Origin of the sequence: Leptolyngbya sp. KIOST-1, from assembly GCF_000763385.1 — a bacterium.
Classification (GTDB): domain Bacteria; phylum Cyanobacteriota; class Cyanobacteriia; order Phormidesmidales; family Phormidesmidaceae; genus Nodosilinea.
In genome coordinates, this window is sequence record NZ_JQFA01000004.1 from 110,075 (window position 1) to 225,417 (window position 115,343).

Annotated in this window: 96 protein-coding genes, 1 other RNA gene and 1 pseudogene (2 of these 98 running past the window's edge); 37 read left to right on the plus strand and 61 right to left on the minus strand. The window is 57.1% G+C overall.

Translation table 11 applies throughout. The features are described 5' to 3' along the window. The 3 genes from pheT to gloA form a co-directional block, all read left to right on the plus strand. A protein-coding gene (pheT, locus tag NF78_RS17595; RefSeq protein ID WP_035990400.1) for a phenylalanine--tRNA ligase subunit beta crosses the window boundary here: on the plus strand, positions 1–935 show its 3' portion. Its footprint begins 691 nt before the window's first position; 935 of the gene's 1,626 nt are visible here — the last part of the coding sequence; its start codon lies beyond the left edge, outside the window; it ends in the stop codon at positions 933–935. 70 nt (positions 936–1,005) lie between these two features. Beyond that, positions 1,006–1,173 (plus strand): hypothetical protein, encoded by a 168-nt coding sequence (locus NF78_RS31900; RefSeq protein ID WP_197065005.1) that lies wholly within the window; start codon positions 1,006–1,008, stop codon positions 1,171–1,173. A 60-nt stretch (positions 1,174–1,233) separates the two neighbouring features. Further along, positions 1,234–1,665 carry a lactoylglutathione lyase gene (gene gloA, locus NF78_RS17600; protein ID WP_035990402.1) on the plus strand — a complete coding sequence of 144 codons (432 nt, stop codon included), beginning with the start codon at positions 1,234–1,236 and terminating at the stop codon, positions 1,663–1,665. Positions 1,666–1,734: 69 nt separating this feature from the next. On the opposite strand, the gene NF78_RS17605 is transcribed toward gloA, so the two are convergent. Continuing rightward, a complete protein-coding gene (locus NF78_RS17605; RefSeq protein ID WP_156119862.1) occupies positions 1,735–2,190 on the minus strand; it encodes a hypothetical protein in 456 nt (151 codons plus the stop codon). Between the two features lie 379 nt (positions 2,191–2,569). Between NF78_RS17605 and NF78_RS17610 the strand changes: the two genes are divergently transcribed. The 5 genes from NF78_RS17610 to NF78_RS17630 all read left to right on the plus strand — a co-directional run bounded on the left by NF78_RS17610 (position 2,570) and on the right by NF78_RS17630 (position 10,763). Further along, a complete protein-coding gene (locus NF78_RS17610; protein ID WP_035990406.1) occupies positions 2,570–5,212 on the plus strand; it encodes a DEAD/DEAH box helicase in 2,643 nt (880 codons plus the stop codon). Between the two features lie 362 nt (positions 5,213–5,574). Continuing rightward, the gene (locus NF78_RS17615) at positions 5,575–6,624 is read left to right on the plus strand and encodes a glycosyltransferase (protein ID WP_225885362.1); all 1,050 of its coding nucleotides are present in this window, start codon (positions 5,575–5,577) and stop codon (positions 6,622–6,624) included. Positions 6,625–6,630: 6 nt separating this feature from the next. Next, the gene (locus NF78_RS17620; RefSeq protein ID WP_035990408.1) at positions 6,631–8,439 is read left to right on the plus strand and encodes an ABC transporter ATP-binding protein; all 1,809 of its coding nucleotides are present in this window, start codon (positions 6,631–6,633) and stop codon (positions 8,437–8,439) included. Continuing rightward, complete coding sequence (locus tag NF78_RS17625) at positions 8,436–9,635, plus strand: glycosyltransferase (RefSeq protein WP_035990410.1); 1,200 nt, start codon at positions 8,436–8,438, stop codon at positions 9,633–9,635. The genes NF78_RS17620 and NF78_RS17625 overlap by 4 nt, the downstream gene beginning before the upstream one ends. Before the next feature lie 141 nt (positions 9,636–9,776). Next, a complete protein-coding gene (locus NF78_RS17630) occupies positions 9,777–10,763 on the plus strand; it encodes a glycosyltransferase family 10 domain-containing protein (protein WP_035990412.1) in 987 nt (328 codons plus the stop codon). Here the strand turns inward: NF78_RS17630 and NF78_RS17635 are convergent. Next, a complete protein-coding gene (locus NF78_RS17635; protein WP_035990414.1) occupies positions 10,760–11,095 on the minus strand; it encodes a XisI protein in 336 nt (111 codons plus the stop codon). The genes NF78_RS17630 and NF78_RS17635 overlap by 4 nt on opposite strands. Then, positions 11,083–11,499 carry a XisH family protein gene (locus tag NF78_RS17640; protein WP_035990417.1) on the minus strand — a complete coding sequence of 139 codons (417 nt, stop codon included), beginning with the start codon at positions 11,497–11,499 and terminating at the stop codon, positions 11,083–11,085. The genes NF78_RS17635 and NF78_RS17640 overlap by 13 nt, the downstream gene beginning before the upstream one ends. Positions 11,500–11,636: 137 nt before the next feature. Between NF78_RS17640 and NF78_RS17645 the strand changes: the two genes are divergently transcribed. From NF78_RS17645 to NF78_RS17660, 4 genes are all read left to right on the plus strand, one after another. Further along, positions 11,637–12,626 (plus strand): Npun_R2821/Npun_R2822 family protein, encoded by a 990-nt coding sequence (locus NF78_RS17645; protein ID WP_035990420.1) that lies wholly within the window; start codon positions 11,637–11,639, stop codon positions 12,624–12,626. A 9-nt stretch (positions 12,627–12,635) separates the two neighbouring features. Continuing rightward, complete coding sequence (locus NF78_RS17650; RefSeq protein WP_035990423.1) at positions 12,636–13,565, plus strand: Npun_R2821/Npun_R2822 family protein; 930 nt, start codon at positions 12,636–12,638, stop codon at positions 13,563–13,565. 78 nt (positions 13,566–13,643) lie between these two features. Further along, positions 13,644–13,901, plus strand: coding sequence for a type II toxin-antitoxin system VapB family antitoxin (locus NF78_RS17655; RefSeq protein WP_052050700.1), 258 nt, complete (start codon positions 13,644–13,646; stop codon positions 13,899–13,901). A 12-nt stretch (positions 13,902–13,913) separates the two neighbouring features. Further along, positions 13,914–14,339: a type II toxin-antitoxin system VapC family toxin gene (locus tag NF78_RS17660; RefSeq protein ID WP_263970644.1), complete on the plus strand. Its 426-nt coding sequence runs from the start codon at positions 13,914–13,916 to the stop codon at positions 14,337–14,339. Here the strand turns inward: NF78_RS17660 and nfi are convergent. Further along, a complete protein-coding gene (gene nfi / locus NF78_RS17665) occupies positions 14,336–15,046 on the minus strand; it encodes a deoxyribonuclease V (RefSeq protein WP_035990427.1) in 711 nt (236 codons plus the stop codon). The genes NF78_RS17660 and nfi overlap by 4 nt on opposite strands. Positions 15,047–15,162: 116 nt before the next feature. On the opposite strand from nfi, the gene NF78_RS29695 reads away from it, so the two are divergent. From NF78_RS29695 to NF78_RS17680, 4 genes are all read left to right on the plus strand, one after another. Further along, the gene (locus tag NF78_RS29695) at positions 15,163–15,384 is read left to right on the plus strand and encodes a type II toxin-antitoxin system HicA family toxin (protein ID WP_072016171.1); all 222 of its coding nucleotides are present in this window, start codon (positions 15,163–15,165) and stop codon (positions 15,382–15,384) included. Positions 15,385–15,398: 14 nt separating this feature from the next. Continuing rightward, the gene (locus NF78_RS17670) at positions 15,399–15,602 is read left to right on the plus strand and encodes a type II toxin-antitoxin system HicB family antitoxin (protein ID WP_263970645.1); all 204 of its coding nucleotides are present in this window, start codon (positions 15,399–15,401) and stop codon (positions 15,600–15,602) included. Positions 15,603–15,741: 139 nt separating this feature from the next. Next, the gene (locus tag NF78_RS17675; protein WP_035990429.1) at positions 15,742–17,814 is read left to right on the plus strand and encodes a thioredoxin domain-containing protein; all 2,073 of its coding nucleotides are present in this window, start codon (positions 15,742–15,744) and stop codon (positions 17,812–17,814) included. 98 nt (positions 17,815–17,912) lie between these two features. Beyond that, positions 17,913–19,097, plus strand: a complete 1,185-nt coding sequence (locus NF78_RS17680) for a class I SAM-dependent methyltransferase (RefSeq protein ID WP_035993165.1) — start codon at positions 17,913–17,915, stop codon at positions 19,095–19,097. Positions 19,098–19,210: 113 nt separating this feature from the next. Here NF78_RS17680 and NF78_RS17685 read toward each other — a convergent pair whose 3' ends face one another. Both NF78_RS17685 and NF78_RS17690 read right to left on the minus strand, forming a co-directional pair. After that, a complete protein-coding gene (locus NF78_RS17685) occupies positions 19,211–19,954 on the minus strand; it encodes a phycobilisome rod-core linker polypeptide (protein ID WP_035990431.1) in 744 nt (247 codons plus the stop codon). 549 nt (positions 19,955–20,503) lie between these two features. After that, complete coding sequence (locus tag NF78_RS17690) at positions 20,504–21,100, minus strand: phycobiliprotein lyase (RefSeq protein WP_035990433.1); 597 nt, start codon at positions 21,098–21,100, stop codon at positions 20,504–20,506. 711 nt (positions 21,101–21,811) lie between these two features. Between NF78_RS17690 and NF78_RS17695 the strand changes: the two genes are divergently transcribed. The 9 genes from NF78_RS17695 to NF78_RS17735 all read left to right on the plus strand — a co-directional run bounded on the left by NF78_RS17695 (position 21,812) and on the right by NF78_RS17735 (position 28,542). Continuing rightward, the gene (locus NF78_RS17695) at positions 21,812–22,330 is read left to right on the plus strand and encodes a phycocyanin subunit beta (protein WP_035990435.1); all 519 of its coding nucleotides are present in this window, start codon (positions 21,812–21,814) and stop codon (positions 22,328–22,330) included. 123 nt (positions 22,331–22,453) lie between these two features. Beyond that, a complete protein-coding gene (gene cpcA, locus NF78_RS17700) occupies positions 22,454–22,942 on the plus strand; it encodes a phycocyanin subunit alpha (protein WP_035990438.1) in 489 nt (162 codons plus the stop codon). 100 nt (positions 22,943–23,042) lie between these two features. Next, positions 23,043–23,855 (plus strand): phycobilisome linker polypeptide, encoded by an 813-nt coding sequence (locus NF78_RS17705; RefSeq protein WP_035990440.1) that lies wholly within the window; start codon positions 23,043–23,045, stop codon positions 23,853–23,855. A 226-nt stretch (positions 23,856–24,081) separates the two neighbouring features. Further along, positions 24,082–24,957, plus strand: coding sequence for a phycobilisome linker polypeptide (locus NF78_RS17710; protein WP_035990442.1), 876 nt, complete (start codon positions 24,082–24,084; stop codon positions 24,955–24,957). A gap of 89 nt (positions 24,958–25,046) precedes the next feature. Next, positions 25,047–25,283, plus strand: a complete 237-nt coding sequence (locus NF78_RS17715; protein WP_035990444.1) for a phycobilisome linker polypeptide — start codon at positions 25,047–25,049, stop codon at positions 25,281–25,283. 32 nt (positions 25,284–25,315) lie between these two features. After that, the gene (locus NF78_RS17720) at positions 25,316–26,149 is read left to right on the plus strand and encodes a HEAT repeat domain-containing protein (RefSeq protein ID WP_035990446.1); all 834 of its coding nucleotides are present in this window, start codon (positions 25,316–25,318) and stop codon (positions 26,147–26,149) included. A gap of 105 nt (positions 26,150–26,254) precedes the next feature. Next, positions 26,255–26,800 carry an opioid growth factor receptor-related protein gene (locus NF78_RS17725; protein ID WP_035993168.1) on the plus strand — a complete coding sequence of 182 codons (546 nt, stop codon included), beginning with the start codon at positions 26,255–26,257 and terminating at the stop codon, positions 26,798–26,800. Positions 26,801–26,825: 25 nt separating this feature from the next. Further along, complete coding sequence (locus tag NF78_RS17730) at positions 26,826–27,458, plus strand: HEAT repeat domain-containing protein (protein ID WP_035990448.1); 633 nt, start codon at positions 26,826–26,828, stop codon at positions 27,456–27,458. A gap of 343 nt (positions 27,459–27,801) precedes the next feature. Beyond that, positions 27,802–28,542 carry a WecB/TagA/CpsF family glycosyltransferase gene (locus tag NF78_RS17735; protein ID WP_035990451.1) on the plus strand — a complete coding sequence of 247 codons (741 nt, stop codon included), beginning with the start codon at positions 27,802–27,804 and terminating at the stop codon, positions 28,540–28,542. Between the two features lie 222 nt (positions 28,543–28,764). Here the strand turns inward: NF78_RS17735 and NF78_RS17740 are convergent, their stop codons facing one another. Genes NF78_RS17740 through recJ form a run of 3 tightly spaced genes read right to left on the minus strand, consistent with a single transcriptional unit; the run spans position 28,765 to position 32,703 of the window. Beyond that, positions 28,765–29,601 (minus strand): alpha/beta hydrolase, encoded by an 837-nt coding sequence (locus tag NF78_RS17740; RefSeq protein ID WP_035990453.1) that lies wholly within the window; start codon positions 29,599–29,601, stop codon positions 28,765–28,767. 22 nt (positions 29,602–29,623) lie between these two features. After that, positions 29,624–30,355 (minus strand): DNA/RNA nuclease SfsA, encoded by a 732-nt coding sequence (sfsA, locus tag NF78_RS17745; RefSeq protein ID WP_035990456.1) that lies wholly within the window; start codon positions 30,353–30,355, stop codon positions 29,624–29,626. Between the two features lie 32 nt (positions 30,356–30,387). Continuing rightward, complete coding sequence (gene recJ / locus NF78_RS17750) at positions 30,388–32,703, minus strand: single-stranded-DNA-specific exonuclease RecJ (protein ID WP_052050702.1); 2,316 nt, start codon at positions 32,701–32,703, stop codon at positions 30,388–30,390. 356 nt (positions 32,704–33,059) lie between these two features. On the opposite strand from recJ, the gene NF78_RS17755 reads away from it, so the two are divergent. From NF78_RS17755 to NF78_RS17775, 5 genes are all read left to right on the plus strand, one after another. Next, positions 33,060–34,148 (plus strand): hypothetical protein, encoded by a 1,089-nt coding sequence (locus NF78_RS17755; protein WP_035990458.1) that lies wholly within the window; start codon positions 33,060–33,062, stop codon positions 34,146–34,148. A 205-nt stretch (positions 34,149–34,353) separates the two neighbouring features. Then, a complete protein-coding gene (locus NF78_RS17760; protein WP_035990460.1) occupies positions 34,354–35,841 on the plus strand; it encodes an adenylate/guanylate cyclase domain-containing protein in 1,488 nt (495 codons plus the stop codon). A gap of 377 nt (positions 35,842–36,218) precedes the next feature. Further along, a complete protein-coding gene (locus NF78_RS28400) occupies positions 36,219–38,231 on the plus strand; it encodes a diguanylate cyclase domain-containing protein (protein ID WP_081972745.1) in 2,013 nt (670 codons plus the stop codon). Beyond that, a complete protein-coding gene (gene dusB / locus NF78_RS17770; RefSeq protein ID WP_035990462.1) occupies positions 38,224–39,267 on the plus strand; it encodes a tRNA dihydrouridine synthase DusB in 1,044 nt (347 codons plus the stop codon). The genes NF78_RS28400 and dusB overlap by 8 nt, the downstream gene beginning before the upstream one ends. Before the next feature lie 209 nt (positions 39,268–39,476). Continuing rightward, positions 39,477–40,094, plus strand: coding sequence for a DUF3318 domain-containing protein (locus NF78_RS17775; protein ID WP_318655512.1), 618 nt, complete (start codon positions 39,477–39,479; stop codon positions 40,092–40,094). Between the two features lie 177 nt (positions 40,095–40,271). Here the strand turns inward: NF78_RS17775 and NF78_RS28405 are convergent, their stop codons facing one another. Further along, a complete protein-coding gene (locus tag NF78_RS28405; RefSeq protein ID WP_052050704.1) occupies positions 40,272–41,249 on the minus strand; it encodes a CIA30 family protein in 978 nt (325 codons plus the stop codon). A gap of 265 nt (positions 41,250–41,514) precedes the next feature. Beyond that, positions 41,515–41,637, minus strand: a complete 123-nt coding sequence (locus NF78_RS33030; protein ID WP_263970646.1) for a hypothetical protein — start codon at positions 41,635–41,637, stop codon at positions 41,515–41,517. Between the two features lie 214 nt (positions 41,638–41,851). On the opposite strand from NF78_RS33030, the gene NF78_RS17785 reads away from it, so the two are divergent. Then, entirely contained in the window at positions 41,852–43,135 is a 1,284-nt protein-coding gene (locus tag NF78_RS17785; RefSeq protein WP_035990467.1) for a glycosyltransferase family 4 protein, read from the plus strand. A 214-nt stretch (positions 43,136–43,349) separates the two neighbouring features. Here NF78_RS17785 and NF78_RS17790 read toward each other — a convergent pair whose 3' ends face one another. From NF78_RS17790 to NF78_RS17800, 3 genes are all read right to left on the minus strand, one after another. After that, entirely contained in the window at positions 43,350–43,760 is a 411-nt protein-coding gene (locus NF78_RS17790; RefSeq protein ID WP_035990469.1) for an ExbD/TolR family protein, read from the minus strand. A 4-nt stretch (positions 43,761–43,764) separates the two neighbouring features. Continuing rightward, the gene (locus tag NF78_RS17795) at positions 43,765–44,460 is read right to left on the minus strand and encodes a MotA/TolQ/ExbB proton channel family protein (protein ID WP_052050705.1); all 696 of its coding nucleotides are present in this window, start codon (positions 44,458–44,460) and stop codon (positions 43,765–43,767) included. Between the two features lie 242 nt (positions 44,461–44,702). Beyond that, positions 44,703–45,443, minus strand: a complete 741-nt coding sequence (locus NF78_RS17800) for a DUF4333 domain-containing protein (protein WP_035990475.1) — start codon at positions 45,441–45,443, stop codon at positions 44,703–44,705. A gap of 173 nt (positions 45,444–45,616) precedes the next feature. Between NF78_RS17800 and NF78_RS17805 the strand changes: the two genes are divergently transcribed. Then, positions 45,617–47,128, plus strand: coding sequence for a UbiD family decarboxylase (locus NF78_RS17805; protein ID WP_035990477.1), 1,512 nt, complete (start codon positions 45,617–45,619; stop codon positions 47,126–47,128). Here the strand turns inward: NF78_RS17805 and NF78_RS17810 are convergent. The 29 genes from NF78_RS17810 to NF78_RS17905 form a co-directional block, all read right to left on the minus strand. Next, complete coding sequence (locus NF78_RS17810; protein ID WP_035990478.1) at positions 47,121–47,540, minus strand: DUF29 family protein; 420 nt, start codon at positions 47,538–47,540, stop codon at positions 47,121–47,123. The genes NF78_RS17805 and NF78_RS17810 overlap by 8 nt on opposite strands. 71 nt (positions 47,541–47,611) lie before the next feature. After that, positions 47,612–48,163 carry a YdcF family protein gene (locus NF78_RS17815; protein WP_035990480.1) on the minus strand — a complete coding sequence of 184 codons (552 nt, stop codon included), beginning with the start codon at positions 48,161–48,163 and terminating at the stop codon, positions 47,612–47,614. A 73-nt stretch (positions 48,164–48,236) separates the two neighbouring features. Further along, positions 48,237–49,016, minus strand: coding sequence for a glycosyltransferase family 2 protein (locus NF78_RS17820; RefSeq protein ID WP_035990482.1), 780 nt, complete (start codon positions 49,014–49,016; stop codon positions 48,237–48,239). Between the two features lie 9 nt (positions 49,017–49,025). After that, positions 49,026–49,685 carry a class I SAM-dependent methyltransferase gene (locus tag NF78_RS17825; protein WP_035990484.1) on the minus strand — a complete coding sequence of 220 codons (660 nt, stop codon included), beginning with the start codon at positions 49,683–49,685 and terminating at the stop codon, positions 49,026–49,028. 415 nt (positions 49,686–50,100) lie between these two features. Beyond that, the gene (locus NF78_RS29700) at positions 50,101–51,036 is read right to left on the minus strand and encodes an NAD-dependent epimerase/dehydratase family protein (protein WP_156119863.1); all 936 of its coding nucleotides are present in this window, start codon (positions 51,034–51,036) and stop codon (positions 50,101–50,103) included. Positions 51,037–51,076: 40 nt separating this feature from the next. Continuing rightward, the gene (locus tag NF78_RS29705) at positions 51,077–51,802 is read right to left on the minus strand and encodes a sugar phosphate nucleotidyltransferase (RefSeq protein ID WP_072016174.1); all 726 of its coding nucleotides are present in this window, start codon (positions 51,800–51,802) and stop codon (positions 51,077–51,079) included. Positions 51,803–51,817: 15 nt separating this feature from the next. Continuing rightward, positions 51,818–52,807, minus strand: coding sequence for an SDR family NAD(P)-dependent oxidoreductase (locus NF78_RS29710; protein ID WP_072016175.1), 990 nt, complete (start codon positions 52,805–52,807; stop codon positions 51,818–51,820). 43 nt (positions 52,808–52,850) lie between these two features. Continuing rightward, complete coding sequence (locus NF78_RS29715) at positions 52,851–53,957, minus strand: glycosyltransferase (protein WP_225885363.1); 1,107 nt, start codon at positions 53,955–53,957, stop codon at positions 52,851–52,853. 108 nt (positions 53,958–54,065) lie between these two features. Next, a complete protein-coding gene (locus NF78_RS31325; protein WP_156119864.1) occupies positions 54,066–55,529 on the minus strand; it encodes a hypothetical protein in 1,464 nt (487 codons plus the stop codon). A 405-nt stretch (positions 55,530–55,934) separates the two neighbouring features. After that, complete coding sequence (locus tag NF78_RS29720) at positions 55,935–56,987, minus strand: glycosyltransferase family 2 protein (protein WP_156119865.1); 1,053 nt, start codon at positions 56,985–56,987, stop codon at positions 55,935–55,937. Positions 56,988–57,051: 64 nt separating this feature from the next. After that, on the minus strand, positions 57,052–57,924 hold the full coding sequence (locus tag NF78_RS29725) for an ATP-grasp fold amidoligase family protein (RefSeq protein ID WP_072016178.1): 873 nt from the start codon (positions 57,922–57,924) through the stop codon (positions 57,052–57,054). A gap of 2 nt (positions 57,925–57,926) precedes the next feature. Further along, positions 57,927–58,832 (minus strand): alpha-1,2-fucosyltransferase, encoded by a 906-nt coding sequence (locus tag NF78_RS29730; protein WP_197064918.1) that lies wholly within the window; start codon positions 58,830–58,832, stop codon positions 57,927–57,929. Positions 58,833–58,874: 42 nt separating this feature from the next. Next, on the minus strand, positions 58,875–59,705 hold the full coding sequence (locus NF78_RS29735) for an FkbM family methyltransferase (RefSeq protein ID WP_081972746.1): 831 nt from the start codon (positions 59,703–59,705) through the stop codon (positions 58,875–58,877). 201 nt (positions 59,706–59,906) lie between these two features. Then, the gene (locus tag NF78_RS29740; RefSeq protein WP_197064919.1) at positions 59,907–60,587 is read right to left on the minus strand and encodes a class I SAM-dependent methyltransferase; all 681 of its coding nucleotides are present in this window, start codon (positions 60,585–60,587) and stop codon (positions 59,907–59,909) included. 39 nt (positions 60,588–60,626) lie between these two features. Then, positions 60,627–61,427, minus strand: coding sequence for a DUF268 domain-containing protein (locus NF78_RS17845; protein ID WP_035990496.1), 801 nt, complete (start codon positions 61,425–61,427; stop codon positions 60,627–60,629). A 45-nt stretch (positions 61,428–61,472) separates the two neighbouring features. Then, the gene (locus NF78_RS31330) at positions 61,473–62,870 is read right to left on the minus strand and encodes a lipopolysaccharide biosynthesis protein (protein WP_156119866.1); all 1,398 of its coding nucleotides are present in this window, start codon (positions 62,868–62,870) and stop codon (positions 61,473–61,475) included. A gap of 161 nt (positions 62,871–63,031) precedes the next feature. Then, on the minus strand, positions 63,032–64,078 hold the full coding sequence (locus tag NF78_RS29745; RefSeq protein ID WP_081972747.1) for a glycosyltransferase family 2 protein: 1,047 nt from the start codon (positions 64,076–64,078) through the stop codon (positions 63,032–63,034). Between the two features lie 67 nt (positions 64,079–64,145). Beyond that, complete coding sequence (locus tag NF78_RS17850; RefSeq protein ID WP_263970649.1) at positions 64,146–65,357, minus strand: UDP-N-acetylglucosamine 1-carboxyvinyltransferase; 1,212 nt, start codon at positions 65,355–65,357, stop codon at positions 64,146–64,148. 46 nt (positions 65,358–65,403) lie between these two features. Then, a complete protein-coding gene (murB, locus tag NF78_RS29750) occupies positions 65,404–66,282 on the minus strand; it encodes a UDP-N-acetylmuramate dehydrogenase (protein ID WP_072016182.1) in 879 nt (292 codons plus the stop codon). A gap of 373 nt (positions 66,283–66,655) precedes the next feature. Next, the gene (locus NF78_RS17855; protein WP_072016183.1) at positions 66,656–68,491 is read right to left on the minus strand and encodes an ABC transporter ATP-binding protein; all 1,836 of its coding nucleotides are present in this window, start codon (positions 68,489–68,491) and stop codon (positions 66,656–66,658) included. 84 nt (positions 68,492–68,575) lie between these two features. After that, the gene (locus NF78_RS17860) at positions 68,576–69,301 is read right to left on the minus strand and encodes a class I SAM-dependent methyltransferase (RefSeq protein ID WP_035990501.1); all 726 of its coding nucleotides are present in this window, start codon (positions 69,299–69,301) and stop codon (positions 68,576–68,578) included. Positions 69,302–69,332: 31 nt separating this feature from the next. Further along, a complete protein-coding gene (locus NF78_RS17865) occupies positions 69,333–69,758 on the minus strand; it encodes a hypothetical protein (RefSeq protein ID WP_035990504.1) in 426 nt (141 codons plus the stop codon). Between the two features lie 241 nt (positions 69,759–69,999). After that, the gene (locus NF78_RS17870) at positions 70,000–71,208 is read right to left on the minus strand and encodes a glycosyltransferase family 4 protein (protein WP_263970650.1); all 1,209 of its coding nucleotides are present in this window, start codon (positions 71,206–71,208) and stop codon (positions 70,000–70,002) included. Positions 71,209–72,315: 1,107 nt separating this feature from the next. Next, positions 72,316–73,326: a hypothetical protein gene (locus tag NF78_RS17875; protein ID WP_156119867.1), complete on the minus strand. Its 1,011-nt coding sequence runs from the start codon at positions 73,324–73,326 to the stop codon at positions 72,316–72,318. 113 nt (positions 73,327–73,439) lie between these two features. Next, positions 73,440–75,389: a hypothetical protein gene (locus tag NF78_RS28410; protein WP_052050707.1), complete on the minus strand. Its 1,950-nt coding sequence runs from the start codon at positions 75,387–75,389 to the stop codon at positions 73,440–73,442. Positions 75,390–75,446: 57 nt separating this feature from the next. Beyond that, a complete protein-coding gene (locus tag NF78_RS17885; RefSeq protein ID WP_035990510.1) occupies positions 75,447–77,756 on the minus strand; it encodes a GumC family protein in 2,310 nt (769 codons plus the stop codon). A gap of 112 nt (positions 77,757–77,868) precedes the next feature. After that, a complete protein-coding gene (locus NF78_RS17890) occupies positions 77,869–78,993 on the minus strand; it encodes an SLBB domain-containing protein (RefSeq protein ID WP_052050708.1) in 1,125 nt (374 codons plus the stop codon). 380 nt (positions 78,994–79,373) lie between these two features. Continuing rightward, positions 79,374–80,576 (minus strand): argininosuccinate synthase, encoded by a 1,203-nt coding sequence (locus tag NF78_RS17895; RefSeq protein ID WP_035990511.1) that lies wholly within the window; start codon positions 80,574–80,576, stop codon positions 79,374–79,376. Positions 80,577–81,268: 692 nt separating this feature from the next. After that, positions 81,269–81,538 carry a UPF0175 family protein gene (locus NF78_RS17905; RefSeq protein ID WP_035990515.1) on the minus strand — a complete coding sequence of 90 codons (270 nt, stop codon included), beginning with the start codon at positions 81,536–81,538 and terminating at the stop codon, positions 81,269–81,271. Positions 81,539–81,759: 221 nt separating this feature from the next. Here NF78_RS17905 and mazG point away from each other — a divergent pair, with 221 nt between their 5' ends. Then, a complete protein-coding gene (mazG, locus tag NF78_RS17910; protein WP_052050709.1) occupies positions 81,760–82,593 on the plus strand; it encodes a nucleoside triphosphate pyrophosphohydrolase in 834 nt (277 codons plus the stop codon). A gap of 117 nt (positions 82,594–82,710) precedes the next feature. On the opposite strand, the gene NF78_RS17915 is transcribed toward mazG, so the two are convergent. From NF78_RS17915 to NF78_RS17925, 3 genes are all read right to left on the minus strand, one after another. Beyond that, a complete protein-coding gene (locus tag NF78_RS17915; protein WP_035990518.1) occupies positions 82,711–82,929 on the minus strand; it encodes a hypothetical protein in 219 nt (72 codons plus the stop codon). A gap of 9 nt (positions 82,930–82,938) precedes the next feature. Beyond that, positions 82,939–83,943, minus strand: coding sequence for a 7,8-didemethyl-8-hydroxy-5-deazariboflavin synthase subunit CofG (gene cofG / locus NF78_RS17920; protein ID WP_263970651.1), 1,005 nt, complete (start codon positions 83,941–83,943; stop codon positions 82,939–82,941). A 72-nt stretch (positions 83,944–84,015) separates the two neighbouring features. Then, on the minus strand, positions 84,016–84,393 hold the full coding sequence (locus NF78_RS17925) for a rhodanese-like domain-containing protein (RefSeq protein ID WP_035990522.1): 378 nt from the start codon (positions 84,391–84,393) through the stop codon (positions 84,016–84,018). A gap of 181 nt (positions 84,394–84,574) precedes the next feature. Between NF78_RS17925 and mutL the strand changes: the two genes are divergently transcribed. Then, positions 84,575–86,296 (plus strand): DNA mismatch repair endonuclease MutL, encoded by a 1,722-nt coding sequence (gene mutL, locus NF78_RS17930; protein ID WP_225885365.1) that lies wholly within the window; start codon positions 84,575–84,577, stop codon positions 86,294–86,296. A gap of 107 nt (positions 86,297–86,403) precedes the next feature. Here the strand turns inward: mutL and NF78_RS17935 are convergent, their stop codons facing one another. From NF78_RS17935 to rpsT, 12 genes and pseudogenes are all read right to left on the minus strand, one after another. Beyond that, positions 86,404–87,618 carry a glutathione S-transferase family protein gene (locus tag NF78_RS17935; protein ID WP_035990524.1) on the minus strand — a complete coding sequence of 405 codons (1,215 nt, stop codon included), beginning with the start codon at positions 87,616–87,618 and terminating at the stop codon, positions 86,404–86,406. 117 nt (positions 87,619–87,735) lie between these two features. Then, positions 87,736–88,380, minus strand: coding sequence for a response regulator transcription factor (locus tag NF78_RS17940; protein ID WP_035990525.1), 645 nt, complete (start codon positions 88,378–88,380; stop codon positions 87,736–87,738). 479 nt (positions 88,381–88,859) lie between these two features. Next, complete coding sequence (locus NF78_RS17945) at positions 88,860–89,477, minus strand: fasciclin domain-containing protein (protein WP_225885366.1); 618 nt, start codon at positions 89,475–89,477, stop codon at positions 88,860–88,862. Between the two features lie 338 nt (positions 89,478–89,815). Beyond that, on the minus strand, positions 89,816–90,460 hold the full coding sequence (locus NF78_RS17950) for a hypothetical protein (protein WP_035990531.1): 645 nt from the start codon (positions 90,458–90,460) through the stop codon (positions 89,816–89,818). Between the two features lie 494 nt (positions 90,461–90,954). After that, the gene (locus NF78_RS17955; protein ID WP_156119868.1) at positions 90,955–91,233 is read right to left on the minus strand and encodes a hypothetical protein; all 279 of its coding nucleotides are present in this window, start codon (positions 91,231–91,233) and stop codon (positions 90,955–90,957) included. A gap of 376 nt (positions 91,234–91,609) precedes the next feature. Continuing rightward, positions 91,610–92,656 carry a Gfo/Idh/MocA family protein gene (locus NF78_RS17960; RefSeq protein WP_035990535.1) on the minus strand — a complete coding sequence of 349 codons (1,047 nt, stop codon included), beginning with the start codon at positions 92,654–92,656 and terminating at the stop codon, positions 91,610–91,612. After that, positions 92,631–93,338, minus strand: coding sequence for a ribonuclease III (rnc, locus tag NF78_RS17965; protein WP_225885367.1), 708 nt, complete (start codon positions 93,336–93,338; stop codon positions 92,631–92,633). Before rnc ends, NF78_RS17960 begins: the two co-directional genes overlap by 26 nt. 39 nt (positions 93,339–93,377) lie before the next feature. Continuing rightward, positions 93,378–93,754, minus strand: an RNA gene (gene rnpB, locus NF78_RS28660) — RNase P RNA component class A. Between the two features lie 473 nt (positions 93,755–94,227). Then, positions 94,228–100,074 (minus strand): annotated as a pseudogene (locus tag NF78_RS17970) (DNA-directed RNA polymerase subunit beta'). Positions 100,075–100,175: 101 nt separating this feature from the next. Then, a complete protein-coding gene (rpoB, locus tag NF78_RS17980; RefSeq protein ID WP_035990540.1) occupies positions 100,176–103,484 on the minus strand; it encodes a DNA-directed RNA polymerase subunit beta in 3,309 nt (1,102 codons plus the stop codon). Positions 103,485–103,654: 170 nt separating this feature from the next. Next, positions 103,655–104,500 (minus strand): TatD family hydrolase, encoded by an 846-nt coding sequence (locus NF78_RS17985; RefSeq protein WP_035990543.1) that lies wholly within the window; start codon positions 104,498–104,500, stop codon positions 103,655–103,657. Positions 104,501–104,562: 62 nt separating this feature from the next. After that, entirely contained in the window at positions 104,563–104,868 is a 306-nt protein-coding gene (gene rpsT, locus NF78_RS17990; protein WP_035990545.1) for a 30S ribosomal protein S20, read from the minus strand. A gap of 225 nt (positions 104,869–105,093) precedes the next feature. Between rpsT and hisD the strand changes: the two genes are divergently transcribed. Together hisD and NF78_RS18000 are read left to right on the plus strand one after the other, a co-directional pair. After that, positions 105,094–106,422: a histidinol dehydrogenase gene (gene hisD, locus NF78_RS17995; RefSeq protein ID WP_035990546.1), complete on the plus strand. Its 1,329-nt coding sequence runs from the start codon at positions 105,094–105,096 to the stop codon at positions 106,420–106,422. 127 nt (positions 106,423–106,549) lie between these two features. Beyond that, positions 106,550–108,202, plus strand: a complete 1,653-nt coding sequence (locus NF78_RS18000) for a CTP synthase (RefSeq protein WP_035990548.1) — start codon at positions 106,550–106,552, stop codon at positions 108,200–108,202. On the opposite strand, the gene NF78_RS18005 is transcribed toward NF78_RS18000, so the two are convergent. The 3 genes from NF78_RS18005 to argS all read right to left on the minus strand — a co-directional run bounded on the left by NF78_RS18005 (position 108,199) and on the right by argS (position 114,911). After that, entirely contained in the window at positions 108,199–109,401 is a 1,203-nt protein-coding gene (locus tag NF78_RS18005) for an adenylate/guanylate cyclase domain-containing protein (RefSeq protein WP_052050712.1), read from the minus strand. The genes NF78_RS18000 and NF78_RS18005 overlap by 4 nt on opposite strands. A 12-nt stretch (positions 109,402–109,413) precedes the next feature. Beyond that, entirely contained in the window at positions 109,414–112,761 is a 3,348-nt protein-coding gene (locus tag NF78_RS18010) for an MHYT domain-containing protein (RefSeq protein WP_081972748.1), read from the minus strand. Between the two features lie 392 nt (positions 112,762–113,153). Beyond that, positions 113,154–114,911 (minus strand): arginine--tRNA ligase, encoded by a 1,758-nt coding sequence (gene argS, locus NF78_RS18015; protein ID WP_035990551.1) that lies wholly within the window; start codon positions 114,909–114,911, stop codon positions 113,154–113,156. 98 nt (positions 114,912–115,009) lie between these two features. On the opposite strand from argS, the gene NF78_RS18020 reads away from it, so the two are divergent. Beyond that, positions 115,010–115,343 carry the 5' portion of a cupin domain-containing protein gene (locus tag NF78_RS18020; protein ID WP_035990554.1) on the plus strand. 122 nt of this gene lie beyond the right edge of the window, so the window shows 334 of its 456 coding nt (coding positions 1–334); the start codon lies at positions 115,010–115,012; its stop codon lies beyond the right edge, outside the window.

Sequence of the window (115,343 nt, forward strand, 5' to 3'; positions counted from 1 at the left end):
TGCCACAAACGGTGGTGGAAACCGCCAACATTCTGGCCCACAACTTTTTAGATACCGGGGCCGAGGTACAAACCGTCGAAATCGTAACTCCCCAGGGAACCTCCACAACTCCCAGTCTCGTCCGCCGCGCGGTGCCCTTCTCCGCCAAGTACCTGAACGAAATTATGGGAACGGCCATTCCCAAAAGCAGCTTAGGGAAGGTGCTGTCTCGCATGGACTTAGACGTCAGCGGGACCGATGTGGTGCACGTGCCCACCTACCGCACCGACATCTTTAGCCAGGTGGATATCGCGGGCGACCTGCTGGTGGCCCTGGGTATCGCCTCCCTCCAGGCCGAACCGCTGGCGGTCAAGTTTCACCTGGGCGAGGCCGACCCGCTGCGCCAGGTCATGTTTAAGGTGGGCGATCTGGCCCAGCGCATGCAGCTGACCGAAGTCAAAAGCTACGTGCTCACCGACCCCGACATTCTCGATCTGTTTGCGGCCCCCTACGTGCAAACGGGCAATGCCAAAAGCCGCACCTATAGCGCCACCCGCCCCACACTGCAGGGGGGGCTGCTCGATATTTTGGCCCGCAACATCAGCGCCCCCAAACCCATCAACATCTACGAAACCGGAGAAATCCTGCGGTTCAACGCCGCCGGTGCCGTTCGCGAAAGCCAGTGCTGGGGCTTCGCCAGCCTCGATGCCCGCGCCTCGTTTACTACGGCCAAGGCCTACATGCAGACAATGCTCAAGGCGCTGGGCGTCCGCTATGCCCTGGCGGTGCGCGATGCACCCTACTACATTGCCGGTCGCGCTGCTACGGTGCTGGTTGAAGGGCAGCCAGTGGGAGAATTTGGCGAAATTCATCCCCAGGTGCTGGAGCATTTTTCGTTCCCAGAGCCCGTCTGTACCGGCGAGCTAGATTGCAGCGCCAGCCTAATGATCGGTTAAGAATTGGGGCGGTGCAGTGGCGTATAGCCATCGCTTCAGGGGTATCTGTCATGTCCTAAAGGTTCTGGCGATGGCTATAAAACCCTTACCGCTTGGGCATGTTTCATTTTGCGAGCTGCGCACCCTGCAAAGCCTCGACGGGCTGGGGGCGAGTCCATCGAACACGGTAATTTTGTTTCCGCTGGAGCTGTCCCGGGCTCTGGGGAATTTACGCGCCAGCCAACCCGTTGAGGACTAGCCCTCACCTCCTGCGGCAGGTGGTCATAATAATAAAGGCAACTACGAGAGCAAACTCACCATGCGACTACTCCACACCATGCTGCGGGTCGGCGACCTCGATCGCTCCCTCAAGTTTTACTGCGATGTGCTGGGGATGCGGCTGCTGCGCAAAAAAGACTACCCCGGCGGCGAGTTTACCCTGGCCTTTGTGGGCTATGGCGATGAGGCCGACCACACGGTGCTAGAGCTGACCTACAACTGGGGCACCGAGTCCTACGATTTGGGCAACGCCTACGGCCACATTGCGCTGGGGGTAGACGATATCTACGCCACCTGCGATCGCATCAAAGCCCAGGGCGGGCAGGTGGTGCGCGAGCCCGGCCCTATGAAGCACGGCTCAACGGTGATTGCTTTCGTGCAGGATCCCGATGGCTACAAGGTTGAGCTGATTCAGCTGGGCACCTCCGAAGGACATCGACAGGCGGCAGAACCCCAGATGGCAGCCAGCTAAGCGGGGTGCCGGGTATCAGGTGCAAGGTTCAAGGCTGCACCTGATACCTGATACCCGACCCCCTGTACCTCAAAAGGCGTAGTTGATAGTGGCTGTAAACTCAGCATCGGTGTTGCCGGGCTTGAACAGCACGCTGCCATTGAGGTCAAGCACCACATTGCGGGCAAGGCCCCAGTCCAGTCCGGCGGTAATCATGGGGTCTATGGCGGAGCGCCCGTCGGCGTTGTAGACTACGCCGGCCCCGGCGTAGGGGTAGAGGCCGCGATCGAGGGCGTAGTCCACGGAAATGGGCAGCCGCAGTTCGGTACTGTCGTCAAAGACGAGCGCCGGGCGCACCGACAGGGTGGTTCTGGGTGCCAGCTCAAGCAGTTGAGCTTTTGAGTCGATCACAAACGAGGTGTTGTCGTTAAACCCGGCGCGAATGCCGGCCCCCACGTAGTAGGGGGGCACTTGCTGGGCGTGGGCTGCGGGAGCTACCACTGCACCCATAGCCACCATCGATATCAACGCGGCTTTGAAATTCATCATCACTCCTCTCGGGTAAGGGACCAGCCCATGGGTGGCCCCGCTAGTACAAGCACATCCCAATTTTCAGGGGTAGTGCGGCAAAATCCTGCTAAAAATTGGGGAAATGCAGCGATGCTGAGTAAAGGTTCTGTGAGATTTTCCCTCCAGGCCGAGACTGGGACTAGGGCCGGGGAGGAACGGGCTGAGGGGCGATCGCGATCGGCAGGCCGCCGATGGCATTGCAAAATTCCCTCCGCCCAAATCAAGCATCGCTAAAATGCGCTTTCAAAAGAGGGCATTAGGGCCTGGAATAGACCTGAATTTGCGTCGGATTCAGTCCGTTTCGTCAATCTCTTGGCACACTAGAATAGTGACGCCCCTACTCTGTGCCAGCCTTGTGCTAGACCTCGCCAAACTTTTTCCCTTTCCCCTCGACGATTTTCAGTACGAGGCAGCGGCAGCCTTGGATGCCGAGAAGTCTGTGGTGGTCTGCGCCCCTACCGGCTCGGGCAAAACGCTGATTGGCGAGTATGCGATTCACCGGGCTCTGGCCCACGGCAAGCGGGTCTTTTACACCACGCCGCTGAAAGCACTTTCTAACCAAAAGCTGCGCGATTTTCGCGATCAATTCGGCTACGAAAACGTGGGTTTACTGACCGGAGATCTGTCGATAAACCGCGATGCCCCGGTGGTGGTGATGACCACCGAAATCTTTCGCAACATGCTCTACGGCACCCGAATTGGCGAAACCGGCACCACCTTGCAACAGGTCGAAGCCGTGGTGCTCGACGAGTGCCACTACATGAACGATCGCCAGCGCGGCACCGTGTGGGAAGAATCAATAATTTACTGCCCGCCCGAAATTCAGCTTTTGGCCCTCTCCGCCACGGTGGAAAACTCGGGCCAACTCACCGACTGGCTGCAAAAGGTCCACGGCCCCACGGAGCTGATCTACTCCGACTTTCGCCCGGTGCCCTTACAGTTTCACTACTGCACCGGCAAGCGCCTGGTGCCCCTGCTGGATGCCGCCCAGAAGGCGATCAACCCCCAGCTCAAAAAGCAGCGGGCTCCCCAGCGCCAGCCCGGTCGCCGGGGCAGCGGCCGGGTCAGCCTACCTTTTGTGGTGGGTCAGCTGCAAGAGCGCGACATGCTGCCCGCCATCTACTTTATTTTTAGCCGCCGGGGCTGTGACAAAGCGGTGGATGAGGTGGCCCACCTGTCGCTGGTCACCGACGAGGAAGCTCAGGAACTCAAGCTGCGCATCGACACCTTTTTGGCCCACAACCCCGACGCCGGGCGGGCGGGCCAGGTGGGGCCCCTGTACCGGGGCATTGCCGCCCACCACGCTGGCATTTTGCCCCTGTGGAAGGGGCTGGTGGAGGAACTCTTCCAGGCGGGGCTGATCAAGGTGGTGTTTGCCACCGAAACCCTGGCGGCCGGCATCAACATGCCCGCCCGCACCACGGTGATCGCCAGTCTCTCGAAGCGCACCGACATGGGCCACCGCCTGCTCACCTCCTCAGAGTTCTTGCAGATGGCGGGGAGAGCCGGGCGGCGCGGTATGGATCTCCAGGGCCACGTGGTCACCGTCGAAAGTCCCTTTGAGGGGTCGCGGGAGGCGGTGCACCTGGCCACCTCGGGGGCCGACCCGCTGGTCAGCCAGTTCACCCCTGGCTACGGCATGGTGCTCAACCTGCTGCAAACCCATTCGCTGGAGGAGGCCAAGGACCTGGTTGAGCGCAGCTTTGGCCAGTACCTGGCCACCCTGCACCTGGTGCCCCAGCAGCAGGAGATCGATCGCCTGGAAGGGGCGATCGCCCACCAGCAAGCCCAGCTCGCCGCCTTCGACGAAGGCCTGCTGGCCGAGTACGCCAAGCTCAAAGAGCGGCTCAAAGAAGAGCGCCGCCTGCTGAAGATTTTGCAGCAGCAGGCCGCCCAGGTGCTGGCCGACGATGTGGCCAAGATGGTGCCCTTTGCGATCGCGGGCACCTTGCTCTCCCTCAAGGGCAAGCACATTCCCGTCGGCGAGCCGGTGCCCGCCGTGCTGGTTACCAAGGTGCAGGGGTCGGGGCAGTTCCCTTACCTGGTCTGTCTGACCCAGACCAACCAGTGGTACGTGGTCACTACCGCCGATGTGGTCGGGCTCCACGCCGACATTCCCCGGCTGCAAGCGGTCGATACCCTGGCCCCGCCGAGCGATCTGGCCCCCAGCCCCGGCCAGCATCGCCGCGGCGACGACTACACCGCCAGCCTGGTCACCACCATGGCCATCCCCCCCAGCCTGGAGATGCTGGCCCCCGAGGTGCAGGAGCAGCTCGATCGCATGCGCGAGGTGGAGCACACCCTGGCCAAACACCCCGCCAGCCAGTGGGAGAACACCAAATCGCTGCTCAAGCGCCAGAAGCGGCTGCGCGACCTGGAGGCGGAATGGCGCGATCGCAAGACTAAACTCTCCCAGTACACGGGCCGCTACTGGCAGGAGTTTCTGAACATCATGGATGTGCTCAAGCACTTCGGCGGCCTCGACGACAACCGCCCCACCGAGCTGGGGGAAATGGCCGCCGCCATTCGCGGTGACAACGAGCTGTGGCTGGCCCTGGCCCTGGAGTCGGGGGAGTTTGACCACCTCACTGCGGCGCAGCTGGCCGCCGCCTTCGCGGCTCTCGTCACCGAAAACTCGCGCCCCGACAGCTGGTGCCGCTACCGCCTCTCCGGCACGGTAGAAGAAGCCCTGGGTGGCTTGCACAGCCTCAGGCGACAGCTCTACCAGCAGCAGCACCGCCGCCACATTGCCGCCCCCATCTGGCTGGAGTACGACCTGGTGGGCATGGTTGAGCAGTGGGCCAACGGGGTTGACTGGGTAACGCTGTGCGACAACACCAGCCTCGACGAGGGGGACATTGTTCGCATTTTGCGCCGCACCCTGGATGTGTTGTCCCAGATTCCCCACGTGCCCTACATCAGCGACGACCTGCGTAGCACCGCCCGCGAGGCCAAAGACCTGCTCAACCGCTTCCCCGTCAATGAGGAAATTGACTAAAGCAACCCCCCGGCGGCACGGGTTGCGACCCTAACTTCAATGCCGACCCGGAAGTTGGGCAAGCTAGGGGGTGTGTTCCTGTCTACGTCCCTTCGCCCCCTAAATTCGTAGCATCCATGCTGGATCAACGCCCTACCGCTAGCCCCAGGCCCAGGGCCGGCTGTCCTGCCAGCGATGGTAGGACCGAGCGTCCCAAAATTTCTGTTTTAGTCAGCGATCTGTCAAGTCGAGGCGCTGGGCGCTGGGGCGGTGCCGTACGCCCATTTTTGCTGGGGCAGGCGCTCCAGAGCAGGGGTTACCCAGTCGAGATCGTAGGCTTTTCGGCGGAGGCATATGCCGAAACGGATCCTCATTCCCAAGGGATGCCTGACCCTGCCGCGACCCGAGGGCTGCCCCAAACCGACATTCCCATCCGCACCATTTCCCTCCCCACTTCCGCCCCTGGGCCGCGGGCTGTGGGTAAACTCTTTCGCCACCTCAGCGGCGACGTTATCTACGCCTACAAGCTCAAGCCCAGCAGCTTTGGGCTGGCTCTGCTGCACCGCCAGGTGTCTCAGCACCGCCGCCCGGTCGTCCTCGACATTGACGACTGGGAGCTGAGCTGGCACGGGGGCGACGACTACCGCTATCGCCCCCATCTCCGACAATTGGCGCGGGATTTACTGAAACCGGCAGGGGCGCTGCGCCACCCCGACCATCCGCTCTATTTGCAGTGGATAGAACGGCTGGTGGCCAAAGCGGATCGGGTCACCACCCACAACGACTTTTTGCAGCGGCGCTTCGGCGGGGTCAAAATCCCCAACGGCAAAGACACCGAGCTGTTTAACCCCGATCGCTACGATCCGGAGGCCAGCCGCGCCGCCTACGGCCTCAGCAACTACCGGGTGCTGATGTTTCCCGGCGCACCCCGCCCCTACAAAGGTGTGGAAGATGTTTTGGTCGCCATGGATCGGCTCAACCAGCCCGACCTGAAGCTGGTGATCGTCGGCGGCAGCCCCTACGACGACTACGATCGCACCCTGCGCGATCGCTGGCCCCAGCACATCATTCACCTGGGCAAACGGCCCGCCGGGGAGATGCCCCGAGTGATCGCCGCCGCCCACGTGGTCGTGGTGCCCCAGCGACAGACCCCCGCCGCCCAGGCCCAGTTCCCGCTCAAGCTCACCGACGGTATGGCGATGGCGAAACCCATTCTGGCGACGCGGGTGGGCGACATTCCCCAGATCCTGGCCGATTCGGGCTACCTGGCCGAGCCCAACTCACCGGCTGACCTCGCCGCTCAGATTCAGGCTATTTTTGCTGACTGGCCCCAGGCCCAAACCCTGGGGCAGCGGGCCAGGGCGCGCTGCTGCGAGCACTACAGCCTGACCACCATGGCCATTCAATTAGACAATCTGCTGGTTACTTTATAGATCCCTATGAGCGCTAATCGCCTGGTCCTTGACGTTGCGAAGAAATCGCCCCTGTGGTTTGTGCTGTCGATTTTGTTTGGCCTCTCGGGAGCCATCTTTAACGGCATTGGCATCACGCTGATCATTCCGCTGATGCTGGATCTGCTGGGCCAGGACATGCTGGGGAATACCAATTTTCCACCGCTACTCAGCTCGCTATTCTCCGTTTTTGATGGTATAGACGCGGACTACCAATCGCTGGCGCTGATGGCGGTTTTGCTGGTGGCGCTGCTGCTGAAGAACCTGGCCAACTACTGCGGCACGGCCATTTCTAGCCTGCTCAGCCGCAACTATGTCTGCCACCTGCGCCGGGACGGGCTGCGGCTGTTGCTGGATGTCGATTTGGACTACTACGCCAACGTCAGACTCGGCGACCTGATGAACTACCTCAACACCGAGGTGAATCGGGTGGCCACAGCGGTCAGGACCCTGGCCAGAATCGCCACGCTATTGGTCACGATTCTGGTATTTTTGGTGATTTTGATGGCGATTTCCTGGCAGCTGACGCTGGTTTCGGCCCTGCTGATGGCTACGGTGGCCCTGGCCAACCAGGTGTCGATCAACCAGGCCAAGGGGTTTGGGCAGGAGCTATCGAGTGCCAGCGCTGCCCTCTCCAACCGCTTGATCGAGGTGCTCTCCGGCATTCGCCTGGTCAAAACCACCGCCAACGAAGACCGGGAGTACGCCATCATCAACCGCCTGGTGGATCAGCGGGAGGAGGCCGAGTTTAAGTCGCAGCTGGTGTATGCCAGCATCGGCCCGGTCAACGAAATGCTGAGCATCATGGCGTTTATCGCGCTGATCATTGTGGGGCGATCGCTGTTTGCCAACCAGCTGGAGACCTTCTCCTCCATCATTTTGATTTACCTGGTGGTGCTGTTTCGACTGCTGCCCTTTATCGGCCAGCTCAACAGCAGCCGCAGCCAGTTCGCCAGCAACGTGGCCAGCACCGAGCGCCTTGACGCCTTCCTCAACCGCAGCGACAAACCCTTTATGGCCAGCGGCCACCGGCCCTTCAGCCAGCTCAGCCAGGGTATTCGCTTCAACCACCTCTCGTTTCGCTACCCCCAGGCCGATCGCTGGGCGTTGCAGGACATCAATCTGGTGCTGCCCAGGGGGCAAACCCTGGCCCTGGTGGGGGCGTCGGGAGCCGGAAAATCGACCCTGGCCGACCTGCTACCCCGCTTCTACGACCCCAGTGCGGGGGCAATCGAGATCGACGGCGTAGACCTGAGGGAGTTCGACATCCGCGCCTTTCGTCGCCGGGTGGGGGTGGTGAGTCAGGACACGTTCCTGTTCAATGCGTCGGTGAAAGACAACATCTGCTACGGCTACCCCGAGGCCACCGAAGCGGAGGTGATGGAAGCGGCCCGCCGTGCCAACGCCGAGGAGTTTATTCTCAGGCTGCCCGACGGGTACGACACGCTGATTGGCGATCGCGGCATCATGCTCTCGGGTGGCCAGCGGCAGCGGCTCGCGATCGCCCGCGCCCTGGTGCAAAACCCCGACATTCTCATTCTCGACGAGGCCACCAGCGCCCTCGATACGGTGTCTGAACGGCTGGTGCAGCAGGCGATCGACGAACTCAGCCAGAACCGCACCACCCTGGTGATTGCCCACCGCCTCTCAACGGTGCACCGGGCCGACCAGATTGCGGTGCTCGACCACGGGCGCGTGGTGGAGGTGGGCAACCACCACACCCTGCTAGCCCGGGGACAGCACTACGCCAACCTCCACGCGATGCAGTTTGCCGACCAACCCGCGGTGACCCCATGACCCCAGCCAATCGCAAAACCATTGCCGTCTGGCAGCCCTATTTCCTCGGCGGCGGCGCCGAAGCCGTGGCCCTGTGGGTGCTAACCGCCCTGGTGGCCGACTACGACGTCACCCTATGGACCCTGACCGGCGTGGATCTGAACCACCTCAACGCCATGTATGGGACCAGCCTGAACCGCGATCGCCTCCGGGTGAAGCCTCTGCTCAGCCCCGGCCTTACCCCCCTGGTCCACAGTCTGATCGCTAACCTGCCCTGGCTCAGGCTGGCGTTTATCCACTGGTCAATTCGCCGCTTCAAGGCGATCAGCGCCCAGTACGACCTGGCCATCTCCACCTACAACGCCGTCGATCTGGGCCAGCGGGGTCTGCAATACATCCACTGGGTAAACGTGGTGGAGCAGCCCTGGGCCAAGGCCGGCCTGATCATGAAGCTAATGCTGGGGCTGTCGCAGTTTTCTGAGGCCAACCTCAAAGCCAATATCTCCCTTACCAACTCCTTCTGCACCGCTGAGGTGGTGAAGCAAACCTACGGCATTGAGGCCCAGGTGGTCTATCCGCCCGTAACCACGGCGATCGCCCCCGTGCCCTGGGCTGAAAAAGAAATCGCCTTTCTGTGCAGTGGCCGCGTGGTGGTGGCCAAGCAAACCCACCGCGTGATCGAAATTTTGGCGCAGGTGCGCCAGCGGGGCTTTGACGTCAAGCTGCACATCACCGGCGGCGGTGGCGGTACCTACGGCTGGGGCTACGAGCGCCGGGTGCGGAAGCTGGCGGCGGCCAACGCCGACTGGGTCACCTTCCACCAGAATCTGCCCTACGCCGACTACCTCAAAGTTCTGGCCCGCTGCCGCTACGGCATTCACCACAAGCCCGAGCCCTTCGGCATTTCGGTGGCCGAAATGGTGAATGCGGGCATGATTCCCTTTGTCTATAACCGGGGTGGCCAGATCGAAATCGTCAACGCCGCCAACACCGACCTGATTTTCCACAACGCCCAGGACTCGGTAGAGAAAATTGTCGCGGTCCTGGAAAACCCCCACCGCCAGGCCGAGCTACTGGCCGCCCTCCTCCAGCAAAAGTCCCTCTTTTCCACCGATCGCTTCACCCAGGAAATCGCCACCGCCGTCGCCGCCCATCTCCCACCCACCCCTACCTTCCCCACGTTTCCACGCCCTCCCGCCACCCCCTCGCCGACCTAGCCCACCCCATCTCTCCCCACCACAATCCAAAATCGCCAATCCAAAACCCAGGACAAACCCACAAGTCTGCCCCTACCCATCCACCCATCCACCCCCTACCCATCCACCCCCTACCCATCCACCCCCTACCCATCCACCCCTATGCCTCTCCCCGTTGTCGGTATGATCTCCAGCTACAGTGGCCTCGCCCAGTGCGACTGGCTGTGGAAGCAAAGCCCGCAGCCCTTTGGCCTGTGGGGCAACATGCAGCTACATGGGCCAGACCCCAGCCCTGACTACCTGCTGCTGTACCAGTTCAACTTTCACGAGCAGCTGGCGCCACCGCCCCGCTCCAAAGCCCAGCAGCTGCGCGATGTGCTGTCTTTCCCTAGGCCTCAAGCAGTGAATGCCCTGGACCAGCTACCGCTTCAGTTCGTCCAGGTACCCAAGGAGCGCATTGCCTTTTTGCTGCGCGAGCCGCCCCTGCCCGAGGTACGTGCCCAAAACCTGCTCAACTACGCCTACGCCCAAGACCACTGCGGCTACGTCTCCGGCCCCGACGACTCGGCCCCGGTGCCCGCCTACATGCCTGCCATCTGGTACGTGAATGTCTCGTTTCGAGAGCTTAACGAAGCTCCACCCCCCGATAAGCACAGCCCCTGCAGCTGGATCACCTCCGGCATCAACCGCACCGAGAGCCACCGCCAGCGGTTGGCGTTTTTGCAGCAGCTCCAGGAGAGCGGCGTGCCCGTCGAAGTCTATGGCCGCAATCTACCCCCCGGTACCCGCACCGCCGGCGAACTCAGCAACAAGTGGTCGGGCATGGCCCCCTACACCTACAACCTGGCGATCGAGAACTATGCCTACAACGACTGGTACGCCAGCGAAAAGCTGTGGGATGCGCTGCTGGCCTGGTGTCTGCCCATCTACTACGGCGGCGGCGCAGCGGATCAGCTCTTGCCCCCCGGCAGCTTTTTGCGCCTGCCCAGTCTGGACGATAAGGGGATTGAGTACATCCGTGAGGTGACGGCTAGCCCCGATGCGTGGCTGGAGGCAAAGGATGCGATCGCCGAAGCCCGCCAGGTAATCCTCCACAAGCTCAACCTGATGAACTGGCTTTCGGAGTGGGTGGGGCAAGCGCAGCCCTAGCCCACGGCAAACTCGGTGAACTGACGCTTAAAGGGCGAGTGAAACCCCAGCACAATGTCCTGCTTCGGCACGCCGCGATCGACCAACTCGTTGGCGATGCCGCCCTCGGTGCCGTCGTGCTGGATCCAGATTTTGCCGTCGATGATGTCGAGGTGCAGCACGCAGCCGTAGACCCGCCGCTTGTTTGACCAGCCCACGTGGACAACCTGATAGCGATCGCGCTGAAGATCGAATATCGCCTCAGCGTCAACTGCTTCATTGTTGGCTCTGATATTGCTGTATTCCTGCAACAGCTCTTGAACAAGCTGGCGGTAGTGGTTTACATCTGCCATTGGGTAATCACCTCCTCTTCTGGATCGTAGACAATTAGATGCACGCGGTAGCGCTCAACCAGCAATCGGGGCAGCTCCAGCGTGAAGAAATCGCGGTAGGTATCCATTGGAACCGCCAGATAAAGCCGTCGGTCGGCTTCGACTGCCTCTAGGGCAAGCTGATATTTGAGAAATTGGCCCAGGGCGGTGCTGAACTCGGTAGCAGTGGAGGGAGCCACAAAGCTTTTGACCTCAACGGCAATTTTTTCGTTGTTGCGTTCGGCAGCAAAAATGCGCTCGGCCCCCAAGTCGATGTACATCTCCAGCCCACCAAAGCGGAGAAACAGTGGATCGTCGGTAATTGTCCAACCGTCTTTTTCAAGGGCGCGTTTGACGGCATCGTGAAACAGGTCTTTGGCAGCCATGGGCAAACCGTATCCAGAGAATCGCAGCTCCAGCCCTATTTTAGAATCTGTCAGCCCTACAGACATTTCGGCCTGGGGAATGGGCAACTTCTCTGTAGGACTTGGTAGCAACCAGCGATAGGCAGTCAGACAGCGCTATGGACGGCATTTGTACTCTCGGCAACGATCGCGTCTACGACCAAATCGTTGCTCTGATCAACAGCATCGAGGTCTTCGCCCCAGGGATGCCGGTGTGCATTTACCCCTACGACGAGCGGGTGGAGCAGTTGCGTGAACTGGTGCAAGATCGGCCCCAGGTGACGCTCTACGACGACAGCGCCTCAATCCAGCGGTGGGATGCCTGGGTCGAGCAAATTTGGGCCACCCACCCCACCGCTCGGCAGCAGTGGGATGCGATCGGCAGTGAGGGCATTCACCGCATGGGCACCCACCGCCGCTTCTGCGCCTTCGACGGCCCCTTCGATCGCTTTATGTATATGGATGCCGATACGCTGCTGCTGGGCGATCCATCCCCGGTGTTCAACGCGCTGAATGAGTATGACTGGGTCACCTACGACTTTCAGCACAAAGACCTCAGCCATGTGTACGACGTAAACTCTGGCTGGATGGAAAAGCTGTTTCCGGCGGAACAGCTGCAGCGGCAGGCATTTTGCTCAGGGTTCTACGCCAGCCACCGAGGTTTGTTTGATCCTGACCAGGGCCAAGAGGTTTTCACCTGGCTGATATCTGGGGAAGCGGCGGTACTGTATCCTATGGCCCCCGACCAGACCATTCTCAACTACCTGGTGATGCGGTGCGGGGTGAACTCCTGCAACCTGGCGCTAACTTTGCCAGCCGACCAACGCACCGGCAACTCCGTCACCTCCAGCCACTTCACCGTTGAAAATCACCGGGTCTACGACAAGGGCGTGCCGCTGCTGTACCTGCACTACATTGGCCTGTCGTCCAAACTCTTCGCCCGCCTTTGCAACGGCGAGAACGTTGACTTGCCCTACCGCGACGTGTTTTTGCACTACCGCTATCTACAGGCCCCTGAGACTCGCCCCGCCCTGCTGGGCAAACTAGTGACAGCCAAGCCCCAGGGCTGGCGACGGTACCTCAAACCCCTGGCCCAACTGCTCCCCTAGAGGATTGCTATGACCTCGCGCGGCATATACATCACAGCCAATGACAAGGTGCTCGACCACGCGATCGCCTGCCTGAACAGCATTCGCGCCTACGACCCCAGCATCCCCGTCATGCTGATTCCCTACAACGACGACTACCAGCAGGTGGCTGAAGTGCTGGGCCGCGACTACGGCGTGGAGGTCTACCCCGATCTGGAATTTATTCAGCGCTTGTCAGAAAATTTGCACGCCATCTTTGGCGAGGGGTTCTTTGCCCGGCCCAACCAGTTTCGCAAGCAGGCCTGCTGGTTTGGCCCCTTCGATCGCTTTCTCTACATCGATACCGATGTGGTGGTATTTAGCGCGATCGCCAAAGTACTAGATTATTTGGACAGCTACGACTTCATCAGCTACGACTACCAGCACCGGGGCGGCATTCGCAACGTGTTCGCCCCCGCTGTCCTCGAGCAGGGCGTTTTCACCGCCACCGAGCTAGAGGATATGTTCAACTGCGGCTTTTGGGGGTCCAAAAAAGGGTTGGTCAGCGAGCAAGACCTCTACGACACCTTTGCCGAATGCGCCGCCCATCCCGACTACTTCGACTTTTCAGAAAAAACCTCCGACCAGCCGATCATCAACTATTTGATTCTCAAGCGGGTGGCGCGGCGCTTTAACCTGGTGCGCCAGCCCGGGGGCGGCCCCGGCAACTGGGCGGGCAGCCCCCACTTTGTGCAAGCGGGCATGACGCTGGTAGACCCCAACGTGAACAAACCCCTCGACTACCTGCACTGGGCGGGCTACCGCATTCAGCCCGGCTGCCCCTACTGGGATATTTGGGCTCACTACCGCTATCTGCGCGACCCCGACAGCCGCCCAGTGGAAGTCCCAACCGTGGCTCCATCTCCAATCAAAATCCTCAGCCGCAAGGCAGGAACGCTACTCAGCCGTTTGGGGCGGTAGCTATCTGAACCCTATGGATAGATGCCCTATTTAGAAGAGTAAAATGGCGCTATCGATTCTTGGGGGCTTTCAGTGACCATGAACATTCAAGATCCCCAAGCTGACCGTATGGCCCAGGAGTTGGCAGAACTGACCGGCCAAAGTCTAAACGATGCCGTCAAAATGGCGCTTCAGCAGGCTTTGGCTAAACTTAAAACCAGCAAAACCGCTCCGCAGCCGCGCCCTTTAGCCGACCGCCTGAATGAAATTGCCCTGCGCTGTGCGGCCCTACCGGATTATGACAACCGCAGCGCAGGCGAGATTTTGGGTTACGACAAGCACGGGCTACCCAGCTAATGGTGCCAGCTAATGGTGATTGATACTTCAGCGATCTTGGCCATTCTCTTTGCCGAATCTGAGCGAGAAACCTTTAACGAAAAGATTGCTGCTGCCACAACTCGTCTCATTTCAGCCGCCAATTTGGTGGAATGCAGCCTTGTGATTGAATCTCGCAAGCAGGCTTTGGGCCGTGCTGAGCTAGAACTGTTCGTCTATGAAGCAGAACTAACCGTAGTGGCCTTCGATCGCCTGCAAGCTGATTTGGCTGCAACAGCCTGGCGGAGCTACGGAAAGGGCGGCATCCAGCGGGCCTCAACTATGGTGATTGCTTTGCCTATGCCTTGGCTAAATCTAGAAATGAACCTCTGCTGTTTAAGGGTGACGATTTCTCTCAAACTGATCTTGCTCAGGCCTAACCCTCGCCATCTACGTGTTGCGTTGTCCCATTCAACCTAAAACAGTCGACCCTGCCGCGTTTCTCCCAAGGCCGATCGCGCTGTACCAGAAGACGCCAGGCGATCGGCGTAGCGGGTAGTCTCAGGCAGACGATATTTGGTCGTGCATTGCAATACCAGATCGATCGCGGTTTCAAGCGTGGTGTAGTGGCCTGGAGAAATGTATAGCGGTTTGGTGTTAGCCCGGTTGCGAAGGACGGCTCCAATCTGCTCCCCGCGATCCATCAGTGGCACCCAGGCGCCTTTGTCGGTCGGCACCTCGGCGTGAGTACCCACCAGGCGCGACTTGGCCACGCCCACCGTGGGGCGATCGCACAACAGCCCCAAATGCGACGCAATCCCCAATCGCCGAGGATGCGCGATCCCCTGACCATCGCAGAGCAGCACATCCGGCTCGGTTTTGAGTTGTGCCAATGCGTCCAGCACCGCAGGCACCTCCCGAAACGACAACAGCCCCGGCACGTAGGGAAATGTGGTAGGCTGCCGCACCAGTACCTCATCCACCGGAGTCAGATCGGGGAACGATAGCACCACTACGGCGGCGCGGGTAGTTTCGCCCTCATCCTCAAACCCGGCGTCGACCCCGGCAACAAAGCGAATCGGGTCGGGCAGGCGATCCTCATGGATAACCTGGGGAGCGAGGGTTTGCTGTAGGGCGATCGCCTCAGCGGGCGTGGTCGGCCAATGTTTTGGAAACTGAATCTGCATAGTGACTATGGTAGCGAGGCAGACTAGAGTAGTTGACGGGGTAAAAGAGTTAGCCATTTCCGTGGGCTTAGAGCTAGGCAATCCTGTGCAAGAGAGCTACGCTAAGAACCATAATCATGCCTAGAAAAATCCGTGAACTGAAAGCTCAGATTAGCCAAGCAGGGTTCATTTACTTACCTAAGCGAGGTAAGGGCAGTCACGAACGTTGGAAACATCCTCTGCTGCCCAAAACTCTTACTATCTCAGGCAAAGACGGTGACGATGTTCCGCGCTATTTAGAGAAGCAAGTATCACAGCTATTAGCTGAATTAAAATCAGTGCAAGAGGGCAACGAATGATGAGTCGATACACTATGGTTATTCAATGGTCGGAGGTCGATCAGCTTTTTTTAGTGACTGTTCCTGAATTTGCCGAGCGAGTGGTAATGCCCTGTACCCACGGAAAATCTCGGGAGGAAGCCATTCTAAACGGTGAAGAGGTCATTAATATGTACTTAGAGGCTTGGGGCGAAGAAGGAGAATCTATTCCTGAGCCAGATACATTACAGGTTGCCTAACTAAATAGAAACAAGCTATTGACTAACCACGCTTCACTTGCCCCTTCAGTGGTTTTCTCATTCAAATATCAGACTCTGGATTGTAACCTTCAAACTTCTGCCATGGTAGGGTGATCATGCCCTTTACTGCCTAACTTTTATGACTAATCGTCTGGCAGATTCGCCCAGTTTGTACCTGCGCAAACATGCCGAAAACCCGATCGACTGGTGGCCCTGGTGCGACGAGGCGCTGGAGCGGGCCAAGGCTGATGACAAGCCAATTTTTCTCTCGATTGGGTATTCGAGCTGTCACTGGTGCACGGTGATGGAGGGGGAGGCGTTTTCGGATGGGGCGATCGCTGCCTACATGAACGCCAACTTTATCCCGATTAAGGTCGATCGCGAAGAGCGGCCCGACCTCGACAGCATCTACATGCAGGCGCTGCAAATGCTGACCGGCCAGGGAGGGTGGCCGCTGAACGTGGTGCTACATCCTGAAACGCGGGTGCCTTTTTACGGCGGCACCTACTTTCCCATGGAGCCAAAGTATGGGCGACCGGGCTTTTTGCAGGTGCTCACCGCCCTGCGTCAGTTCTATGACACCGAGAAATCTCGGCTGGCCGAGATTACCGAGGCGGTGGTGAGTAACCTGCATCAGGGGGCGCAACTGCCTGAAACTGAAACCATTCCATCTATAGATTTGCTCTATGCCGGGCTGGGCACGAACGCCAAGATCCTCATCCCGAGCGGGCAGGGCACCTGTTTCCCCATGATTCCCTACGCTGCAGCGGTGCTGGGCGGGCTACGGCTCGACCTGGAGCTAGATATCGCCCACATCTGCGGCAAACGGGGCCGGGATATGGCCCTGGGCGGCATTTTTGACCACGTAGGCGGCGGCTTTCACCGCTATACCGTTGATCCCACCTGGACGGTGCCCCACTTTGAAAAAATGCTCTACGACAACGGCATGATTGTGGAGTACCTGGCCAATCTGTGGGCTAGCGGGCAGCGGGAACCTGCCTTTGAGCGCGCGATCGCACGCACCCACACCTGGCTAAAGCGCGAGATGACCGCTCCTGATGGCTACTTCTATGCCGCCCAGGATGCCGATAGCTTTGTCACTCGCCACGACGCCGAGCCTGAGGAAGGCGCATTTTACGCCTGGCCCTACCCGGTTTTAGAGTCGACCCTGACGGAAGAGCAGCTGCAAGCCCTGGCAGAGGCTTTTGCTCTAGCGCCGGAGGGCAACTTTGAAGGAAAGATTGTGCTCCAGCGTTCGCACTCGGACAGCCTCTCCCTCGCCGTAGAGTCGGCGTTGGATAAGCTGTTCACCCTGCGCTACGGCAGTCCAGCCGCAGCCCTGGAGACGTTCCCTCCGGCTTCTACCAACCAGGCGGCCAAAACTGAGCCCTGGCCTGGTCGCATTCCTCCCGTCACTGATACCAAGCTGATTGTGGCCTGGAATAGCCTGATGATTTCTGGTCTGGCTCGGGCGGCGGTGGTGTTGCAAAAGCCTGAGTATTTGACGACCGCCGCGATCGCCGCCGACTACATTCGCCAGCATCAATGGGTGGGCAGCCACCTGCACCGTCTGGGGTACGATGGCGTGCCCCAGGTGGCGGCCCAGGCCGAAGACTATGCCCTGCTGATCAAGGCATTTTTAGACCTGCACCAGGCTGAGCTGGCGATCGCCCACGACCCGACAGCCCAAGCCCCAGACGCGATCGCCAGTTTACCCAAAGTCGACTGGCTATCGCTCGCCATCTCAAACCAGCAAGAATTCGACCATCGCCTGTGGAGCGACGATCAGGGCGGCTACCTCAGCACCACCGCTGATGCGGATTTACTAATCCAGGAGCGCCCCCATCAGGACAGCGCCACACCAGCAGCCAATGGGGTAGCTGTCGCCAACCTGGTTCGCCTGTCTCTGCTGACCGACGACCTGGCCTACCTCGACCGCGCCGAGCATACTCTACAGGCCTTTGGCTCAGTGATACAGCAAATTCCCCGCGCCTGCCCCAGCCTGTTCGACGGCCTCAACTGGTTCCTCAACGGCACGGTGGTCAAGGCCACGGCGGCTACCATCCACGAACTAGCCGCTGAGTACTGGCCGACCACGGTTTTTTCTGTCGCCCACGACCTGCCGCCCAGAGCAGTGGGAATGGTGTGTCGAGGCACTAAATGTCTGTCCGTGGCCGAGTCTGTCGATAAACTAAGGGAGCAGCTGAGCTAATTTTGGATTTTAGATTGGCGATTTTAGATTGAATGGCAGTCAACCCCTCCAAAACCCAAAATCTAAAATCCAAAATATTCCCCTTTCCCCCTCCCCCCATGCCCCACAATCCAGTGCTGTACGAGGTTCTGCGCGATCGCATCCACCAGTCGCCCCAGGGCCGCATTCCCTTTGCCGAGTTTATGGAGCTGGCGCTGTACCACCCCCAGGGCGGCTACTACACCACCAAAGACGCCATCCTGGGGTTTGAAGGAGATTTTGTCACCTCCGCCCACCTGGGCCACGACTTTGGTGAGCTGATAGCTACTCAATTTGCCGAAATGTGGGCGCATTTGGAACGTCCCAATCCCTTCGCTCTAGTAGAAATGGGCGCTGGTCAGGGGTTGATCGCCGCCGATGTGCTGAGTACTTTGCAAAACCACTTTCCCGGCTGCTTTGCCGCCCTAGATTTTCAAATTGTCGAAAAATCTGACCAATTGCGAGTGGCCCAGGAGCGACGTCTTTCACCGTGGGCTGGCAAAGTCAGCTGGCTAACTTTAGAAGACATCGCCGATGACAGCATCACCGGCTGCCTGTTTTCGAATGAACTGGTCGATGCCCTACCCGTACATCAGGTCGTGATTACAGAATCAGGGCTGCAAGAGGTCTATGTCACTCTGACCGATGGCCCAGATTCACCCGTGCGAGAAGTTGTGGATGCCCCCTCCACCCCACGCCTGGCCGATTATTTTACGTTTGTGGGTATCGATCTGGCTGACGCGCAGTACGCCCCCGGCTACCGCACCGAGGTTCACCTGGCCGCGCTGGGCTGGATGAAAACCGTCGCCGCCAAGCTGCATCGAGGCTACGTACTCACTATTGATTACGGATACCCTGCCAGCCGCTACTACAGCCGCGCTCGCGCCCAGGGCACGCTCCAGTGCTACTACCAGCACGCCCACCACAACGACCCTTACAGCCATCTGGGCTACCAGGACATTACCGCCCACGTCAACTTCACGGCGCTAGAGCGTCAGGGGGAGCGCTGTGGTTTAGAAACCCTGGGGGCAACACAGCAGGGGATGTTTCTGATGGCGCTGGGGCTGGGCGATCGCCTCACAGCCCTGGGCCAGATCCAGGCCAGCGACCCCGCCACCGTCAACCTCGCCATTCAGCGGCGCGATCGCCTGCACCAGCTGATCAACCCCATGGGGCTGGGCAATTTTGTGGTGCTGGTGCAGGGTAAGGGGCTGGCGGATCGGGCCAAAACCCTAAAAGGACTTACCGTTCCACCATTGATCTAGCCCAGGCCAAACAGTGGCGCAAAAAAAGCCCCCCGACAAGATCGGAGGGCGACGTCACAGGCGCAGGTAAACTCTGTGGCAGTCAATATGGGGCGGTAGTTCCGCCCATGACATCAGATAGAGATCCAGCCGAACCAGGACAGCACCACCGCCACCGCTATCAGGCTGAAGAAGATGGCCAAACCTGCCGTCACGGCCCCAGCCGCTTTGCGCACGCCGTCGGGCGTTTCCATCCAAGCGCCCTGCTCAATGCGGCGATCGCTCGAAAAGTCGTAGCCCAGGGCCTCCAGGGTGGTCAGGTGGTCGCGGGTGTAGCGGGGCATGCGCTCAAAGGGCAGGTCGCCCTGCGATCGCTGGGGCAGCACTCGCCGCCGCTGGTACGGGACCGTGCGATCGCCAAAGTTAGTCATATATTCTTCGCTGCCCATCAGGGCATCGACCAATCCCTCAACGCCCTTGGTCGCCAGCACAATTGACCAGGCCAAGGTTTCCTTGTCGTCATAGACCTGGCGACCGAGCAGGCGCTGCACACACAGTTCTGCAAAGCGATAGTTGTTATTGACTTCGTAGTTCCAGGTGCGAAAGGCATCGGAAACGACCAACCCCCGCACAAAATCTTTGACCGAAATCAAACCACCCCGCAACTGCGATTCCAGCAGCGTTTGGCGGTTGCTCTTCAGCATTTGCTGCTCATGAAAAATCTGTCGATAGGCTGCCGTTACAATGGCGTCAACATCGCTCCTATCGTGGTTTTGCTCCAGTGTAAAAATTTTAGACTGTTCATCTCCCGGCACTTCATAGCCCACCACGCGCTGGTTTTGGCTACTGGGAGCATAGGCTAATAGCGGCAAAGTCACAACCAGTTGTCCTCCATTGGCTAAACAAGACTGCTGTTGCTGAAGACCCGCAGAAGTTTGACGGCCAAGGTTTCAGCCATTACCCACGAACCCTGAACAACGCTTGAGCCTAAACCGCAACCCGTGCGATTGGCTCAAAAACAGCTAGGACTTAGCCTAGGAGAAACGGGGATCAAAGATTTGTCTTTCGACAGAGAGAGAAACAAACAGTTATGTTTCTTCAAGAATGTTTCAGCGGTTCCATTTTTGGTCGGAAAAAATAAAAACTAGGCCTGGAGCATCTTCGGAACCCAGACGGCCCATAGTCTGCCCCAGCCGTCCGGGAGGCCTAATTCCCTTCAACCACCTGCGCTCCGGCAAAGCCTTTTCTGGCTGCAGTCAGACCTCGCTGAGGCACAGTTAGTTTGCCGCCGATGTAGAGCCGTAGTCACGCTGGCGAGGACACCCACACCTCCCGAATGTTCAAACGTTTGAACGTTCACCAGGAGAAGGTTTCAACCGGACCAGCTACAGCTATGTTTAAGTCAGACCCGGGCGGTAGCCCACGGCTCACCAGCCAAAGGCTGAGACAGGGGCCTGGGACGATGCCTGGACTTCCTCGGCTCCAGCGGCAGACTCAGCCAGGCGCGACTCGGCACAAAAGGAGGCCGTGCTAAAGCCGCCAAACCGCTTCACCACGCTGGTGCGCAGCCGCAGGTTGGGATTGGCAAACCAAAACCGCTCGACCGAGCTCATGGTTTCGTATTCCGTGATCAGCAGCAGACCACCATCCCCATCAATTTCGTAGCGACCAATCACAGGCACAATTTCAGCGTAGCCGCGCTCGCGCAGCAGCTGCCCTCGGCTGGGGTCTTCCGCATCGGGCACCAGGGCAAAGACCGTGCTGCCCGTATGGTTCTCATCGTCCTTGTCCCAGGCCATCGCTCCGGCCCAGGTGACGTAGGCCCCCCCGACCGCCAGGGCCGGATCGACATCGTGCAACTGGCAAATTTCGACCACGCTGGGGTGTCCCTGGTCGAGGGCTTCTACTGAAATCTTAGAGCCTCCTAGCTCGGCCCGTCGAAAGGGCAGGTGATGGGTCGTGCGCTGGGAGTTCCACTGGCCCGCACTCATGCGGAAAAAGTCCATTACATCCATTACAGCCATGGGGCAGGTTTCTATTACGTATACTGACTAGCGCTCTCAGAAATGCGTCAACTCTGCCCCGCAATGGGGTTGCTGAGTTGACCTGAGTAGATCATACCGCTGAGCCAGGGGCAACGCCGTCGATCTTGACGGGCGGCGGCGCAAAACTAGCGCGATCGCCCCTGCGAAGAGGGGTTCAGCCCCCGATAAACCTGCTCCCAGGCGATCGCATCCCAACCTTGCCTCGGCCCCATTGTTGCGAAATATTACAACACCTGAGAGGGCCAGGAGGATTTCACAGAGTGGCTGGAGTGCCTGCGGTAGCTAAATTCTTTCGCTTTGCCCCCGGTCCAACGATAGCTTTTCCTTAATAACTTGTAAAAGACAAAGACACAATGGCGGTGTATAAACAATTTTGGAGGGTTAATTGAATTAGCGAAAGCCAATTCAGGCAACGGTTTCGAGGAATGTTGCGGATCTCTTACAGAACCACCCTTCCTCCCTCTCATCCACCTCCTCTCCAAGGGATATTGAGCTGTTTATGTAGAAGCTTGAACAACCTTGAAGAAATGTAACCTAGATGAGAAAACCGAACACGCTGATCTTTAAGATCCTTCCTATAGATTGGTTAGGCAGCTCCGGCTGAACTAATGATTAACTCGGTCCTCTGGACATCTTCAGGGGCCACTTTCAAGCAAACTCAGCGACAAAAATATTAGGAGATTTGAGTCGATGTTTGACGCATTCACTAAAGTCGTTTCCCAAGCTGACGCACGAGGCGACTTCCTCTCCACCGATCAGATTGATGCTCTGCAGCGCATGGTTGCCGACAGCAACAAGCGCATGGACGCCGTGAACCGCATCACCAGCAACTCTTCCAAGATCGTTTCTGATGCTGCTCGCGCTCTGTTCGCTGAGCAGCCCCAGCTGATCGCTCCCGGTGGCAATGCCTACACCAACCGTCGTATGGCTGCTTGCCTCCGCGACATGGAAATCATCCTGCGCTATGTGACCTACGCCGTCTTCTCCGGCGACGCCAGCGTTCTCAACGATCGCTGCCTGAATGGCCTGCGCGAGACCTATGTTGCTCTGGGCACCCCCGGCGCTTCTGTGGCTGCTGGCGTTGAGAAAATGAAGGCCTCTGCCATCGGTATCGTGAACGACACCAGCAACATCACCCAAGGTGATTGCAGCTCCCTCGTTTCCGAGATCGGCAGCTACTTCGACCTGGCTGCGGCTGCGGTTGCTTAGGTCTAGCTAAGCCTTAGCCGGTTTGCGCCGCCTGATTTGCTCAATATTTGAGTTTAGTCACGCTGCGCTGGCCTCTCATTCGTTTATTCGCTGTGAAGACCATAGAAGGAGAACCTTAAGACTATGAAAACCCCTTTGACCGAAGCCGTAGCTGCTGCTGATTCCCAGGGCCGTTTCCTGAGCAGCACCGAAATGCAAACCGCCTTTGGCCGTTTCCGCCAGGCTCAGTCTGGTCTGGAAGCTGCTAAAGCTCTGACCAGCAAGTCTGACTCCCTGGTGAGCGGCGCTGCTCAAGCCGTGTACAACAAGTTCCCCTACACCACCCAAATGCAGGGCGCTAACTACGCAGCTGACGAGCGCGGCAAAGCTAAGTGCTCTCGCGACATCGGCTACTACCTCCGCATGGTCACCTACTGCCTGATCGCTGGCGGTACCGGCCCCATGGATGAGTACCTGGTGGCTGGCCTGGACGAAATCAACAGCACCTTCGAACTGTCTCCCAGCTGGTACGTGGAAGCTCTGAAGTACATCAAAGCTAACCACGGTCTGTCTGGCGACGGTGCCGTTGAAGCCAACTCCTACATCGACTACGCCATCAACGCTCTAAGCTAGGTTGGCCATTTGCCCGGAGGGGCAGACAGTTGTTAGCGACTTGTTAGCGATTGTTTGTTGCTCCGGGCATTGTTGTATCTATACGCCCAAGGAGGCAACCATGGCAGTAACCACTGCAGCGGGACGCCTTGGCGTTTCGCCCTACAGCGAGTCAATGCGAGTTGAGCTGCGGCCCAACTGGACCGAAGGTGATGTAGAAGCGGTCATCCGTGCCGCCTATCGTCAGGTATTCGGCAACCAGTACATCATGGCCAGTGAGCGCAACACCAGCGCCGAGTCGCTGCTCCGGCAAGGAGACATTTCAGTTCGCGATTTTGTCCGGGCCTTGGCCCTGTCTGACCTGTATCGGGACAAGTTTTTCCTGAGCGGTCCACAAAATCGGTTTATTGAGCTGAACTATAAGCACCTGCTGGGTCGGGCGCCCTACAGCCAGGACGAAATCGCATTTCATACCGATCTTTATAATACCCACGGCTACGCAGCGGAAATCAACTCCTACCTCGATTCCGCCGAGTACCGCGACAGCTTTGGGGACAGCGTTGTGCCCTACTATCGCGGCCACCTGACCCAGCGCAGCCAAAAAACCGTCGGGTTTACCCGCTTCTTCCAGCTCTATCGAGGCTATGGTACCAGCGATCGCGCCCAGGGGGTTCGGTCTCAGCTCGTATCCGAAGTTGCCCGCAACTCCGCCTCGCCAGTAGGAAGTGGTGCTACCGGAGCCGCCATCGTAGGCGGATCTGGCGGCAACCGAGAGCGACTCTACCGGGTTCGGGTCACCCAGGCCGCTGTGGCCGGGAGCCCCCAGGTGCGCCGCACCTGCACTGAGTTTTTGGTGCCCTACGAGCAGCTCTCGCGCAAACTTCAACAAGTTAACCGCGCCGGCGGTCGGGTAACCAAGGTCGACCCGGCCTAGGACAGCGGCTTTGACGCCGTATCTGGCGGAGTACTGGGTTCCACGGTTGTGGAGCTTTTGGGGCTGGCGCTCTGGGGCAGGGTTGGCGCAGGCCATTAGGTCTGCGCAATCTCTGAATCAAGGCTGGGTCTGGGGTGCTGCGCCAGTTTTTATTCTGCTGTTTTGATTTCGCTGTGTTGAATTCGGAGTGGGTTTGGCCCACTGTGCTGATAAGGAGGATAATCCTGTGCCTATTACAACGGCAGCATCCCGGCTGGGAACGGCTGCATTTAGTGAAACCTCGCCCGTGGAGCTACGCGCCAACTGGTCTCCCGAAGACGCCGAAGTGGTGATTCGGGCCGTGTACCGCCAGCTTCTGGGTAACGACTACCTGATGAAATCTGAGCGCCTGGTCGGTGCCGAGTCGCTGCTGAAGAATGGCTATATCAGCGTTCGCGACTTTGTGCGGGCTGTGGCCAAGTCGGAGCTGTATAAAGAAAAATTCTTCTACCCCAACTTCCAAACCCGGGTGATTGAGCTGCACACCAAGCACCTGCTGGGCCGCGCCGTCTACGACGAGGCCGAGGTGGTCGAGCACCTCGATCGCTACGAAACCGAGGGCTACGACGCTGACGTAGACTCCTTCATCGACAGCGAAGAGTACCAGGCCAACTTTGGCGACAACGTGGTGCCCTACTACCGCAGTTTCGTCTATCAGCCGGGCCAGCGCTCCGTGGGCTTCACCCGCATTTTCCAGGTGTACCGGGGCTATGCCACCAGCGATCGCGCCCAGTCAGGCGGCAAGAAGTCTCGCCTGGCGGGCGAGCTGGGCCGCAACACCTCTTCGTCGGTGATTCCCCCCACCAGCGCGGCGGCGGGCTGGTCGGCCCAGGCCAACAAGCTGGCTACCCCCAGCCAGGCCCTGGGTGGGTCCACCCCCTACGGAGCCAGCGCCGGTAAGGTGTACCGGGTAGAAGTGGTGGGGGCCAACCTGCCTCGCTACCCCAAGGTGCGGCGGATCAATACCGCCTACCTGGTGCCCTACGAACAGCTGTCGGCCAAGCTGCAGCAGATCCACAAGCAGGGCGGCCGCGTCACCAGCGTTACCGCCGCCAGCCTCTAGGTTTATCAGCCGTTGGGCAAATCTCTAGGTTTGCCCAACGGTTTTTTATCGCCGTATTCGAGATCTCGCAACGACCAGGAGAGTTTCCTATGCTCGCTCAAAATGCCTTTGGCAGTCAGACCACTTCCCCCTCGGGCAACCGGGTTTTTCTCTACGAAGTTGAAGGGCTGCGCCAAAACGACGCCACCGATCAAAACAACTACCCCATTCGCAAGAGCGGCAGCACCTTTATCAAGGTGCCCTACAGCCGTATGAACGAAGAAATGCAGCGGATTACCCGCATGGGCGGCAAAATTGTCAGCATTCAGCCTCTGGCGTCTGACTAGACGACCTGCGTTTCGCTGGAGACCCGATCATTATGGAGCAGGAGTCGCAACCGCCAATTCAGGCCGGTGGTGAGCCGCTGACGGTTGAGCAGGCCCTTGCGAACCTGCGCCAGACGGTGGATACGGGACTGCGCTACTATGCCGCCTGGTGGCTAGGGCGCTTTCGTGTGTCGGAACCTGCAGCGGTTGAGGCGCTGGTGGCGGCGCTGGAGGATGAGGCCGATCGCGCCCCCGACGGGGGGTACCCGCTGCGGCGCAACGCGGCTCGGGCCCTGGGCAAGCTGGGCGATCGCCGCGTCGTACCTGCCTTAATTCAGTGCTTGGACTGCGACGACTACTACGTGCGCGAATCGGCCGCCCAGGCCCTGGAGGCGCTGGGGGATCCGCAGCCGATTTCAGCGCTGCGGGCCCTGCTGGCGGGGGGAGTGGTCGCCGCCGTAGGCGTCCCCGGCAAGCCCCACCTGGTTCAGCCCTATAACGCCGTACTCGAAGCCCTGGGCAGCCTCGGCGCGACTGAGGCGATTCCAGAGATCACGCCGTTTCTGGAGCATGAGGTAGCCCAGGTGCAAAATGCGGCCGCCCGGGCGCTCTACCAGCTGACCGGCGATACCACTTACTGCGATCGCCTGATGGAGCGCCTGCAGGAGCCCAACCTCCAGCTCAGGCGATCGGCAATGATGGATTTGGGCGCGATCGGGTATTTGCCAGCGGCGGGGGCGATCGCCGCTACCCTGGCCGAAAACAGCCTCAAGCTGATTGCCCTGCAGGGGGTTTTGGAGTCACACCTGCGCCAGTCGGGCTTTCCCCACGGTGGCCTAACCGACGAGGCCCGTCAGGTGCTGGTGCTGATGGACGATCTGCTCTAGCCTGGAGCGGGGGCATCCTTCCGTACATCCTCACGGTTCATGCCCCAGGGGGCGCGATCGGATCGTACCCTGGAGACAGTTGTTGAGTTTGGAGGGTGGCCACCGGTGAGTCAGGCAAACCACTTCACCCACAAAATTGTGCCGTTCTATCTGGGTCAACAGCCCGACGCCCAGGGCCGCACGATCCAGACTATGTGGAACTGGGGGTTTGAGACCCTGGAGACGGTCCACGACTACATTCAGTGGCTGTTTCCCCTGGGCGAAAGAAGTGCCTTCAACCTCCATGCGCCCCTGGTCGATGCCGACGTTATTCGGGCCTTTCAGCACGATCCGACCCTGCGCCAGAACCTGTTGCGATCGCTGGATGTCATGCTGCGGTTCTACGGGCTCCAGCGACAGGAGCAGGGCTCTACCGGAGCCATCGTCACGCGCGCAGAGCATTACCCCCAGCGGCAGTTCACCTGGCTGGGCCGATTTAACCACAACTACCTGCGCATCACTCGGATGCTTAAATGCCTGACAATGTTTGGGCTGGTCGCCGAAGCCCGGGCGTTTTACCAGTGTTTGCAGGACATTTATCGGGAGAGCGGCGATCGCATTGGGGCTGAAACCTTTCAATACTGGACCAATGCCGTCAGACCGCCGGACTAGGCAGGCGTAAGGGGAGCACAGAAACGTGGGCGCAACAGTAGCGGAGCTCATTCAGGCGGTTGAAGCCGCCGATTCAAAAGGGGCCATGGCCCTAGCGGTTCATCAGTTAGCCGCCACCCAGGATGCCGCCGCCATTCCCACCCTGATTACCGTGCTGGGCTACAACAACCCCGGCGCAGCGGTAGCGGCGGTGGAAGGCCTGGCCTCCCTGGGCAGCGTCGCGGTGCCCGCCCTGCTGGAGCAGATCGACGGCTACAATTACGGCGCTCGGGCCTGGGCCATTCGCGCCCTGGCGCTGATTGGCGACCCCCGTGCCCTGCCCGTGCTGCTCGAAACCGCAAAGGGGGACTTTGCCCTCAGCGTGCGCCGGGCCGCCGCCCGGGGGCTCGGTACGATCGACTGGACGCGGTTGACTCCCGACCAGGCTGCCGCGTCCCAGGCCGAGGTGCTGGAGGTTCTGACCCAGGCCACAACCGATCCAGAATGGGTGGTGCGCTACGCCGCGATCGCCGCGCTGCAAACCCTGGCCAAAGGCCTGGTCAAGGCCGATCCAACACCGATCTTAAACGCCCTACAGCAGGTGTTTCAGCAGGACGAAACCCCTGCAGTGCAGGCCCGAGCTCGGCTGGCTCTAGACACTCTGGCAGCCCCTCGTTAAAGCCTTGGTTTCGCTGGCGAGAAATGCAGCACAATGCCTCAATTTCGAGGTATGGTCTCTATGGTTAGTCGCAGATCTAAGTGGATGCGCTTAAATATAGCGATGGCCATTGTGCTCAGGACGTTGAACCGTACCACGGTTGCCAACTGAGGTAGCACAACGGCGTACAGCCATCGCTTGAAGCGTATCAGTCATGTCCCAACTGTTCGGACGATGGCTACGTCTAGGCGTTCAGCCTGAGAGACTGACCTCAAACCCTGGGTTGCGGGGGTCTACGGCTCTCGCGGGGCTAACGGCTTGGGTTGGGCGCTTGACTTGTGGATGCAGGTGCGAGGAGGTCGTTATGGTGTTAGCGGGGCGCTCAAATAGCCCAGAAGTTTTAAAGGTGATGGGGTTGCCCGTCCACTGGCGGGCCGACTACGCCGGCTGGCTAGTCGAACAGTACCGCCAGGGGCACGGTGCCCACGTGGTCACCCTCAACGCCGAAATGGCGATGCAGGCCGACCAGAACCCGGCCCTGCGCCAGGTCATTCTCAATGCCGAACTGGTCATCCCCGACGGAGCCGGGGTGGTGCTGTACTTCCGCACCCAGGGGCAGCGGATTGAGCGATCGCCCGGCATTGAGCTGGCGGCGTCGGTGCTCAAGCGTCTGTCCCCCCAGGAAACCGTCTTTATGTACGGTGGCGTGCCAGGGGTGGCCGATCGCGCCGGGATTTACTGGCAGCGGCAGTTGGCTGGCTTGAAGGTCGTCGGTACCCAGCACGGCTACCTGGGGCCTGAGGAGCAGCCCGAATTTTTGCAGCGCCTGGAGCAGCTTCAGCCCAGCGTCATTCTGGTGGGCATGGGAGTTCCCCGGCAGGAGCTGTGGATTCGCGACCATCGCCACCTCTGCCCCCACAGCATTTGGATTGGGGTCGGCGGTAGCTTTGACATTTGGGCCGGGGTCAAGTCCCGCGCGCCCCAGTGGATGTGCGACAACCACCTGGAGTGGCTCTACCGTCTCTACAAAGAGCCCTGGCGCTGGCGACGGATGCTGGCGCTGCCGCACTTTGCCCTGCGATCGCTCACCTATTCCGCCCGCTGAGGGTCTGGACAGAGCTACTGCTAATACTCAATCCGGCTTATCTACCCCCGATTCTCCGCGGTGCATCGCGGCTAACCAAAGCGATCGGCACGTTGCCAGATGGGAGTTTAGCTTGGAATGCACCCTACGGTTCTGCCTTTGGGGAATCAAAGTTGTGTGGTTCGGATTCGGTATACGCCCACTGTCCGGTCAGCTCTGGGCGGGTGGATTCCCCCCCAGAGCTCAGGGATTAGGGCCTGGGAGGCTCGAAATCAGCCCCTCAAACGCCAGCAGGGCTTGCCGATGGCGATCGCCTGCCACCCAGGTAAAGTCGTTGTGCCCGGCGGTGTCCACCCAGAGGGACTGCTTTGGGGTCAAGGCGGCTTCGTACAGGGTCTTGCCGTGGTGAATGGGAATAACCTGGTCGGCATAGCCGTGCATGACCAGCACCGGGCTGCCCAGGCGAGGCAGACGGTCGAGGTTGGGAAACCGGTCGAAGGGCAGCAGCGGAAAGGGCACCACCACCCGAAAGACCGAAGTAAAGGCACTCTCCAAAATTAGCCCCGCGACTGGATGGTCTGTGGCCAAAGCCGTAGACGGGCCGCTACCCACCGAGCGCCCATAGGGAAGGATTTGCGCCGGGGCCTTGCCGAGTGCCCCAGTTAGATAGTTGTAGGCCGCCTCAATATCGGCGTAGGCGTTGGCGGCGCTGGGGCGACCGTCGCTGGTGCCGTAGCCCCGGTAATCGTAGGCCAACACGCTAAACCCCCAGCGGTGAAGCCGTTCCAGCACCGGGCGAATGTCCCCCAGATCCTCGGCGTTGCCGTGGCTGTAGAGCAGGGTGTAGCGGGCGGTGGGGTTGGGCAGGTACAGAGCTGAGATCCGTTCGCGATCGGTGACCGCAATTTTCAGAATTTCTTCGGTGTCGGTGTAGCTGGCGGGCTGGGGCAGAAAGATCATGCTGTCGGCCCGCAGGTAGACGTAGAGCGCGAAAACCAGGTAGATCAGCACCAGCGATCGCCCCAGCCGTGCCCAGCTCAGCTCCCCTATCAGCCAACGTCTCCAGATCGAACGCGCCATGGTCAAATCGAGCCGCCTGCCCTCAGTCTAAAACCAGCGGGGCAAGGCCCGCATACCGCATCCCCTCGGGGGTGACCTCAAACCGGCAGGGCAGCACCTGCACCCCCTGGGCCACCGCCTCCCGCAGCAGCCTGCCGTAGGTGGGGTCGGCCTCGTCCCCCGGCGCAAACGCCGTGCAGTCGCCCCGGTTGATGAAGTACAGCATCACCGCCCGGGCCGCAGGCCCCAGCGCCGCCAGTTCCTTCAGGTGCTTCTGACCCCGGGTGGTCACCGTATCGGGAAACAGGGCGAGGTTGCCCCTGGCCCAGGTCGTGTTTTTTACCTCGATATAGGTCGGCACCGCGCTGGTCTCCCCCGCGATCACAAAGTCGATCCGGCTTTTGCCGTCGCCGCCGTAGCGCACCTCGGGGCGAATGGTGCTGTACTCCCCCAGTTCCGGAATTTGGCGGGCCTCCAGCAGCGATTTCACCACTCGGTTCGGCAGAGCCGTGTTCACCCCGGCCCAGGTGGGTACCGTGTCGCGCACCTCGGCCAGTTCCCAGGTGTAGGCCAGCTTGCGTTTGGGGTCGGTACTGTGGGACACCAGCACCCGCCCGCCGGGGTGGCAAACCCCGGTCATCGGTCCGGTATTGGGACAGTGGGCCACGATCACCTCCCCGGTCGCCAGCTCAATGTCGGCCAAAAACCGCTTGTAGCGCTTCAACAGCGTGCCCTCGATCAGCGGGGGAAAGGGGTAGAACCAGTCGGTGACCATGGCAGAGAATAGGGTGGGCCGTGACCACCCTATCAGGAAAGGGCGGTCACGGGCACCTGAGCAAAATAGCGGCGGCGAAACTGCTCCTCCTGCACAGCGTCCAGAAAGCGCTGCACCTGCGCTCGCTCGGGCGCTGAACTGGGGTCAGGGGAACCAGAGCTAGCCCGAACGGCGATCGCATCGTCATCCAGGTCGGTGATCTCAAACCCAGACACCTGAAGGGCAGACAGACCGATGGCCAGACTGGGGGCCGACAGGCGCAGCCGATCGCTGAGCTGCGATCGCGCCACCGTCTTGCCCGTGCGAACCAGGTACTTGGCCACCCCCACCAGCTCCTGCCAGACCACAACCGGGGACAGGTCATCGTCGGCTGCAAAGGTCAGGGCCAGGGGGAGACCGGTCTGCGCCGCCTGCCGCTGCCAGGCCTGCCAGTCACTCCACTGCACCGGGGCCTGATCGACCCGCAGCGCCGCAGCGGGCTCCGGGGGCACCTGCTGCCGCCAATCCAAAATGGGAACCGCTGGTGACGGCATTGCTCCAGCCGCCTCGACCTGCACCGGCCGCACATCCACCAGCTTGACGTGGTAGCCGGTGTGACTGTTGAAGTCCAGCTCCACCACCAGGTCGCAGCGCCCCGTCGGCAGCTCGTCGCGGTAGTGGCCCCACCACTCCCCCGGAAACCCGGCCACAGCGCCGTCATCCCACAGCTCAAACTCGGTCTTGATGAAGCCGACGGTCTTGTTGTGGCGATCGCGCAGCCGCCTGTGAAACGCATTTTGAAACCAGGCCTGGCGCACCAGCAGCTTTGGCACCGGGTTGCCCATGCCGCAGGGCTCCAGCGCCTTCAGTTGGCGAAACAGAGGCTGGCCCAGGTCGCTCACCGTCACCGCCAGATCGATTTCCAGCACCGGCTGGGGCGCGGAGTCCCCGCCCAGCTGCTCACGCACCATCCGGTTGAGCGCCGCCGCCAGCAGCTCAATGTGCTCCACCGGCAGGGTCAGCCCCGCCGCCAGGGGATGTCCCCCAAAGCCGCTGAGCAGGTCGGCCTGGGCCTGAAACAGCTGGTACAGATCCAGCCCCTTTACCGATCGCGCCGACCCCCGCGCTAGCTGGGGGCCAGCGGTCTGGTCGGGGGGATCGAGGCGCAGCAGAATGGTGGGCCGCCCCAGGGCCTGGGCCACCTGCCCCGCCACCAGGCCCAGAATGCCCGTGGGCCACTGCTCGTCGGCCAGCACCAGACAGCGGGTGGTGGCGAGGTCGACCTGGGCCACCCTGGCCATCACCTGCTCGTAGAGATCGCGCTGGAGGGCCTTGCGGCGGGTATTGGCCAGCTCTGCTTCGGAGGCCAGGGTTTTGCAGCGATCGCGGTCCTGGCTGGTCAGCAGCTCCACACAGAAGCTGGCATCGCCGTGGATGCGGCTGACGGCGTTGATGCGCGGCCCCAGCCCAAAGGAAATATCCGTCGGGCGATCGCCCGTGCGCTTGCAGAGGGCCAGCAGCTCCGCCAGCCCCGGCCTGGGGTAGGGGGGGTGCGGTTGGGTCTGGGTTTGTAGCTGCGCCAGCCCCCGCTGGGCCAGGTAGCGACAGTCCCCCCGCAGCTCCACCAGGTCGGCAATCAGGCCGATCGCCACCAGATCCAGCACCGGGTCCAGGGGCGGCGGCGACGCCAGCGCTCCGTAGAGCCCCTCCAGCAGCTTGTAGGCCACCGCCACCCCCGAGAGGGTCGCCAGGGGATGCTCCGGCGGCAGCCGCCGGGGGTTGAGCAGCGCCACTGCGCCGATGTCGGCCCCACTCTCGCCGGGCGGCAGGGTGTGGTGGTCGGTCACGATCACCGCCATGCCCAGGTCCGTGGCGTAGGCAATTTCCGCCCCGCTGGTGCTGCCGGTGTCGCAGGTGACCAGCAGGGTGGCTCCCCACTCGGCCAGCTGGTCCAGGCCGCGCCGCGACAGCCCATGGGATTCGATCAGGCGGTTGGGGATGAAGTACCTGAGCCGATCGCCCTTGGGAATCAGCTGGCCCAACCCGTCCCACAGCACCGCCGTGGCGGTTACCCCGTCCGCATCGAAGTCACCCCAGATTGCCACCTTCTCCTGGGTGTCAATCGCCTGCTGGAGTCGGTTGACCGCGATCGCCAGGTCGGCCCCCAGGGCGCTGGCTGGCGTTGGCCGGTAGGCCGCCGGGTTGAGCCAGCCAGCCAGATCCTCAAGGGAACACACCTGGCGCTGCCATAGCACCTGGGCCAGCCAGCGGTGGTTAGGGCCTGGCAGCGCCTGGGCCACGGCATCGACCCAGCAATCGGGGCAGGGCTCGGCTGGGGGCAGCTGCCACCCCAGCGAAAGTTCATTCATGTTCGATCCTAAGCAGACTTAGTCACGAAAAAGTGATATCAGAGTGGTGCAGGGTTGACGGACTGGGGCAGTTTAAATAAGCTTCCATAAAATCAGACAAGCCTAGAATTATAGATCGATGGCCTAGGATAGGGTGAATAGGGCTGAGGATTTCATCCTTTCGGATGAAAATCCCTCTTACCACCTTCTATCTTAAGGTAGATAAATTGAGGTCGGCCGCCTCTGTTGTCATTACCGCCAGCGTTCCTGAAAAAACGTCACCAGGTTTACTGATTTTCGGAAGTCCCAGGACAACGCTGCCTTAGCCCCTGAGTGGGCCAGGTATGTCTGGGGTCGTGTACTCCTCACCCACCACTATGACTAAACATAGCCACCCCGAGCTAGACGGGCAAAAGCCTCAAACTCTCTATACCTTCCAACTCAAGCGCCCCGGCCAAACCCTGCGCGAGCGACTCACCTGGGGAGCGGTGGGCCTGTCGGTGGGTCTGGGGGTCGCCGCCAGCGTCTTTTGGCTGGTGCCCCAGGCGCGATCGCTGTCCCTGCCTCTCTACCGAGCGGAGGCCGCGACCCAGGCCGACCCCTTTCGCCAGGGTGCCGAGCGGGCCATGGCGGCCGCCGAGCTGACCCAAACCGCCGCCTACAGCGAGGAGTGGGCCGAGGTGGCGATGCTCTGGCAACAGGCGATCGCCCACATGCGGGCGGTGCCCAACGGCAACCCCAACGCGGCCCTGGCCCAGACTAAGGTGGGCGAGTACGAACGCAACCTCCAGTACGCCCAGAGCAACGTGGACAGCCGCCCCCACCTCACCCCCGCCGACAAAACCTACTGGACCATTGGCTCTGACCGCGACCTGGTGATGGCCATTCAGGGGGCCCCCTCTCAGACCATGCAGCACCACAATGCCTGCCAGCAAACCCTGCGCTACGGCAACAGCCTGGTCGAACTGCACAACGGCTATGTCAAGCAGTACGACAACGGGGAAGGCAACCTGCGGGTGCTGGCCAACAGCCCCCTGGTGGTTTCTACCCAAGCCCCCGAGAACCACTGGACCCTGGGGTCAACCCAGGCCGAAGTGGTACAGGTTCAGGGCGCACCGACCCGTCAGGAGCAGTACACCTCCCAGCAATTTACAACCCTCTACTACGGCAAGAGTTCGGTGCTGTTTGAAAATGGCCACGCGATTGGCTACCTCAACTCCGACAACACTCTGAAAGTATCGCTCCAGCTGCCGCCCCTACCGCCAGAGCAACCCACCCCCCAATTCTGGACCATGGGGTCGAGCCGGGGTGACGTGCTGCGGGCCGAGGGCCAAACCCCCATGGCGGTCAGCCGCAATGACACCAACTGCGAGGAGGTATTTCACTTCAGCGAGGGCGAGGTGTCCTTCCGCCAGGGGCTGGTGACGGGGTACCGCGATCGCGGCGGCGCTCTCAAGGTCCGCTAGGGACGTTCCCCATATCCCCAGAATCGGCTCCGGCCCTGGTTCTACCCGCCCCAGGGCCACTCCACGCGGCCAGCCATTCAGGGGTTCAACCCCCCAGGGGGGACCAACAGCGCTACCCTAGAGCCGAGGACAGATTTTGGTGCATCATTTCAACGCAATGCCCCTATGCTTAGACCAATGACCTAGCCTGCCCTGCCCCCGCTCTGTGGATGACGCTCCCGCCGCTATCGATTTAGTCATCGTCGACGACGATACTGAAACCGCGTGCCTGCTGCAACGGCTGCTGAGCCAGCAGGGGTACAAAATTCTGGTGGCCGAAAGTGGGCAGCAGGCGATCGCGTATATCTCCGCCTCAAAACCGGGTCTGGTGCTGCTCGATCTGCTGCTGCCGGACATGGACGGCTATACCCTGTGCCAGCAGCTCAAGCACGATCCGTTGACCACCGAGATTCCAGTCATTGTCCTCAGTTCGCTAGTAGACTCCATCGACAAGGTCAAGGCGTTTCAGGCGGGGGCCACCGACTACATCACCAAACCGTTTGCTGTGCAGGAGGTGCTGGTGCGGGTGCAGAACCAGCTGCGGTTGGCCCAGCAGCGGCAGCAGCTCAGCCAGCAAAACGCCCTGCTCACCCAGGAGGTGCAGGAGCGCACCAAGATGGAACGGGCGCTGATGGCCGCCGAAACCAACTACCGCAGCATTTTTGAGAATGCAACGGTGGGCATCTTCAAGGCATCAGTGGACGGTCAGCTGCTCAGCGTCAACCCATCCATGGCTCGCCTCTACGGCTACGACTCCGCCCAGGCGATGGTGGACACCATCGCCGATATCAGCCGCCAGATCTATCTCCAGCCCAAGCGTCGCGATGAGCTGGTGGTCTACCTGAATCGCTTTGACAAGATTACCGACGCTGAGTCAGAGGTATTTCGCAAAGACGGCACCACTTTTTGGGTCAGCGAAGACATTTGGAAAGTGTGGGATAAAGAAGGCAACTTCCTACACTACGAGGGCATCGTTCACGACATCAGCGAGCGGCGCCAGATGGAGACCGAACTGCGCCAGCAGCGGCAGCAGGCCGATCGCCTGCTGGTCAACATTTTGCCCTACCGCATTGCCCAGCGGCTCAAGGGCGGAGCTCGCACCATTGCCGAAAGCCTGGACCAGGTCAGCGTGCTGTTTGCCGACCTGGTTAACTTTACCGCCGCCTCCAGCCAGATGACGCCGCGCCAGCTGGTCAAGATGCTGAACGAAGTGTTCTCCATGTTTGACCAGCTGGCCGAGTTTCATCGGCTAGAAAAGATCAAGACCATCGGCGATGCCTACATGGTGGCCGGGGGGCTGCCCACCCTCAACGATGACCACGCCGCTGCGATCGCCCAATTTGCCCTCGACATCTGTGACGCTATTAAGCAGTTCCCCCGACCTGACGGCAACACCTTTCAAATTCGGGTGGGCATCAACACAGGTCCGGTCGTCGCCGGGGTGATTGGCCGACGCAAGTTTGCTTACGACCTCTGGGGCGACACCGTCAATATTGCCAGCCGCATGGAGGCCACAGGCGAGGCCCAACGGATTCAGGTAACGCCCGAGCTATACGAAAAGCTCAAGGACCAGTTTCAGTTTGAGCCCCGGGGCTATGTGGCGGTCAAAGGTCGGGGCCAGATGATGACCTACTGGCTCGTAGGGCGACGCTAAATCAGCTACACCAGCTCTAGAGGTCGCTATGCTAGCGTAATCGAGGCCTGGTTCGAGGTCACTTCACTGTCTGGGGCAGCATTCTATCTGGCACAGCCTTTTGTGCGAGGACACCGCCCCCCACGGGAACGCTAGGGGGTAAGGCAAAAACACCCCACTGCCCTTGGGCGGAGGAGTGAGGGAGGAGGCGTTGATCAGGTGATATAGCGATGGCCATTGCGCCTAGGCCATTGGCCGCTTCCAAAGGCAAAAAACTGGGGCGGCGCAATGGCGTATAGCCATCGCTTCAGGAGCATTGGTCATGTCCTAACGGTTCTGGCGATGGCTATATTGGGTCGCGCCGGGGCCTGGCAAGGCTCGGGTAGAGGGTGGCAGGGATGTCGTTACGTCAACAGGCAACGGTTTTGATCGCGAAGGCTGCCCCCCACCAGGCTGAGGCCCTGGCCCAGCTCCTGTCTACCGCCGGCCACCGGGTGCAGATCTGTACAGAAACGGAGGTGCTGCTCCGGGCAGGGTCGTCAGACCCGCTGCCCGATCTGATCATCCTACAGGTCGCCGGGGCCAGCAGCTGGGGCTATACCCTGGGCCAAAAGCTGGCCGCCAACCCCACCACAGCCGCTATACCGGTCCTCTTTGCCGGCTGGTTTGAGGATGCCCCCAGCCGCCAGCAGGTGTTTACCTCGGGGGGCCAAGACTATTTAACCTACCCCTTTGTCGCCGCCGATGTGACCGCGCGAGTCGACCACTGGCTGGCGGTCACCGCCGCCCCATCTACCCGCCCTACTCTGCTGAAGGACAGCCTGCAGCGACTGCACAACACGCTCGATCTAGAGACAATTTTGCAGACCGCCGTGCAGGACGTGCGGCAGCAGATCCAGGCCGATCGCGTGATTATCTACCAGTTTGGCCGCAACGGCCGCGGCCTGGTCACCCACGAAGCCGTTGTCGATGAATCGCTGTCGGTACTGCACCGCCAGGTAGAAGACGCCTGCTTTGACCAGGAGCACGCCGCCAAGTATTGGTCGGGGCGAATTGGCCAGATTAACGATGTGGAAGCGCTGGGCAACGTGAGCCAGTGCTATCGAGCAATGCTGCGGAGCTTTGACATTCGAGCCAACCTGGTTGCCCCGATTATTCACAATCTGCCTGGGCAGCCCCGCTACCTGTGGGGCCTGATCATTGTGCACCAGTGCTACGGGCCCCGATGCTGGCAGCCCCACGAGATTGATCTCCTGCTTGAGATCTCGGCCCACCTGGCGATCGCCCTGCAGCAGAGCCACCTGTTTGAACAGGTCCGGCACCAGGCTCGCCAGGAGATGTTGCTCAACCACATTCTCGACGAAATTCGCGCCAGCCTGGACGTCCAGCACATTCTCACCTGCACCGTCGAGCACCTGGGCAATGCCCTCCGCCTGCGCCAGTGCGGGATTACCCTGCTGCAACACAATCTGGCGAACCTACCCACGCCGTTTGTGGTTGCCGTGCCGTCGCCTGGCATGAGTGAACCCACCGTTCCGCTAGAAATTACCGATGCGCTGCGACAGCAGCTGATGCTGGACAGCAGCCTGGTGGTTTTGCCCTACCGGGTCAATCCGCTGCAGCTGCGACCCAATGCCTCCCAGCTGGTGGTGCAGGGGGACACAACCTACCTGGCCACGGCCATTCGAATCGAAAACCAAGTGCAGGGGGTACTGTGGGCCTGCCCCAGCCCTGACTACCTGAGCGCCATTGAGCACAAAAGCCTCTGGACGCAAAGCGATCTGAGCCTGATTGAAGAAGTGACGCTGCAGCTCAGTCAGGCGTTGCAGCAGGCCACCCTCTACCAGCAGCTCCAGGCCGCTAACGATGAGCTGCAGCGGCTGGCCCACCTCGACGGCCTGACCCAGATTGCCAACCGCCGCGAGTTTGACCGCTACCTGGCCCAGGAGTGGCAGCGCCTGCAGCGAGAACAGGGCAGTTTGGCCCTGGTACTGGCCGATGTCGACTATTTCAAGGGCTATAACGACACCTACGGCCACCTGGCGGGCGACGACTGCCTGCGATCGATCGCCCGCCTGCTGGCCCAGGTGACCAAGCGCCCCGCCGATCTGGCCGCCCGCTACGGGGGCGAAGAGTTTGCCCTGATCTTGCCCAACACGACCGCGGCCGGGGCGATCGCCCTAGCCGCGGCAGCCCAGACCTACCTCACGCGTCTCGCCATTGCCAACGCCGCCTCCCCGCTGTACGGGCAGGTTACCGTCAGCTTTGGCATTGCCGTCCTCATTCCGACCCCTGCTCTGCCCACCGAAACGTTGATTCAGCGGGCCGATCAGGCCCTCTACGCCGCTAAGGAGAATGGCCGCAACCGCTACTGCCTGTGGTCGGAGGCGATAGAATCAGCAAATGCCTGATTTAGCCACCGTTAGCCTGTCCCCCGCCCTGCAGCAGCGACTGCGATCGCCCCTGGTGATCGGTTCTGTCACCGTGCCCAGCCGGGTGCTGCAGTCGCCCCTCTCCGGCGTCACCGATCGCGCCTTTCGCCAGCTGGTGCGCCGCTACGCCCCCAGCTCCATGCTGTATACCGAGATGGTTCAGGCCACTGGGGTCTGTCAGGCCCAGCAGCTCGAAAAAATCATGGACATTGACCCCAGCGAGCAGCCGATCAGCGTTCAGCTGTTTGACTGTCGGCCCGACTTTATGGCCGCCGCCGCTCGCAAAGCCGTGGCCGAAGGGGCCAGAACCATCGACATCAACATGGGCTGTCCGGTCAACAAAATCACCAAAAAAGGCGGGGGCTCGTCGCTGCTGCGCCAGCCCGAGGTGGCCGCGGCGATCGTGCGCACTGTAGCTGAGGCCGTTCCTGTCCCCGTCACCGTCAAAACCCGGATTGGCTGGGATGACGACCACATCAACGCCGTCGAATTTGCCCGCCAGATGGAAGCTGCCGGAGCCCAAATGCTCACCCTCCACGGCCGCACCCGCAGCCAGGGCTATCACGGTCCGGCCCGCTGGGAGTGGATCGCCCGAGTCAAGGCGGCGCTGTCCATTCCCGTCATCGCCAATGGCGATATTGTTTCGGTGGCGGCGGCGGCACGCTGCCTGGAGCAAACCGGGGCCGATGGAGTGATGTGCTCGCGGGGCACTCTGGGCTATCCCTTTCTGGTGGGTGAAATTGACCAGTTTCTCAAAACCGGCTGCGTCCCGCCGGCCCCCACCTCCAGGGACCGACTGGGGTGCGCCCGAGAGCACCTGGGCCTGCTGTGGCAGTACAAGGGCCAGAAGGGCATTCACCAGGCCCGCAAACACATGGCCTGGTACGTCAAAGGGTTTGAGGGGGCCGCTCCCCTGCGCCAGCAGCTCTGCCAGATCGATACGGTGGAGGCGGGCTACGCTCTGCTGGATGGCGCGATCGCCAATTTGGTCTCCCCGGCGGCCCTGGCCCGCTAGGCCTGTCCCTCTGGCGCTGGGCCATATAATGGTCTGTATCAGTCTCCTCAGCCCGGCTCAACCGTAGATGCTTCCGTGGCAACCCCGGCTACCCATCGGATAACCGACCCTTGACTAATGGGCTTTAAGGTAGGATCTATTAATAAATTTAATTTTGCAGTTTCCACCCCGTAACCTCCATGACCTCGTACGCCACTGCCCGCGCCGATATGGGTGAGCTTCGCCGTCTGAGAAGCCTACTGCCCCCAGAGCTTCAGAGCTGGGTGACGGTGGAGTCGGCCATTGACGTTACCCCACCCTTAATCACCTGTGAAGAACTGGGCAAAGACCAGGTCGAAATTCAGGTCGATCTGCTCAAATGGGAGCAGCTGGCCCTCGACCAGCGCAATCTACTGTTCTGGCACGAGGTGGGCCGCATCCAAAACGACACCATTCCCCGGGACGGTTGGGAAATGGCGGCTCTGGCGATTGGCCTGGGCGGTGCGGTGGGCGAACTGTGGGTACAGGACGGGCTGCTGCTGATGCTGGCCCTGAGTCTGTGCGGGTTTTCCAGCTGGCGGCTCTACAAGCGCAACAACAACCAAAAAACCCTACAGGAGAGCATCAGTGCCGACGAGCGGGCGATCGCCATTGCCACCCGCTTTGGCTACACCCTGCCCAATGCCTACAAGAGCCTGGGCAGCGCCCTCAAAACACTGATCGAGCAAACCCCCAAGAAGCGCCAGCGCGATCGCTACATCAAGCGCCTGGAGGCCCTCAAAAAGAGCGCCGCCAAGGCCAAAGAGAGCGCCCGGGCCGAGCGCGGCGACATGCGATCGGCCTACTAGAGACTGTCATTCATAGCTGCTAAACGGCCCAACACCAAGGGTTACAGCCCCTAGCCCGTCTGGCGTTGCTGAACACGGGGATGAATCAATCATCCAACGCTCCTAATCGGGGCAAACGGTCGTTTGCCTCCACGGGAGGGGTTAAATTTTGAATTCATACCTGGGTTCTATAACGCCCTAACCCGCAACGCCAACCACTTGCAAAATTGAAGAGACCAGCTCCGGAGTTACCTCTGGCGGCAGGTGACCGCTGGCCCCAACCACCTCAAACCCAGAGCCCTGGGGCACCACCCCAGTCAGGCCCGCCGCCGTCAGCACTGCCCCGACCTCTGAAGACCCTTCAGGTAGCACCACCAGCGGCTTTGCCCCCTGGCGGTAGACTCCCACCTGGCGCACCGTGAGCCCAAACGCACCGGCCTGGAAAGCCGGATTTAGCTCGCCGTCGTACTCAAACTTGCTCAGCATCAGCTGCATGGAGTACAGCTGGGTTGGATTTAGGGGAGTGGCTTCGGGCATCGTGCGGGCGCGTCGGGTGGCCACCATGGCCCGAAAGGGCGTTCGAATTTGGCTGGAGGAATCGGCGGCGGTATCAAATGAGCGACAGTAGGCCAGGCTGTCCCAGCCGGGGCTGTCGCGCAAAATCCACTTGTAGCGCTGGCCGTCGCCCTGGACCTGCAGCACCGTGCCCTGCCACTGGCCCAGGTCCAGGGGCGGCTCCAGGTTGCGGGTGCGGATCGAGGCAAAGCCGCCACTGTTGGCCGTTGAAACCTGGCCCACAAATCGCAGCCCCTGCTGCCACTGCACCTGGCTGGTGCTGACACCCCCCATCACGCCGTCGTCCAGGCTGCCCCACAGGACCGCGATCGCCGGGTCGAGCGGCTGGAAGTCAATCAGGGTAGCCTCCTCGTAGGGCGTCCGCTGGCCCAGCTGAGCAATCCAGGTCTGCGGGTTGTCCGACTCCTCGGTGGGCAGCCCAACCACCACCGCCGTATTGACGATGTCAGGACAGTCAGTCCCCTCAGCGACCGTTCCCACCTGGTAGCCAAGCGGCTGGATCGCGGCGCTGAGCCGATCGGCGGTACGGCCTGCTCCACCCAGCAGAACTACCTTCGGTGGCGGCGACACAGGCGCTAGACTGGGGGGAGCTTGGGACATGGCGGCATCGGTACGGGCGAGTCCAGGCAGGACTCTTAGACCTGGGGACAAGGGGCCGAATACATCAAAATGAACCAGCGTTTTAAGCAGTCGGAGCGGATTCCAAACCATAGGAATAACTTACAGCAAAATCTCGGAGGACACAGCTAGATCCGTTAGTTTGTCGCCAATACAGCCGCATTTTTCTGTGAATTCACCCATTAGCTGAGCGGTAGAGCCTGGGTATGCTGGGTCTATGAACTCGGGAGTATCAGTGGCCAGAGCATCAGTAATTCACCTGGCGATCGCGATCGCCGCCGTGTTCAACCACCCCTTTTGTCTCGGGTTCAGTGGCCAGGCGACTGGCTCTAAAACTAAAGATTTCGCGAGGTGAACCAGGCGTATGCATCAAATTTTCATGAACGGCGCTTCACGCCATCCCGATTATCCCCTAGCCCTGCCGTCTAATGACAATAAGCCACTCAGTAACCCCCAGTAACGACCCTCTGAGGATTCTACTGACCTCTATCGTCTAGCCATAGTCGTTATCTTTAGCCTTAAATTTTGGCCTGGCACAACCCCTGTGTACTTGGTGTAGTGGTTCTTTAGAGCAAGCCTTGTCCATGCGAATTCTTATTTATTCTTACAACTATCATCCCGAGCCCATCGGCATTGCGCCCTTGATGACCGAGCTGGCCGAGGGCTTGGCCGCCAGGGGTCATCAGGTGCGGGTTGTTACCGCTATGCCAAACTATCCTGAGCGCACCATCTACCCTGAGTATCGCGGTCGCCTCTACGCCACCGAAACACGCAACGGCGTCATGATCCAGCGCTGCTTTGTGATGGCCTGCCCAAAGCGGGGGCTGCTGGGGCGGCTGCTGCTGGAGTCAAGCTTCATCACCCTGAGCCTGTGGCCTGCTCTGCGGGGGTGGCGTCCCGATATCATCCTCAATAGCAGTCCGTCGTTGCCGGCCTGCCTGCCGGTTGCCATCCTGAAAACACTGTTTCAGTGTCCCAGCGTGCTCAACCTGCAGGATATTTTGCCCGAGGCGGCCATCCAGACCGGCCTGCTTAGCAATCCCCTGGCCATTCGGGCGTTTGAGCTGCTCGAATCGTTTGCCTACCGAAGCGCTACCCGCATCAGCATCATCGCGCCGGGTTTTCGTGACAACCTGCGGAGCAAAGGCGTACCCGATAGCAAAATGGTGCCCATTTCCAATTGGGTAGACGTAGATTTTATTGCCCCTCGCCCCCAGGCCAGCAGCGAGTTTCGCCGTCGCCACGGGCTACAGGACAAGTTTGTGGTGCTCTACACCGGCAACATTGCCGAAACCCAGGGGGTCAGAACGGCGATTCGGGCCGCCCAGGCCCTAACCACCTACCCGGACATCCAAATGGTGATTGTGGGAGAGGGGAAGCAGCTGACGGCCCTCGACCGGTTTCGCCAGCAGCTGGGCCTGAACAATGTTTCGCTCCTGCCCTTTGTGCCTCGGGCCGAACTACCGGATCTGCTGGCCGCGGCCGATGTCGGCCTGATTTTGCAGAAGCACGGTGTCGTCGGGTTCAACATGCCGTCTAAAACCCAGGTGCTGCTGGCCAGCGGTCGACCCATCCTGGCCTCTGTGCCTGCCCATGGCACCGCCGCCCAGGCCGTGCTGGCCAGCGGTGGTGGGCTGGTGGTCGACCCGGAAAATCCCACGGCTCTGGCCAAGGGCATTCTGGATCTGTACCACCAGCCGGAAAAGGCGCAGGCCCTGGCCCGTCGGGGTCGCCAGTATGCGCTGGAGCACTACTCGGCCAAGCGCGCGATCGATCGCTATGAGGCTCTGTTTTACGCGCTGACGTCGCCCCAGCGTCAGCCCCTGGACGGGGACATGGTGCTGGCCCTGCAGCCGGTCCAGAAGTAGCTGGAGCCTTGGGGAAGGATATACAAGGCTCTAGGGCGTGTCATCAATTCTGACTAAAAGCCATCTACTCCAAGCCTTGCCACGCCCGCCCCTAGAAAGCCGGTACAGTATCCCTACCTAGCAGAGCCAGGGGTATGCGAGCGACGGTAGTCAGGGAAAGCTTGACTTGCCGCTGGGGCCATTTCGCTGGCCCCAGCCCCCCGTCGAGAATCGCTCATTCTTCAATCGCTAGGGAAACCCGACGGCCGCCCACAGAGCGCATTTCGCCCAGAAACTGCATTACCTGCTCGTAGGGCAGGTCCTGGCTGGGCAGCAGAAAGACGATGTTCTCTGGGTTGCGGCCCAGGTAGGCTTCCATCTGCCCCTTGAGGGCGTCGATTTCGATGGGCTGACCGTTGAGCTGCACCTGGTTTTCCCCGACCAGTTGCACAATGAACGGGTCGGCGGGCAAGGGTGGCGGCGCGTTGTCCTGCTGCTCGGCGGGGAGCTGCACCTCAATTAGCTTTTCGCTGCCCAGGGTGAGGGTGATGACGACAAAAAAGGCCAGAATGCCCATCATCACCGTCAGCATGGGAATCAGATCTACCGGCGGAGGCGGCGGGGCGACCTTTGACTTAAAGCGCATGGGGCTATCCTAGGCGATCGCCTGTACCGATCAACTCGCCCGAGTGGCTCCGCTCACCGCCGTTCTGGGCGGGTTCGTACCAGTACTGGCGGTAGATCAGCTCTAGCTCGTTGCCCGCATCGGAGAAATAATCGATCTGCTGGGACTGCAGGGTAACCAGGACGCGAAACACCAGCAGCGCGACGATCGCCACCACCATGCCCGCCGCCGTAGTGATCAGCGCCTCACCGATACCCGCCGCCGCCGCCGTGGCCTGATCGCCTGAGCCGCCGCCGCCAATGTTGAGGTTGCCAAAGGTGGCAATCAGGCCCGTCACCGTGCCCAGCAGCCCCAGCAGGGGGGCTACGGCGACAATGGTTTCCAGCAGCTTGTCGCCCTTGCGCATTTTGACGAACTCGCGATCGCCGGTCGTTTCCATCGCCAGCCGAAAGGTGTCGGGGGAAGGCTGCTTGAGCCGCAGGGGAGCCAGCAGAAACCGGCCAATGGGCAGATCCTGGGCCTGGGCGGCGATCGCAGCGGCCTGGGTCAGGTCACGGCGGGCGGCATCGAGCACGTCAGTGACGACTTGATCCTCGCGACGCAGGAGCTGAGTCCAGAACAGCGATCGCTCCAGGGCGGTGGCAATGGTCAGCACTGAACAGCCCAAAATGGGCACCATGACCGGCCCACCCTTCGCTAAAAAATCGAGAACAGTTGTCATAGCCCCAGAGTTAGTTGGTTTTGCTAGCTGTACGGTTGAGCGTTTCCGATATCACCTGATAGCGCCTGTTCAGGTCGTTCGGCCCAGCCGGGGGGCTGGTCTAGCAACCGCCTAGGGCCCAGATGAGCGGCAACACTGCTACCAGGATAAGCCTACCGAAGCGGACTAGCCCACAGATTAAAGCACAGCATTTTAGCCATTAAGAAATGGTTAACACACTGAGTTTGAGGAAAGGGCGACCCTTAGTCGTTGTCGCCCGGAATATAGGCCCGATTGATTACACGCCCCGTCGGTCCCGTGGTGGTGGTGGTTTTCACCCCAGGGCTCGCCGCTGGGGCCACAGTCTGGTTGGTCTGGCTGGGTTGACTTGGGGTTGGCGAGGAAGCCGTGGGCTGAGGTGCTCCGGTGGCAGGGGCCGCCGCCATCGCCGCCGCTGGCTGAATCTCTTGCCAAGTCAAATTGCCATCGGCAGCTATGCTGACCAGTACAGCCTCAATCGACTCGGCCTCCGTGGCAAGGCCACCGACAATTTGGCACTGAAAGCGATCGCCTGGCTGATTGACCCGGTAGGTCGCGGTACCGCAGTCAATCTGGGCCCGCTTACCGTAGACCTGAGCCAATCCCCTCTGGATGGTGTCTTCGATCTTGGGCAGGTTGAGCAGCACCTTGGAACTGGGCACCTCCCAGGTGACGTTGCCCTGATCGTCCTGCTGGGTGACGTTGATGGTAAAGGTACCCTCTGGGTCGAGTTCGCCCACACAGCGAAAATAGGCCCCGGCCTGGCGGCTGACATCGCTGGGGCAGCGCACGGCGGCCAGGGTCAGCCGTCGCCCCTGCCGCTCAATATCGGCTTTAATGCTGGCCTCTACCTCGCTGGTGTCGAGGCGGTTACCGCAGGCGGTGAGTCCCAGGGCCAGCAGCCCCAGCAGCCCAGCGAGCGGTTTTGTAACGGTGATCGAAGAGAGTGGGTTGCGCCTATCCATCGAACCAGTGAATCCATTGGGGTGACATCCCGATTGTGGCAGCAATAGCCGCTTTACGCATGCTATCCCCACTACCTCGGGCCGCAAAAAGAAAAGAGCATGTTGTCGGACAACTCCCCCTCTCCACCATAATAGAGACAGCTCTTAACACTCGTTCACAAATACTCGGCACTATGGCACAGGACCTCCAGCAATTTTTGACCCTGCTCGAGCAGCGCGGGCAGCTCCGTCGGATCAAGGCCCCGGTCAGCGCCGAACTGGAAATTGCTGAAATCGCCAATCGCCTGCTGCTTGGCGGCGGGCCCGCTCTGCTGTTCGAGAATGTGCAGGGAGCCACCATGCCCCTGGCCATCAACGTGCTGGGCACCGTCGAGCGGGTGTGCTGGGCCATGGGTATGGACCACCCCGCCGACCTCGAAACCCTGGGGCAAAAGCTGGCCCTGCTCTACCAGCCTCGCCCCCCCAAGCAGTTTAGTCAGGCGATCGATCTGGGCAAGGCGCTCTTTGATGTGGTCAAGGCCAAGCCCATGCGCGACCTGCTGCCCCCCTGCCAGCAGGTGGTGCTGAAGGATGACGCGGTCGATCTCAACCAGATTCCCCTGCTGCGGGTCTACCCCGGCGATGCCGGTAAGGTGATCACCCTGGGGCTGATGATTACCAAAGACCCGGAGACCAAGATTCCCAATGTCGGAGTCTACCGGCTTCAGCTCCAGTCCCGGAATACCGCAACGGTGCAGTGGCTGTCGGTGCGGGGCTGCAGCCGCCACCTGCGCAAGGCCGCAGAGATGGGCCAAAAGCTGGAGGTGGCGATCGCGATCGGGGTTCACCCCCTGGTCATTCTCGCCGCCGCCACGCCGCTGCCTATCGATCTATCGGAGTGGCTGTTTGCGGGCCTCTACGCCGGCAAAGGGCTCAACCTGGCCAAGTGCAAAACCGTCGACCTGGAGGTGCCCGCCGAGTCTGAAATCGTGCTGGAGGGCACCATTACCCCCGGCGAAACCGCCGTCGATGGCCCCGCAGGCGACCACATTGGCTACTACGGCGGCGTCAACGAAGCCGCGCCGCTGCTGCGGTTCCACTGCCTCACCCACCGCAAAAATCCGATCTACATGACCACCTTTAGCGGTCGCCCACCCAAGGAAGACGCCATGATGGCGATCGCCCTCAACCGCATCTACAATCCCATCCTGCGCCAGCAGGTGCCCGAAATTCAGGACTTCTTTTTGCCGATGGAAGGGCTGAGCTACAAAGCGGCGGTGCTCTCGATCGAGAAATCCTACCCCGGTCAGGCCAAGCGGGCCGCCCTGGCGTTCTGGTCGGCCCTGCCCCAGTTCAGCTACACCAAGTTTGTGATCGTAGTCGACAAGGCCATCAACATCCGCGATCCGCGTCAGGTGATGTGGGCGGTGACCTCGAAGGTGGACCCAGCGCGGGATGTGTTTATTTTGCCCAACAACCCCTTTGATCGGCTGGATTTTGCCACCGAGAAGCCGGGGCTGGGCAGCCGCATGGGCATCGACGCAACGACGAAGGTCTACCCCGAAACCGATCGCCCCTGGAGCGAAGAGCTCACCCCCGATCCGGACACCGCTGCCCTGGTCGATCGCCGCTGGGCAGAGTATGGCTTGGGCGACTTGAACCTGAGCGATGTGGACCCCAATCTGTTTGGCTACGACATCAAATAATGTGGCCCATGGCGCGGTCAATAATGGTGTCGCGATCGAGCTTGGCTGCCAGGGTCTCTGGGTCGTAGAGACCTTCTGCAACTTCTAGCGAAGCCGCGTTGAGTGCTGGTTCGTAAGCTTCTTCGAGGGCCGATCGTAGTTCTTCGGGTTGAAGATAATGGCCCCCAGCTTTACGACGCTTATTTTTGCTTTGAATCTCTAGGGCTGAGTTGCGAATGGAGACATCCCAGGACCGAGTCGTTCGGTTTTCTGCCTGTTGTTTGATGAGGTGCAGGAGCAAAATTTTCGCATAGCTGCGAATATTGCTGACTTTATCGTCTCGGCTCATCTCCTCTAAATCTTCGATAATGACCAAGGCTCCCGGTATGTCGCCCTGAAGCAATCGGCCTTTAAGCTCTAGCAGTTCTTCCATGCGGGTTGCTCGCAGCAATGACGGTTGCGATCGGATCGATCTCTATCGTAGCTGGGTCTTTTGTAGCGGGTCTAAGAGTAGCGAGGATTGAGGCTGGAGCCGGTGCGACCTGTGGTGAGCCAAAGCAGCGATCGCCCGGTGTCGCGCAGGATGCGCCAGGGGGATTCTTGGCCGTAGCTGTGGGGAGGGCTGATGGAGGTAAAGGCGATGCCCTGACTACCGAGGACGATGGTAGCGATCGCGGTAGCCCTGGGCATGTGAAATGCGGAGGTGATCAGGTAGATGTGTTGGATATTGGCGGCTTTGAGGTCGGGGACGAGGGTGGTGAAATTGGTGACGGTGTCAGTGGCGCGGTAGTCGAGGTGGTAGCGGCTGGGAGAAATGTGGGCGGCCTGGAAGATGGCGTGGGCCTGGGCGGCGGGGATGCCGCTAGAGATCCAGATGGGTAGATCGGGTCGCGTCTGGGCGAATTGGGCGGTAAAGGTTTCGCGGCCAGAACCGCCGCCGAGAGTGAGGATGGCCTGGGGTTGGGGGGTTTGGAGGCGGGCGATCGCTAGGTTGAGCGGCAGCAGCAGGAGCCAGCCGAGGAGGAGCAGAGGCAGGAGCCGGAGGAGCGATCGCATGGGGTGGTGACTGTGGCTGTCTTTAGCTTCATGCTAAAGCGCCTGAGGCGATCCGTTGGGATGAGTGCGATCGCTAGATTTTCTCCGTTGGCTTTAGGTCAGCTTCGATTAAATGGATGGCCAGTAGCATTTCTACTAGTACCCTTTGCAGGGCGTAGTACCAGCCGTGCCAGCCGTCTAGGATGCCACCTTTGAGGATCAAGCAATAGAAGAGGACGACAAAGGGGGCCAGGATTTTGGTTTTGCGAATTTTGTCAGCTAGGCTAAGTTCATGGCCGGGAGTGGTAGAAAGTTTTTGAACTTCTAGCACCATGTAGCGGTTTTGAGCCCATAGCCAGTGGCTGAGGGGTTTGCGATCGTCGTGGTTAATGGGGCCTCGGAGGGAAGCGACAGGACCATCAATACGTACTCGATGGGCGTGGCCGTCCTCAATGTAGTGGGCCTTGGCGGTGCGATATAAAACGGTTCGCGGTGGCAGCAATGTACTCCGTAGGGGATAACCGAACACACAGTACCTTAAAGCAACTTTGAAGCCATCACTTGTGATAGTTTCAGTTAAGGACTGAATTTCAGTGATAAAGGCGGCGGAAACCTGATAATCAGCATCTAAGGAAAGGGTCCATTCTGTGGAGATGCAGGTGAGGCCAAAGTTACACTGCCCAGCAAAAGATTCAAAGGGGTGCTGATAAAGGGTGACGCTTGGATAATGGCTGAGAATATCAAGAGTGGCATCGGTGCTGTAGCTGTCAATAACAATAATACGTTTAGCCCATCTGAGGGTATCTAGAGTGCGACTGATGTTGAGATCTTCGTTGTAGGTGAGGATGAGAGGAGTTATGCGATCGAGCTGCATGGGGAGGGTCTAGCTGGCGTTAGCTTTAGTGGAAAGAGTGGCGGCGCAGACCATACTCTTCCAAAGGTAGGGAAAGCGGCCAGCAAATTGAAACTTGGGGTTAATAAAGCCTTCACTGAGAACTAACTGACGAAGAGTTGGCACAGAGAAAAACTTAATATGTCCACCATCCCAGAGAGCAGTAAAGTGCCTATCCATTTTACCAGTGAAAGCCAGGGCGAGATTTTTTAGGTAGCCATGGTACGGGGTAGTTAAGATTAAGGTGCCGCCTGGGCGAAGGCACTGTTTTGCAACCCGCACCAGTTCTTTGGGATAAAAAAGGTGTTCAATCACTTCTGCTGAAAAGACAACGTCAAAGGCTTGGGACAGGTCGGTGAAATCTAGGTCGTAAATGCTGCCCTGGTGGAATTGACAGTTTGGGTAAGCCTGCTGGGCTTGGGCAATGCCAGAAGCAGATTCTTCAATACCGGTAACGACAAAGCCTTGGCCTGCTAGAAAACTACTAAAGCTGCCGTTACCACAACCTAGGTCCAATAGCTTTAGAGGTTCAGCATTGTTCTGCTGTAGATCGGTCAAAACCTGAAGCACAGGAGGAGCAAGGTAGTGGTGGTGGTGTTCACTAGTGGGGCTTTGATAGGCGTACTCGTAATCGGTGGGGGTTTTGGTCATGGAGATAGAAGCTTTTGGTTGAGAATGGTGGTGTAGACGTCAATCAATTCCGCAGCAACCTTATCCCAGGTGTAATGCTTGAGGATGAGCTGGCGGGCGCGAGTGCCCATAATCTGACTAATCTAGATCTCAGAGGCCATTTGTAAAGCCAGCCTAGCCCTGATAAAACGTTTCTACCTTGAACCATGGCTTAGGAGTCTGAGGACTTTCTAAATAAGCTCTCAGAACTGATTTCTAAAGCAAATCTTAAGGTTAGTCAATCCCTTATGTGTTAAGGCTTTTCGGGCATTGGCTGCTTGAGAGGCCTCATTCTCTAGAAGCCTTAATATCAGGCGATCCCAGCCGACTTAAGAAATTAGCTCTCATTAAAACTGAGAGCTGAGCAGATCCTAAGTGATACTACTAGGTTACTTTGCTAGTTAGGTTGTAGCTGGTAGGACCAGGTATCTCGAAGAGACTGAATGTAGTCTATTTGGGGTACCCAGCTTAATTCTTGACAAGCACGAGTAACATCCGCAGTTTGAAAAGGGACTAAAGGCTTTTGTTGGGAAGCTACACTTTCATACGTCATTCTTTGCAAACCACTAACTTTAATAAGAGTTCTTACCACGTCATGGCCACTTAAATTTTCTCCAGATCCTATATGATATATTTTTCCACTTTCCCCATTAGTGAAAGCAAGGACAATAGCTTTAGCCAAGTCTCTTACGTCAAGATAGTCTCTTCTAGTATCTAATGGCCCAAACTCTAAGACTACAGACTCATTTTTTGCAAAGTTTTCATATATTAGCTTAGCGCATCGTCCTGGCAAAAGTGTTTCGGGAATGTTTGGCCCAAAAAGATTAAATACACGCAAACAAACAATGTTTTGACCTAAAAAAGATCTCATTATTGCCAAGGATGTTTGAGCCTGCTTAGTCAAGCCATAATTATCCACTGGCTTGCATAGAATTTCCTCGCTCAAAGGCTTATCCTCTTCACTTGCACATCCCAGCTCTGCAGCAGAACCAATAACAACTACACGTGCTTTGGGAACACTAGATGACAAGCATTCTAAAAGCCTCTGAAATCCAAGAACATTAACCCCAAACAACTCAGAGAGAGATGCATGTTTCAAACTAGCCAAATGGACAACTATATCTGGCTTAACACATGAAACAACTTTTTCGATTTGATCAAGAGAAAATAAATCCATCTGAAAGAAGTTTTCCGGCAAGATTCCTTCAGGAGGTTTTTTTGCAGAACAAGAAACACCAAAGATTAGATACTTTGGATGTATTTCCAAGATTCTCTTGATTACCCAAGGTCCGACGAACCCAGTACAACCCGTAACCAGGACACGCTTAGCCATAATTAAGGACAAACAATAATCTCTTGCATTACTTCTTCGCTCAAGTCAATTCTTGTAGAAAAGAATCTGTTTGTTCAGAAAACCGCTCATTGGCTAGGGCATAATCATCGGGATTACCTATGTCTAGCCAACTACCAGCAAAATTGTAACTATTTACTTTTTCACCTTCTTTAATTAATAGTTTCATCAGATCAGGCAGATCTAGATACACATTAGGTTTAATGTAGTCGAGTATGCGTCTTTGAAAAACATACATACCCATACTGACCCGATATTTTAGAATTGGTTTTTCTGTATAACCAACTAACTGCCCTCTTTCTGAAACATCTAACACCCCTAATGAAATAGGAACTTCCTTGAAACACGTCGCGATAGTAGCAATGGCATTACTATCAATATGATTTTGCCAAAAATCAGAATAGTTTATATCGGTTAGAATATCTCCATTCATAACCAAAAAATTTTCCGACAACCCAGTTATTAAGCCTAATGGGCCAGCAGTGCCTAAAGGATGCTGTTCAAGAGAATAATTAATATCAACGTTCCAACTTTTTCCGTCACCAAAAAAAGCTCGAATCAATTCTGCAAGATGATTAACAGCAAAAGTAAGATCTTGAAATCCATGCGACCTAAGCTGTCTCACAATTAGCTCTAAGATTGGTCTTTCCCCAATAGGAACAAGTGGCTTCGGAAACACAACCGTATAGGGCCTTAATCGTGTTCCTTTACCACCTGCTAAAATTACAGCTTTTTTCTCAAAGGCCATAACCGTTCATCCCTTTTATACTACATACTGATCTACAGAAAATATTTTTGGGTGTCTCTCAACAAAATCGATCACCTCACTCAACCCATTCTTTAAAGATACTTGTGGTTTCCAACTTGTTAATGTTCTGATCAGGTCTGTACTAGCAATGAGAGCTTTAACCTCACTTTTCTCTGGGCGTTTGCGCTCTTCCTCACAAATAATTTCAGCATCAGGCTTCACCATGCCTATAAGCATGTTTGCCAAATCGCCTATGGTTATTCCTTGCCCATTACCAGCATTACAAGCAATCCCCAGTGTTGAATCACTTTCAGAAACTGCCACAAATGCCCGTGCTGTGTCAGTAACATAGGTAAAGTCTCGAATAGGGCTCAGGCTACCTAGACGAACCTTACCATCACGCTTTAGTTGAGAAATAATGGTCGGAATAACAGCACGAGCAGACTGACGAGGTCCAAAGGTATTAAAGGGTCGAAGTGTCGAAACCGGTAAGCCAAAAGAGCACCAATAACTTTCAACTAATTTATCGGCAGCAATCTTTGAGGCCGAATATGGAGATTGCCCTTGCAGGGGATGTTTTTCATCCATAGGGGTATAGCGTGCAGTTCCATAAGTCTCTGAAGTCGAAGTGTGAACCATCCTTGGTATCTGGAAAGCTCTCACTGCCTCTAACACATTTAAAGTTCCACGAACATTTACCTCAAAATAAGCAGCAGGAGCAAGGTAAGAATAAGGAATGCCGATCAAAGCAGCTAAATGAAAAACGCATTCACAATCTTCAACGACTTGACGCACTGAAAAAGGATCAGTAATATCAATCGAATGCACATCGACTTCAGGCAAGAGATCTTTGGGAAGAAAATTTAGATTACCCCAATCATTTCTCGAATTGTAATGAACAACTGCACGAACCTCAGCGCCTTCCCTGACAAGGTATTCCGTTAAATGGCTACCAATGAAGCCTCCAGCGCCAGTAACTAGTACTTTCTTATTTTTTAGGTGCATAGCTAGTCTTACCCTGAAAAATTCAGTCAAACAGTGAACACTCTTAATCTAATCGCATACAGTCAGGAATTTTCTTACTGCCTAGCATCCACCCATATACATCTTCTAACTGAGCACAAATAACTTTCCAGTCATATTGCTCACGCACAAAATCAAGAGCCTCAGAACTCATTTCCTTAAGCTTCAACTCTGGCATGGCCATAAACTTTTCTAGTCCATTTTTGAGGCCATCCACAGACGTATCTACCTCTAAAGCAGCTCCAGCAAGCGTAGCTTCAGGAAAACTACATCCCTTTGTTAATAGGGCTGGAGTTCCGAAAGAAAAAGACTCCATAGGAACCATTGCAAAAGCTTCACTATAAGATGGTAGAACCAAGAACTCTGCTGCGTGAAGCCAAGCTCTTTTTTCCTCAGTAGTTACAAATCCCAAGAAGTGAACGTTTTGACACTTTTTGATTTCACTTGAATTTTGAAGCTCCCTGACATAGCTTGGATCCCCAGAACCTGCAATAACTAATTGCCAGTCATCTCTCACGCTAAGTTTAGACCAGGCTTGAAGTAAATTTTCTATACCTTTTATCGGATGCAGTCGACCCAAATACAGACAAGTCTTTCGCTTACTAAGTGGGTAAGGAATACAGGATGGAAAACCTTGAATAGATTGCAAACTTGGCATTTCAATGCCATTTCCTATAACACAGATTGGCTTTTGGATTCCTAATTTTCGCAGTGTCTTATACTCAATATCTGTACTAACTTGGTAGCAAGTTACATTAGCCAAAACGGATTTTAAAAAAGTTTTTTGTGCCAGGTACTTTTTCCACTTAGAAATCTCAAGAGCTGTAGGATTAAAGCACCCATGGGTTGTAATCATATAAGGAATATTATTCTCACTGCAAAACCTGGCAATTGGCTGATGCGGATATAACCAAACACCTTGAAAACTAGCAACCTGCCAATGCTTTCCTGAGCTATTCAACCATTTGAAAATGCCCGGAGCGAAATGCCACGACAATGGGCCATACCGCTTAAAGGGTATAACTTCAGAGCACCAATGTCCTAAAGATTGATCTTTTTTTTCAACAGTGCCGATCACTGTAACTTGATTTTCTGTGTCTTGCAAAGCTTTAGCAGTTTGCAAAAGGGACAAGTAGGGTCCGCTACTCTCTGTGTGCAAGCAACCAAAAGAAAAAAGGATGGAATAGGGCATAAAAATAGATTAGATTCAGATCTCAATAAATCTTATCAAGTCTAAAGGTTAACTCTTTTTATTTAAGAACCTAAACTTATCAAAGAGAATGAGTAATCCTACTAGTTGAAGAACTCTTACCAAACCTTGTATACCATAGGCGAGTTGCACTGCAAATATGGGTAACAAAGACCAATATCCTAACACCGCAATGATCTTACGGTTTCCTTTTGCAAAATACCTATCTATAGCCATAACTACAGATGATAAAACCACCATGAATATAGTCATAACCCATACTCCGCCATTCCAATACGCATTAGCAATAGCTAAGAACCCTCCCATATGACGGTAGTACAATCCTAACCGCCAGTTATCGTTTAACGGGCGTTCATACCCTAGCCAGCCTGCAATAACTTGTGGAGTGGCTTGAGAAATTAAATTGATAAATGTGATTCCATCTAAAGTGTTTGCCTGTTTAACAAGATCTACAACATAAAGCATATGAAACAACGACTGGCCAATCATAGGATAATCATTCAGGTTTATTGACCTATTTACTTCTAAATGGTCACCACCTACATGCGCATCTAGGCCACGGAATGGAATCATTCTTTCAACGGACTGTGCAAAAACCACAGAGTTGCTTTCTAGACTGTGTGCCAGCTGAAACCGAAGGTATGGGAAAGACTGCACAAGGTACAACGAAATTAGTAGACAAAGAACACCAAAAAGCCAAGCCCCTTTCTTCTTCGCACTTAACAATATCTCTAAGCTTCCAACCAAAAAGAAAGCTACAGCCATCAATCCACGTGAGGAATAAATTAGTAGCAAAAGGGTTGGAGATATAATTAGATTAATTCGAGATAACGTCAATAATTTTTTGGCTGATGCTTTTGGCCATGTCAGTCTTTTAGCCAGAAAAACAAGATATGGAAGAAAGATTAAGGCATAAAAAGCAACAAAATAAATAGGCGAAACCCACAAACTATGGGCATTGAATGGATACGATACCTCAAAAATACTAACGTTGGTTAAAAAAAGTATGAATGAAATAGAAAATGATAAAATCAACAACAAAAACCCATCTTTGTTAGATATTCGAGAAAGTCTGCTCAGCAAACCGACAATAACCTCAACAATGTTTTGATTCATGCTAGAACTTTGAGGTTCCGCTTTTTTTTGAAAAAAATAAACTAATACAATTGGAATAACAGCAAACAGGGAAGCTCTAGAAGCAATTTCGAGATTTTCTTTTGTAAAAGCGGAGAATACAAAGACTGTTATCCTTTCTACGTTTTCTTGGTTTTGGTATATGTATGTGAAGAATACAAAAACAATTGATTGAACAGCCAACAAAGTTGACAGATAAAAATACTTATCACCTAGCATTGATCTAACAACAAAGAGGATGTATACCACCCAAATTGCAAGCTGAGGCCAGAATAAAAATTCACTTTTATCAAGGAATATGAGTAATCCTATAGAGATTAAGAAGAAAAGGCCTGGTCCCAAAAATCTTATTGTTGACATAGGAAAAGAATTTTGTTTGCAACACTGACTAAATGACTGAATCTGACTTCCTTACTACAATACTCCAGACAGAAAACAACCCTAAATATTGCCCGTAAACAAGAGCCTACGTTGCCCAAGGTATTTACATCAATGTCAGCCCGCAAGCCAAACTTGATTCAAGTAGGCGATTTCTAGGGTGACCGCCCTGTAGGCCTTGTAGCTTCGTTACTAAAATTTTCCGGGCTGTTACTAGAACTTGTTGAAGCAGAAGACTATAAAACCACTAATTATTACTAACCACAGAAAGTTGATGCCAATCCTATAGCGGTTCTCGTTGAGGTGAGGTACGAGCAGAGGCCTACAATCCTTATTCAGCAAGGCTCATGCTGTACTTCATTCGATCGGGAACCGCTATAGAAGGAATTAATATTTCCTATGCATTAATTCCCACTCTAGAGACAACCGCTTTGTGAAAGACTCACCCAATACTTTTTGATATAGATATTGAAGTACAATTCTAATTTTTCCAAGTAATATTGGAAGAGCCTTCAGAAGAGCAGGCAAGGAATATGATTTGCAAAGAATTTGCTTTCTCAATTGCTTGGCAGAGGCATAATTCTCAAAAATTTTCTCTTGCGATAAACGCTTAAAAACCCATTCTTGAAAATACATGAAATTGGCATCAGAGTAAACTAAGGAAACTGGATCATCAAATTCCTGACACCGTGACCAATAACTGATTAGAGCAATACACGCATCCAATATTTGACGTTTTCCACCGTCTTCATGAGTTACTTGATCATCATGTTGCCTGATACTTACAAGAGGTTTATCAATACAAGCTAAGCAACCTACTTCTGATAAACGCAGCCATAAATCCAGATCTTGTGAGCGTTTGATACGCTTACGATATCCTCCAATCGCTTTGACAACTTCTGCTTTATAAAAGGCAGAAGAGTGTGCAAAGAAGGCTTGCGCTGAGGTTAAACGGCTCAAAAGTGCTTTATGTGATTTAGGATAATAGTATTTTTTAATTAGCTTCCCATATTGGTCGATTACTCTTAATCCTGTACCAATCAAAACTAGCGAGGGATCTTTCTGTGCAAAGGCATATTGCATAAACAAGCGCTCTGGTTCACATAGATCATCTGCATCAATACGGGCAATCCATTTACCACGAGCTATATTAATGCCTTGATTTAGAGAATCTGCCAGGCCTGAATTAGGTTTATCTATAATGTGAATACGAGAGTCTTGGCCAGCAAAACGCTTGATTATTTTTAACGAGCTATCTGTACTTCCGTCATTAACAATAACAAACTCAAAGTTTGCAAATGTTTGTCCCAGTATGCTTCTGATGACCTCTTCTAGCCAACGTTCCCCATTATAGACAGACATTAAAACAGTTACATCTGGCACTTCTTTTCCGAAATTTATACTTATTGTTTTACCCGTCACATCTACAGTTCCAACCAAACCAACTTGGAAAAAATAATATCAAAATTCTTGATTAGACAAAATAGCTGAAAGTTCATATCTTCTAAAATAAAATGAGCTTATCGCCTAAATGTTGATCCCATTCAGGTGGGTCAAATGGCTCAGTCCCATTCCCTGGATAAAATGTCATTTCTCCAAAAATAAGTTCAGGCAAAGAGTAGAAGTCAACCCGTACAAAAGGAATATTTTCTGATAGTCTTTTAGCTGCTTCAAGCATAGCCGCGAGATATTTAGGCTTATTTACTTCACCATCATAGTGAGGATAAAGGATAGTAAAAGGTAATCTTTTCCAATCCGAATCAAAATATGCCCGCCTATGATCAGAAAAACGATTAATATCTACTTGAATACAGTAAGGTTCACCCTCAAAACAAAATACTTTATAATCTTTAGGAATGCATCCTTCTGCATCACGCAAAAATTGCTCTGCAATAATTCTTCTTGGTACATTCTTGTAAATCCACTCACGACCCATAAGAGAATAATCTGCTTTTAACCAATATCTTAACTTAGCAATCGCTGCTGTCTTATCGAAGCTATCTTTCTCATTCACAAAAATATTCATGCCTGAGCCATGAGTAGCTTTTAGGACAAAGCTTTTAGGTAGCTTAGACCAGTTAATATCCGAGACTGAACTATAAACTCCTAACAATTCATTCAAGTAGTTGTTTCCTAGTTTCTCTTTTACATACTCTCTAACAGATAGTTTGTCTGCAAAGATACAAAACTGTGGATTGCGATTATAGACTTTCAACCATTGCAGCTTTTCATTAAAAGTCTGCGGACACCCGATGTTTCCACCATTTAACCAACGTTGAAGGGACATATTGGCATAAGCTGAATCGGTCAAAACTGGCCGTACTAGTCGGTAAAATATTCGCTGCCAAATACTAAAATGGTCTACTTTAAAATTCATATCTACACATGAAAAACAATCCAAGACGTAGGAATTAAGCCATTAAACCCCCACGCTGTCTCCCTACCAACCATAGCACCAGGAGAAATTACTGTTTTACTCCGTTGGTTAGCTAACCATGCTCCCCACCAACTAAAGGTGCTATTAGCAATGATAAAATGCTGGCACTGCGTCATTAGCCAGAGGTCGGCATAGGCATTTGTCTCACCAATATTATGAGCCACTACTGTGATTCGATTGTCTGCGAGAGGGATGCGCTTTCGGGATTCCTTAGCATTATCGGAAAAAAGGTAGTAATGGGCATTTGGAACTCGTTTCTCTATTTCTGCAATAGCACATCTATAGTAGTCATTTGGTGCATTATGGACACTGTTCTCCTCCGGTCCATCAAAAAAGCGGACATGTATAGCCACTGCTGTATGACTCAAAATACTTTTAGCCATAGCCTGATTTTTTTCATCATCTGGAGGATGTATACGCAAATCTTGCCGAATAACATCTTCTACATCCTTGAAGTAGTCTTCACTCTGCCAGTACCCCTCCAAATATAGGTTTCTATAAGGCTTAACTTTTAGCAGACGTGGCTCAAAGTCCAAGCTATCTTGCTTAATGTAAGATCGCTTTTCAAAAGAAATATAGCGATTTACGCGATGCTTAAGATTTCGTCGGACTCGTGAAAAAGGTTCTAATCGCTCTGCGGCTGTAGCTTTGCGGCAGGGAATATGAAAATGGTCAAGTTGGTACTGACGTTGATAGGTATAGTCCCGTACGAAACCACTGACATCATTTAAAACTAATTCAGCATTGTTTACTAAGGCTAAGCGACGAGCGGATGCGTAGATAAATAATTGATTGCCAAGACCACCAAAAATTTGGGGAATGACTTTAATCAATTTTTTACTATTCATTCTATAGGTGATGTTTGCTATGAACTTGAGCAAGTAATTTTACTAACGAAAAATGAAATTATGAGTTGACAGTTGAAGTTGTTCCGACTCTATCTGAGCGATAAGATCGCTTGAAATTGGCTGAACTTTCTTGTCAGCGGTGAATGCTTGGTAACCATGCCTAAAAAACAACTCGAAAGTTTTCCGGAAACTAGGGTTAATACTTACACCAACAGGTTGATGTTCGGTAGTAGAAACTTCCATCATCCAAATAGGACGAGGTTGATGATCTAAAGTTGCAGTCGCTCCTTGCAGAAGCATATGCTCTGCCCCTTCCACATCTACCAAAATTAATGCACGATGACCTTCTAGAGTGCTACCTAAAAGGCGATCAAGTGTGAGAACTGGTACCTGAGTAACGTAACTTTCTGGAATTGAGGCCCATCCCTTCACTAGGGAGGCTCCTGTGCCTCCCCCCCAAATAGTCATAATGTCAGTGGACGTACTCAAGGCAACAGGATAAATCTCTGCCTGGCTAGCCCAGCCATTATCTTGTATATTTTTAAGTAAGTAATGGACGTTGCGGGCAATAGGTTCAACTGCAATGACTCGTTTCCCTAGGCTAAGAGCATGACAGCAGTAATAACCAACATTCGCACCAACATTTACCAATACATCTACTTCTTGCAGAAGAAGCTGTATAAGCCGAGTTTCCTCAGGCTCAAAGTCGCCTTTAGCCATGTTCTCATGACCTGCCAAGGTAAAACCCCAAGGAGTTTTGATCGGCTTATCATAGCGGTCTAGCTGATCTCGAAAACTACGGACAAAATTCGCCGTATTAGGAGATGACTCAAGAGCCTTTCTTAACCATTTTCTGATCATTACTGTATTCATTAAAAGCTTAAAAAAACTAAATCATCAAAGCTGCGTTTAAGGATAAACAACGTAAATTCTAATCTAGTCGTTTATATGACTTCCTTTCCTAACCCACTTTTCCGAAACCATTTCACATACATAAGGTCTTTAGTTCTCCTGTGCTCAAGTAATCCTTTGATATACAACTTTTAACACCCATCACAATTCCTTTAATTTATTTTAGAACTTCTTCTTGGCCACACAGTGCCAACCAAAACATGCCAAGTCCTCAGCAGTATGTTGAGCACGAATTTTGAAATAAATTAAACTTAACAGTGCATACATATAAGCCATAGGCCAAACCCAGTTACCCCTTTGGCGTTCTAGTCCACCTAGCCTCATAATCTCTTGCCTTAGCACACTAAACCAATCACCATTTGCAGTGAGCTCTCGGATTTCAAATCCACGCTGACTGAGGTGATGCTCATACCAGTATTTTGAAAAACCACTACAGAAGTGATATGGAGCCATATGAACGTTAGATGCAAAAGGTGCTGTTAGAATTAAGATTCCTTCAGCTTTAAGTAATCGGGAAAACTCATCAAGTGCATGTGTAGGTTCTGGAATATGCTCTAGCACCTCGCTACAGAGAATTACATCAAAACTAGCATCTGGAGATGGGATAGAAGTAATATCACAAACAATATCAATGCTACTAGTATCCCACGTCTGGGTTTGCAATCCTTCTTCTAGCCCAGCCTCTACACCTTTATATTGACAAAAATCCTGTGAAATATAATCTAAATGCTCGCAATGCTTTCTATTCCTTAATTCACCGGCACCAGCATCTAATACTTTAGAGCCTGCTTTAACCTCTAAGAGAACTCTTTTTAGGAAAGCTTGACGGCCAGTTTCATTCACATTAGTAAATATCATAAGACGCGATTTAAGTTAAGTCAGTTAACTCTTTGAAAAAAAGAATATGCCAAGGCTATAGTTGTTTTCCTCGACAAGATCAACTATAACTTCCTCATTGAACTCAGAAAGATAAGTGACAATGCCAGATTTAATAATGATCAACTTTTCAAGCTTTAATCCTTCAGCATTTGCGAGATTAAGAATAGTTTTGGGATCAAAAACCCAATTCCCATTAAACTCAACTCTTTGCCTGCCAATAGGGACAGACAAATAAAGTTGACCTCCCGATTTTAATAATGAGGCCATATTTTGAAAGCCTTGTTTATATCCATCAGGATTAATCGGGTCACCGTATCTCCCCAGACCAAAGTGCTCTAAAGCATGAAGACAAGACAAAGAGTCACAATAACCTTTTTCTAGGCTGAAATTAGATACAGCTTCTTTATCCATCAAATCAAGCTGGCGAAAAATAATACCAGGTACTTGTGCTCTAACTAAACGCACATCAAAGGCTTCGAGTTCACGGAAACTAGCAACATGAGCTACAAACCCGTCTACCCTTGAACCAACATCTACATGCCTTACTGGCTTAGCATTATGGACCTCTCGAGCCACTATCAGATCCTGTAAGAAATACTCACTCTTTGTACTTTCTACTTGTGAAAATCTATCATTCAGGTAGGGCCTAATCCTTAACTCTCCATTGTATCTTTTTCTAAATGTCATCCAATCTAACAGGTATTTTGGTAATCCGCGCAAGGAGAGTATTAGTCTAAGAGGTTCAAAGCCACATTGACTAGAAAGGAAGAAGTTTATCTTGATCAATTTTTGCTTTACAAGCATTTATAGCACTCAAGTAAAATACAACGAAAGGAAACTACTCAAAAGCTAATGCCCTTTGAGTTCGGGTGGTTTTTGACCCAGCCAAGTCATCCATGCAAAATATAGAAGTGAAAATAAAAGTAGCGAGCCTATAATTCCGGAGAGTCCAAAAAACCAAGCAGCTATAAAGTTGCAAAAAGTTCCAAAGATTGCTGTAACAATCTTAGCGGCAGTCATTGCCCGAATATTTATTTCTGACATCAGCTTTAAAGCGATCATTTGACCCGAGGCAAATAATCCTCCTGACAATACTATCCAAGGCAAAAAATAAGAGGAATCACGAAATGAAGGTGCGACTAGTACCTTAAATAACCAACTATGGAATAGTAACGAAATAAGAAAAGCTAATCCAGTTAGAACAAGGCATGTGCCAGTAATACGCCATGCTAAACGGTGAACAGAAATATTACGGCCATTATCTGTAGCTGCTCCTGAACGCTGATAAAGGATTGGTCCTAGGAAAGACGTGGCCAAGGCTGTAACCAGACTAATTGGGGTATAACCTAGCTGAAACAAAACTGCATATTGACCAACTTGTTGAACAGTGGCAAAAGCACCTAAAGCCCATCGATCTGATACTTGCTGAACCCAGGTAAACGCTCCCCAAATAGAGAAGGGCCATGCAAATATCCAGATTTGCTTAATCCAATTTTCGTCTACCTGATTGCTTTGCTTAACTGGCAAAGTTTGGCGTTGGCTAAGTAAAAGACACCTGAGAAAATATAATTGAGAAGCAGTTACCACTAAAGCAGCAATTCCATGGGCGATGACAACGGTAAAGCTAGAGGCACCTAGCCAAGGAATAACTATTACTATTAAGCCAATTTTAAGCCATACATTTAGACCACTATGCAAGGCTACAATGGACCGCTGTCGAGCTGCATTTTGAATGCCACTCAAGACAGCATTTAAATTACTAATAATGCCAAATATCATTACCGCTACTGCTAGACCAAGCCACTGGCTTTGCCCAGTCAATATAAGAGCAATAACAAGCAGAACTGCCAAGAGTAGTACAACTAGTATGGCATAGCCTACAAGGCTTTTAGACGCGTTAAAATAACTTTTCAGATCCTGCTTCTCAATGGCAACTGAATAAAAGCGAGCAATTCCTCCGCCAATGCCACCCATTACAACCTGGCCAACTAGAGCCGAAATAGTAAGACTAAGAGCTAATTCCCCATACTCAACAGGTTGTAGATGCTCAGTTAACACTCTAACTAGAGCTAATGAGCCAAGAACAGCGGCAATTTGTCCAATTAAAATCCACGCTCCCTCTTGTGAAAGTCGCTTAGCACGAGCAATATCTATATTGTAGAAACAAGAGGTCAAATACCTTTTAATACTCATCCATCTTGATTGCAAATAAACCTTGAAGTACCTTTGGCTCAGTGGATACACCATCCACATTTGCCATTTTATTGTTCACAAAAGGGAATGCCATAGGTAAAGCAGCCCTCAATTCCTCATTGCTAAACTGCTGAGAAAGAGGGCAGAAACCCTCATTTCACTTTTATCTATCAAATCTGCTCAGAGTGTTGTTACTGAAAACTATTTTCATAAACTCAATCGTTGACCAGGATTTTAGTAGAGTTTATCGCATCCAGAAACCAAATTAAGTTCGAGCGCCATCGAATAATCAGCTTCAAAAATACCCTTATTATTGGCATTCTCTGAGCTAGTACTATAACCACCAAAGCTGATCTATTATGAATAGATGGATCGAGAAAAACTGCTTCCGCCATTAGTGTATTAGCAGCGTCTAACTTAGAAGATGCTAGGTAACGAAAGGCTAGACTTCTCAGTCGAAGTGGCAACTGCAAACTAACTAGAGCAAGCTTTTGAAAAGCTTCGTAGCCATCTCTATCGAGTGGGTCAAATCCCTGCTCTCTTTTTATGAGAGCACAAGTAACTGCAAATTCTGATAGATAAGCTTGCTTTCTAGCCTTTGAGGGAACTCTAGTTACAGAACCTTCTATCAATTCTCTTTCGTATAAAATCTTTGGAACAATAGCAAAACGAGTAATTGGAGCCAGCCTTAACCAAAGATCTCGATCTTGAGCAAACTCGAAGAACACACGATAACCACCCACTTGTTCGTAGAAAATACGCTTAAACATAACTTCTCCATGAGAGAAAATATTTTCTTTGATTAGTTGAGATAGCTGATCTTCCTCTATCACTGGGCGTTTAACATGATACTTACCGGTGACTACGTTAAAACCCCGCATATAACATCCAACAACCCCAACATCAGGGCTCTTCATAAGTAAGTTAGCCTGCATCTCTATCCGATCAGGCAAAGAAATATCACCAGAGCCATGTATTGCGATTAATGACCCTCGAGACGCTTCAATTGCAGCACGTAGAGCAGACACAAATCCTTTATTTTCGTGTGTAATCAAACGAATTCGTGAGTCACGAAAGAACATGAGTTCATTTAAAGTAGTATCTGTTGAACCATCATTTACAAGTAAAATTTCAATGTTTGAATATGTTTGTCTTAGTAAGCTTTCAACAGAGCACTTTACGTATTTAGGACGATTATAGAAACATGAGATAATAGAAACAAGCGGTTTATTTACGTTTCCTTCTATATCCAAATGGGTCACGCTCTGATTTTGTCTTTACCCTATTTAAATTATTATGAGAATAGCGCATTTCATATAATCTGACAGGCTAGCAAGAGATACAAAGCTTAGACAATTTCTCATCTAGCTGATCATAACCCCTAAAGATTTGCCATGCATTTTCTATAATAGTTGGAGCATCTGCTACAAAACCTGCAACCATTAAAGCTGCACCAGCTCTTAAGTCAAGGGCTGTAACCTTAGCTCCATGAAGATCTTGTCCACCTTGAATAACTAAGAGATTGTCCTTAATTGCATAATTCATTCCCATCTTAGCGAGTTCCTCAGCATAGGCATATCGACCAGGAAACCTTAGATCAATAATTCGGCTTTCTCCTTTTGCCTTTGCACCTAAAACAGCAAACAATGGCTGCATGTCAGAATTAATTCCTGGGTAAGAACCAGTGCTGATATCAACGGGGTAACAGCTTGAGCCCCGAACAGTAATCCTGTTATCTAATCGATAAAAACGAACTCCGCTTTCCCGGAGATGAATAAGAGGGACTTCTAGGTGTTCAAAGGGAAAATCTATAATTTCTATATCTCCATTGGTCACAGCTGAACCAATTAACCAGGTTAGGGCTTCAACATTATCAGCAATTACTCTATGAGTAACGCCACCTAATTCATTAACTCCCTCAACAATGATGCTCTCCTGCCCACGAACTTCAATTTTAGCTCCAAGGGAATTAAGGAACTTAACTAAATCTTGAATCTCCGGACGAATATGCGGCCCCCAAATACGCGTTCTACCTTTGGCTAAACATGCACAAATGATACTGTTCTCGGTAGCTCCTGTTGATCGAATAGGTAGAAAAATGTCTGTCCCTTTGAGTTCTTGATGCCTAGAAACTTCTGCACAAAGGTAACCATTCTCCTCCCAGACGTGAGCTCCAAATGATTTGAGCACCATAAGGTGGATATCGTATTTACGATCGCCGAGTTGACATCCTCCCGGCAATGGAACTTTCCCTTGACCTGTGCGTCCTACTAATGCTCCTAGAATCAGTAAAGTGTTGCGAATTAATCTTTTATTCCAGATAAGCTCAGAAGAAGGTGTTCTTGCTTCAGCGATCTCTATCTCACTTCCATTAATAAGTCGGCAGGTTTTACCTAGAGCCTCCAACATCTCAATATGGATAAGGGCGTCAAGCAATGTGCTGGGATAGTTTTGCAATCGAATTGGTGCTGAAGTTAATAGAGAGGCTGCCAAAAGTCGTAGTGTGGAGTTTTTTGCTCCGCTAATTTTAACTTCTCCCACTAGACGCGACGGATAAATTATGAGTCTATCCAGATTATTAGGCATCTTAAGGTAAAAAACGTACTTCGGGTTCTAATTGAATTCCTAATTGATTGTCCACGCGGGTTTGAATATAATCTATTAAATGGCGTACATCTGCCGACGTTGCGGATCCCATGTTTTCGATCCAATTTGCATGAACTGGGCTAACCCGCGCTCCACCGAATTCAAAACCTTTCAAGCCTGCTTGTTCAATATACCAACCTGCACTTTTGCCTCCAGAAGGAGACTTAAAAGTACTGCCAGCAGTTGGTTTATCTAATGGTTGCTTACGCTTACGCTCTCTGAGATGTTCAAGTGTACTGCGTCGGATTTTGTTGGGTTCACCTTCACTGTTTATGTGAAAACGAACTTTTAGCACTAAACGTTGGTCATCAAGTAAACTTGTATAACGATAGCCTGCATGTACATCAGCCATAGTTAGCGTTTTGATTGTGCCGTCTAGGTTAAGGACATCAAAGTCTTTGACAATGTCTGTCATTTCACGAGGGCGAAACACAGTTAATCCAGCATTCATTGCGACAGCACCGCCAACGGTGCCAGGAATACCAATAAGAAATTCAAAGCCTGAGAAGCCTTCGTGAGCAGCGAACCTAGATAAGCGAGGCAAAGAAACACCGCTTTCTGCAACAATAAAGTTGTCTTCTCTGCACAGTTTAGTTAAAGAATTGCATGTTATTACAACCAGGCCCGGGAGACCAGAATCATCAATTAGGACATTGGAACTGCGGCCAAGAACATAAACAGGCAATTGGCATTCAGCACACCAGGTTAATGCCTCACGAAGATTTCCCAAAAGGGGCTCTACTAAATATTTTGCTACTCCGCCAATTTTCCAGGTTGTGTAAGCAGCTAGTGGAATATTTCGAAGAGTATTTTTATTCATTTTAGAGCATACATTTAGCTTTGCAGGAGGACCATAGTTTTTAAGTAGAGCTATCTAGATCACTTGTAATATCTATAGTGGTTCTTGACACATGAGGCACACCTCAACTAGGACAAGATTGGGAACTCGCAGACTTGGGTAACTTACCTATGTTTTATTCGAGTGAGAATGTTATGTAAACTACTTTTTAAGAGAATAGAAAGCCTATTATTGGTTTTCCAAATAGTCTCTTTATCCTCTAAAATGTGACTAATATTTTTTGAGTGAAGTACCAGTTCAACCATAATTTGAATTCGATAAATCTACATTGCTAGGACTTGAAGCCTTAATCTTACTTGCTCAAGTTCTAAGTTCCATACCTCAAGAACTCTAGTCATAGTGTCACTATTTTTTTAAAGCTCCCGGATTGCTCCAAAAAATCTTGATAACGTCCTTGAGCTACTACTTTCCCATCACTCAATTTTACAATCCAGTCACAGCGTTCTACCGTACTTAGTCTATGGGCAATCACTAAAATAGTCAGATCGTTACCTAGGCCATTGATAGCGGCCATTACTTCTTTTTCTGTAGCATTATCTAACGCACTGGTCGCCTCATCAAATATTAAAACTGATGCCTGTCGATATAGTGCTCGGGCTATTCCTATCCGTTGCCTCTGTCCCCCACTTAGCCGAATACCTCTCTCTCCAATTTCTGCCCAGTAGCCTCCAGGGCAGGATTCAATGAACTCAGAAATTTGCGCTTGCTCCGCTGCTTTTTTAAGTTTAGCTAAATCAATTGACTCCTTTAATACACCTAGTGCAATATTCTCAGCTAACGTTGTATCAGCCAAATAGATGTGCTGAGGAACATGGGCAATAGTCTGTTGCCAAGCTCGACAATACTCTTCCTGCAAAGACAAGCCATCCACTAAAACTTGCCCAACCGATGGCTCTAGCAGCCCCATCAAAATATCCAACGTCGTGCTTTTACCGCTACCCGTTGTGCCAATGATGCCAACCCGCACCCCCTTAGGAATCGTAAACGAGATATCTTGGAGTACCCAGGGAGATTCCTCCGAGTAGCGAAAACTGACCCCTGCAAACTCGATCGCCCTGTGCCACTCCAGCGGCGGAGGCGGCGGCTGCAAAAAACTTTGGGGTAGCGGCTGTCCCAGCAGCTTCATTACATCCTCCGCAGATCCTTGATCGCCTCGCAAAAACGCCCAGGCCGCAAACATCTGCTGCTGCGCTGGCAATAGTCGCTGTGCTCCTAGCGCCAGCGTTCCCAGCAGGGGCAGCGCCATTGCCCCACCCCCTACCTGCTGACTCAAGCCGTAGGCGATCGCCGCAATCAGCACCATCCCCAGCGCCTCCATGCCATAGCGAGGGCTGCCAGCAATAAACGCATTTTCTGCCTTGGCCTGGCGAAAGGGCCAGTCCGCCTGGCGGTACAGCTCATAGTAGAAGGGCTGCGTGTGGTTGAGCAAAACATCGCGAATGCCCCCCATCCCCTCCTGGAGAGCCTTAATCTTTTGAGTCAGCGCGCGGCTCATAATGCGGCTGTTACGGGCTAAGCGAGGTCGAGTAATGGCAACAATTCCGGCATAGAGACTGCCAAAGCCCACAAACGCCGTCGCCGCCAACCACGGGCTGACCGCCACCAGCGCCAGCACAATGGCTGTTACCATCACCGTAGCGCTGGTCAGCGTCAGCGCCTGGGTCACAGCGGCCATCACCGTGTTCACCTTTTCTACCGAGCTGATGATTTCGCTACTGTTGCGGGCAATGTGCACCTGATAGGGCTGGTACAGCGTACGCCGATACACCTCTACCGACAGCTCATGGCCCACCCGCTGCACATAGTTTTTGATGGCCCACAGTACCAACAGCCGCAGGGCTCCAGCCACCAGGGCCGCCATAGCAAAGGCCACCGTGAGCGGCAGCACTAGCTGGTCACTAGTGGTTAGCCCCAACCAAATCGCCAGACGGGCCGCTGCCGGGTAGTCAAAAATCTGCTCTGGAGCAACGATGACGCCCAAAAAAGGCAGCACCGCCCCCAGGGTAACAGCCTCCGCTAAGCCACTGGCCAGCATGAGCCCCACCAGACCAGGGAGCTGCCACCGGCGGCGGGGGCTGAGGTGCTCCCACAGCCCCCGAAGAAGCGATTGAGTGCTGAGGCTACGTGGATTGGAACGACGCCGAACGGGGAAATGGTAGCGCTTAACCATAGTTTTGAGCCAGTACTGGTCTTTTGCAGTGCGTTTCTGTGCAAATGCAACCTACGCATATCCTCAAGACCATGGTTGTCATATCTAAGGTTTTTGCAAAAATACAAACAGATTCCCGGTCAGCCCGCTGGGGGCCAGCCGGTGCACCAGCGACAGTAGCGCAAACACATAGCGGTTGCCCATACAGTAGCCAGGCTCTGGTACGTAGGTATAGGAATAGTTAGACCATCCCGCAAACCATTGCGACACCTGGCGATGGGTATTGCACCGATACTGAGTCGGAAAAATGTCCTCTGGTTTGCGCTCGGGTTGAAACAGACGCAGCGCCCCACTGTGGAGCGACTGCCTCACTAACCGTGCCCCCACGCAAACACAATTCCAGTAATGGGGCGTGCGGGCACAGAAAAAGCCTCCCGGCTTTAGCAATCGCTGAGCCTCGCGTCGCAAGAATTCCAGATCCGCCACCGACAGGTGTTCCAACACATAATCACAGATGATGATATCTATGCTCTCTGCTTCCAGGGGCAGAGAACCATGGGGCTGCTCCTGGTGCAGGTTGCGCGAGGTAATAGGGTTTGTGAGCACCACTGGGCTGACATCGACCCCAATAAACTCCTTCACGTCAGTTTTGAGGTCTCGTAGCGATCGCCGATATTTGCTGGCATCCTCAAAAAACCACTGCCCCCGGCCCGCGCCATAGTCCAAAACTTTGAAGTCTGGCTGCAGCAATGACTTGATACGGCCATAGAACTCCACCGTACCATCCAAGCTGTTGTAACTTCCCAGGAAGCGATCGTTGGAGTTAAACATCTAGGTCAAAAGATTTGCTTAGAAAAACGGACTAACCAATGCGACGGAAATCTTTTACACCTTGGTACTGGGTTTGACGGGCTTGACGACGGGTAAACTCGCTGACCGTGGGGTTGCCGGTGGGTAGGATGACGCCGCTGGCCTGCATCCAGAGGGTTTCTGGAGCCGCTTCAACGCTGTAGTGGTTATTAACGGTTTTGCGGACATGGTACCAGCGGGTTTCCTGGCAATGGTCGCACCAAAATGCCTCTAACCACTCGCCTGTCAGGGGCACCGTGCCGTAGCCAGCGATGACGGTGAGCGATCGCAGGCGACTCAGGCCTCGCTGCTGCAAATGCTCAGCTTGGGTGGTGTAAAGCGGGTATTTTTGGCTGACGCTGTCGAGGTAAGTGCCGTGGTCGGGACAGTGGATGGCGCGCCGTTTAGAGCGGTTGCGGTTGCGAGGGGGTGAGGCCATAGCGAAGGGGAGTAGTTAAGGGTCAAGTGCCCCCAGCGGGTAGGGCTAGAGCGGATATCTCGGACACACTTATCCTGCCTACGGTCTTAGTGGGGCTAAGACTACGGGGGAGAGACTGAGATCTTTAGACCGTCGAAGCCCGCTCCCTGTGAAAAAGGGTACCGGAATTATTCGATTGGGTGAGACCTGGGCCAGAACATTTAAGATTTCGCCTAGATGTCAACTGCTTGCAGGCCGATCGCTACAGACGAGAGGTAGCCGCCTTGGGAGATGGGACCACTGAGGTATGGGTTGGGCCATAGAGGCAGGTTTCCACCACTTCAAGGTACTGAAGCGCGCTCTGTTCGGGGGTAAACTTTTGCTGCATGTAGCTGCGACCGCGATCGCCCATCTGCTGCCCCAGGGAGGGGTTGGCTATCAGCGCCTGGATGAAGTCGGCCAACCCCTGACTGTCGCCATTGCTGAAGGCACGACCAAAGCCACCTTCGGACAGCAGCGATCGCAGGTAGGAGTGATCTTCGCAAATAGCGGCTACTGGTCGGCCAGCCGCCAGGCTGCTGTAGAGCTTGCTGGGAGCCACCAACCCCTCTACCCCCGGCACCAGGCTGACCAGGCTCAGATCGCAAGCGGTAAGCGAGTAGGGTAAATCGGCCTTAGATTGGTAGGGCAAAAACAGACAGTTGGTCAATCCGGTTGCCTGGGCCCAGTCTGCACAGGGTTGCCGCTTGGCACCACCGCCGACAAACACAAACATCACCGGCGCATGGCGCAGAGTCTGGGCTGTGGCCATCACGGTATCCAGGTCGTGACAACGACCCATATTGCCCGAGTAGAGCACCGTGAAAACCTGACTCAGGCCGTGCTGGTGGGCGAACCAGTTATCGGCCTTGGGGCGAGGAAAAATCAGTCTGGGATCGGCCCAGTTGTGAATGACCGATATTTTGTCGCCAATCTCAGGGCACTGATCGACAATGCGTTGCTTCATGGTGCGGCTGAGTACCACGATCGCCTCGGCGTGGCGCCAGGTCAGGCAGTTAAGCCAGTGCCACAGTCGGGCCAGGCCGTGGGTGGCGGGAACCACTCGCAGCGCCACCGCCACCTCAGGGTAGAGGTCGTAAACAACGCACAGGTAGGGCTGCTTAAACAAGACGTGTAGCAGGTAGGCCAGCACCGGCAGGTAGGGCGGCTCGGTGGTGACCAGCACCAGATCGCCTCGGCGGGCCGGGTGCAGCAGCTTAACCAGCGATCGCAGACAGTAGAGCAGTCCGCCCACGGCCCGCCCGCGAATCCGCTGGGGCCACAGGCGAGAGGTGCGCGTGCGCCGCACCACAACCCCGTTGATGGTCTCGCGCTGAGGTGCCAGGGGATGGTCATAGGCATAACCCGGCTGACCGGCAAACACCTGCACCTTCAACCCCTGACGGCTCAGGCCCTGCGCCAATTCGGCCATTAACTGCCCAGTGGGCGCATAGTCAGGGGGGAAAAACTGAGTCAAAATTGACAATTGTGGAGATACGCCCGGATCAAAATGCATCAATTCTATCCGCCTTTACTTCCAGAAACATGGCACTAGCGGCACACAGAAGTTTCTTGAGATTTTATTCTTAAGTTCCTAACTCGAAGTTTTATTTGTACAAAGCCTGCAAACAGACTGCCGCTGTGCTTTGTGACCCAAAAGCCAGCATTAGTTCACTTACTCTTGGGCTATGGGTAGATCAAATCGACTTTACAAAAATCAAAAATTCCTGACAAACAAAAGCATTTCTTATTGTTGTCGCCGTCAACACAAGGTTACACCAGGCAACTCATGCTCGAGGCGATTTACCTTGTTCAAGAATTCCCACCCAAAGGCCAGAAGACCATTACTAAAAGAATGTTTACATAATCCACGGTAGGCCGCAGTCCAAGGTGTTGTGACGACCTTTTCCAGCGAAAGGGCGATTGCCCCACCGGAGAAGCGATTTCAGAATATTGAGAAGGATACCGCATTTATCAAATTAATGCAGCAGTAATTTTTGTTTTTTTTAGAGTCAGACCGACAATGATAGATCAAAGCGATTTGAATGGTTTCGAGGCTCATTCACGAAAGAAACTGTCTAAAAAGCTACAAAAGCAGGTTCAGTACTGCTGCGATCGCCCCGTTCTTCAAATCGAGTAGAACCCTCACGTCTATGCTGAGGGCAGAAACTAAAACCGGAAAAACTCGCCTGGCGTTGATTTATGGTCGCCAACAAACAGAAAGAACTCAATCAGGCATAAAGCTGGCCATTTGAGTCAGTCTATTGCCAAAGTTAGAGGTCGCTTCAGTCCGCAGCGTAGCCGATGCAGGAACGCAGCGTTTCAATTGACCTGCGATCTGCTGCGCGCTTAAATACAAGCGATCAAAAGAGACGCTTCAAATTTATAGCGATGGCCATCACGCTTAGGACATTGGCCTCTCCCAAGGCAAAAACTGGGGCAGCGCCATGGCGTATAGCCATAGTTTCAGGGGCATTGGTCATGTCCTAACGGTTCTGGCGATGGCTATAGTTTCAAGCATGGCAAACGGTGAATCTAATCAGTTAGACGAAGTTTGAACCTCAATGGCGGTTCGCAGCTGCTGCAGCGATCGCCCTAACACCACAAAATCTTCGAACTGGGCCAGGCTGACTAAAACATCTGGGTCGGTGTTGTCCAAAATGTTGTTGTAGGCCTGGATAGCGGCCTCCAGCTGGGTCGCGTTGATGGGGGCTGCTGTGCCGCCAGCCTGAGCCGGCAGTAGACCACTGACGGCATTGAAGAGGTTGACCAGGTCGATGTAGTCGATTCCCGCCACGGCCATGTCGGTGAACGCAGTCACCTGATTGGGGGGTATACCTGCGGCGAAGGCAGCGGCTAGAAAACCCGCCGCGTTGGCAACCTGCTCCAGGCTGCCCTGGAGCGGCGTAACCAGGGGGGTGCCTGCCTGAGGCACAAAAACTGAGGACGTCGCCACCCTGGTACCCGGAGCGGGCGCGGTCTGGGCAACGAAGCCCTGCAGGCTGGCCACCAGAACACCTGACTGAGCGCCCGTGGCCACGGTAGGGGCCGCGATGCTCAGGCTGCCCTGGCTACTGATCAGCGTCACACTTTCACCGTTGAGGATGGCCGCAACGACAGCGGCGGCAATTTCGCTCACCGTGCCCCCCGCTTCGCCCTCCTCGCCCGTGGCTCCTACCGGGCTCAGGATGTTGAGGACAATGTCCCCTGGCGTAGACAGAATGGCTGCCAGCGAGGGGTTGGTGGTCTGGAGCCCCAGCAGGATCTGGAGGGCAGCGGTGTTGAGGGTTTGCTGCGCCCCGGCGGTCAGGATAATTTCTCCGGTGGCGGGGTCAACCACAACATTGGGAGAGTTTGACGCGATTTCCTCTTCGCTGCCCAACGTCGATGCCCCAATTGGCAGCAGGGTCGAGCCGCCGACAAACACACCGCTGCCCAAGCCCACGGGGACAGACCCTGAATAGCCCGGTAGCGCGATCGCCATACTGCCAGCCAAAAGGCCCATGCCCAATCCCAGTTGTCGCGCCAGTCGGCCTACCAGTCTGTTCACGGTTATTCTCCTGAATTCATGAGTAGAAGCGTTAAAACGAGTATCTGAGGGTTGAAACCCAGGCTGACCAGAGGGCCACCGGAGCTGTTGGGCAGGCGATACGCCTTTGGTGATTAAAATCGAGGGCCAAAGTTAAAGCCATAGCCAATACTGAGCACGGCGACGGAACCGCTCGGGGTATTGTTGCCGACGTCACCGTAGAGCAGGTTTAAAGTCAGCGGCAGCGTAGGGACTGGCACAATTGAGGCCCCCACATTGACCCCCACCCCGCTCCAGGCGGTGTTCACCGAAAACTGAGGATGGACCTGAAGGCCGACCCCAGCAATCAGGCCCACATCACTGCCCTCACCCGCAAAGGAGCCGCCGCCAAGGCCCACTGAGGCCGTAATCGGCAGCCGGTTTTCAGGATGTTCGGGCTGCAGCAGTTGGGCCACGGTGACCACACCGTAGAGACTGGACGCGCTGCCCCCCGCCTCGGGACCGTAGGAAGCAAAGTTGTTCAGCCCTACGGCGGCGGCCACCTGGGTTTCGTCGCTGCTGTGGACCTGGCGATGGACCTTGACATCAAACCCACCATTTTCGCCAAACCGCCGCATGCTGAGCAGGTTGTAGGCCAACTCTACTCCTACCAAGCGACGCGAATCGCCCAGTCCAAAACCTGCGGTGAGGCTGCCGTCGGCTTCGGGCCGCAGGCGATCGGCCCCGCTGAGCGAAAGCCCGATGAACAGATCGCCCCAGTTGGCCCCAAACCCAGACGGAATTCCCGCGTTGGGCGACGGCGGAAACGTCCGAGGTATGTCGGTCGTGGTGGTCAGGGGTTCAATGCGCAGCTGGTCTCGGATCTGGGCCGCATCTGCCTCAGACGCCGTGCCCTGAGCGATGGTTACCGCAGGGGTCGCTGCCACTGACGACGGGAGAGAATTCTCGATGAGGTCTACCCCCCCGATGGCGGTTTGCCCCGTCGACATTACTGGCTGGGGTATGGGAAGGGCCAGCGCTACGTTGGCGGGTTGTTCCAGGGGAAGTTGACTGGAGAACGAGGTAGGGCTGCGATCGCCCTCAGGGCCAGCCGGGGAAACTGCCTCAGGCATGGTGTGACTCGCCTCGGGCCGCTGGGGCTCGGGAGGTACCCCACGGCGGGCCGATCGCAGCGAGGGCAGCTGCGGCTCCCGGCGGTGGGCGGTGGGCGGTAGGCTGGCTGGCGCATTGGCGGGGGCCGCGGTGATGTCGATCGCGCTCAAGGAGTTCTCTAGGCCGTAGGTCGATCGCAAATCTCGCAGCAGGGTCTGCACCGTTGCGGCCCGCGACTGTAGTGCTGCCACTTTCGGGGTTGTGCGCCGGGGCGTGAGTTGAACGGTCGAAGTCGGTGCCGCGGCCGCAGGGACGGTCGGGATCACGGGGGCTGGCTCGGGCGCGATCGCCGCCTCGTGGCCACTCTCCCGATTGATTGGGCTCACCTGAGCGTCAGGCTCCAGAGCAGCCAGGGGCAAGGGCTTAGCATTAGCAGGCTTGGCCACCATTGCAGACAGCGGCTCAGCGGCTGCGGATGTCGTGGTATCTACAGCTGGGGTGGTATGGGGGCGATCGCTCAGCCCGGTCGTCGCGCCCGTTGGGGTCGACAGACTGGCAGCAGCAGGGACCGCTGTAGCAGCCGGGCTCAGATCTGGGGGGGCCAGCTCTGAAGCCGTCAACGCAGCCTCGGTTGCCCCAGCTATCGAGCTGTCTGCAATACCCTCAGGGATCGCCATCTCCGCCTCGAGCCGGGTCGGTTCGGAGTCCTCTGCCGCTGCCGCCACCACCGCTGCCGAATGCTCAGTTTCGGGGCTCCAGGTCGGGTGGGCCGCAGCCTGCTCCTCAATCTGGGGTTCAGTTGTCTGGGCCGACGGTGCGGGCACGGCCACTGGATGGGGATCTTCAGCCTGAATCGCTCCCCCGTCAGCATCAGGCACTGCGGGCGGCAGGTCAGCACTGGCCCTGGCCACCTGGGGCAGCAGCCCCAGCCCAGCCAGCCCCAACAGCCCGCCTGCAACCAGGGGCTTTGGCGGTTTCGATTTACGTTTCATGCCCTATGCTCCTCACATCCCGTTACCGTCATCAACTCACCGCTGGCGGTTCTTTTGCTAGTAGCCTTCCTCCAGCCCAGTCGTTAGCTGAGGGCGACTGTAGTAGCCGTAGTAATGGTCGTAGCCACTCTGCCGACTCTGGGGCACGCCGTTAACGACGAGACCCAGCAGCGGAGCCTGGGCGGTATTGCCCAGGTCAGCCAGCACCCGCTGAATTTCCGATCGCTCCGAGCGGTGCAGTCGCACCACCAGCAGCAGCCCATCCGCGTGGGCCGCCGTAAGTTTAGCGTCGATCATGCCGGCCAGAGGCGGCGTATCAAAAATAATTAGATCGTAGTGGCGGCGATACTGCTCGGTGATCTGCTGCATTTTGCGCGAAGACAGCAGCCGACCGGGCGCCGGGGGGCGAGCCCCCGCCGTCAGCAGGTGCAGGTTGGGGTTGCCCGGCACCGTCAGCACCAGCTCGGTGGGGTCCTCAATGGTCTGGGTGATCAAGTCGCTCAGTCCCTGGCGGTTGGGCTGGCTGAAGATCAGGTGCTGGCTGGGCTTGCGCAGGTCGCCGTCAATTAACAACACCCGACGGCCCATGTTCGCCGCCGCGATCGCCAGGTGCGCACACATCGTCGATTTGCCTTCCCCCGGTATTGACGAGGTCAGCGCCACCACCTGCACCGGCACGTCGGAGCTGAGCATGCGCAGGTTGGCCTCAAGGGAGTAAAAGGCCTCCGCGAAGCTAAAGGAGGTGTAGAGCTTGTCGGGGCTCTGGCTCTGGGTCAGCACATCGGCCATCGTCACCGCCAGGGCGGGGGTCATCAGCAGCGGCTGCTTTTGCAGGGCCAGGGCATTGGGCACCGTGGCCAGGTTGGGCAGCTGGGTGGCCTTGACCAACTCCTCAGCGCTGTGGAAGGCCTGATCCATGCGATCGCGCAGCAGGGCCGCCATCCCGCCCAGCATCAGCCCCACCACCGTACTCAGCAGCAGGTTGCGCGGCAGATTGGTGGTTTTGACGATGCTCGACTCGCTCAGGGGAGAAATAATTTCCCAGGGGGAGGTCTGGCGAGCCATCTGTAGACGCAGCTCCTGGCGGCTGGCCAGCAGTTGGTTGAGGCTACTTTCGGCCACCGTTAGCTCGCGGTCAATTTGCTGAAACGACCGGGACAGGTCCGCTAGCCGCTGAATTTCCGCCTGCAGCTGCTGCACCGCCTGGGCGATCGCCTGGTCCTGGGTTTGCAACACCTGCACCTGGTTGGCTGTATCCACCAGCTGCTGAATCAGGCTTCGACTGACCGAGCCCTGATAGCCCAGATTTTGCGCCTCCACGGCTGCCCCCACCAGGCGCTGGGCTTCGGCCTCCAGCAGCGGCAACAGCTGCTGACGCTGATCTTCCAAGGACTCAATCATGGGCGTTTCAGCGGCAAACCGGGCCGACTCGGCGGCAATGGTCTGCTCCAGCTCGCGCAGATCCCCCAGCAGCGCCTGGTAGGTGGGCGATTCATTGAGGTTGGCCACCCGCAGAGCGGTATTGGGATCAAACCCCACCTGGTTTTGCAGATTGTCGTATAGGGGCTCCAGGGCCGCCAAATTGACCCGCAGCTGCTCCTGGTCGGCCAGCATCTGGTTCAGGCGCTGGGTCACGCTTTCACTGGTGGCGTTGACGTTGACGATGTCGTAGCGCTTCTGAAATTCACTCAGGCTGCCCTCAATGGCCGCGACCTCCTGCCATTTCTCCTGCAGCTGCTCGTCGATAAAACCCAGACCCCGCCGCAGGTCGCCCTGGCGGTCCTGCACGCTGTAGTCTACAAACCCCTCGATCACCTGGGTGAGCACAAAGGCGACCACCTCGGGGTCGGCATCGTTATAGGTGATCCGCAGGACCTTGGAGTCACCCTCCCGAACAATGTTCAGGCGGTTGAGCAGTTGGGTGTAGGTGATGTCCGGGTAGCGGCGCTGAATGTTTTCCAGAATTGGGTTGATCACCGCCGGACCGCGCAACACCCGAATCTGGCTATCGTAGTCCAGGCTCGACCCGGTCCGACCGCTCTGCACCCCCAGCACTTCCTCCAGCCCCCCAGAGGTAACGCTGGTTACGGGCTCAACCAGGAGATTGACGGTGCCGCTGTAGGCCGGGGGACGGCTCAAATGCCAGAGCGTCAGGCCGCCAAAGGAGAGCGCCGCCACTCCCAAAAATACCCCCAGCCGCCGCCTCAGCACCCCGACCAGATGGCTTAGATCAAAATCATCGCCATCGTCTACGAGGGGGGATGGCGGCGCGTTGAGCGGGACGAACCCATGATTGACCTGACTATGGCCGTTACCATTGCCGTTGCCGTTGGCTTCATGGGCCGTTGAGGAGGGAGAAAAAGGCATAGTATTCGAGGGAAATATTCCCAAGAGTTCGTTAACTTATAGCTCAAAAGTCAAAATCCAGCACAATTCAGGCCATTTTTGTGCAGATTAGGCTCGGGTATAGCCATCAGGATCAAAACCCAAACAGCCGCAAAATGGCAGCTAAAGGCGTCAGAGGACGCAGAAAGAGGCCCAGGGTGTCACCAGCGGTGGCGGCAAAGTTGCGATCGACAATCACCACATCGTTGGGGCGCAGAATTGGGTTGGTGGTGTCATTGGCGGCGGCGGCCAGATTGACCTCAACCGTGCGCTGATCGACGCTGCCGTCGGGGTTGAGCCGCACCAGCTGCACCGTGGAGCTTTGGGCGCGGCTGTTCTCAAACCCGCCCGCCGCCAAAATCGCCTGGTTGAGAGTGGCATTGGCCGGTAGGGTAACCCCGCCGGGGCTGGCCACCTCCCCCACCACCTGCACGGGCATCTCTGCGGGCGAGAAATTGGCGCTCGAAACCGCCACCGACTCCTCCGGCGAAATGGCGATCGCTTTGGGAATCACAATCGTGTCGCCGTCGCGCAGCCGAATGTCCTGGCTGATATCGCCGGTGCGGATCAGGTCCCAAAGGCTGGTGGTAATGACGGCATCCCCCTGGCGCTGCTGCCGCCGCACCTGAATGTCTTTGATGTTGGCCTGCTGGGTAATGCCCCCCGCCTCCTGGATCACCTGGGTGAGGGTGGGCCACTGACGCCCCGCGCTTGAACCGTTGCCCCCGCTGCTTTCGGCTTCGAGATCGATGGTGTAGGTGCCGGGGCGGATCACTTCCCCGGCCACTACCACCCGCACCGGGCGCGCCGACAGCAGCGTCACGGTCAGCCGGGGGGGGCGAGTCAGCAGCGGCGCATAGCTGGCGGTCAGGGCCGCCTGGGCTTCGGTGAGGGTCAGGCCCTGCACGGCGACAGTTCCAGCCAGAGGCAGGGCCAGGGTGCCATCCACCAGCACCTCGTGAACGCCGTTTTCGGGACCGCTAAATTCGGGGATATTAAAGATGTCAATGCGGATGCGATCGCCTGGTCCCAGCACGTAGGCTTCAGGAAATCGAGCGTCGGGCTGGGGGGCCGCCAAGTTCGGTTGGGTGAGCACCGGGGCCGCCGTTTCTTCGATCAGGGGCAGCGGTTGACCCTGGGCCAGTCCTGGCTCAAGACCTAAGGTTAGGGGCAAAGCCAGAGTACCCAGACCCCAGCCGATCAGACAAAAACGGTTCATGGCTGAACTTCCTCAGGCCGTCTGGACCAGCGTTTTGCAACATTCGCGCAGCACTGCGATAGCTCATGATGGTCGATTGGCCCCGGTTTGGCTTCAGTATTTCGTAAAGGTTTACCTTAGAGAAATACCGGGCTCAGGGGGGCAGGGCTGCGTTAACAAGGCTCTGACGCACGGCAGCGGCAACTGTTCCCGCAGGAGCGCCCCAACCGATGACACGCCCTGGTACCGCTGTGCGGGATTCAAAATACAACGCTCAAGCTGACTGCTACTGGGTAGCGCCTAGGTGGAGGACTGCGATCAACCCGCGCGATCGCCCCATTTACTGACGGCGCACGATCCACCTGAACCCATGCGCCGTCAATGTCTAAATTAATGTCCCTTTAGCCCCGCAGCTTCTCGGACCAGACGCGGGTGGGCAGCCCCCACACGTAGATAAAGCCCTCGGCGGCTTTGTGGTCGAAGGTATCGTCAGAGCTGTAGGTGGCCAGGGCATCGCTGTACAGGGCCAAATCCGACTGGCGACCCACCACCCGGCAGTTGCCCTTAAATAGCTTCACCCGCACGGTACCGCTCACCCGCTCCTGGGTCTGCTGAATGAAGGCATCGAGGGCCAGCTTCAGGGGGCTGTACCAGAGGCCGTTGTAGACCAGGCGGCTGTAGGTTTCTTCGATGCCGCGCTTGTACTGGGTGACATCTGCCGTCAGCGTCATGCTCTCCAGATCGCGGTGGGCGTCGATCAGCACCAGCAGGGCGGGGGCTTCGTAGATCTCGCGGGATTTGATCCCCACCAAGCGGTTTTCGATCATGTCGATGCGGCCCACGCCGTGGCGACCGGCAATTTCGTTGAGCGCTGTAATCAGCGCCACCGGCCCCAGGGCTTCACCGTTGAGGCTGGTGGGGATGCCCTTGGTGAAGCCGATCTCCACGTATTCCGGCTGGTCTGGGGTGGTTTCGATCGCCTCCGTCATCAGAAACACTTCTTCCAGCGGCTCGTTCATCGGGTCTTCCAGCGGCCCGGCCTCGATGCTGCGGCCCAGCAGGTTGCGATCGATGGAGTAGGGGCTGGACTTTTTCACCGGAAAGGCGAGGCCCTGTTTTTCGCCGTAGGCAATGGTTTCCTCGCGGCCCATGCCCCACTCCCGGGCGGGGGCCAGCACCTTGAGGTTGGGGTTGAGGGCGGCGATCGCCACGTCAAAGCGCACCTGGTCGTTGCCCTTGCCGGTGCAGCCGTGGGCCACCGCATCGGCCCCGTAGCGATCGGCGGCCTCCACCAGGGCCTTGGCAATCAGCGGGCGAGCCAAGGCGGTGGAGAGGGGGTAGCGATTTTCGTACAGGGCGTTGGCCTGGATGGCCGGAAAGGCGTAGTCGGTAATAAATTCCTCGGTCAGGTCGGCCACCAGAGATTCTTTGACCCCAGCATCTAGCGCTTTGAGGCGAATCGGCTCTAGCTCGTCCCCCTGGCCCAGGTCCGCTGCCAGGGTGATCACCTCTTTGACGCCCCACTCGTTCATCAGGTAGGGAATACAGACGGTGGTATCGACCCCACCGGAATAGGCTAGAACAACTTTCTCTGCGCGACCCATGGGCAACTTCCTGCTTTTCGATAGTGGGGTTAGTCAACAGTCATCCCGGCAGGATGACCCGCCAAACTTACCACAGCCTTACCCCTCCAACAGGTATAGTGAGGCGCTGGCAATCTGGCCATGGCTATCTTATCTGGAGTTGCCTGCCCTACACTACGGCGATTTAGCAAGATCTGATGACATCGTCCCTGAACTTAGCACCCAGGATTATTGCCCTATCACTTGAGTATAGCGATCTAAAAACTGTTGAATCAGAACAGGCGAAGCTCGGAAGGACGTCCGCTGTAATTGGCTAATGGCAGTAGGAAAGTCAAGTAGCCCCCGTGTCCCAGCCCTAAACAGGATCCCTAAAAGACCTGTGACCGTTAGCCCCTGAGACAGTGCAGCTTGCCTGCCCTCCCAATCGTCCAGAATTATTAAACCTGCTTGCAGGCTTACGGCTAGAGATATGGCTTCCCGCTCACCTCGGCCAAGCTTGGCAGGTAAGCTGCCGATCAGTTGCGGCACTGGCTGAATGTTTACCCAGCTGGGTGGGGCTGCGATCCATCCCAGGATCAGGTCGTGGTTTTGCTCGGCCCTTAACTCATCGTTGACGCCAGCAGGAATTGTGATTGACTCAAATAATTGCGGCAGTAGGTCAATCTCACCGATCAAGATTAAGTAGCAGAGCGGTGAGGTGTCACAAACGACCATCAGAACTTGGTCAGAGCGCGATCGACAGCCTCAAGATCTTGATCTAAATCCGCTTCCGTGTAGTGTAAATAGGCTCCGTGCTCCTTAAGTAGGGCGTCAGTAGCTAACCTGGATGACAGCTGAAGCATACGCTGAACCTCAGCTGCATTGATGAGCTTTGAGCGGTAGGCTTCAACGGCAATGGCTTCGAGAGCAGTTTGAGACAGGCTGCCTAAGTGCGCTTGCAGGCGCTGCTCGATGTCACCAGGGATGTTGAGGGTAATGTCCATGGGCATGCTTTGGCAGAAAGACTAGAGCATAGCAGCCTTACCCACAGGATAGCTTTTGTATGGAAAAAGTGTCCGTAGAACCTGGCGATTTAGCAAGGCTTAATCTGATGGCAAAGGCATTGGATCTAGGGCATCGACGATCGCTGAAACGCTTTAACCGCCTCAACGGGATTTGACGTAGACAGGGGGTGAGCTAGACTGAAAAGCACACAATTAATGCCATGCAAGACGAACTTCTATCGCCTCCTCGCGCCGCTATTCTCGCCGCACTGGAACGGCTGATCGATGTGATCGCTCAGCTGCGCCATCCCGAAACCGGCTGCCCCTGGGATTTGGCCCAGACCCCCACCAGCTTGATTCCCTACGTGATCGAAGAGGCCTACGAGGTGGTGGATGCCATTCAGGTGGGGGAAAAGGGCGCGATCGCCGAAGAACTCGGCGACCTGCTCCTACAGGTCGTTCTCCAGGCGCAAATTGCCAACGACAGCGGTGACTTTGACCTGGGCACCGTGGCCACGGGCATTGCCGACAAGCTGGTGCGCCGCCATCCTCACATTTTTGGCGATACCAGCGGGGCCACGCCGGAAGAAGTCAGCCAAAACTGGGACCGCATCAAGGCCGAGGAGAAAGGCATTCCCCATGATCCGGCTAAACTCACCCCCAAGCTGGTCAAGTACAGCCGCACCCTGCCGCCACTGATGGCCGCCAGCAAAATTTCCGTCAAAGCCGCCAAGGCCGGGTTCGAGTGGGAAGCGATCGACGGTGTATGGGAGAAATTCCACGAAGAGCTGGACGAGTTTCGCGCCGCCCTGGCCCACGAACCCAAGGAGAATCAGCAGGCGGAGCTGGGCGATCTGCTCTTTACTCTGGTAAATCTGGCCCGCTGGTACGACCTCGACCCTGCCGAGGCGCTGCAAAGCACCAACCGTCGGTTTATTCAGCGCTTTGAGCTGGTGGAGTCGGTGGCCGAGAAGCCGCTCAGCGAGTACGGCATTGAGGAGCTGGAGGCGCTGTGGCAAAAGGCGAAGGCGCGGCTGGCCAAGTCTGAGGACTAAAAACTCTGGCTTTAAGCTGAGGTGAATGGTGGGCGGTGCCCACCCTACAATAGCGGTTTGTGGATTAGCTGTCCCGGCTGGCTGCCAAAATCGCCAATCCCAAATCCAAAATTGGCCTCACCGGGGCGCGTCGGGTTTGTAGTAATCGTTGGGGGTCGCCGTCTGGCTGCCGCCCTCTTTGTTAATGCAGCCGGGTTTGTCCACGTAGCGACAGACCCGCGCGTAGAGGCGGGCACGGGTGCCCGGTGGGCCAGCGGAAAACAGAACGCGATCGCCCCCCACGATCCCCACCAAAATTTTGACGCCGCACACGGGGCAGGTTTGGGGAGCAGCCATGGGTTTACCTCAGTGGACCTGTGAGGATTTTACCCTGTTGGGGTAAGTGGGTGGGTGGTTGAGTGAGGTGCGCCAGGTTTGCACCAGAGACTGCATGGACTCTGGTAGCCAGCTGTCGTACTGATGGTATACCGGCAGTCGGGGTTGTAGATGCCAGCCTGAGGGGGCGATCGCCGCCTCGAGCGACTCTGGCGTGGGGTGGTCGTAGTCGGGGTTGACCTCATCGATGGGGCTGATGCCACCCAGATCCCTTGCCCCTGCGTCCAGGCAGGCCAGTAGGCCCCTGCGGCTGACCAGGTTAGGGGGAATTTGAATGGCGATTTCGGCGGGAAGCCATTCCTGCGCTAGTTGTACCGCTCTGGCTAAATCCATTTCATCGAGGGCCATTCCCGGCTGAAGCTGCCGCTGGCCTGGGCTGTGGGGTTGCAGAATGACTTCTTGAATGTGGCCATAGCGATGGTGAATGCGGGCGATCGCCCCCAGGGACTCCACCCAGTCGGCCTCGGTCTCCCCCAGCCCCAGCAGCAGCCCAGTGGTAAAGGGAATCCCCAATTCGCCCGCCTGGATGAGCTGATTAAGGCGCACCTCGGGGCGCTTGCTGGGGGCGTGGCGATGTACGGTATCCAGCAGCCTGGGCGTCACCTGCTCCACCATCAGCCCCATCGAGACGTTGACCTCGCGCAGCTGCGCCATCTCCGTCTGGCTCAGGGGGCCAGCATTGGTGTGGGGCAGCAGTCCGGCGGCCAGGGCCAGCGCACAGGTTTGGTGAATGTGGTGCAGCCAGTCGGCGCGGCGGGGACTGCCGGGGGCCACCTCTCCGCTGAGCACCAGCACCTCGCACACGCCTCGCTGACGCAGCAGGGGCAGCAGCTGAGCGACCTGGTCTAGACTCAGCCAGGGCGATCGCCCCGGTTCGACCCGAAAGTTACAGTAGGTGCAGCGGTTGAAGCACTCGTAGGTGGGTACCAGGGTGTAGGCACGGCTGTAGGTCACCGTTTTGACCGGCGAGCCCACGGTCAATTCCCGAAGATGCTGCCCACTGCCCTGCTCCATGCCCCGTTGCCCCAACCGTTCGGTTTGACCAGTTTAGGCTACCGCAGCGGTCACCACCTCCACCGGAAAACCAGCGGCCTTCCAGGCGGCCACCCCGCCGCGCACGATCGCCACCCGCGAGAACCCGCGCTGGCGCAGCTGCTCCGCGACAGCTGTCGCTTCGTCATCGGTGTTGCTGTAGATGTAGAGATCGCGGGTGACTTCAAAACACTGGGCGGCCATCGCCAGCAGCGAGTCGGTGGGCATGGAAATCGCGCCAGTGATATGGCTCTGGTTGAAGTCGGCGCGATCGCGCACATCGATGATTGTCAGTGCGGGTTCGCCCCAGTCGAGCCGCTCCTTGAGGTCGTATACCCGCGACTGGGGCCGCAGGGGAGAAGGCTTGGGCAGGAGGTTAAAAAAGCGAAGCATGGTGAGGAGGATCCTGAGGAAGGCGTTCTCCTGCAATGTAACAAACCTTAACAGGTCCGGCAAACTTTCATGGCGATGTATAGAAAAACCTCGATTCATCGACCGCTTTCGATCCTTTGTACTGGTCCGGTCGTCACACAGTAGCATTGAGAAAGAGCATGAAAAAATTTGCGCCTGGAGCGTGGTTCCCATTCCTGTTGCCGACTCGCCCCACACCAACCCCAGCTACCCCATTCAACCGCTGCCTGGGGACGTGGTTCACAGCATTGCCGCCGGAGAGGTCATCGACTCCCTGGCGGCAGCGGTGCGCGAACTGGTTGAAAACAGCCTTGATGCCGGGGCCAGCCTCATTACCCTGACTCTCTGGCCGGAGCAGGGGCGGCTGCAGGTGGCCGATAACGGCACTGGCATGGCCCTGGAAAATCTTCACCGGGCGGCAATTCCCCACAGCACCAGCAAAATTCGCACCCAGGCCGATCTGTGGCAGGTACACAGCCTGGGGTTTCGGGGGGAAGCCCTGCACAGTCTGGCCCAGGTAGCCCAGCTAGAAATCTGCAGCCGGCCTTCCAGCGCTGAGGCGGGCTGGCGGGTCACCTACTCGGCCCAGGGAGAACCGCTGAGCACCACTCCTGTGGCCATGGCCACGGGCAGCATCGTCACCCTGAACGACCTGTTCGATCGCTGGCCTGCCCGTCGCCAGCGGCTGCCCGCCATGCCGCGCCAGATCACCCAGGTGCAGCGGGTGCTGTACCACTGTGCCCTGGCCCACCCCACCGTCACCTGGACCGCCCAGCTCAACGATCGCCCCTGGCTGGCGCTTACCCCCAGCCCTACTGCCCGGGGGTTGGTGCCGCAGCTGGTGCGATCGCTCGCTGAGGTCGATCTGCACGAGGGCTGGCAGGCGGTGCCCCCGACAGTCGATACCGACCAGGCCACCGGCATCTATGGCCTGGTCGGTCTGCCCGATCGCTGCCATCGCCCCCGGCCCGACTGGGTCAAGGTGGCGGTAAATGGGCGACTGGTGACCGTGCCCGAGCTGGAGCAGTGTATTTTGCAAGCCTTTCGCCACACGCTGCCCCGCCACCGCTACCCGCTGGCCTTTCTCCACCTCACCGTTGCCCCCCGCGACATCGACTGGAACCGCCGCCCCGACAAGGGCACCCTCTATCTGCACCAGCTCGATGGCTGGACCGCCCACTGCCAGCGCCACCTGGAGGCCCTGCTGGGCCAGGGGGCAGTCAGTCTGACCGCCGCCAATCAGCAGCAGCGGGTGGCTCAGCTCCTCAAAACCGCCGAGCCGGGGGGAGCCTATGGCCCAGTCAGCAATTTGTCGGACCCGCTGCCCTCCGGCGATCGCCCGGGTGGTTTGCGGGCGATCGCCCAGGTGCACAACCGCTACATTCTGGCCGAGCAGGCCGACGGGCTGTGTCTGATTGAGCAGCACATTGCCCACGAGCGGGTGCTCTACGAACGGCTACAGGACCAGTGGCAGCTGGTGCCCCTGACCACCCCGGTCGTGCTGGAGGGGCTGAGGGAAAAACAAACTGAGCAGCTCCAGCGGTTGGGGCTAAACCCAGAAGAGTTTGGGCCAAATCGCTGGGCCATTCGGGCGGTGCCAGAGCCCCTGTGCGATCGCGAGGACCTGCCCGACGCGCTGCTCGAACTCAGCCTGGGGGGCAACCTGGATACAGCTCAGGTGGCGATCGCCTGCCGCACCGCCATCCGCAACGGCACCCCGCTCGATCTGCCCACCCTGCAAACCCTGCTCGACGACTGGCAGCGGACCCGCAACCCGCGCACCTGCCCCCACGGTCGGCCCATCTGTCTGACCCTGAGCGAAAGCAGCCTGGCCCGCTTCTTCCGCCGCAGTTGGGTCATTGGCAAAAGCCACGGGATTGAGTAGTTCACCCGTCGACACGGATGGAGGGGGATAGGGTGAGCGGTGCAGGGTGCAGGGTTTAAGGTGAGCGGCCAACGGCACCTCCGTAGACCGGACACCGCTAGTCGTCATTAACTCAGCGAAACCGCCGCAAAGTTGGCCGGGTCCTGATCGCGGCGGTGGCGGGTGGGCAGCGGGTCGGGCTGGGCGTCTCCGGCCAGGGCAGCGGTGGTCTCCAGGGCGTCGCGCAGGTGCTTGGCGGCGTAGATCGACATATCGCGGGGCACGTTGATGCGATCGCGCAGGTAGCGCAGCCCCAAATCACTCCCCGCTGGAGGCTGACAAACGTCTCCGGTGATCAGGTAGGTCAGCGCACAGCGCAGGGCCGGGTCGATCACCTCCCTCGCCGCAGGATTCACCTTGATCACGTTCTCCCGATGCTTCACCATCCGGGTCAGGGCCTCTATCCGAGCGGTTGCGGGCGCTGGGTAGGCCACATCGGGCAAACCAAACCAGGGGCCGAGGTCTACCTGGGCCTGATTGCGGCGGGTCTGAGCCGAGTCATTTTCGTAGCAGCCGCCCATCTGCGGCGGCAGGTCGTGGACATGGGTGTGAAAGTCGCTCTGGGTGCCGCGATAGGTCGAGCGCGTTTCCAGACCATCGAACCATTCCCTGAGCCGCGGATGTTCGTCCCGCAGCGAATAGCCTTTGTAGTAGTAAAGGCTGGCATTCATGCGCTCCACGTAGGGCACAAACACTACATCGGCGGTGCTAAACTCCGGCAAAAAGAACGGGCCAGGGGTGCTGGCCAGGGCCTGCTCCACCCGCTGCACAATGCCGACAAACTGCTCACCCGCTCGCCGATCCGCCGCCGCTGAGCGGGCTGGCTGGCACAGCCACATACACCAGGCCCGAAACAGCAGTCGCTCCAGCTGACGCAGGGGCACCACCTGCGGGTCTTGCATCTCCCAGCCCAGGGGGCCAAAGGCCCGCTCCAGGGCCAGCAAAATGTCGTCGCTCTCGGTAATCAGCTGCCCATCCAGGTCCAGGGCGGGCAGCATCCCCGAGGGCACCCGGCGCTTATACCAGGCTTCCTTTTCGCCGTAGCAAAACATGGTGACCTTTTCGATCCGGTAGGGCACCTGCTTTTCTTCCAGCCACAGCCATACCTTTTGGCAGTAGGGGCACCAGGCGTGGTTATCGCGGTACAGCGTCACCCGCACCGCGCTCTCGGGCTGGCCAAACAGGCGCAGCCGCGACTGGGCGTTGGTGGGGCCGTTGACGTAGTCGATGGAAAAATCGGCCTTCTCTTCCAGGGCCGACCAGCTCAGGGGGGCAGAGGTCATAGAGCGAAGATACGGTGGGTGACTTCCCTGATTGTGCCAGTAAATCAGGGGTTACGGTGTGCGGTGTCGGGTTCAAGACTACCCCTGGCACCGTAAACCGTGCACCTCGCTCCTCTACTATGCCTTATTATTTTCGATCGCCCAGCGGGCCAGCTCGGTGCGGTTGTTGAGGCCGGTTTTGCCCAGCATGTTGCTGACGTGGCTCTCAATGGTGCGCTGGCTGACCTGAAGCTCGTTGGCAATTTCGCGGTTAGCCATGCCTCGGGCCACAAACTGCACCACCCGCAGCTCGGTCGGGGTCAGCTCTACATCAAAGGGCACCTGAATTGCCGGGCTGCCGCCGCCTTTGATCTGCTGCTTGATCAGGCGCGAGGCCTGCTTGAGCGAAGACTCCACCTGAGCCACCAGTTCTTCGGGCTCAAAGGGTTTGACCATATAGACATCGGCCCCGGTGTTGAGCCCCTTGACCCGATCCTGGCTCTGACCTTTGGCTGACAAAAAGAGAATTGGAATCCACTCGGTAGACGGGTTTTCCCGCACATTGCGGACAAAGGCATGGCCATCCATCTCCGGCATCATGACGTCGCAGATGATCATGTCTGGGATGGTGTCTTCCAGCATGTCCAGCGCTTCCCGCCCATTCCCTGCGGTCTTGACCTCATAGCCACGGAACTCTAAGTAGTCCTTGACTAGCAAGATCAAGTTAGGGTCGTCATCAATTAGCAGAAGCTGCTTTTGGTCGCCGGGAGTTGAATCCTTCATGCTCTGACAATCACTGCGATTGGCTTGTTTTCGGAACCCTAGGTGTGCCCCTGAATCAAAGTATGCCCCGGTAGCTGGTACATTCACCATGATGACGCCGAAACGCCCCTTTGAACCCCGATCTGGGGCCAGTGGCCGCTCAAGGCCGGGTTCGTAGAACCTACCCAAAACCACAAACGAATGATTTAGTCGTTTGCCAAAAGCCTTGGACGCACAGAAGGCAGGAGACTGCCCACCAACATGGAATCGATGTATTTAGGTAGGCTCTTAGCTGATGATACTTTAGCAGACTGCGTTCTGCAGGCGATCGCCCCCTTTTCCCCTGACTCAGCCGCAGACTGCTGGTCAAACCACCTACAGTGGCAACGGTCGCCCCAGCGGGTGGGACGACCGTTGATCTCAGGGTTTCAGTGGCGTTGCCCATCGGTGAGGCAGCTGACGTCAGGCTCAAAAGAACCTGGGCCAGCTGCCGTTTGGGTCTACATTGGCAGCAGCACCGAGTCAATCACGTGGATCACGCCATTGCTGGCCTCGATATCAGCCGCAACGACATTGGCATCGTTGATGGTGACGGACTCCTCACCAACGGTCACCACAATCGGTGCCCCCGCCAGGGTATCGACCTCTCCAGAGGCCAGATCGGTGGAGAAAACTTCACCGTCGACGACATGGTAGGTCAAAATCTGGGCCAGCTGGTCACGGTTTTCGGGCAGCAGCAGGGTGTCCAGGGTTCCTTCGGGCAGCGCTGCGAAGGCTTCGTCGGTGGGGGCAAACACGGTCACAGAAAGTTCGCCATTGCTCAGGGCCTCGGTGAGCCCAGCGGCTTCAATGGCAGCAGCCAGGATCGTAAAGTTCTCATCTCCAGCTGCGATCTCAGCGATCGATTGCTCGGAAGTGGCTACAGGCTGCTCGGCCTCGGTCGGCTCTTCGACCGCCGTGGGCTGCTCAACATCAGCCGGCTCTTCAACCGCAGCGGGCTGCTCAATCTCAGACATGTGGGTATCCGAGAAGGCCTGCTGAGGAAAGGCGGTGACGGCCAGGGGGGCAGCACCAAACATCAGTAGACCAAGCGCCATACGAAGAGTGTTCGGAGTCATGGGAAGTTACGTCCTAATGGGGGTTAAAGACTAAATTGGCTCAGCAACTTTACATTGCTTAACCATTCCTGAAGAGTTTTAACACGGTGGACGGGGGCAACTATCTATCTAGCGATAGAAACCATTCGTTCCCCAAATCGCTAATTCTGCTCTGGAATCAGTACGACAACGGCTGTAACGATAAAAACCAATGCCTCTAGCCGGGGCAAACGGTCGTTTGTCCCTATCCAACTTCATGCCTGCGTTCGGCATTCAAATTCATGCCTACGTTCAGAAACGCCGAAATTACCAGAGTCAGAGGTTTCAGAGGGCGATCGCCCCCGGCGAGCCCAACCCACCTACTCATTGCGCTGACTAACCGATTGTTCGCGACCGGGTACGGCTTCCATCGCCGCCAGTACCGCCCGCTGGGCCGCCAAGATATCGCGCTCCTCGCCCCCCAAATACAGCCGGCCAAAGCTGCCCACTGAGCTAATTTGCAGAATGTTGATCAGAGCCGCTTTCTCGGCCTCGTTGGCGGCTAGAGAGGCATAGGCGGCAGGCTCGACTTCGAAGACGTAGAGGGTTTGGCCTGCGACAATCATGTTTCCCCGACGGTTGCGGTTGATTAGCTGCACATGGTGCGGGTCGAGGTTGCGAATGACCTGGCTTGAAATGATCCGCGGCTTGAGCCGCTCGCGGTAGGAGGATACCCCCAGAGCCGACAGCATAGCCCCGCCCGCCGCATGTACTTCCCCTTGGTTGCTAGCGTGAATTTCGAGTAGACCGTATAGGCGTTCCACAATCAGGGTGCCGGGGCGCACTACGGCCGCCTTGAGGCCAATATCGAGAACTCGGTTAATTTCAATGCCTGGGGAGATCTCTATCCACAGCGAAGCATCGCCCGGCAGCGGCAAAAACCCCAGCGACACCGTGCCCATATAGGCGGCATGCTGGGGTTGAAGGTTGTCAATATAAACATAGCTGCGAAGATCAACGCCCAAGGCCCAGTATCCTACTTTCCTCTCCTGGTAGTATACGGGCTTGGGCGAACACTTGGAGCCTTGCCCTGGGGGCAAGCGAGGACTGGTGGTCTGCCAAGCCAAAGCTGAGGGGGCTAGCAGGGTTCCAGGCTCACGGTTTCAGGTAGACCGCTAGCCTTGAACTGCAACCCTGAAACCGTGAGCCCTAGGGGCTGTCATCAATTAGCTGCTGAATGCTTAAAAACCAAGGGTTACAGCCCCTAGGGGTCTGTCAAGCCTAAATTTGTAGGTTGGGTGGCGCGCTAGCAGAACCCAACAGGGCTAACTGGCGTTGGGTTCTACTCCGCTTCACCCAACCTACGCGAACTGCCAAAAGCCAAGGGTTACAGCCGCTAGCCTGTTATTTGGGTCGGGCGTGGCAAAGCTTGGTATAGAGGGTTTTGGCCACAATTGATGACACGCCCTGGGCGGCAGATCCCGTCGCTATCAAATTGACTAAGCCTTAGATAATAAGCTTAGAATGTAGAACCAAATCCGACCGATGTGGTCCCCATGGCGTCGTAAACGGTTAGCCCCAGGGGCAAATTTAGCGACCCGGACTCATCTAAAAGGTCGTTGAGAAACGGTATTTGCAGCGAGTCGAGCAGGGTCTCCGTATTGCTGCTTTCCTGGCGGCCCACCCGTTGCCCTACTTCATTGGCCAGGCGATCGAGATTTCCTTGGCTGTGCCGTTCAACGGCCAGTGCCTCTGCCATCGTCAGGGGAGTCGGCTGCAGATCATGAGGTGCAGCCATCGCATCCATAGTCGCAACGGAAAGGGCGGCCGCGGCGACCGCAATAGAATAGAAATACTTCATGGGGTTGGGCGTGTGAGGGTAAACTAAGGCTGACGACCAGGAACTTAAACCCTTGGCCCTGACAGGAGCACAGCGTGGTTGTCCAAGCGTTTATCCAGGTATAACCCGCTGAATTGAATTGTCAAAGCAAGCTTAATTTGGGGTTCATTAAGTTGCAGGTTCATTAAGTAATGTGTACAAAATACCCTGCAGCTTGCGGTACGAACATCGCTCTACCGATGTAGGTTGCCCTATCTCTCCGTAGAACTACCAGAGCATTTTCAATATCAGGGCCAGAGGGCAGGCGAATCGACCGTCGCCCCTGGGCCATGCCTCAAATTGAGACCGTTTGGCCAGTTTCAGCCGCCGTGGCAACCGCGGCCATGACCTTTACCAGTTCGATCGCCACTGCCCCGGAGGAAATGGCCGACGGCCGGTTGGTAGCAACGCTGGTCAGGAAGTGACGGCACATCTCTCGCAGGGGTTCAACCGCAGCGATCGCGATCGCCTCTGCCTGGGCATCGGTGGGGACAAAGGGGAACGTCTGGGTTTGAAACTCGCCCTGGTACAGGGTGAGCGGGTGAGCGTCCGCACCTTCATCTAGCACCAGGGTGCCGCGATCGCCCACCAGCGCCAGCCGTCGCTGTCGGTCGGGGTTGGCCCAGCTCACGTGAACCATAATCTCCAACGGCTGGCTGCGATCGCCCCGTTCATAGATCAGCCGCAGCCAGCCTACATCCCTGAGGCCAGAGTCAAAGGGCTCCTGGGGCCGCGGCTGAAGCCATGCTGCCCCCCAGGCGGCAACGGCGGTGGGGAGCTGTCCCAACCAGTGATTCAAAATTGAAATATCGTGAATCGCCAGATCCCAAAACACATCGGCATCGGGACGCACTGGACCGAGATTGGTGCGGGCGGCGTAGCCGTAGCGCAGGGTGCCCAGCCGCTGGCACAGGTCACGGCCCTGCTGCACCGCCGGGTGAAACAGGTAGGTGTGGTCTACCATGAGCTGCCGCTGTTGGGCGGCGGCCAGCTGGCACAGGCTGGTGCTGGTCGCCACCTCCAGGGTCAGCGGCTTTTCGCTCAGCACATGCAGTCCGGTTTCGAGGGCCGCTTTGATGATGGGGTAGTGGGTGCAGGCGGGGGTTGCAACTACCGCCGCCTGGAGATTGGGATGGGCCAGGGCCTCGGTCCAGGTGCGGTAACAGGCCACTTGGTCCCTGAGCTCAAAGCGATCGCACAGGTCACGCAGCCGCTGGCAGTTGGGATCGACCAGGGCCACCACCCGCGCCTCGGGCAGGGCAAGAAAATTACGCAGCAGGTGGGTACCCCAGCGGCCCAAACCGACAATGGCCAGCTCAATCGGAGGGGTTGGGGAGGTCATGGGCGGGGCAGAGGCGATCGTAGGCAACGGCGGCGGCGGCCTGCTCAGCCTGTTTTTTGGTGGGGCCATAGCCGCTTCCCCAACAGGTTTCCCGAAACCACACGGTGGATTGATACCGCTGGGGGTCACCGTCCACCGGGTGCTGTTCGACGGTGCGGTACTGGGGCACCGTCTGGCTGTGGGCCTGGGTCAGTTCTTGCAGCGCCACCTTATAGTTTTGTTTGACTGGATCCTGAAAAACGGCGATCGCCCGCTGGTGGAGCGCATCGTCCAGCCAGGCTCGGATCGGCGTCACGGTATGGGTTTCCAGGTAGAGTACGGCGACGACTGCCTCCAGGGCATCGGCCAGGTGCGACGGGCCCGCCGTCATGCCCGCTCCTACGACCAGGCAGGAAGCCAGGTCCAAGGTTTGGGCCAGCTGAGCCAGACTGCGATCGCTGATCAGTACCGATCGTACCGCCGACAGTTCACCAACCGAGGCATTTGGAAAGTTCTCTTGCAGACACTCGGTGGCGACCAGGCGTAACACAGCGTCCCCCAGCAGCTCAAGCTGCTCGTAGTTGTAGGCAGCATCCACCGACCTGTGGGTCAGGGCCTGGTCTAAGCGGCCTAAATCAAGCTCGGCAGAGGCAGGTAGAGCCAGGTTTTGTACCCAGCGCTCTAGCTGCCTCTGTCGGGACAACGGTAATTTGCTCACAGTCAATGGGGCACTCATGAAAGGGGAAGGAGGTAGACATAAGCCGGGTTCTGTTCCCCTGTTGCCAGGGGGGCGGTTATCTATCTGGGACGCCTGTTACCAGACGCCTCTTGCGGTACTAAACGGCGGGGCCGGAAAAAGACCAACCTAGCCCCTCGACCTTGCACCCGACCGGGGTTTACCGAGCCAGCACCTCTCGATGCTGCTGGTGCGCTCTTACCGCACCCTTGCACCCTTACCTGTGCCCAAGGAGCAACGCTCAGGGCCATCGGCGGTATGTTTCTGTGGCACTCTCCTCACGGTCGCCCGCACTGGGCGTTACCCAGCAAGTCTGGTCTTTCGGGAGCCCGGACTTTCCTCAGACTGGCCGAAGCCAATCCGCAACCGCCTGCGCTACCTCCCTCTTAGCTTCAGTTTAAACCCTGGGGTAGGGAAAACGACGGTTACAGCCATCGCCAAAACCGTCAGGCCATCCCCAAGGCACTTATCACCAGCACACTTGGATCGATGGCTATAGGCCTTTGCGCCGCCTCAGGTTATAAGCGTGGCACGGAGTCATACCGAATCCTATTCTGGCTACCCCAGATTGGTAGGGGCGTAGCATGCTACGCCCCTACGGGGTTACTGGTTGTGAATCGGGGTTTTGTGACTCGGATTTGGTTTCAGTATCCTTGAGCGCAAAGGCCGTCCCCTGGCAATAGCTTTCCCCAGCGCCAATTCTGCCACCCTAAACAAAAACGGCCCCGGCTTAAATGATTCGCCGGGGCCGCAGGTGATCAGTGGAAAATCCGCTTACAGCGCTTCGGTTTGATCGTCTATCAACAGATCGTCGTCATCCAGCCCGGCCCCATTGCCAAGCCCACCCAAATCGCCATTACCGGACCCACCTCCGCGAGCCCCCCCCCTCATCCAGGGACATGCCGCCGATCATCTCGTCGTCATTGAGCATGCTGAGGTTGCCATCGAGGTCGTAGGTACGGGCGGTGAAATCGTCCAGCACCACATCCTGGAGCACCATGTCGTCGTCCAAAATGGCCGACTCGTAAGCGGGGTCAAGCTCATGAGAAGCGGTTTCCTCGTAAGCGTTGTAGCCCGTGCCAGCCGGAATCAAACGCCCGATGATGACGTTCTCCTTCAGGCCGCGCAGCCAGTCTGACTTGCCTTCAATGGCGGCCTCGGTCAGCACCCGGGTGGTCTCCTGGAAGCTAGCCGCCGAAATGAAGCTATCGGTGTTCAGCGAAGCTTTGGTGATACCCAGCAGCACCGGGGTGTATTCCGCCGGAGCACCGCCGGTAATCGCCATCGCCTCATTCACCTGCTCCACCTGGTAGATTTCAACCAGCTCTCCCGGCAGCATGGTGGTGTCGCCGCCGTCATCGATGCGGCACTTCGACGACATCTGCCGCACAATCACCTCGGTGTGCTTGTCAGAGATGTCGATGCCCTGGGACTGATACACCGACTGCACCTCGTTAACCAGGAACGACTGCACGTTTTGCAGCGCGCCCAGGGCGGCATCGTGGATGCCCATCCCCTGGCTGAGGTTGTACTTAAAGAACACCTCCAGAATCTGGTGGGGGTTGGCAGGGCCATCGGTCAGGTGCTCGGCGGTGCTGACCCGCTGGCCATCAGACACCAGCACGTTTTGGCCGGGGCTGATCGGGTACTCCGTCACCACGCCGTCGTCTTCAATGATTTTGACCTCTACGGTTTCGTCATCGCTGTAGACGACCTGGGCATTGCCGGGGCGCTCGGCCAGCACGCAGGCTTCCTTGGGCTTGCGCGCCTCCAGCAGCTCCTCAATCCGAGGCAGACCCTGAATGATGTCGCCGGTCTTCGCCCGTTCAAACACCAGCAGTACGAGGTTGTCACCCCGCTGGACCAGGTCACCATCTTCGATGTGAAGAACCGCACCAGTCGAGACTCGGTAGGGACGCGCTAACCGCAGTAATACCTGACCATCCTCCAAAGCCGTAACAACGCCCGACTCGCCGTAGCTAATCCCAGGGGCTAACTCGGTATTGGCTACCACCAGGCTACCCACCTTGACCGTGGGAGTTTGGCCCTGGAGATCTACCTTGACGCGATCGGCCTCGCGCACCACCAGCACCCGGCGAATGGCCTCCTGCCCCTCGCGGATACCGCGCACTTCACCCGCCTCTTTACAGCGAATTTCGGTGCGGGCCACCACGGCTCCGGGCTCAATCTGCTGACCATCCTCCACCAGCAGGCGGGTCACGGTTCTACCCTGGGTCTGGTCAGCCACCACATCACGGCGAATCACCTGGGTTTCCAGCACCACCATCTGCAAACGCATCAGGTCGGCGTCGGCGTCGTCGGGTACCAGCTCAATGTCGGCCACCACATGGGGCGACTCGTCTTCGATATCGAGCACCAGCTGGGTGCGCAGCAGTTCTACCCCGTCCACCGACTTCACTCGCTCCCCATCCTTAAAGGGGATCCGCTGAATAGCCCGCAGTTTGATGGAACCGGCGGCGTCGGCGGCACTGTCCTGACTCGGCACAGCGGGCTCGTTGGGCACAACGTACTCCTCGACGGGACGCAGCAGCAGCGCAGGTCCATCGGGTGTTTCCACGTACTCGACATAGCGGAGGGCGTCGGCTACTAGCCCAGGCATGACCTCTTCCCCGGCGTTAACCAGGGTACCGTCGCGATCCATTACGTCTTCGGGGGCATCCACCATATGGATTTCGCCGGGCTTGACCAGAATCTCGCGCAGAATGTCGTTCTTCTGGGTCACTTCGACCACGCCACTGTTCTGGCAGAAGATGTCCTTGACCACCTCGGTCCCCGCTTCCAGGTACTGACCGTCCTCTACCATCAGCAGCGAGATATCCTTGTTGACCTCGTGGGCCTCTTCGGGAATCCACAGCAGGGTGCCGCCCTGAACCACTTCATAGCCCTGCTTGCCCTTGCCTTTTTTGGCCACGTCAACGCCCGAGAATTTGACGATGCCGCCAGTTTGGGTGTGGTAGCGATCGTCTTCGAGTTCGGCGATTACCTGGCCGCTGGTCACCTTGGCCCCCGGCGTCGCAATCAGCGAGAACCGCTGACCGTGGGCGGTTTCAATGAAGTAGTGCTCGCGGCCCTGGCCGTGTTCCTTGCGCACCTGCGCCTGGTCGAGCATCACCGAAGCGGTAATAATCTCGACTTCGCGGGTTCCCTTTTCGTCGTCAGCTTCGGGCAGACGCACCAATCCACCCCGTTCGGTGGTGAGCTTGGTTTCGGCCAGGGTATCGTCGGCATTGACGTAGTCACCGTTGCGTACCACGGGTTCAGCACTGGGAGGCAGGTTATAGACATCCCCCGCCAGCACCCACAGCAGGCCACCCCGCTGGGCCAGACGGGTGGTGTTGCCCTGGCGGTCGGTTTTTTCTTCCTGGACAAGGCCAGCAAATTTTACCTCCCCGGCCAGATCGGAGGTAACGTCCTTAGTGGCTTTCTCGGTTACCTTGCGGGTGCGTCCGGCGGAGGGCAGTTCGGCCAGAAGCTGCTCTTTTTGCACCGTTTCCCCATCGCTGACAAACAGAATCGTGCCCTGGGGCAGGGACTCGGTTTTGTTCTTGCCGGTGCCCTCAATCACGATATCGGCATTGGCCTCCAGCATTAGGGCTTCTTCGCCGTAGCGGGTACGGAAAGCGCGAGTTTTGAGGTTTTTGGGCAGCTTCACGGTACCGTCCTTGCTGGCCCGAATACGGGGGGCCACTTCGCCGGTAAAGGTACCGCCTGTGTGGAAGGTCCGCATGGTCATCTGGGTGCCGGGCTCCCCAATGGACTGGGCGGCAATGATGCCTACGGCTTCACCGAGATCCACCATTTCAGAGTGGGCCAGGCTCCAGCCGTAGCAGAGACGACAGACAGAGCGGGTGGCCTCGCAGGTAAGAGGCGATCGCACCACGACCTCCTCAACCCCGGCCTCGGCCAGCATTTCTGCCGTTTCCGACGAAACCGCATTGTCTTTCTCCAGCAGCACCTCGCCCGTTTGGGGATGCACCACATCCTGGGCCACCACCCGGCCCAGCAGGCGGCTCTCCAGGGGGATCAGCACCCGTTCCCCGTCGGTCATGCTGCGGAGGGGAATTCCACGCTCGGTACCGCAGTCGTGCTCACGGATGATCACATCCTGAGACACGTCCACCAGACGGCGGGTCAGGTAGCCCGAGTCTGCCGTACGCAGGGCTGTGTCGACCAGGCCCTTGCGGGCACCGTAGGAGGAAATCACGTACTCGGTAACCGTTAAGCCCTCCCGAAAGTTGGTCTTAATCGGCAGGTCGATGATCTCGCCCTGGGGATTGGCCATCAGCCCCCGCATGCCCACCAGCTGCCGCACCTGGGAGATATTCCCCCGAGCGCCGGAAAAGGCCATCATGTAGACCGAGTTGAGCGGGTTGTTCTCTTTAAAGTTTTTGACCACCTGGTCTTTCAGCTCTTCGCTGGTGTCATTCCAGGTGTCAATCACCTTAGTCAGACGCTCCACTTCGGTGATTTCGCCGCGAGTATAGCGATCTTCGGTGGCCCGAATGTCCTCTTCTGCTGCAGCCAGCAGGTGACGCTTTTCCTGGGGAACCTGGAGGTCTTCCACACTAATAGAAACCCCAGCCCGGGTGGCGTACCGAAAGCCCAGGTCCTTGATGCGATCGGCCATCTGGGACGTGCGGGCGGTGCCGTAGTGGGTAAATGACCAGGCAATCAGCTTTTTCAGCTGTTTCTTGTCAATAATACGGTTCCGAAAGATCGGAGAGGATTGAGGTGCCCCTTGCTCAGCCATAGGTCTTGCCCTTTGTAATGTGCCTGTGATGTTCGTGCTGTGGTGTTTCTGTGGCCCTTAGCCCGCGATCGCGTCGAGCACTGCCTTGTTGTAGATAATTCGGCCGGGCGTGGTCTTGATGTACTGCGAAATCAGGTTGCCCTCACCATCCAGGCGCACCCGGCGATCGGGATAGATCTCAGTGATGGTACCGTCCTCCGATTCCATGCGCTCGGGGGCCACTGACTTGGGTTGGTCAGACTCAACCTCACCATCAAACCGCAGCCACACCTTGGCGTGGAGGTCAATCAGCCCCTGCTCAAACGCCATAATGGCGTCCTCCATACTGGCGAAGTAGTGCCCCTCGCCCTTAGTGGCATCGGGATTTTCCGCCGTCAGGTAGTAGCAGCCCAGCACCATGTCTTGAGATGGTGTGATGATCGGCTGGCCCGTCGCAGGGGACAGCACGTTGTTAGAAGCCAGCATGAGCAGACGCGCCTCCGACTGAGCCTCCAGGGACAGGGGCACGTGCACCGCCATCTGGTCCCCGTCAAAGTCGGCGTTAAACGCCGGACAGACCAGCGGGTGCAGCTGAATCGCGCGGCCCTCCACCAAAATTGGTTCAAAGGCCTGAATGCCCAGACGGTGCAGGGTCGGTGCTCGGTTCAGCATAACTGGGTGGCTCTCAATCACCTCCTCCAGCACGTCCCACACGCTGGGGTCGTTGTGCTGAATCAGCTTCTTGGCCGCCTTGATGTTGTTGACCAGACCCTGACGGATCAGCCGGTGGATCACAAAGGGCTGAAACAGCTCGATCGCCATTTCGCGGGGCAGTCCACACTGGTGAATTTGCAGCTTGGGGCCAACTACAATGACCGAACGCCCCGAGTAGTCAACCCGCTTACCCAGGAGGTTCTGACGGAAGCGCCCCTGCTTACCCTCAATGATGTCAGAGAGCGATTTCAGCGGCCGGTTGTTAGCCCCCACCACGGTGCGGCCCCGGCGACCGTTGTCTATCAGAGCATCCACCGCCTCCTGCAGCATCCGCTTCTCGTTGCGCACGATAATTTCAGGGGCCAGAATCTCCTGAAGACGGGCCAACCGGTTGTTGCGGTTGATCACCCGGCGGTAGAGATCGTTCAGGTCGGAGGTGGCAAATCGACCACCGTCCAGCTGCACCATGGGCCGCAGATCGGGCGGAATCACCGGAATTACGTCCAGCACCATCCACTCGGTCTTAGATCCCGTGGCAATGAAGTTGTCGATTACCCGCAACCGTTTGATCAGCTTGGCCCGCTTCTGCCCTTTGGAGTTGGCAATGTCCTCCCGCAGTTTCTCGGCGGTGGTTTCCAGATCCAGATCCTCCAGCAGCCGCTGCAGCGCCTCAGCCCCAATCCCGACCTCAACCCCAGACAGCTCCGTGTCTTCGTCGTAGAGCTGATCTTCGATTTCGATCCACTGATCTTCGGTCAGCAGTTGCTTGTAGCTCAGGTTCTCGGCGTTGCCGGGGTCGAGCACTACGTAGGCGTTGAAGTAGACAATCTGCTCCACATCGCGCAGGGGCATGTCGAGCAAAATGGCGATGTAGCTGGGAATGCCCTTCAGGTACCACACGTGGGCCACCGGAGCGGCCAGTTTGATGTAGCCCATGCGGTGGCGGCGCACTCGCGACTCGGTCACTTCCACACCACAGCGCTCGCACACAATCCCCCGGTGGCGCACCCGCTTGTACTTGCCACAGTGACATTCCCAATCCTTGGCGGGACCAAAGATGCGCTCACAGAACAGCCCGTCCATCTCAGGCTTCAGCGTGCGGTAGTTGATCGTTTCGGGCTTGGTCACTTCGCCCACAATTTGACCGTTGGGCAGGGTGCGCTCCCCCCACTGGCGGATCCGCTCGGGGGAGGCGAGGCCGATTTTGACGTAGTCAAACCGTTGTTCTAGCTTGGCCATGCTGGGTGTTTTCCTTGAAAGGGCGCTTTTGTCTGGGTTGGGGAGATGGTGTCTGTTCCCAGGAGAGCCTGGTCAGCGTGCTGGGAACAGAGGGGGATGGGCTAGTCCTCTACTTCCTCTAGCTCTTCATCCCGAGCAATGGACTCGTAAGTGGGACGCGAGGGGGTGCGGCGACTGTTGACGTCGGCCATCAGGTCAACCTCGGTATCGCGGCTGGTGCCGTCTTCGCGGGTTTCGACCTTGTGCACAGCGATGTCTAAGCCGAGGGACTGCAGCTCTCGCATCAGCACCTTAAAGGACTCAGGGGTGCCGGGCCGGGGGATCGATTTGCCCTTGACAATTGCGTTAAGGGCCTCGTTGCGCCCCTGCATATCGTCAGACTTCACCGTCAGCAGCTCCTGGAGGGTGTAGGCCGCCCCGAAGGCTTCCAGCGCCCACACTTCCATTTCGCCGAAGCGCTGGCCGCCCTGCTGGGCCTTGCCGCCCAGGGGTTGCTGGGTTACCAGCGAGTAGGGACCTGTGGAGCGAGCGTGGATCTTGTCATCGACCAGGTGCACCAGCTTCAGCATGTAGGCTCTGCCCACCGTAATCGCCTTGTCAAAGGCCTCGCCCGTGCGACCGTCCCGCAGCACAATTTTGCCGGGGTCGTCGGGGTTAAAGATCCAGTCCTTGCCGGTGGTTTCCCGCGCCTCCATCAGCTTGCCGTGGGTGGAGTTGCGGGAGGCCTCTTCCCCGTACATCTCGTCAAAGGGAATCACCTTGAAGCGGGCGTCCAGGTTTTCGGCCGCCCAGCCCAGCAGGCACTCAAACACCTGACCCACATTCATACGAGAGGGTACACCCAGGGGATTGAGGGCGATATCAATGGGGGTACCATCGGGCAGGTAAGGCATGTCTTCGATGGGCAAAATGCGGGAAATAATTCCCTTGTTGCCGTGGCGACCGGCCATTTTGTCGCCCACCTGAATCTTGCGCTTCTGGGCCACGTAGACCCGCACCACCATGTTGGCCCCCGGCGGCAGTTCATCGCCCTGCTCCCGGGTAAATACCCGCACATCGACCACGCGGCCCTTTTCACCGTTGGGCACCCGCAGGGAGTTATCGCGCACATCGCGAGCCTTTTCACCGAAGATGGCCCGCAGCAGTTTTTCCTCCGGAGGCTGGTCCGACTCTCCCTTAGGGGTCACCTTACCGACCAGAATGTCGCCCGACTCAACCCAGGCTCCAATGCGGATGATGCCGGTTTCGTCCAGCTGACGCAGGGCGTCTTCGCCAACGTTGGGGATCTCTCGGGTGATCTCCTCAGGGCCGAGCTTGGTCTGCCGCGCCTCGATCTCAAACTTCTCCACGTGGATGGAGGTGTAGATATCGTCGTACACCAGGCGCTCGCTAAGCAGAATGGCATCCTCGTAGTTGTAGCCTTCCCAGGGCATGTAAGCCACCAGCACGTTTTGCCCCAGGGCCAGTTCGCCCCCTTCGGTGGCCGAGCCATCGGCCAGCACCTGACCCGCCCGCACCTGCTCACCGGGAAACACGATCGGTCGCTGGTTGAGGCAGGTGTCCTGGTTGGAGCGCTGGTACTTCTGCAGCTCGTACTCGTGGACATTGCCCTCGGGATCGCGCACCTTAATTAGATCGGCATCGAGGTAGACGATCTCGCCGTCGGTGCGGCTGATGATCACCATGCCGGAGTCGCGGGCCGCCTGAGCCTCCAGGCCAGTACCCACCAGAGGGCGCTCGGGCTGCAGCAGGGGCACCGCCTGACGCTGCATGTTCGAGCCCATCAGGGCACGGTTGGCGTCATCGTGCTCCAGGAAGGGAATCAGCGAGGTGGCCACCGAGATAATTTGCACCGGCGACACAGCCACGTAGTCCACCTCGGTGGAGTCGGTGGTGGTGAAGTCCTGGCGGTAGCGCACCGGAATTGTATCGCCGATGATGTAACCGTTTTCGTCGGTGGCGATATCTCCAGGGGCCACCCGCAGGTCGTCTTCCTCGTCGGCGGTCATGTAGATGGGCTCGACGTCTTTAAAGACGCGACCACTTTCCGCCTTGAAGAACGGCGTTTCGATAAAGCCAAATTCGTTGACGCGGGCATGGGTGGCCAGGGAGCCAATCAGACCGGCGTTGGGACCTTCCGGCGTTTCGATGGGACAAATCCGACCGTAGTGGGAGGGGTGAATGTCGCGCACGGCGAAACCGGCCCGCTCCCGGGTCAGACCACCGGGGCCAAGGGCGCTGATGCGGCGCTTGTGGGTCAACTCCGCCAGGGGGTTGGTTTGATCCATAAACTGGGACAGCTGGCTGGAGCCAAAGAACTCTTTGATTGCCGCCACCAGAGGTTTGGGGTTGACCAGCGATGCCGGGGTCAGAGAGTCGGAGTCGGAAACGGTCATGCGCTCCCGGATAATCCGCTCCAGGCGATTGAGACCGACCCGCACCTGGTTTTGCAGCAGTTCACCGACGGAGCGCACCCGGCGGTTGCCCAGGTGGTCGATATCGTCGATGGAACCAATATCAAATTCGAGGTTAATCAGGTAGTCGATCGCCGACAGAATATCGGTGGGGGTCAGCACTCGCGTGGCGTCGGGCACGTTGAGGCGCAGCTTGCGGTTGAGCTTGTAGCGGCCCACCCGGCCCAGGTCGTAGCGCTTGGGGTCGGAGAAACGAGAGTGCAGCAGTTGCTCACCACCGGCCACCGTCGGGGGTTCACCGGGGCGCAGCTTGCGGTACAGCTCCAGCAGGGCCTCTTCCTCGCTGAACTGCCCCTCTTTTTCGATGGTTTTTTGGAAGTAGTCGGGGTGGCGCAGGGAGTCAAAGATCTCGTTGTCGGTGAGACCCAGCGCCTTCAGCAGCACCTGGGCTGACAGCTTGCGAGTTTTGTCGATCCGCACCCAGACCAGGTCGTTTTTGTCGGTCTCAAACTTGAGCCAGGCCCCGCGGTTGGGGATCAGGTTGGCGTTGTAGGTGCGGCGGCCATTCTTGTCGGTTTCGGCCTTATAGTAGACCCCAGGACTACGCACGATCTGGTTGACGATCACCCGCTCGGCACCGTTAATGATGAAGGTACCGCGATCGGTCATCAGGGGCAGATCGCCAATAAAGACTTCCTGCTCTTTGATTTCGCCGGTTTCTTTGTTGATCAGCCGAGTGGGCACGTACATCTGCACGGCGTAGGTAGCATCCCGCCGCTTGGCCTCGTCAACGTCGTACTTGGGGCTTTTGAGCTTGTACTGCTTACCCAGGAAGTGCAGCTCTAGCTTGCCGGTGTAGTCGGTGATAGGAGAGAAGCTTTCCAGCTCTTCGATCAGACCCTCTTCTAGAAACCAGCGAAAGCTAGACCGCTGAATCTCGACCAGGTCGGGCAGAACGAAGTTGGGAGGATTTTGGTAAACGGTGGTTTCAGTCATGGGTCTCCTAGTGCAGGTCGGCCAGGGGGAGATGGGTCAGGGTGTAACGACGCATCTCGGGGGGAGCGGGAAAAACTTGGGCGATCGGGATTGGGTGGGCCACGAAGGCCAATTTGGAGCTTGGCATGGGGTGCCCAACTGCGATCGCCCCAGGGTCTCAGGCAAACGGTCTAGCCGTTGGCCGGAACGGTTACCGGTTGGGGGACAGCGGAGAGCCGCTGGGAGGGCTCGGGTAGGTCAGGCAGTTTGAACAGGGTCACAGCATTGCGGGTGGTCAGCTGCGCCAGGGCTTCAAAGTCGACCTGGCGCAGCTCTGCCAGGTAGGCCGCCACATGATAGACAAAGGCCGGCTGGTTGCGACGTTCCTTGCGTCGGGGCTCGGGGCTGAGAAAGGGACAGTCGGTTTCCACCAGCAGGCGATGGGCGGGCACCATTTGAGCTGAGGCTTTGACCTGGTGAGCGTTTTTGAAGGTGACAATGCCGCTGAAGCTGATGTAAAATCCCAGATCAAGGAACCGCTCAGTCTCGGCCGGATTGCCCGCCCAACAGTGCATGACGCCCGTGACAGGGCCAACCTGGCGCTGGAACTGCTCAATCACCTCAGCCGTTGCCTGGGCCGCTTCGCGGCAGTGGACAATGACGGGCAAACCCAGCCGATGGGCAATGGTCAGCTGCTGCCAGAAGGCTTCGCGCTGCACGACTTCGTCATCAGCCTTAAAGAAATCGAGCCCGGTTTCGCCAATGGCGACCACTCGCCGATCGGAGGTAGCCAGCTCGGCAATTTGATCGGCGGTGCCGTTGGTCCACTTGTCCATATCGAGGGGATGTAGCCCCACCGACAGGTACAGCTCTGGAATCCGGTCGGCGATCGCCTGCATGGCCGCAAATTCCCCAGGCTCGACGCAGGAATGCACCAAAGCCAAAACCCCGGCCTGCCTCCAGGCCCGGGTTAGTGCGTCGAGATCCCCAGCAAACGTATCAAAGTTGAGGTGTACGTGGGTATCAACCAAAGGCATAACGAATGCAGCGACAAGAAACGGCAGGCAGCTCTGGCGGGCCTGGAACCCGAGAGAATCCCTTAGGACGCGGCCTCTGTCGCCTCTTGAGCCTTGAGCACCCGAGCCAGACGAGACTTTTTACGGGCACCAGTGTTTGGGTGAAGCACGCCGCGCTTAACGGCCTTGTCGATTTTGCTGTAGGCAGCGGCCATGGTCGCATCGACCTGCTGCTTGGCATCGGCACTGCTGGGGTTGGCACGATAGGCATCCACAGCAGAGAGGTAGTTTTTGGTCAGGGTCTTGACCGCCGACTTGTAGGATCGGTTCTCAAGCCGATTCCGCTCGGTAATTGCAATTCGTTTGAGTGCAGACTTGATGTTTGCCACAGTTCGCCCTAGCTTAACAGGATTAATTGACTCGGATAAAGTATGTTAGCACCAATTGGGACCAAATGGTGCAATTGAATACTGGGGTTGGCTACCAAATTAGTCTGGAGATCGACTAGGATGTTAGAACGCAGGTGTTGACTGCCTTTCCGGGGTGTTTTGCCGCTCCGCAGCGGTGACCCTGGCCCATCGCACCTTGCTGGCTTATCTGGATTCTTGGCTGTAATGCTGCGCATCACCCATCAGCTACCTGAGGCAAGAACAGAGCTACAACGCATCTGTGCCCGCACCCACGACGACCAGGTCGTTCATAAGGAAGCCACAGTTCGAGAAATTTTACATTCGGTTCGACGCCAGGGGGATCAGGCTCTGGTGCAGTACACGGCGGACTTCGACGGCGTGACTTTGGCCGCCGATGGCCTCCGATTTTCGGGTGCTGAGCTGGATGCCGCCTACCAGCAGGTGAGCAAGGGGCTGCTGGATGCCATTCGGCTGGCCTGCAAAAACGTTGAGTCCTTTCACCGCCAGCGGGTGCCCCAGAGCTGGGTTCGCTTCGAGGACAATGGCGTGGTGCTGGGCAAGCGCTACACCCCGGTTGATCGAGCCGGGATCTATGTGCCCGGCGGGCGAGCCTCCTATCCCAGCACTGTGATTATGAATGCGATCCCGGCGCGGGTGGCTGGGGTCGGGCAGGTGGTCATGGTGACGCCCCCCGGTCAGGCCGGTGTGGTCAATCCGGCGGTGCTGGTGGCGGCCCAGGAGGCGGGCATTACCGAAATTTATCGGGTGGGGGGTGCCCAGGCGATCGCGGCGCTGGCCTACGGTACCGAGACGATTCCGGCAGTAGATGTGATTACCGGCCCCGGCAACATCTACGTCACGCTGGCGAAAAAGCTGGTGTTTGGCACCGTCGGCATCGACTCTCTGGCGGGGCCGTCGGAGGTGCTGGTGATTGCCGACCAGAGCGCCAACCCGGCCCACGTGGCCGCCGACCTGCTGGCCCAGGCGGAGCACGACCCGATCGCCGCCGCGATTTTGATCACCACTAGCGAGTCCCTGGCGACTCGGGTGGCCGCCGAGGTTGACCGCCAGCTGGCGGGGCACCCTCGCCAGACCCTGACCGAAAAGGCGATCGCAAACTACGGTCTGGCGGTCGTGGTCGACAGTCTAGAGATGGCCGCAGAGCTATCTAATAGCTTTGCTCCGGAGCACCTACAGCTGGAAGTGGCCGAACCCTGGGACCTGCTAGAGCACATTCGCCACGCCGGCGCGATCTTTCTGGGGCATTCCACCCCTGAGGCGGTGGGCGACTACCTGGCTGGTCCCAACCACACCCTGCCCACCTCAGGGGCGGCCCGCTATGCCTCGCCGCTCTCGACCGAAACCTTTATGAAGCACTCCAGCCTGATGCAGTACTCGCCGGAGGCGCTGCGAGAGGTGGCCGACGCGATCGCGGTGTTGACCGAAACCGAGGGACTCCCCTCCCACGGCGACTCGGTGCAGCGTCGAGTGCAGCCCGAAGCGGGCACCAGCGAGGGTGCGCCCGGCGCCTAGACCAGGCTGTCGCAGGCTGTGTTCTCCCCAGCGTGAGCCCCAGAAGGCGTCTAGAATCAGCACGAATCCCCCGGCCCCTGTGGCACAATTAACGGGTTAACGCTCCTGGGGTCTGGGTAGAGTTGCTATGACGAAGTTTGTGTTTGTGACCGGTGGCGTGGTGTCGAGTATTGGCAAGGGGATTGTTGCCGCCAGCCTGGGCCGACTGCTCAAATCGCGGGATTACTCGGTTTCGATTCTTAAACTGGACCCCTATATCAACGTTGACCCCGGCACCATGAGCCCCTTTCAGCATGGGGAGGTGTTTGTCACCGAAGATGGGGCCGAGACCGACCTCGATCTGGGCCACTACGAACGCTTCACCGACACCGCCATGTCGCGGCTCAACAGCGTCACCACGGGCTCCATCTACCAGGCGGTGATCAACCGCGAGCGGCGAGGCGACTACCAGGGGGGCACAGTGCAGGTGATTCCCCACATCACCAACGAGATCAAGGAGCGCATTCACCGGGTGGCGCGCAACACCAACCCCGATGTGGTGATTACTGAGATTGGCGGCACCGTCGGCGACATTGAGTCGCTGCCCTTCCTGGAGGCCATTCGTCAGTTTCGCAAGGATGTGGGCCGCCAGGACGTGCTCTACATGCACGTCACCCTGGTGCCCTGGATTGCCTCCGCCGGGGAACTGAAGACCAAGCCCACCCAGCACTCGGTTAAAGAGCTGCGATCGATCGGCATTCAGCCCGACATTCTGGTGTGCCGCTGCGAATGCCCGCTGCCCCAGCCGATGAAGGAAAAGATTGCCGAGTTTTGCGACGTGCCCGCCGAGGCGGTGGTTACCTGCCAGGATGCCAGCAGCATCTACGAAGTGCCCCTGAAGCTGGAGCACGAGGGGCTGGCCCACCAGGCCCTGAAGATTTTGGCGCTGGACCAGCGGCAGCCCCACCTGGGCCAGTGGGAAACTATTGTGGAGGGGCTCTACAGCTCCAGTCAACCCATCGACATCGCCATTGTGGGCAAGTACGTCAGCCTCAACGATGCCTACCTGTCTGTGGTAGAGGCGCTGCGCCACGCGGCGATCGCCCACCGGGCTGCCCTCAACGTGCGCTGGATCAACTCCGAAGATATCGAACTCAACGGCCCGGAGGCTCACCTCAGCGGCGTTAACGGCATTCTGGTACCGGGGGGGTTTGGCTCCCGCGGCATTGGCGGCAAGGTGCAGGCGATCGAATACGCGCGATCGCGGGGCATTCCCTTTCTGGGACTGTGTCTGGGCATGCAGTGCTCGGTGGTGGAGTGGGCTCGCCACGTGGCCCAGCTCGACGGAGCCGACAGCTCAGAGTTTACCCCCGAAACCCCCAACCCCGTGATCAGTCTGCTGCCGGAGCAGCAGGACGTGGTCGATCTGGGCGGCACCATGCGCCTGGGGCTTTACCCCTGTCGGCTGGCCCCCGATACCCTGGCCAGCCGCCTCTACGGGGCAGAGGTGGTCTACGAGCGCCACCGCCACCGCTACGAATTTAACAACGCCTACCGCAACCTGTTTGTCGAGTCGGGCTATACCGTCAGCGGCACCTCGCCCGACGGCCGCCTGGTGGAAATTATCGAGCTGCCCAGCCATCCCTTCTTTATCGCCAGCCAGTTTCACCCCGAGTTTCAGTCGCGTCCCAGTGCCCCCCATCCCCTCTTTCTAGGGTTGGTGAACGCGGCGCTGAATGCGACCCGACAGCCCGTCCCAGTGCCTGTGGAAGTGGGGGCCAGCGCTGATCAGATGGCCTAGCCGCAGCACAGGGCCGCCGGCCCCGGGGGATACTCCAAAGTGATCACCGGGGGCGGGCAGGCAGGCGACTGGGCCTGGGCCACCAGCCAGTAGGTGGTCATCCGCTCGCCATTTTTGAGGCCCACCGGACCGCGAGGCTCGAGGGTGAAGTGGTCTTTGAGGTGGGCGTAGGACAGCGCTGACACCTGAATTTTGCCCGCCTCTCCCGTCGTTTCCATGAAGCTGGCGATGTTGACGGTGTCGCCCCAGAGGTCGTAAATAAACTTGCGAATGCCAATCACCCCAGCGACCACGCTGCCTGAGTTAATGCCAATCCGCAGCTGAAAGGGCAGCCCGTCGGGCCGCCGAAAGTCGCTGATGGTGGCCTGCATATCCAGGGCCATCTGAGCGATTGCCTGGGCGTGGTCGGGGCGGGGAGCCGGTACCCCGGCGGCCACCATGTAGGCGTCGCCGATGGTTTTGATTTTTTCGAGTTTGTAGACGGCGGCCAGCTCATCGAAGCGGGAAAACATCTGGTTGAGCAGGTGCACCAGTTCGCAGGGCGACAGCTGGGCTGCCACGGGGCTAAAGCCGACAATATCGGCGAACAAGATCGTGACGGCGTCGAACTGGTCGGCGATCGCCTGCTCCCGCTCCTTGAGCCGCTGGGCAATTTGAAAGGGCAGTACGTTGGTCAAGAGCTCCTCCGAGCGCTGACGCTGGCGGCGCAGTTCGGCCTCGGCCTGCTGGCGTTCCTGAATTTCGGCCTGGAGCTGCTGATTTTGACGCTCTAGCTGCTGCTGCTGTCGCCGCAGGGCCAGCTGGTGCTTGACCCGCAGCAGCACCTCGTAGGCCATAAACGGTTTGACGATGTAGTCGGCGGCTCCCAGGCCAAAGGCCTGTTCTTTTTCGGCTTCGGCATCGCGGGCCGTGAGAAAAACAATTGGAATGTTCCGGGTGCTCTCGCTCTGCTTGAGCTGTCGACAGACCTCAAACCCATCCATGGTGGGCATGGTGATGTCGAGCAGAATCAGGTCGGGGGGAGCCAGCGCGATCGCGTTGAGAGCCAGGGTTCCACTGATGGCCTTCCGACAGCGGTACCCTTCGGATTCCAGAATGGTCGACAGCACCCGCAGGTTGTCGGGAATATCATCGACCAGCAGAATATCGACATCTTTGATCTCTGCATCCTTATAGAAAGAGGGTACAGCGGTAGTCATAGGTTCAAGCGGCTACAGGGAAAGGGAAGAGGAGGGAACGGTGAGGTCGATGATGACATCGAGGCGAAAGTCGTTGACCAGCCGGTAGAGGCGCTGGGCCAGGGGATCCTGCTCGGGGGGTAGCTGGGCGATCAGCTGCCGCACGCGGCGATCGTCAGCGGCCTGGGCCGCCTGGTGCATTTGGCGCAGCCAGTCGGCATCGAGGGCACTAAAGTCGGCCCTGGTCAAGGGGCGCGAGTCGCCAGGCCAGGACCGTTTGCGGTCAGACAAAACAGCCCTGGAGCTGGGCGAACCGCCACTGGACGAGGAACCGCCTGGGCACAGGTTGCCCGCTTCATGGACAGAACGATAGGTCAAGCCCAGGCTGCGGCCAATGTGCTCCAGCAGCGTCTGCCGCTGCAGGGGTTTTGGCAACACAGCATTACAGCCCGCCGCAATGCAGTCCGATCGCTGCTCTTCAAACACGCTGGCGGTAACCGCAATGATCGTGGTCGTATCCCCTCCCGGCAGGGCGCGGATGCGACGCGCCACGCCATAGCCATCGAGCACGGGCATGCGCATATCAAGGCAGATCAGGTGGGGGCGCAGCGCCTGCCACAGGTCGATCGCCTCTTCTCCCTGGCTGGCCTCGCACACCTCAAAACCAGCCGCCTCCAGCCAGTGACGAATCAGCAGTCGACTCTCGGCCACGTCGTCCACCACCAAAATTCGGGGCGTGGCCTGGTCGGGAGCCAGGTGCAAAACACCCGGCTCTACCGACGAATCGGTGGCGCTGGCCCCGGCGGGGAAGTCTTTGACCATCACGGTGGCCCCCACCGGCAGACTGACCACAAACGTAGACCCCGCCCCCGGTTGACTCGTGACGGTAATGTCTCCCCCCATCAGCTGGGCGAAGTTGTAGCTGAGCGATAGCCCCAGACCGGTACCCTCCGCCGATCGCCGCCCAGACTGGGTCTGCTGAAAGGGTTGAAACAGGTGGTCCAGTTCACCGGCGTCAATGCCCACCCCGGTGTCCTGCACCACAATGGTGAGCTGGTAGGGCTTAGCCTCCTCGCCTAGAGCATTTTGCACCGGGGACGGGGCCATCTCGACCAGCGACCACCGCACCACAACCTGCCCCTGGGAGGTAAATTTGATCGCGTTGCCAATCAGGTTGATCAAAATCTGTCGCAGTTTGCCTTCATCGGCCCATAGCTGGTGGGGCAACCGGGGGGGCTGCACCAGCTGTAGCTGAATGCCCTTGGCTTCGGCCTTGAGCTGCAGCATGTCCTCTACAGTCTGGAGCAGCTGATGCGGGTCGAAGGCCCCTTCGTTGAGGGTAATCTTGTTGGCCTCAATTTTGGCCAGGGACAGCACGTTGTTGATCAGCCCCAGCAGGTGGTTGCCGCTGCGGTTGACGATGGCAATCAGGTCCCGGTGGGTTTCGTCCAGGCTGTCGTCGTCGGACAAAATTTGGGTGAAGCCGAGAATGGAGTTGAGGGGAGTACGCAGCTCGTGGCTCATACTGGCCAGGAAGTCGCCCTTGGCCTGACTGGCCGCATCGGCCGCCCGTTTGGCGATAGCCAGGGCCTGGGCCTGCTGCTGAGTCTGCCGCAGAAGATTGGCCTGCTGCACCGCCGTACCCAGGTGAGTCCCCACCTGCAGCACCATCTTGACTTCGTTGCGGGTCCAGGTCCGCGGCCGGTTGTGAGCATAGACCCCCAGCAGCCCCCACAGCTGACTGCCGGCAAAGATGGGCACAATGACGTAGGCGCGCACCTGCCACTGCTCTAAAAACGCGAGGTAGCAGGTATTAAAGCCCTCGGTGTAGATGTCGTTGACACAGTGGTAGGTGTGGTCCTGGCGGTAGGTTTCGGCCTGGGTTTCCTGCAGGTAGGTATCTTCAAACAGGAGGTAGCCGCTGTCGAAGTTGCCGTTTCTGAGCGCCCGCGCACCGCAGTCGTCCTGCTCCAGCAGGGAGCCCTCCACGGTCTGCGCCGTCAGGGTTGAAGGCGCGGTGACATCGGTCAGCGATTCGGCGACCACGCGGCCGCTCCAGTCGGCGTTGAAGCGGTAGATCCAGACGCGATCGCAGCTGAGGGCCTGCTGTAGTTCTTCGGTGGTGGCGGCAAAAATCGCCTCCAAATTAAGGGTCTGGCGCATGCGCTGAACGATCTGCATCACCGCTTTTTCCCGGTTGGCCACCGATCGAACCGCCACCTCCGCCTGCTTTTGCACGGTGATGTCGCTACAGGTGCAGACCACCCGTTCGACCTGTCCGCTGTCGCTCAGCTGGGGGTCCACATTGACCAGCAGCCAGCGGGGTGGATCGGCGACGGCCGCACTGACGCCCATCACCACTTCGCCCAGGGGCTGTTTTTGGGCAATGGCGCGCTGCACTGGCAGCTCTGCCGCCCGAAACGGGGTGCCGTCTTCGTGCTGGATGTAGCCTGCCTGACCAAATTGCTGGGGCGAGCTGTCGTCGACCTCGGGCAGGTGGAGCAGCAGCTGCGCCGCCTGATTACAGATGAGGATTTCGGCGCGGTCATTGAGCAACAGTGCCCCCACCGCCATATCGCGGATGAGCGCCCGAAAGCGCTGTTCGCTGCTGGCCAGGGCGACCGCCTGCAAACGCTGCTGGGCCAACCGTCGATCGGCCCGCAGTACCCCCAGGGCAATGAGCAGCATGACCGCAGCCCCCAGCCCCACCACCAGGGCTAGCCAGCGAGGATCTAAATTTGGCAGTGCCCCCGGGTCTGGGGCCAGATCGTCGGGCTGCAGGGCGGTAGCTGCCATCGCGGTGTAGTGCAGTCCACCGATGCCCGTGGCTAGAGTCGGGACCGCCATCTGGGCAAACCAGGGTTGACCCAGGCCCAGGTAGCCCTTGGGCCAACGATTTAACGCCAGGGCCAGGGTTGACGCGACCACCGCGATCGCCACCGAGAGCAAGACCAGAGGCCAGTTGTACCCGAGGTGAGCGGCCATGTCCATAGCGGCCATACCGATGTAGTGCATTGAGGCGATCGCCAAACCCATTACCAAACCGCCCGCTCCAATGCCCAGCCAGCTTAAATTAGATCGGCTGACCACTGTCAGCGCCAGGCTGGCCGCCGCCACCGCACAGACCAGCGACAGCCCCGTGGTCAAACCATCGTAGGTGATACCCATTGGCAACTCCAGGGCCAGCATGCCAATAAAATGGGTGGCCCAGATGCCAATACCCATGGCCAGCCCCCCGCCAATTCGCCAGGGCCACTGGTGGCGATCGATAGCCAGAATTTGCCGCCCCATGCTCAGGGTGGTAAACGACGCCAATACCGCAACACCGACAGACAAGCTGACTAAGGCAACGTTATAGTGACCAACTACCCCGTAGGTCATCGCAATGGTTCTAATCAAAACGTAAAAGCTGCGTTGAGATACAACCCTATCTTTCCCGAAAAGTTACCGCTTGAATCAGCAAACTGCATCGGAAAACACGATCTCTTTTAAATTCACTTTGCTTGTTTAAAATTGAGCTTTATATTAAGTAGTTGAAATTACCGAAAGTCTTAATTCCAGACGGCCTTCAGCTTTGCTCAATCAATTACCCAGATAAAAGGCATTAGTTAAGCCGTTAAAAGATTACGGGTTAGATAATGAGATATCTCTTCAAGATAGAGGCACCAGATTGGCACTATTTAGCGCCTATTATGAGCTAAGCAAGTTTAAAGTTAATTGTCCCCTGCCTTTAGGTAGATGTCAGGCGGCCAAAACCCGTCAAGCATAGCCCCTTACATGCGCTCCAACACGCGAATGCCCAGCAGCGACAGACCCAGCTTCAGGGTTTTTGCGGTAAGGTCGCAGAGCAGTAGCCGAGAGGTGCGCTGGGGTTCTGCCGCCTGGAGCACCGAGCAGCGATCGTAGAACTGATTGAACTTTTGGCTCAGCTCAAACAGGTACTGGCATAGACGGTTGGGGTAGAGATCCTGAGCTACCTCGCCCAGCACCTCGTCGAGCTGCAGCAGGTGGCGGGCCAGGGCAAACTCGCTGTCGTCTTCGAGGTGGATGCGGGCCTCGGCAGGGAGATTGTCTAAGTCAATTCCCCCTTTGCGGGCGATGCCCTGCACCCGCACGTAGGCGTAGAGCATGTAGGGGGCGGTATTGCCCTGCAGGGCCAGCATTTTGTCGAAGCTAAAGATATAGTTGCTGGTACGGTTTTGGCTCAGGTCGGCGTACTTGACCGCGCCGATGCCTACGGTCTCGGCCACCTGCTGCACAAAAGCATCGGTTTCCTGCCGCCCTTCCGTTTCGATGCGGGCTGTGAGGTCGGCGCGGGCGCGACTGACCGCCTCATCCAGCAAGTCCTTGAGCTTGATGGTGTCACCGGAACGGGTTTTGAATTTTTTGCCGTCCTCCCCCTGCACGACGCCAAAGGGCACGTGGGTAAACTCGACCCCCGCCGGAAGCCACCCCGCCTTTGCCGCCACCTGGAAGACCTGGGCAAAGTGGTTGCCCTGGCCCGCATCCACGACGTAGAGCACGCGCTCTGCGCCGTCCTGCTGGGTGCGGTAGCGAATGGCGGCCAGGTCGGTGGTGGCGTAGTTGTAGCCGCCGTCGGTTTTTTGGATGATCAGCGGCAGCGGGTCGCCGTCTTTGTTGGTAAAGCCCTCGACAAAGACCACCTTGGCTCCCTGATCCTCTACTAACAGGCCCAGGGCTTCCAGATCCCTCACCACGTCGGCCAGCAAAGGGTTATAGAAGGATTCACCTCGTTCTTTAATATCGATATCGAGGCGATCGTAGATGGTTTGAAATTCCTGGCGCGACTGTTCGCAGAGGGCTTGCCAGGCTTGGGTGGCGATCGCATCCCCCGCCTGCAACTCCACCACGGCCTCGCGGGAGCGGGTTTTGAAATCGTCGTCCTCATCGAAGCGTTTTTTGGCCTGCTTGTAGAAGGCCACCAGGTCGCCAATATCGACCGATGAACCCGCCTCCAGCGCCTCGGGGCAGGCTTCTCGGAGGTGGGTGATCAGCATGCCAAACTGGGTGCCCCAGTCGCCCACGTGGTTGAGCCTGAGCACGTCGTGACCCATGAACTCCTGCACCCGGGCAATGGAGTCGCCGATGATGGTGGAGCGCAGGTGCCCCACATGCATTTCTTTGGCAATGTTGGGGCTGGAGAAATCTACAATCACTTTCTGGGGCATCTTGACCGGCTCTACCCCCAGGCGCGGGTCGGCCTGCATGGCGCGCAGCTGGTCTTCCAGGTACTCGGTTTTGAATCGCAGGTTAATAAAGCCGGGGCCAGCAATTTCAGGCGGCTCGAAGAGATCGCTGAGGTCGAGCTTTTCGACGATCTGGCTGGCAATATCGCGGGGTTTTTGCTTGAGCGGCTTGGCCAGGGACATGGCCAGGTTGGCCTGGTAGTCGCCAAACTTGGGGTTGCTGGTGGGCACCAGCATAGGGTCGGTGCCCGCCAGGTCTGGGCCAAAGGCGGCAACCAGTGCCTGGTCGAACCGAGCGGTGAGCTGTGCCAGTGTAGACTTCATCGGTGTACTTTCCCCTAACCCCTAATCTCAGAAACCTGCTTGCCGCTGTAGGTGGGCCCTGCCCACCCCCCCATTCACGCTACTACTGGAACTATCCTATGGCTCGTCCTCACCCGCTCTTAACCGCTGCCGCCATCAGCGCCATGGCTGAATCCACCTTTACCCACCCTCTCAATCCTAGAGCAATCCGCCACGGTAGGTCGCTGGGAGATGCGATCGCCTTTGAGTACATCGGCGTCCATCTGGTGCGGGTGGAGCCGGGCCACGACTCGACCCAGTACCACCGCCACCAGGCCGAGGAGGAGTTTATCTACATCCTCAGCGGGCGGGGGCTGGCGGAGATTGGCGATGAGACGTTTGAGGTTGGCCCCGGCGATTTTATGGGTTTTGTGGCGGGTGGGTTGGCCCACAGCCTCAGCAATCCCTTTGGGG

Excerpts from the sequence above, each read along its gene's own strand:
- NF78_RS17655 (WP_052050700.1), top strand. The coding sequence starts at position 13,644 with ATGAACATTCAAGATCCCCAAGCTGACCGTATGGCCCAGGAGTTGGCA.
- cpcA (WP_035990438.1), top strand. The coding sequence starts at position 22,454 with ATGAAAACCCCTTTGACCGAAGCCGTAGCTGCTGCTGATTCCCAGGGC.
- NF78_RS17660 (WP_263970644.1), top strand. The coding sequence starts at position 13,914 with ATGGTGATTGATACTTCAGCGATCTTGGCCATTCTCTTTGCCGAATCT.
- NF78_RS17615 (WP_225885362.1), top strand. The coding sequence starts at position 5,575 with ATGCCTGACCCTGCCGCGACCCGAGGGCTGCCCCAAACCGACATTCCC.
- NF78_RS17670 (WP_263970645.1), top strand. The coding sequence starts at position 15,399 with ATGGTTATTCAATGGTCGGAGGTCGATCAGCTTTTTTTAGTGACTGTT.
- NF78_RS17935 (WP_035990524.1), bottom strand. The coding sequence starts at position 87,618 with ATGACCTCTGCCCCCCTGAGCTGGTCGGCCCTGGAAGAGAAGGCCGAT.
- NF78_RS17885 (WP_035990510.1), bottom strand. The coding sequence starts at position 77,756 with ATGCCTTTTTCTCCCTCCTCAACGGCCCATGAAGCCAACGGCAACGGC.
- NF78_RS29710 (WP_072016175.1), bottom strand. The coding sequence starts at position 52,807 with ATGCACCTAAAAAATAAGAAAGTACTAGTTACTGGCGCTGGAGGCTTC.
- NF78_RS17740 (WP_035990453.1), bottom strand. The coding sequence starts at position 29,601 with ATGGCGCGTTCGATCTGGAGACGTTGGCTGATAGGGGAGCTGAGCTGG.
- NF78_RS17695 (WP_035990435.1), top strand. The coding sequence starts at position 21,812 with ATGTTTGACGCATTCACTAAAGTCGTTTCCCAAGCTGACGCACGAGGC.
- NF78_RS17650 (WP_035990423.1), top strand. The coding sequence starts at position 12,636 with ATGACCTCGCGCGGCATATACATCACAGCCAATGACAAGGTGCTCGAC.
- NF78_RS17955 (WP_156119868.1), bottom strand. The coding sequence starts at position 91,233 with ATGGCTGCACCTCATGATCTGCAGCCGACTCCCCTGACGATGGCAGAG.
- NF78_RS17620 (WP_035990408.1), top strand. The coding sequence starts at position 6,631 with ATGAGCGCTAATCGCCTGGTCCTTGACGTTGCGAAGAAATCGCCCCTG.
- NF78_RS17815 (WP_035990480.1), bottom strand. The coding sequence starts at position 48,163 with ATGCGATCGCTCCTCCGGCTCCTGCCTCTGCTCCTCCTCGGCTGGCTC.
- NF78_RS31330 (WP_156119866.1), bottom strand. The coding sequence starts at position 62,870 with ATGGTGTATCCACTGAGCCAAAGGTACTTCAAGGTTTATTTGCAATCA.
- NF78_RS17805 (WP_035990477.1), top strand. The coding sequence starts at position 45,617 with ATGGCACAGGACCTCCAGCAATTTTTGACCCTGCTCGAGCAGCGCGGG.
- rpoB (WP_035990540.1), bottom strand. The coding sequence starts at position 103,484 with ATGACTGAAACCACCGTTTACCAAAATCCTCCCAACTTCGTTCTGCCC.
- NF78_RS17705 (WP_035990440.1), top strand. The coding sequence starts at position 23,043 with ATGGCAGTAACCACTGCAGCGGGACGCCTTGGCGTTTCGCCCTACAGC.
- NF78_RS17630 (WP_035990412.1), top strand. The coding sequence starts at position 9,777 with ATGCCTCTCCCCGTTGTCGGTATGATCTCCAGCTACAGTGGCCTCGCC.
- NF78_RS31325 (WP_156119864.1), bottom strand. The coding sequence starts at position 55,529 with ATGTCAACAATAAGATTTTTGGGACCAGGCCTTTTCTTCTTAATCTCT.
- NF78_RS17870 (WP_263970650.1), bottom strand. The coding sequence starts at position 71,208 with ATGGCCGAATTGGCGCAGGGCCTGAGCCGTCAGGGGTTGAAGGTGCAG.
- NF78_RS17925 (WP_035990522.1), bottom strand. The coding sequence starts at position 84,393 with ATGCTTCGCTTTTTTAACCTCCTGCCCAAGCCTTCTCCCCTGCGGCCC.
- NF78_RS17820 (WP_035990482.1), bottom strand. The coding sequence starts at position 49,016 with ATGCAGCTCGATCGCATAACTCCTCTCATCCTCACCTACAACGAAGAT.
- NF78_RS29700 (WP_156119863.1), bottom strand. The coding sequence starts at position 51,036 with ATGGCTAAGCGTGTCCTGGTTACGGGTTGTACTGGGTTCGTCGGACCT.
- recJ (WP_052050702.1), bottom strand. The coding sequence starts at position 32,703 with ATGAATGAACTTTCGCTGGGGTGGCAGCTGCCCCCAGCCGAGCCCTGC.
- gloA (WP_035990402.1), top strand. The coding sequence starts at position 1,234 with ATGCGACTACTCCACACCATGCTGCGGGTCGGCGACCTCGATCGCTCC.
- NF78_RS17890 (WP_052050708.1), bottom strand. The coding sequence starts at position 78,993 with ATGAACCGTTTTTGTCTGATCGGCTGGGGTCTGGGTACTCTGGCTTTG.
- NF78_RS17775 (WP_318655512.1), top strand. The coding sequence starts at position 39,477 with ATGGGTGAGCTTCGCCGTCTGAGAAGCCTACTGCCCCCAGAGCTTCAG.
- NF78_RS17855 (WP_072016183.1), bottom strand. The coding sequence starts at position 68,491 with ATGGTTAAGCGCTACCATTTCCCCGTTCGGCGTCGTTCCAATCCACGT.
- NF78_RS17860 (WP_035990501.1), bottom strand. The coding sequence starts at position 69,301 with ATGTTTAACTCCAACGATCGCTTCCTGGGAAGTTACAACAGCTTGGAT.
- NF78_RS17915 (WP_035990518.1), bottom strand. The coding sequence starts at position 82,929 with ATGGCTGCTCCCCAAACCTGCCCCGTGTGCGGCGTCAAAATTTTGGTG.
- NF78_RS17800 (WP_035990475.1), bottom strand. The coding sequence starts at position 45,443 with ATGGATAGGCGCAACCCACTCTCTTCGATCACCGTTACAAAACCGCTC.
- NF78_RS17865 (WP_035990504.1), bottom strand. The coding sequence starts at position 69,758 with ATGGCCTCACCCCCTCGCAACCGCAACCGCTCTAAACGGCGCGCCATC.
- NF78_RS17795 (WP_052050705.1), bottom strand. The coding sequence starts at position 44,460 with ATGACAACTGTTCTCGATTTTTTAGCGAAGGGTGGGCCGGTCATGGTG.
- NF78_RS17720 (WP_035990446.1), top strand. The coding sequence starts at position 25,316 with ATGGAGCAGGAGTCGCAACCGCCAATTCAGGCCGGTGGTGAGCCGCTG.
- NF78_RS17905 (WP_035990515.1), bottom strand. The coding sequence starts at position 81,538 with ATGGACATTACCCTCAACATCCCTGGTGACATCGAGCAGCGCCTGCAA.
- dusB (WP_035990462.1), top strand. The coding sequence starts at position 38,224 with ATGCCTGATTTAGCCACCGTTAGCCTGTCCCCCGCCCTGCAGCAGCGA.
- NF78_RS18000 (WP_035990548.1), top strand. The coding sequence starts at position 106,550 with ATGACGAAGTTTGTGTTTGTGACCGGTGGCGTGGTGTCGAGTATTGGC.
- NF78_RS17960 (WP_035990535.1), bottom strand. The coding sequence starts at position 92,656 with ATGACCTCCCCAACCCCTCCGATTGAGCTGGCCATTGTCGGTTTGGGC.
- NF78_RS17785 (WP_035990467.1), top strand. The coding sequence starts at position 41,852 with ATGCGAATTCTTATTTATTCTTACAACTATCATCCCGAGCCCATCGGC.
- NF78_RS17895 (WP_035990511.1), bottom strand. The coding sequence starts at position 80,576 with ATGGGTCGCGCAGAGAAAGTTGTTCTAGCCTATTCCGGTGGGGTCGAT.
- NF78_RS17945 (WP_225885366.1), bottom strand. The coding sequence starts at position 89,477 with ATGACTCCGAACACTCTTCGTATGGCGCTTGGTCTACTGATGTTTGGT.
- NF78_RS17645 (WP_035990420.1), top strand. The coding sequence starts at position 11,637 with ATGGACGGCATTTGTACTCTCGGCAACGATCGCGTCTACGACCAAATC.
- NF78_RS17675 (WP_035990429.1), top strand. The coding sequence starts at position 15,742 with ATGACTAATCGTCTGGCAGATTCGCCCAGTTTGTACCTGCGCAAACAT.
- NF78_RS17690 (WP_035990433.1), bottom strand. The coding sequence starts at position 21,100 with ATGGCTGTAATGGATGTAATGGACTTTTTCCGCATGAGTGCGGGCCAG.
- NF78_RS18010 (WP_081972748.1), bottom strand. The coding sequence starts at position 112,761 with ATGACCTACGGGGTAGTTGGTCACTATAACGTTGCCTTAGTCAGCTTG.
- NF78_RS17635 (WP_035990414.1), bottom strand. The coding sequence starts at position 11,095 with ATGGCAGATGTAAACCACTACCGCCAGCTTGTTCAAGAGCTGTTGCAG.
- NF78_RS18005 (WP_052050712.1), bottom strand. The coding sequence starts at position 109,401 with ATGACTACCGCTGTACCCTCTTTCTATAAGGATGCAGAGATCAAAGAT.
- NF78_RS17825 (WP_035990484.1), bottom strand. The coding sequence starts at position 49,685 with ATGACCAAAACCCCCACCGATTACGAGTACGCCTATCAAAGCCCCACT.
- murB (WP_072016182.1), bottom strand. The coding sequence starts at position 66,282 with ATGAATAAAAATACTCTTCGAAATATTCCACTAGCTGCTTACACAACC.
- NF78_RS17625 (WP_035990410.1), top strand. The coding sequence starts at position 8,436 with ATGACCCCAGCCAATCGCAAAACCATTGCCGTCTGGCAGCCCTATTTC.
- NF78_RS17940 (WP_035990525.1), bottom strand. The coding sequence starts at position 88,380 with ATGAAGGATTCAACTCCCGGCGACCAAAAGCAGCTTCTGCTAATTGAT.
- mazG (WP_052050709.1), top strand. The coding sequence starts at position 81,760 with ATGCAAGACGAACTTCTATCGCCTCCTCGCGCCGCTATTCTCGCCGCA.
- NF78_RS29725 (WP_072016178.1), bottom strand. The coding sequence starts at position 57,924 with ATGAATTTTAAAGTAGACCATTTTAGTATTTGGCAGCGAATATTTTAC.
- NF78_RS33030 (WP_263970646.1), bottom strand. The coding sequence starts at position 41,637 with ATGCATACGCCTGGTTCACCTCGCGAAATCTTTAGTTTTAGAGCCAGT.
- hisD (WP_035990546.1), top strand. The coding sequence starts at position 105,094 with ATGCTGCGCATCACCCATCAGCTACCTGAGGCAAGAACAGAGCTACAA.
- NF78_RS17755 (WP_035990458.1), top strand. The coding sequence starts at position 33,060 with ATGACTAAACATAGCCACCCCGAGCTAGACGGGCAAAAGCCTCAAACT.
- NF78_RS17715 (WP_035990444.1), top strand. The coding sequence starts at position 25,047 with ATGCTCGCTCAAAATGCCTTTGGCAGTCAGACCACTTCCCCCTCGGGC.
- NF78_RS17790 (WP_035990469.1), bottom strand. The coding sequence starts at position 43,760 with ATGCGCTTTAAGTCAAAGGTCGCCCCGCCGCCTCCGCCGGTAGATCTG.
- NF78_RS29695 (WP_072016171.1), top strand. The coding sequence starts at position 15,163 with ATGCCTAGAAAAATCCGTGAACTGAAAGCTCAGATTAGCCAAGCAGGG.
- sfsA (WP_035990456.1), bottom strand. The coding sequence starts at position 30,355 with ATGGTCACCGACTGGTTCTACCCCTTTCCCCCGCTGATCGAGGGCACG.
- NF78_RS28405 (WP_052050704.1), bottom strand. The coding sequence starts at position 41,249 with ATGTCCCAAGCTCCCCCCAGTCTAGCGCCTGTGTCGCCGCCACCGAAG.
- NF78_RS17985 (WP_035990543.1), bottom strand. The coding sequence starts at position 104,500 with ATGCCTTTGGTTGATACCCACGTACACCTCAACTTTGATACGTTTGCT.
- NF78_RS17810 (WP_035990478.1), bottom strand. The coding sequence starts at position 47,540 with ATGGAAGAACTGCTAGAGCTTAAAGGCCGATTGCTTCAGGGCGACATA.
- NF78_RS17640 (WP_035990417.1), bottom strand. The coding sequence starts at position 11,499 with ATGGCTGCCAAAGACCTGTTTCACGATGCCGTCAAACGCGCCCTTGAA.
- argS (WP_035990551.1), bottom strand. The coding sequence starts at position 114,911 with ATGAAGTCTACACTGGCACAGCTCACCGCTCGGTTCGACCAGGCACTG.
- NF78_RS17845 (WP_035990496.1), bottom strand. The coding sequence starts at position 61,427 with ATGCTTGTAAAGCAAAAATTGATCAAGATAAACTTCTTCCTTTCTAGT.
- NF78_RS29735 (WP_081972746.1), bottom strand. The coding sequence starts at position 59,705 with ATGAATACAGTAATGATCAGAAAATGGTTAAGAAAGGCTCTTGAGTCA.
- NF78_RS29705 (WP_072016174.1), bottom strand. The coding sequence starts at position 51,802 with ATGGCCTTTGAGAAAAAAGCTGTAATTTTAGCAGGTGGTAAAGGAACA.
- nfi (WP_035990427.1), bottom strand. The coding sequence starts at position 15,046 with ATGCAGATTCAGTTTCCAAAACATTGGCCGACCACGCCCGCTGAGGCG.
- NF78_RS28400 (WP_081972745.1), top strand. The coding sequence starts at position 36,219 with ATGTCGTTACGTCAACAGGCAACGGTTTTGATCGCGAAGGCTGCCCCC.
- NF78_RS28410 (WP_052050707.1), bottom strand. The coding sequence starts at position 75,389 with ATGAAACGTAAATCGAAACCGCCAAAGCCCCTGGTTGCAGGCGGGCTG.
- NF78_RS17735 (WP_035990451.1), top strand. The coding sequence starts at position 27,802 with ATGGTGTTAGCGGGGCGCTCAAATAGCCCAGAAGTTTTAAAGGTGATG.
- NF78_RS29730 (WP_197064918.1), bottom strand. The coding sequence starts at position 58,832 with ATGAATAGTAAAAAATTGATTAAAGTCATTCCCCAAATTTTTGGTGGT.
- NF78_RS17605 (WP_156119862.1), bottom strand. The coding sequence starts at position 2,190 with ATGAATTTCAAAGCCGCGTTGATATCGATGGTGGCTATGGGTGCAGTG.
- NF78_RS31900 (WP_197065005.1), top strand. The coding sequence starts at position 1,006 with ATGGCTATAAAACCCTTACCGCTTGGGCATGTTTCATTTTGCGAGCTG.
- NF78_RS17680 (WP_035993165.1), top strand. The coding sequence starts at position 17,913 with ATGCCCCACAATCCAGTGCTGTACGAGGTTCTGCGCGATCGCATCCAC.